The 115,343-nt window shown below is 60.2% G+C and carries 102 protein-coding genes, 3 tRNA genes and 3 pseudogenes (1 of these 108 running past the window's edge); 53 read left to right on the top strand and 55 right to left on the bottom strand.

The annotated features are described in order from the left end of the window. Positions 1-190 precede the first annotated feature (190 nt). The 5 genes from UIA24_RS11575 to UIA24_RS11595 are packed head-to-tail and all read left to right on the top strand — an operon-like array spanning position 191 to position 3,468. On the top strand, positions 191-964 hold the full coding sequence (locus tag UIA24_RS11575) for a DNA-methyltransferase (RefSeq protein WP_330522883.1): 774 nt from the start codon (positions 191-193) through the stop codon (positions 962-964). Between the two features lie 57 nt (positions 965-1,021). Further along, positions 1,022-1,345 (top strand): hypothetical protein, encoded by a 324-nt coding sequence (locus UIA24_RS11580; protein WP_330522884.1) that lies wholly within the window; start codon positions 1,022-1,024, stop codon positions 1,343-1,345. 37 nt (positions 1,346-1,382) lie between these two features. Beyond that, positions 1,383-2,117, top strand: coding sequence for a metallophosphoesterase (locus tag UIA24_RS11585; RefSeq protein ID WP_330522885.1), 735 nt, complete (start codon positions 1,383-1,385; stop codon positions 2,115-2,117). A gap of 35 nt (positions 2,118-2,152) precedes the next feature. Next, complete coding sequence (locus UIA24_RS11590; RefSeq protein WP_330522886.1) at positions 2,153-2,473, top strand: helix-turn-helix domain-containing protein; 321 nt, start codon at positions 2,153-2,155, stop codon at positions 2,471-2,473. A gap of 44 nt (positions 2,474-2,517) precedes the next feature. After that, positions 2,518-3,468, top strand: coding sequence for a tyrosine-type recombinase/integrase (locus UIA24_RS11595; RefSeq protein WP_330522887.1), 951 nt, complete (start codon positions 2,518-2,520; stop codon positions 3,466-3,468). A gap of 9 nt (positions 3,469-3,477) precedes the next feature. On the opposite strand, the gene UIA24_RS11600 is transcribed toward UIA24_RS11595, so the two are convergent. The 3 genes from UIA24_RS11600 to UIA24_RS11610 form a co-directional block, all read right to left on the bottom strand. Beyond that, a tRNA-Leu gene (locus UIA24_RS11600) sits at positions 3,478-3,562 on the bottom strand. Positions 3,563-3,616: 54 nt separating this feature from the next. Further along, positions 3,617-3,692, bottom strand: a tRNA-His gene (locus UIA24_RS11605). A gap of 41 nt (positions 3,693-3,733) precedes the next feature. Beyond that, a tRNA-Arg gene (locus UIA24_RS11610) sits at positions 3,734-3,810 on the bottom strand. Between the two features lie 285 nt (positions 3,811-4,095). Between UIA24_RS11610 and folD the strand changes: the two genes are divergently transcribed. The 8 genes from folD to UIA24_RS11650 all read left to right on the top strand — a co-directional run bounded on the left by folD (position 4,096) and on the right by UIA24_RS11650 (position 11,069). After that, entirely contained in the window at positions 4,096-4,950 is an 855-nt protein-coding gene (gene folD / locus UIA24_RS11615) for a bifunctional methylenetetrahydrofolate dehydrogenase/methenyltetrahydrofolate cyclohydrolase FolD (protein WP_065761832.1), read from the top strand. A 225-nt stretch (positions 4,951-5,175) separates the two neighbouring features. After that, complete coding sequence (gene ctlX / locus UIA24_RS11620; protein WP_330522888.1) at positions 5,176-6,093, top strand: citrulline utilization hydrolase CtlX; 918 nt, start codon at positions 5,176-5,178, stop codon at positions 6,091-6,093. Between the two features lie 24 nt (positions 6,094-6,117). After that, a complete protein-coding gene (locus tag UIA24_RS11625; protein WP_330522889.1) occupies positions 6,118-7,164 on the top strand; it encodes an ornithine cyclodeaminase in 1,047 nt (348 codons plus the stop codon). Positions 7,165-7,421: 257 nt separating this feature from the next. Continuing rightward, positions 7,422-8,201 carry an ABC transporter substrate-binding protein gene (locus UIA24_RS11630; RefSeq protein WP_065761829.1) on the top strand — a complete coding sequence of 260 codons (780 nt, stop codon included), beginning with the start codon at positions 7,422-7,424 and terminating at the stop codon, positions 8,199-8,201. A gap of 68 nt (positions 8,202-8,269) precedes the next feature. Next, positions 8,270-8,995, top strand: a complete 726-nt coding sequence (locus UIA24_RS11635) for an ABC transporter permease (RefSeq protein WP_065760107.1) — start codon at positions 8,270-8,272, stop codon at positions 8,993-8,995. Next, the gene (locus UIA24_RS11640) at positions 8,992-9,705 is read left to right on the top strand and encodes an ABC transporter permease (RefSeq protein ID WP_330522890.1); all 714 of its coding nucleotides are present in this window, start codon (positions 8,992-8,994) and stop codon (positions 9,703-9,705) included. The genes UIA24_RS11635 and UIA24_RS11640 overlap by 4 nt, the downstream gene beginning before the upstream one ends. 3 nt (positions 9,706-9,708) lie before the next feature. Then, a complete protein-coding gene (locus UIA24_RS11645) occupies positions 9,709-10,563 on the top strand; it encodes an ABC transporter ATP-binding protein (RefSeq protein WP_330522891.1) in 855 nt (284 codons plus the stop codon). Between the two features lie 11 nt (positions 10,564-10,574). Next, complete coding sequence (locus UIA24_RS11650; RefSeq protein WP_065760110.1) at positions 10,575-11,069, top strand: Lrp/AsnC family transcriptional regulator; 495 nt, start codon at positions 10,575-10,577, stop codon at positions 11,067-11,069. A gap of 55 nt (positions 11,070-11,124) precedes the next feature. On the opposite strand, the gene UIA24_RS11655 is transcribed toward UIA24_RS11650, so the two are convergent. From UIA24_RS11655 to UIA24_RS23310, 3 genes and pseudogenes are all read right to left on the bottom strand, one after another. Beyond that, positions 11,125-12,828, bottom strand: coding sequence for a putative bifunctional diguanylate cyclase/phosphodiesterase (locus UIA24_RS11655; RefSeq protein WP_099775365.1), 1,704 nt, complete (start codon positions 12,826-12,828; stop codon positions 11,125-11,127). Positions 12,829-12,850: 22 nt separating this feature from the next. Further along, positions 12,851-13,348: pseudogene (locus tag UIA24_RS23305) on the bottom strand (methyl-accepting chemotaxis protein); the annotation flags it as partial. Between the two features lie 786 nt (positions 13,349-14,134). Beyond that, positions 14,135-14,299: pseudogene (locus UIA24_RS23310) on the bottom strand (PAS domain-containing protein); the annotation flags it as partial. A gap of 304 nt (positions 14,300-14,603) precedes the next feature. Between UIA24_RS23310 and UIA24_RS11665 the strand changes: the two are divergent. Next, positions 14,604-14,918: a helix-turn-helix domain-containing protein gene (locus UIA24_RS11665; protein WP_099775367.1), complete on the top strand. Its 315-nt coding sequence runs from the start codon at positions 14,604-14,606 to the stop codon at positions 14,916-14,918. A gap of 119 nt (positions 14,919-15,037) precedes the next feature. Here UIA24_RS11665 and UIA24_RS11670 read toward each other — a convergent pair whose 3' ends face one another. Beyond that, positions 15,038-16,492 carry a TrkH family potassium uptake protein gene (locus UIA24_RS11670; RefSeq protein WP_330522893.1) on the bottom strand — a complete coding sequence of 485 codons (1,455 nt, stop codon included), beginning with the start codon at positions 16,490-16,492 and terminating at the stop codon, positions 15,038-15,040. Positions 16,493-16,794: 302 nt separating this feature from the next. Here UIA24_RS11670 and msuE (UIA24_RS11675) point away from each other — a divergent pair, with 302 nt between their 5' ends. From msuE (UIA24_RS11675) to UIA24_RS11685, 3 genes are read left to right on the top strand one after another with little or no spacing between them, the layout of a single operon-like run. Next, positions 16,795-17,358, top strand: coding sequence for an FMN reductase (gene msuE / locus UIA24_RS11675; RefSeq protein WP_065760116.1), 564 nt, complete (start codon positions 16,795-16,797; stop codon positions 17,356-17,358). Between the two features lie 9 nt (positions 17,359-17,367). Further along, the gene (gene ssuD / locus UIA24_RS11680; RefSeq protein ID WP_330522894.1) at positions 17,368-18,522 is read left to right on the top strand and encodes an FMNH2-dependent alkanesulfonate monooxygenase; all 1,155 of its coding nucleotides are present in this window, start codon (positions 17,368-17,370) and stop codon (positions 18,520-18,522) included. 44 nt (positions 18,523-18,566) lie between these two features. After that, positions 18,567-19,754 (top strand): acyl-CoA dehydrogenase family protein, encoded by a 1,188-nt coding sequence (locus UIA24_RS11685; protein ID WP_330522895.1) that lies wholly within the window; start codon positions 18,567-18,569, stop codon positions 19,752-19,754. 122 nt (positions 19,755-19,876) lie between these two features. Here the strand turns inward: UIA24_RS11685 and UIA24_RS11690 are convergent, their stop codons facing one another. From UIA24_RS11690 to msuE (UIA24_RS11720), 7 genes are all read right to left on the bottom strand, one after another. After that, the gene (locus UIA24_RS11690) at positions 19,877-21,202 is read right to left on the bottom strand and encodes an ABC transporter substrate-binding protein (RefSeq protein WP_330522896.1); all 1,326 of its coding nucleotides are present in this window, start codon (positions 21,200-21,202) and stop codon (positions 19,877-19,879) included. A gap of 84 nt (positions 21,203-21,286) precedes the next feature. After that, positions 21,287-22,354, bottom strand: a complete 1,068-nt coding sequence (locus tag UIA24_RS11695; RefSeq protein WP_065760120.1) for a branched-chain amino acid ABC transporter permease — start codon at positions 22,352-22,354, stop codon at positions 21,287-21,289. A gap of 11 nt (positions 22,355-22,365) precedes the next feature. After that, positions 22,366-23,247 carry a branched-chain amino acid ABC transporter permease gene (locus UIA24_RS11700; RefSeq protein ID WP_065760121.1) on the bottom strand — a complete coding sequence of 294 codons (882 nt, stop codon included), beginning with the start codon at positions 23,245-23,247 and terminating at the stop codon, positions 22,366-22,368. A gap of 70 nt (positions 23,248-23,317) precedes the next feature. Continuing rightward, positions 23,318-24,109 (bottom strand): ABC transporter ATP-binding protein, encoded by a 792-nt coding sequence (locus tag UIA24_RS11705; protein WP_065760122.1) that lies wholly within the window; start codon positions 24,107-24,109, stop codon positions 23,318-23,320. 15 nt (positions 24,110-24,124) lie between these two features. After that, positions 24,125-25,285 carry an AMP-binding protein gene (locus tag UIA24_RS11710; RefSeq protein WP_330522897.1) on the bottom strand — a complete coding sequence of 387 codons (1,161 nt, stop codon included), beginning with the start codon at positions 25,283-25,285 and terminating at the stop codon, positions 24,125-24,127. A 13-nt stretch (positions 25,286-25,298) separates the two neighbouring features. Further along, a complete protein-coding gene (sfnG, locus tag UIA24_RS11715) occupies positions 25,299-26,390 on the bottom strand; it encodes a dimethylsulfone monooxygenase SfnG (RefSeq protein WP_330522898.1) in 1,092 nt (363 codons plus the stop codon). Between the two features lie 32 nt (positions 26,391-26,422). Continuing rightward, the gene (msuE, locus tag UIA24_RS11720) at positions 26,423-26,986 is read right to left on the bottom strand and encodes an FMN reductase (protein ID WP_099775377.1); all 564 of its coding nucleotides are present in this window, start codon (positions 26,984-26,986) and stop codon (positions 26,423-26,425) included. Between the two features lie 402 nt (positions 26,987-27,388). Between msuE (UIA24_RS11720) and UIA24_RS11725 the strand changes: the two genes are divergently transcribed. After that, positions 27,389-28,633 (top strand): acyl-CoA dehydrogenase family protein, encoded by a 1,245-nt coding sequence (locus UIA24_RS11725; protein ID WP_065760126.1) that lies wholly within the window; start codon positions 27,389-27,391, stop codon positions 28,631-28,633. Between the two features lie 68 nt (positions 28,634-28,701). Here the strand turns inward: UIA24_RS11725 and UIA24_RS11730 are convergent, their stop codons facing one another. Next, positions 28,702-30,108 (bottom strand): LLM class flavin-dependent oxidoreductase, encoded by a 1,407-nt coding sequence (locus UIA24_RS11730; RefSeq protein WP_330522899.1) that lies wholly within the window; start codon positions 30,106-30,108, stop codon positions 28,702-28,704. 684 nt (positions 30,109-30,792) lie between these two features. Between UIA24_RS11730 and UIA24_RS11735 the strand changes: the two genes are divergently transcribed. From UIA24_RS11735 to UIA24_RS11750, 4 genes are all read left to right on the top strand, one after another. Further along, the gene (locus UIA24_RS11735) at positions 30,793-31,119 is read left to right on the top strand and encodes a DUF485 domain-containing protein (protein WP_065760128.1); all 327 of its coding nucleotides are present in this window, start codon (positions 30,793-30,795) and stop codon (positions 31,117-31,119) included. Continuing rightward, on the top strand, positions 31,116-32,783 hold the full coding sequence (locus tag UIA24_RS11740; RefSeq protein WP_065760129.1) for a cation acetate symporter: 1,668 nt from the start codon (positions 31,116-31,118) through the stop codon (positions 32,781-32,783). Before UIA24_RS11735 ends, UIA24_RS11740 begins: the two co-directional genes overlap by 4 nt. 108 nt (positions 32,784-32,891) lie before the next feature. Beyond that, on the top strand, positions 32,892-34,157 hold the full coding sequence (locus tag UIA24_RS11745) for an OprD family porin (RefSeq protein WP_330522900.1): 1,266 nt from the start codon (positions 32,892-32,894) through the stop codon (positions 34,155-34,157). 160 nt (positions 34,158-34,317) lie between these two features. After that, positions 34,318-35,103, top strand: coding sequence for a sulfite exporter TauE/SafE family protein (locus tag UIA24_RS11750; RefSeq protein ID WP_330522901.1), 786 nt, complete (start codon positions 34,318-34,320; stop codon positions 35,101-35,103). A gap of 954 nt (positions 35,104-36,057) precedes the next feature. On the opposite strand, the gene UIA24_RS11755 is transcribed toward UIA24_RS11750, so the two are convergent. Genes UIA24_RS11755 through UIA24_RS11765 form a run of 3 tightly spaced genes read right to left on the bottom strand, consistent with a single transcriptional unit; the run spans position 36,058 to position 38,936 of the window. Beyond that, positions 36,058-37,380 (bottom strand): TRAP transporter large permease, encoded by a 1,323-nt coding sequence (locus tag UIA24_RS11755; protein ID WP_330522902.1) that lies wholly within the window; start codon positions 37,378-37,380, stop codon positions 36,058-36,060. Beyond that, positions 37,377-37,910 carry a TRAP transporter small permease gene (locus tag UIA24_RS11760; protein ID WP_065761740.1) on the bottom strand — a complete coding sequence of 178 codons (534 nt, stop codon included), beginning with the start codon at positions 37,908-37,910 and terminating at the stop codon, positions 37,377-37,379. Before UIA24_RS11760 ends, UIA24_RS11755 begins: the two co-directional genes overlap by 4 nt. A 6-nt stretch (positions 37,911-37,916) precedes the next feature. Beyond that, positions 37,917-38,936, bottom strand: coding sequence for a TRAP transporter substrate-binding protein (locus UIA24_RS11765; RefSeq protein WP_330522903.1), 1,020 nt, complete (start codon positions 38,934-38,936; stop codon positions 37,917-37,919). Between the two features lie 332 nt (positions 38,937-39,268). Between UIA24_RS11765 and UIA24_RS11770 the strand changes: the two genes are divergently transcribed. Next, positions 39,269-40,528, top strand: a complete 1,260-nt coding sequence (locus tag UIA24_RS11770; protein WP_330522904.1) for an OprD family porin — start codon at positions 39,269-39,271, stop codon at positions 40,526-40,528. 43 nt (positions 40,529-40,571) lie between these two features. On the opposite strand, the gene hpaR is transcribed toward UIA24_RS11770, so the two are convergent. From hpaR to UIA24_RS11785, 3 genes are all read right to left on the bottom strand, one after another. Continuing rightward, entirely contained in the window at positions 40,572-40,994 is a 423-nt protein-coding gene (gene hpaR / locus UIA24_RS11775) for a homoprotocatechuate degradation operon regulator HpaR (RefSeq protein WP_102051772.1), read from the bottom strand. A 98-nt stretch (positions 40,995-41,092) separates the two neighbouring features. Then, positions 41,093-42,358, bottom strand: coding sequence for a serine hydrolase domain-containing protein (locus UIA24_RS11780; protein WP_330522952.1), 1,266 nt, complete (start codon positions 42,356-42,358; stop codon positions 41,093-41,095). A gap of 463 nt (positions 42,359-42,821) precedes the next feature. Next, complete coding sequence (locus tag UIA24_RS11785; RefSeq protein ID WP_330522905.1) at positions 42,822-43,118, bottom strand: DUF3077 domain-containing protein; 297 nt, start codon at positions 43,116-43,118, stop codon at positions 42,822-42,824. 695 nt (positions 43,119-43,813) lie between these two features. On the opposite strand from UIA24_RS11785, the gene UIA24_RS11790 reads away from it, so the two are divergent. From UIA24_RS11790 to UIA24_RS11815, 6 genes are all read left to right on the top strand, one after another. Next, positions 43,814-44,809: a tetratricopeptide repeat protein gene (locus UIA24_RS11790; RefSeq protein WP_330522906.1), complete on the top strand. Its 996-nt coding sequence runs from the start codon at positions 43,814-43,816 to the stop codon at positions 44,807-44,809. Between the two features lie 227 nt (positions 44,810-45,036). After that, complete coding sequence (locus UIA24_RS11795) at positions 45,037-46,167, top strand: colicin E3/pyocin S6 family cytotoxin (protein ID WP_330522907.1); 1,131 nt, start codon at positions 45,037-45,039, stop codon at positions 46,165-46,167. A gap of 8 nt (positions 46,168-46,175) precedes the next feature. Continuing rightward, positions 46,176-46,415, top strand: coding sequence for a pyocin S6 family toxin immunity protein (locus UIA24_RS11800; protein WP_065758488.1), 240 nt, complete (start codon positions 46,176-46,178; stop codon positions 46,413-46,415). A 148-nt stretch (positions 46,416-46,563) separates the two neighbouring features. Then, positions 46,564-47,565, top strand: a complete 1,002-nt coding sequence (gene dusA, locus UIA24_RS11805; RefSeq protein ID WP_099775384.1) for a tRNA dihydrouridine(20/20a) synthase DusA — start codon at positions 46,564-46,566, stop codon at positions 47,563-47,565. 124 nt (positions 47,566-47,689) lie between these two features. Beyond that, positions 47,690-48,616: a transaldolase gene (gene tal, locus UIA24_RS11810; protein WP_065758486.1), complete on the top strand. Its 927-nt coding sequence runs from the start codon at positions 47,690-47,692 to the stop codon at positions 48,614-48,616. Positions 48,617-48,701: 85 nt separating this feature from the next. Beyond that, positions 48,702-50,621: an alkaline phosphatase D family protein gene (locus UIA24_RS11815; protein WP_330522909.1), complete on the top strand. Its 1,920-nt coding sequence runs from the start codon at positions 48,702-48,704 to the stop codon at positions 50,619-50,621. 45 nt (positions 50,622-50,666) lie between these two features. Here the strand turns inward: UIA24_RS11815 and rssC are convergent, their stop codons facing one another. Beyond that, positions 50,667-51,149, bottom strand: coding sequence for an anti-sigma factor antagonist RssC (gene rssC, locus UIA24_RS11820; RefSeq protein ID WP_065758484.1), 483 nt, complete (start codon positions 51,147-51,149; stop codon positions 50,667-50,669). Further along, complete coding sequence (gene rssB, locus UIA24_RS11825; protein WP_330522910.1) at positions 51,146-52,330, bottom strand: two-component system response regulator RssB; 1,185 nt, start codon at positions 52,328-52,330, stop codon at positions 51,146-51,148. Before rssB ends, rssC begins: the two co-directional genes overlap by 4 nt. Before the next feature lie 270 nt (positions 52,331-52,600). Between rssB and UIA24_RS11830 the strand changes: the two genes are divergently transcribed. Next, positions 52,601-52,900: a PilZ domain-containing protein gene (locus UIA24_RS11830; protein ID WP_099775387.1), complete on the top strand. Its 300-nt coding sequence runs from the start codon at positions 52,601-52,603 to the stop codon at positions 52,898-52,900. A gap of 153 nt (positions 52,901-53,053) precedes the next feature. Here UIA24_RS11830 and UIA24_RS11835 read toward each other — a convergent pair whose 3' ends face one another. Next, a complete protein-coding gene (locus UIA24_RS11835) occupies positions 53,054-53,758 on the bottom strand; it encodes an MlaA family lipoprotein (protein ID WP_099775388.1) in 705 nt (234 codons plus the stop codon). A 198-nt stretch (positions 53,759-53,956) separates the two neighbouring features. On the opposite strand from UIA24_RS11835, the gene UIA24_RS11840 reads away from it, so the two are divergent. After that, entirely contained in the window at positions 53,957-54,541 is a 585-nt protein-coding gene (locus tag UIA24_RS11840; RefSeq protein ID WP_330522911.1) for a phosphonoacetaldehyde phosphonohydrolase-related protein, read from the top strand. 123 nt (positions 54,542-54,664) lie between these two features. After that, entirely contained in the window at positions 54,665-54,928 is a 264-nt protein-coding gene (locus tag UIA24_RS11845) for a DUF4404 family protein (protein ID WP_330522912.1), read from the top strand. Positions 54,929-54,969: 41 nt separating this feature from the next. Here UIA24_RS11845 and queF read toward each other — a convergent pair whose 3' ends face one another. Both queF and UIA24_RS11855 read right to left on the bottom strand, forming a co-directional pair. Further along, positions 54,970-55,800, bottom strand: coding sequence for an NADPH-dependent 7-cyano-7-deazaguanine reductase QueF (gene queF, locus UIA24_RS11850; RefSeq protein WP_065758478.1), 831 nt, complete (start codon positions 55,798-55,800; stop codon positions 54,970-54,972). Positions 55,801-55,868: 68 nt separating this feature from the next. Beyond that, positions 55,869-56,393, bottom strand: coding sequence for a cupredoxin domain-containing protein (locus tag UIA24_RS11855; protein ID WP_330522913.1), 525 nt, complete (start codon positions 56,391-56,393; stop codon positions 55,869-55,871). 154 nt (positions 56,394-56,547) lie between these two features. Between UIA24_RS11855 and UIA24_RS11860 the strand changes: the two genes are divergently transcribed. After that, positions 56,548-57,228: a heavy metal response regulator transcription factor gene (locus tag UIA24_RS11860; protein WP_065758476.1), complete on the top strand. Its 681-nt coding sequence runs from the start codon at positions 56,548-56,550 to the stop codon at positions 57,226-57,228. Next, positions 57,225-58,577 (top strand): heavy metal sensor histidine kinase, encoded by a 1,353-nt coding sequence (locus tag UIA24_RS11865; RefSeq protein ID WP_330522953.1) that lies wholly within the window; start codon positions 57,225-57,227, stop codon positions 58,575-58,577. The genes UIA24_RS11860 and UIA24_RS11865 overlap by 4 nt, the downstream gene beginning before the upstream one ends. A 663-nt stretch (positions 58,578-59,240) precedes the next feature. On the opposite strand, the gene UIA24_RS11870 is transcribed toward UIA24_RS11865, so the two are convergent. The 3 genes from UIA24_RS11870 to UIA24_RS11880 form a co-directional block, all read right to left on the bottom strand. Then, complete coding sequence (locus UIA24_RS11870) at positions 59,241-60,485, bottom strand: lipoprotein-releasing ABC transporter permease subunit (RefSeq protein ID WP_330522914.1); 1,245 nt, start codon at positions 60,483-60,485, stop codon at positions 59,241-59,243. A gap of 72 nt (positions 60,486-60,557) precedes the next feature. Further along, the gene (gene lolD / locus UIA24_RS11875) at positions 60,558-61,241 is read right to left on the bottom strand and encodes a lipoprotein-releasing ABC transporter ATP-binding protein LolD (RefSeq protein WP_176717400.1); all 684 of its coding nucleotides are present in this window, start codon (positions 61,239-61,241) and stop codon (positions 60,558-60,560) included. A 7-nt stretch (positions 61,242-61,248) separates the two neighbouring features. Beyond that, positions 61,249-62,499 (bottom strand): lipoprotein-releasing ABC transporter permease subunit, encoded by a 1,251-nt coding sequence (locus UIA24_RS11880; RefSeq protein ID WP_330522915.1) that lies wholly within the window; start codon positions 62,497-62,499, stop codon positions 61,249-61,251. Between the two features lie 94 nt (positions 62,500-62,593). Here UIA24_RS11880 and UIA24_RS11885 point away from each other — a divergent pair, with 94 nt between their 5' ends. Then, entirely contained in the window at positions 62,594-63,181 is a 588-nt protein-coding gene (locus UIA24_RS11885; RefSeq protein WP_330522916.1) for a PilZ domain-containing protein, read from the top strand. 29 nt (positions 63,182-63,210) lie between these two features. Then, positions 63,211-63,933, top strand: a complete 723-nt coding sequence (locus UIA24_RS11890) for a glycerophosphodiester phosphodiesterase (protein WP_330522917.1) — start codon at positions 63,211-63,213, stop codon at positions 63,931-63,933. Positions 63,934-63,975: 42 nt separating this feature from the next. Here UIA24_RS11890 and sthA read toward each other — a convergent pair whose 3' ends face one another. From sthA to UIA24_RS11905, 3 genes are all read right to left on the bottom strand, one after another. After that, positions 63,976-65,370: a Si-specific NAD(P)(+) transhydrogenase gene (sthA, locus tag UIA24_RS11895; RefSeq protein WP_065758470.1), complete on the bottom strand. Its 1,395-nt coding sequence runs from the start codon at positions 65,368-65,370 to the stop codon at positions 63,976-63,978. A 180-nt stretch (positions 65,371-65,550) separates the two neighbouring features. After that, on the bottom strand, positions 65,551-66,561 hold the full coding sequence (locus tag UIA24_RS11900) for an FAD:protein FMN transferase (RefSeq protein WP_330522918.1): 1,011 nt from the start codon (positions 66,559-66,561) through the stop codon (positions 65,551-65,553). Positions 66,562-66,632: 71 nt separating this feature from the next. Beyond that, positions 66,633-68,096 carry a glyceraldehyde-3-phosphate dehydrogenase gene (locus tag UIA24_RS11905; RefSeq protein WP_065758468.1) on the bottom strand — a complete coding sequence of 488 codons (1,464 nt, stop codon included), beginning with the start codon at positions 68,094-68,096 and terminating at the stop codon, positions 66,633-66,635. Positions 68,097-68,276: 180 nt separating this feature from the next. Between UIA24_RS11905 and mfd the strand changes: the two genes are divergently transcribed. The 3 genes from mfd to UIA24_RS11920 are packed head-to-tail and all read left to right on the top strand — an operon-like array spanning position 68,277 to position 74,571. Beyond that, positions 68,277-71,726 carry a transcription-repair coupling factor gene (gene mfd, locus UIA24_RS11910; protein ID WP_065758467.1) on the top strand — a complete coding sequence of 1,150 codons (3,450 nt, stop codon included), beginning with the start codon at positions 68,277-68,279 and terminating at the stop codon, positions 71,724-71,726. A 9-nt stretch (positions 71,727-71,735) separates the two neighbouring features. Next, positions 71,736-72,263 carry a CsiV family protein gene (locus tag UIA24_RS11915; RefSeq protein WP_330522919.1) on the top strand — a complete coding sequence of 176 codons (528 nt, stop codon included), beginning with the start codon at positions 71,736-71,738 and terminating at the stop codon, positions 72,261-72,263. Between the two features lies 1 nt (position 72,264). Beyond that, entirely contained in the window at positions 72,265-74,571 is a 2,307-nt protein-coding gene (locus tag UIA24_RS11920) for a DEAD/DEAH box helicase (RefSeq protein WP_330522920.1), read from the top strand. Positions 74,572-74,640: 69 nt separating this feature from the next. Here the strand turns inward: UIA24_RS11920 and UIA24_RS11925 are convergent, their stop codons facing one another. The 4 genes from UIA24_RS11925 to UIA24_RS11940 are packed head-to-tail and all read right to left on the bottom strand — an operon-like array spanning position 74,641 to position 77,683. Further along, positions 74,641-75,378: an S-methyl-5'-thioinosine phosphorylase gene (locus UIA24_RS11925; protein ID WP_065758464.1), complete on the bottom strand. Its 738-nt coding sequence runs from the start codon at positions 75,376-75,378 to the stop codon at positions 74,641-74,643. A gap of 9 nt (positions 75,379-75,387) precedes the next feature. After that, positions 75,388-76,386, bottom strand: coding sequence for a beta-N-acetylhexosaminidase (gene nagZ, locus UIA24_RS11930; protein ID WP_189395348.1), 999 nt, complete (start codon positions 76,384-76,386; stop codon positions 75,388-75,390). A 22-nt stretch (positions 76,387-76,408) separates the two neighbouring features. After that, positions 76,409-76,933, bottom strand: a complete 525-nt coding sequence (locus UIA24_RS11935) for a L,D-transpeptidase (RefSeq protein WP_330522921.1) — start codon at positions 76,931-76,933, stop codon at positions 76,409-76,411. 36 nt (positions 76,934-76,969) lie between these two features. Next, positions 76,970-77,683: a TetR/AcrR family transcriptional regulator gene (locus tag UIA24_RS11940; RefSeq protein ID WP_099775395.1), complete on the bottom strand. Its 714-nt coding sequence runs from the start codon at positions 77,681-77,683 to the stop codon at positions 76,970-76,972. Between the two features lie 253 nt (positions 77,684-77,936). Here UIA24_RS11940 and lexA point away from each other — a divergent pair, with 253 nt between their 5' ends. Both lexA and sulA read left to right on the top strand, forming a co-directional pair. Next, entirely contained in the window at positions 77,937-78,545 is a 609-nt protein-coding gene (gene lexA / locus UIA24_RS11945) for a transcriptional repressor LexA (RefSeq protein WP_065758460.1), read from the top strand. Positions 78,546-78,557: 12 nt separating this feature from the next. Beyond that, the gene (gene sulA, locus UIA24_RS11950; protein ID WP_330522922.1) at positions 78,558-79,031 is read left to right on the top strand and encodes an SOS-induced cell division inhibitor SulA; all 474 of its coding nucleotides are present in this window, start codon (positions 78,558-78,560) and stop codon (positions 79,029-79,031) included. Positions 79,032-79,095: 64 nt separating this feature from the next. On the opposite strand, the gene UIA24_RS11955 is transcribed toward sulA, so the two are convergent. The 7 genes from UIA24_RS11955 to UIA24_RS11985 form a co-directional block, all read right to left on the bottom strand. Next, positions 79,096-79,329, bottom strand: coding sequence for a hypothetical protein (locus UIA24_RS11955; protein ID WP_065758458.1), 234 nt, complete (start codon positions 79,327-79,329; stop codon positions 79,096-79,098). Positions 79,330-79,379: 50 nt separating this feature from the next. Continuing rightward, positions 79,380-79,901, bottom strand: a complete 522-nt coding sequence (locus UIA24_RS11960; RefSeq protein WP_065758457.1) for a DUF6586 family protein — start codon at positions 79,899-79,901, stop codon at positions 79,380-79,382. Positions 79,902-80,042: 141 nt separating this feature from the next. Beyond that, a complete protein-coding gene (gene topA / locus UIA24_RS11965; RefSeq protein WP_065758456.1) occupies positions 80,043-82,655 on the bottom strand; it encodes a type I DNA topoisomerase in 2,613 nt (870 codons plus the stop codon). A gap of 100 nt (positions 82,656-82,755) precedes the next feature. Beyond that, positions 82,756-83,007 (bottom strand): DUF1653 domain-containing protein, encoded by a 252-nt coding sequence (locus tag UIA24_RS11970; protein ID WP_065758455.1) that lies wholly within the window; start codon positions 83,005-83,007, stop codon positions 82,756-82,758. A 79-nt stretch (positions 83,008-83,086) separates the two neighbouring features. Continuing rightward, complete coding sequence (fadA, locus tag UIA24_RS11975) at positions 83,087-84,262, bottom strand: acetyl-CoA C-acyltransferase FadA (protein ID WP_330522923.1); 1,176 nt, start codon at positions 84,260-84,262, stop codon at positions 83,087-83,089. 31 nt (positions 84,263-84,293) lie between these two features. Further along, the gene (fadB, locus tag UIA24_RS11980) at positions 84,294-86,441 is read right to left on the bottom strand and encodes a fatty acid oxidation complex subunit alpha FadB (protein ID WP_102051795.1); all 2,148 of its coding nucleotides are present in this window, start codon (positions 86,439-86,441) and stop codon (positions 84,294-84,296) included. A gap of 500 nt (positions 86,442-86,941) precedes the next feature. Beyond that, complete coding sequence (locus UIA24_RS11985; RefSeq protein ID WP_065758452.1) at positions 86,942-87,379, bottom strand: hypothetical protein; 438 nt, start codon at positions 87,377-87,379, stop codon at positions 86,942-86,944. Between the two features lie 110 nt (positions 87,380-87,489). On the opposite strand from UIA24_RS11985, the gene UIA24_RS11990 reads away from it, so the two are divergent. Further along, a complete protein-coding gene (locus tag UIA24_RS11990) occupies positions 87,490-87,933 on the top strand; it encodes a universal stress protein (RefSeq protein ID WP_065758451.1) in 444 nt (147 codons plus the stop codon). A 42-nt stretch (positions 87,934-87,975) separates the two neighbouring features. Here the strand turns inward: UIA24_RS11990 and UIA24_RS11995 are convergent, their stop codons facing one another. Beyond that, a complete protein-coding gene (locus UIA24_RS11995) occupies positions 87,976-89,895 on the bottom strand; it encodes an ATP-binding cassette domain-containing protein (RefSeq protein ID WP_330522925.1) in 1,920 nt (639 codons plus the stop codon). A 210-nt stretch (positions 89,896-90,105) separates the two neighbouring features. On the opposite strand from UIA24_RS11995, the gene UIA24_RS12000 reads away from it, so the two are divergent. Further along, complete coding sequence (locus tag UIA24_RS12000) at positions 90,106-92,034, top strand: transglycosylase SLT domain-containing protein (protein ID WP_065758449.1); 1,929 nt, start codon at positions 90,106-90,108, stop codon at positions 92,032-92,034. A 74-nt stretch (positions 92,035-92,108) separates the two neighbouring features. Here the strand turns inward: UIA24_RS12000 and UIA24_RS12005 are convergent, their stop codons facing one another. Both UIA24_RS12005 and UIA24_RS12010 read right to left on the bottom strand, forming a co-directional pair. Then, positions 92,109-92,912, bottom strand: a complete 804-nt coding sequence (locus UIA24_RS12005; RefSeq protein ID WP_330522926.1) for an MOSC domain-containing protein — start codon at positions 92,910-92,912, stop codon at positions 92,109-92,111. Positions 92,913-92,988: 76 nt separating this feature from the next. After that, on the bottom strand, positions 92,989-93,924 hold the full coding sequence (locus UIA24_RS12010; RefSeq protein WP_065758447.1) for a chemotaxis protein CheV: 936 nt from the start codon (positions 93,922-93,924) through the stop codon (positions 92,989-92,991). A 379-nt stretch (positions 93,925-94,303) separates the two neighbouring features. Here UIA24_RS12010 and UIA24_RS12015 point away from each other — a divergent pair, with 379 nt between their 5' ends. The 5 genes from UIA24_RS12015 to UIA24_RS12035 all read left to right on the top strand — a co-directional run bounded on the left by UIA24_RS12015 (position 94,304) and on the right by UIA24_RS12035 (position 99,971). After that, entirely contained in the window at positions 94,304-94,726 is a 423-nt protein-coding gene (locus tag UIA24_RS12015) for a hypothetical protein (RefSeq protein WP_065758446.1), read from the top strand. Positions 94,727-95,228: 502 nt separating this feature from the next. After that, complete coding sequence (locus UIA24_RS12020) at positions 95,229-96,119, top strand: sensor histidine kinase (protein WP_065758445.1); 891 nt, start codon at positions 95,229-95,231, stop codon at positions 96,117-96,119. Further along, on the top strand, positions 96,116-96,775 hold the full coding sequence (locus UIA24_RS12025) for a response regulator (RefSeq protein WP_099775399.1): 660 nt from the start codon (positions 96,116-96,118) through the stop codon (positions 96,773-96,775). Before UIA24_RS12020 ends, UIA24_RS12025 begins: the two co-directional genes overlap by 4 nt. Positions 96,776-97,205: 430 nt before the next feature. Continuing rightward, positions 97,206-98,660, top strand: a complete 1,455-nt coding sequence (locus UIA24_RS12030; RefSeq protein WP_330522927.1) for a mannose-1-phosphate guanylyltransferase/mannose-6-phosphate isomerase — start codon at positions 97,206-97,208, stop codon at positions 98,658-98,660. Between the two features lie 63 nt (positions 98,661-98,723). After that, complete coding sequence (locus UIA24_RS12035; protein ID WP_330522928.1) at positions 98,724-99,971, top strand: glycosyltransferase family 4 protein; 1,248 nt, start codon at positions 98,724-98,726, stop codon at positions 99,969-99,971. Here UIA24_RS12035 and UIA24_RS12040 read toward each other — a convergent pair. After that, complete coding sequence (locus tag UIA24_RS12040) at positions 99,960-101,147, bottom strand: molybdopterin molybdotransferase MoeA (protein ID WP_330522929.1); 1,188 nt, start codon at positions 101,145-101,147, stop codon at positions 99,960-99,962. The genes UIA24_RS12035 and UIA24_RS12040 overlap by 12 nt on opposite strands. A 22-nt stretch (positions 101,148-101,169) precedes the next feature. Continuing rightward, positions 101,170-101,709, bottom strand: coding sequence for a molybdenum cofactor biosynthesis protein B (gene moaB / locus UIA24_RS12045; protein ID WP_099775403.1), 540 nt, complete (start codon positions 101,707-101,709; stop codon positions 101,170-101,172). 186 nt (positions 101,710-101,895) lie between these two features. Here moaB and UIA24_RS12050 point away from each other — a divergent pair, with 186 nt between their 5' ends. Both UIA24_RS12050 and UIA24_RS12055 read left to right on the top strand, forming a co-directional pair. Next, positions 101,896-102,117: a YgdI/YgdR family lipoprotein gene (locus UIA24_RS12050; RefSeq protein WP_330522930.1), complete on the top strand. Its 222-nt coding sequence runs from the start codon at positions 101,896-101,898 to the stop codon at positions 102,115-102,117. A 103-nt stretch (positions 102,118-102,220) separates the two neighbouring features. Beyond that, a complete protein-coding gene (locus UIA24_RS12055; RefSeq protein ID WP_065758439.1) occupies positions 102,221-102,595 on the top strand; it encodes a bacteriocin in 375 nt (124 codons plus the stop codon). Between the two features lie 121 nt (positions 102,596-102,716). Here the strand turns inward: UIA24_RS12055 and mqo are convergent, their stop codons facing one another. The 4 genes and pseudogenes from mqo to UIA24_RS12070 form a co-directional block, all read right to left on the bottom strand. Further along, positions 102,717-104,306, bottom strand: coding sequence for a malate dehydrogenase (quinone) (gene mqo, locus UIA24_RS12060; protein ID WP_330522931.1), 1,590 nt, complete (start codon positions 104,304-104,306; stop codon positions 102,717-102,719). Positions 104,307-104,703: 397 nt separating this feature from the next. Continuing rightward, positions 104,704-105,471 carry a methyl-accepting chemotaxis protein gene (locus UIA24_RS23315; RefSeq protein WP_371917179.1) on the bottom strand — a complete coding sequence of 256 codons (768 nt, stop codon included), beginning with the start codon at positions 105,469-105,471 and terminating at the stop codon, positions 104,704-104,706. Between the two features lie 117 nt (positions 105,472-105,588). Beyond that, positions 105,589-106,329: pseudogene (locus UIA24_RS23320) on the bottom strand (HAMP domain-containing protein); the annotation flags it as partial. 225 nt (positions 106,330-106,554) lie between these two features. Continuing rightward, positions 106,555-108,348, bottom strand: a complete 1,794-nt coding sequence (locus UIA24_RS12070) for an ABC transporter transmembrane domain-containing protein (RefSeq protein WP_330522933.1) — start codon at positions 108,346-108,348, stop codon at positions 106,555-106,557. Between the two features lie 234 nt (positions 108,349-108,582). On the opposite strand from UIA24_RS12070, the gene UIA24_RS12075 reads away from it, so the two are divergent. Beyond that, positions 108,583-108,753, top strand: coding sequence for a PA1571 family protein (locus UIA24_RS12075; RefSeq protein ID WP_176717399.1), 171 nt, complete (start codon positions 108,583-108,585; stop codon positions 108,751-108,753). A 54-nt stretch (positions 108,754-108,807) separates the two neighbouring features. On the opposite strand, the gene pdxB is transcribed toward UIA24_RS12075, so the two are convergent. Beyond that, a complete protein-coding gene (gene pdxB / locus UIA24_RS12080) occupies positions 108,808-109,950 on the bottom strand; it encodes a 4-phosphoerythronate dehydrogenase PdxB (RefSeq protein ID WP_330522934.1) in 1,143 nt (380 codons plus the stop codon). A 141-nt stretch (positions 109,951-110,091) separates the two neighbouring features. Here pdxB and UIA24_RS12085 point away from each other — a divergent pair, with 141 nt between their 5' ends. Next, complete coding sequence (locus UIA24_RS12085; RefSeq protein ID WP_330522935.1) at positions 110,092-111,480, top strand: MATE family efflux transporter; 1,389 nt, start codon at positions 110,092-110,094, stop codon at positions 111,478-111,480. Here UIA24_RS12085 and tusA read toward each other — a convergent pair. Beyond that, positions 111,477-111,731: a sulfurtransferase TusA gene (gene tusA, locus UIA24_RS12090; protein WP_065758433.1), complete on the bottom strand. Its 255-nt coding sequence runs from the start codon at positions 111,729-111,731 to the stop codon at positions 111,477-111,479. The two genes, UIA24_RS12085 and tusA, sit on opposite strands and share 4 nt — an antisense overlap. A gap of 70 nt (positions 111,732-111,801) precedes the next feature. Next, complete coding sequence (gene rlmM / locus UIA24_RS12095; protein ID WP_065758432.1) at positions 111,802-112,866, bottom strand: 23S rRNA (cytidine(2498)-2'-O)-methyltransferase RlmM; 1,065 nt, start codon at positions 112,864-112,866, stop codon at positions 111,802-111,804. A 255-nt stretch (positions 112,867-113,121) separates the two neighbouring features. Here rlmM and acnA point away from each other — a divergent pair, with 255 nt between their 5' ends. Continuing rightward, on the top strand, positions 113,122-115,343 hold the 5' portion of the coding sequence (gene acnA, locus UIA24_RS12100) for an aconitate hydratase AcnA (RefSeq protein ID WP_330522936.1). The gene runs 463 nt beyond the window's last position; only the first 2,222 of its 2,685 coding nucleotides appear in the window; the start codon lies at positions 113,122-113,124; its stop codon lies off the right edge, out of view.

A 115,343-nucleotide genomic window follows, 5' to 3' on the forward strand; every position in this document is an offset into this window, starting at 1 on the left:
CTGACCGATAGCGTCGATACCAGCGAGTCGCCTTGGTACATGGGCGAGAAGGGTTTCGTCCTGTGCGATCCAAGGCCCTGGGCATTCACTCCACTCAAGGGGCGTCTTGGGTTCTTTGATGTGCCTGCAGGAGTGTTGCCATGATCGCCCTCGCCTATATGGCCTACCTGATTTGGAAGGGGCCGAGGCCATGACAGAAATCAGCCTTCACCATGGCGACTGCCTGGAGGTAATGAAGTCGATACCCAGTGCCAGCGTTGACCTGGTGCTGGCCGACCTGCCCTACGGCACGACGCAGTGCGCCTGGGATGTGATCATTCCTTTCGCGCCGCTGTGGGAGCAGTACTTGAGGATCGCAAAGCCGGAAGCGGCCATTGTGCTTTGCGCTGCTCAGCCGTTCGCATCGATGGTCGTTGCCAGCAACCCGGCCGACTACCGCTATGAATGGATCTGGGAGAAAGGGAACGCCACCGGCTTCCTAAACGCCAAGAAGCAGCCGCTGCGAGCCCACGAAAGCGCCCAGGTCTTCTACCGACGACAACCGACATACAACCCGCAGATGACCAGCGGACACGAACGCAGGACGGCGAAGCGCAAGACGGTCAACTCGGAGTGCTACGGCAAGGCCCTGTCGCTCACAGAGTACGATTCAACCGACCGGTACCCACGATCAGTGCAGTTCTTCTCAAGCGATAAGCAGTCCGGCAGCTTTCACCCAACCCAAAAGCCCGTCGGGTGGATGCGCTTTCTGATCTCCACCTACACCAACCCGGGCCAGGTGGTTCTCGACAACACCATGGGCAGCGGCACAACTGGCGTTGCCTGCGTCCAGCTCGGTCGTCGCTTTATCGGGATCGAGCAGGACGATGCGCACTTCGGTACCGCGAAACAGCGGATAGCCGAAGCTATCTCCATTCGCGACACCCCCGCACCGCAGATCGACCTGTTCGAAGCCCGCGCCTAACCCCTCCCCCTACAACAACTCAAGCCTGCCGGTAGGCGGGCATGGAGAGCTATTGCCATGACGAAAGAAGAACTGGCCAGTTTGCCGGAGAAGGTGCGGATCGCTGCTGAGGCCGGAAAGGCGGCTGCGACCGCCTGCGAAAACGATGGCGGGAGCGCCAACTGTGACCGCGTTGTGATCCCAGTTCCAGGGCTGCGCGCCAGCCAACTGCCAAGCCTGCCTGGCTACGTGCAGAAGAAGAGTCGCTACCACCAGCAGGGAATACATCTTGATACCCCGTGGCCTGGGATCGGCAACCGGCACAGCGCCGGCGTGCGGGCAATGCACGAGTCGCTAAAGAGCCAGGGCGTCAACTGCTACATCTACTACCAGGTCGACTGACCACTAACCTGCCGCCACCGGCGGCGTGGAGACACCGATGCTCGAAAACATCGAGGTGGTGCGCATCAAGCGCTTCGCCAGGAACACGGCTGGCCGCGATTTCGCGGTCGGCGACATTCACGGGCACTTCACCCGCCTGCAGACCGCCTTGGACGCAGCCGGCTTCGATCCGGCGGTTGACCGGCTGTTCAGCGTGGGCGACCTGGTAGACCGTGGGCCCGAGTGCCGCGACGTGCTCGACTGGCTGGCCAAGCCATGGTTCCACCCGGTGCGCGGCAACCACGACGACTATGTCTGCCGGTTCGACACCTGCGACACAGAGAACTGGGTCTACAACGGCGGCAGCTGGTTCGCTGGCCTGGCTTGGGATGAGCAGCGCGAGTTCGCCGTACAGTTTCGCGAGCTGCCAATTGCCATCGAGGTCGAGACAACCGAAGGCCTGATTGGCATCGTTCATGCCGACTGTCCATTTGAATCATGGGATGAGCTTCGCCGGGAACTGGAGGCGCCGGAAAGCTCCAAGCGGCTGAAGCTGGTGCAGAACAGCTGCATGTGGTCACGGACGCGAATTCAGGATGGCGCAACGAATGGAGTCAATGGGCTGCGCGCCCTTGTGGTCGGGCACACACCGCTGAGGCAGCCAGTAGCGCTTGGGAACGTGTACCACATCGACACGGCGGGCTGGATGGACGGCCACTTCACCCTGCTCGAGCTCGCAACGCTGCAGTGCACCCCACCAATCAATCCAAAGCTCAGTCACGACTGGGAATAACCACCTCTGCCGCCATGTGCGGCGTGGAGACATTCATGTCCCTGATTTCCGTCGAACAGGCGGCCGACATGCTCGGCGTCAGCCGTGCCACGGCCTACCGGATGGCAAATGAAAGACGCATCCCCACCGTCCGCTGGATGAAGCGCGGAGTCAGGGTGCATGCCGAAAAACTGCAACAGATGATCGACGAAGCCGCCACTGCTAGTATTTGCGCCGCGGGCGGCATCTCGGAGGAAACCGAATGCCCTACAAAAGAGACGATTCGCCCTATTGGTGGATCTTTGTCACCCAATCAGATGGAAAAAGAGTTAGACGCTCTTCTGGCACTGCCGATTTCGCGGCGGCAAAAGCACTAGAGCAGCAGGCCCGGGCGGATGCCTGGAAGGAAAAAGAATGGGGCGTGAACCCGCCCCGCTCTTTCAATGAGGTGATGCTTCCGTATCTGCGTAACGCCAGCCAGCACCAGCGCAGCTACGAAACCACAACCAACAGGGTAAAAGCATTGCGCCCCCATTTTACAGGGGTTGTGATGAATGACCTAGCCGGAAAGGATATCCGGGCGTACATGGACAAACGCAGTGCTGAAGGGGTATCGGCGGCGACAATCAACCGGGAGTTGGCCGCGCTGTCGGCGGCGATCAACTGGTGTAACGTCGAGTATGAGTGGGGCCTGCCGAACCCGGTCAAAGGCCGCAAGATGAAGGAGCCAGAGGGCCGGGTGCGCTGGCTGACAAGGGCCGAGGTCGAAAGCCTTTGCCGAGCCGCCAGGTCACAGAAGTTCGGCGTGATCCTTGAGAGCTTCGTGCGACTGGCCGTGAACACCGGTTGTCGGAAAGAGGAAATGCTTGGGCTTGAGTGGCGGCGCGTGGACTTCGCCAACGGCCTGATCTACCTGGAAGGTGTTCACACCAAGGCAGGCAAGCGGCGCAGCATCCCGCTGAATGAAGGGGCACTCGACGCGCTGAAGCAGATGATGGCGTATCGAGCGCAGCATTGCCCTGCTACACCATGGGTATTTGCTAGGGGTAATGGTGAGCGGGTTGTGTGCTTAAGGAAGGGATTCAACGAGGCATGCAAGAAAGCTGGGATTGATGACTTCACGATTCACGATCTGCGCCACACGTGTGCAGCTCATTTGATCAGTGCCGGCGTTGCGCTGGCGGAAGTCAGGGATCTATTGGGCCACTCGACCGTCATGATGACGGAGCGATATGCGCACTTGGCGCCGGCCAGGGTAATGGATGCGGTCCGCGTTTTGGACCAGGGCCGTGAACCGTCGAGTTCACGTTTAGTTCACGCTGATAATCCAGCGGCTCAAGGGGGAGCACTGCTTAAGCTCGTAACCCCTTGATTTTAAAGATGGTGCGGACGAAGAGACTCGAACTCTTACAGCTTGCGCCGCTGGAACCTAAATCCAGTGTGTCTACCAATTTCACCACGTCCGCGTAAAGCGTTTAAAGCAAAGGCGCCGGACTATTCATCGGGCGCCTTTTAGAATATGGGGTGGACGATGGGGATCGAACCCACGACAACAGGAGTCACAATCCTGTGCTCTACCAACTGAGCTACGCCCACCATATTACGTTACTGCTTCACTTGTGCCAAAGCTGCCTTAATGGCGCACCCGGCAGGACTCGAACCTGCGACCATCCGCTTAGAAGGCGGATGCTCTATCCAGCTGAGCTACGGGCGCATATTTAATCTGCTTTCGTTTAAGATTACAAACTAACTTTTCAGTCCCGCCAAACGAGCTTAAAATCTGCTCATTCTGCCTGACCTTGCTAACCAGTGCTAGGCTCTGCCCGACAAGTGCGACGAATGTTATAGACGAGTGGCAGGGTCGTCAACTCTTTTTTGAAAAAAATTCATTTTATTTAAGGGCTTAGAGCATTTGCCAGACCAAGCGCCTTTGCCCTAGGGCTGTGTCATGCGAGAATGCGCGCTCATTTTATTCCCTCTCGATGGTTAATCACGCGTCATGACTGCACAACTTATCGACGGCAAGGCGATCGCCGCCAACCTGCGCCAGCAGATCGCCCAACGTGTCGCGGAGCGCCGCCAGCAAGGCCTGCGCACTCCTGGCCTGGCAGTGATCCTGGTCGGCAACGACCCCGCCTCTCAAGTCTATGTTTCGCACAAGCGCAAGGATTGCGAAGAGGTCGGCTTTATCTCCCAGGCCTTTGACCTGCCCAGCGATACCACGCAGCAAGCCCTGACCGATCTGATCGATCGCCTTAATAACGACGCGAACATCGATGGCATCCTGTTGCAGTTGCCGCTTCCGGCACACCTGGATGCATCGCTGCTGCTTGAGCGCATCCGCCCGGACAAAGACGTCGATGGTTTCCATCCTTATAACGTCGGTCGCCTGGCTCAGCGCATTCCTCTGCTGCGCCCTTGCACGCCGAAAGGCATCATGACCCTGCTGCAGAGCACCGGTCAGGACCTGTACGGCATGAATGCCGTGGTGGTGGGGGCTTCGAACATCGTTGGCCGCCCAATGGCCATGGAGTTGCTGCTGGCAGGCTGCACCGTGACCGTCACCCACCGCTTCACCAAGGACCTGGCAGGCCACGTCGGCCGTGCCGACCTGGTAGTGGTTGCCGCCGGCAAGCCAGGCCTGGTCAAGGGTGAGTGGATCAAGGAAGGCGCGATCGTCATCGACGTCGGCATCAACCGCCAGGAAGATGGCAAGCTGGTCGGCGATGTGGTTTATGAAACCGCCCTGCCACGCGCAGGCTGGATCACGCCGGTTCCAGGCGGTGTAGGCCCGATGACCCGTGCCTGCCTGCTGGAGAACACCTTGTATGCGGCAGAAACGCTGCACAAATAAGGCATCAGGCAACTGAAAGAACGGCACCTGCGAAGGTGCCGTTTTTGTTGGCGCCCGAAAAACCTGATCGCCCTTCCAACCCGCTCGCCACCACCATCACAGCCGATTCCGCTGCATCACGACCGCATTCAGCTTTCCCGGCTGAGCGCCACACCGGCTTCAGCCGGGATTTACACGGCATCCCACGGACAATAGGCACATAGCCAACCCTGGATGCGTGCCTCGATGCAAACCACCAATACCGTCTTGATGATCCGCCCGGCGCGGTTCGCCTTCAACCCGGACACGGCCTTCAACAACCGCTTTCAGCAACCCTTTCTCGCCCCCGAACAGGCACAGCAGAAAGCGCTGGAAGAGTTCGATGGCTACGTCGACACCCTGCGCCAGCACGGCGTAGACGTACTGGTCGTGCAGGACACCCCTGCCCCTCACACCCCGGACTCGATCTTCCCCAACAACTGGTGGAGCAGCCACGCGGACGGCAGCCTGGTGCTGTATCCGATGGAAGGCCAGAACCGCCGCCTGGAGCGCAACAAAGGTGTACTGCGCGTTCTGGAAGAGCGCTTTGCGATTAACACCACCATCGACCTGAGCCCGCTGGAGCAGCACAGCATGTTCCTCGAAGGCACCGGCAGCATGGTGCTGGACCGCGAGCACCGGATCAGCTACGCCTGCCACTCCGGGCGCACCCACAGCGAAGCGCTGCGCCAGTTCGCCGAGCAACTTGATTACCGCCTCTGCGTGTTCCATGCCGTCGACCGGCACCACGCGCCGATCTACCACAGCAACGTGATGATGAGCGTTGGCACTGAGCTCTCGGTGGTGTGCCTGCAAGCCCTGCCCGATGCAAGCGAACGGCAGGCACTGGAGCGCTCCCTGCGCGACACCGGCAAAGACATCCTGGCACTGGACTTCGACCAGCTTGAAGGCTTCGCCGGCAACATGCTCGAAGTCCACGACAAGCAGGGCCAGCCGCTGCTGGTGATGTCGCGTAGCGCCTGGGCTTCGCTGAAGCCCGACCAACGCGAACAGGTCGAACAGCACAGCCGCCCGGTGGTGGTGAACATCGACAACATCGAACGCATTGGCGGTGGCAGCGCCCGCTGCATGCTCGCCGAAGTCCACCTGCCCGTGCGCAACTAAACTGATTATAAGAAGGAGAACAGCATGACCCGTTATCTGGATGTCACCGACCTGAGCCACCTGGTCACTCGTAAAGGTTTGAGCACCTGCCTGCGCGAGATGGCCGAGTACATCCGCCAGGACTACCTGCGCTGGCACGACTTTGAAAAGTGCGCGCGCCTGGCCAACCATTCGCCCGATGGTGTCATCGAATTGATGCCGGTATCCGATGCGAACCTGTATGCCTTCAAGTACGTCAATGGCCACCCCAAGAACACCCAGCGCGGCATGCTCACCGTCATGGCGTTTGGCGCGCTTGGCGATGTCGATACGGGCGCCCCGGTACTGCTGAGCGAGATGACCCTGACGACCGCCCTGCGAACCGCCGCAACCTCGGCCCTGGCCGCACGCTACCTGGCGCGCCCGGGCAGCCGCAGCATGGCGCTGATCGGCAACGGCTCGCAGAGTGAATTTCAAGCCTTGGCATTCCATGCCCTGCTGGGCATCGAAGAGATCCGTCTGTACGACCTCGATCCGCAGGCGACCGCCAAGCTGATCGCCAACCTCAGCACCTTCCCGGCACTGAAACTGATTCAGGCCAGCTCTGTGGCCGACGCCGTTCGCGGCGCCGATATCATCACCACAGTCACCGCCGACAAGGCCTACGCCACCATCCTCACCCCGGAGATGATCGAGCCAGGCATGCACCTCAACGCTGTCGGTGGCGACTGCCCAGGCAAGACTGAGCTGCACCGCAACATCGTCGAAAACGCCCGAGTGATTGTTGAGTACGAGCCACAAAGCCGTATCGAAGGCGAGATCCAGCAGATGCCGGCCGACTCACCGACCACCGAGTTCTGGCAAGTCGTGAACGGCCAGGCAGCAGGCCGCGAAAATGACACCCAGGTGACCCTGTTCGACTCCGTCGGATTTGCCCTAGAGGACTATTCGGCCCTGCGCTATGTACTGGACGAGGCCACGGCACTCGGGATAGGCCGCCAGATCGAGCTGGTGCCCGAACTCAGCAACCCGAAAGACCTCTTCGCCCTGCTGCGCAACCCTGCCGAAACCCTGGCAAAAAAACGCGCCTGAATCCGCCAAACCTGCTGCGCCCAGGCGCGGCAGGTCGGAAACGGCTGTGCAAAAGCCAAAACAGGCAACACCACAGCCGAATCGGCTGCACGGCAACCGTTAACAGCAAATTACGGTCGCCACGGCCGGCTGAAACGACACAAAAAAAAACCGCTCATCGCGCATTCTGAGGCCAGACCGAAGAGTCACTTCAAGACCAAGACAGCCTCACGATTTTTTACTGCCCTAAATCAATTACAAAACCAAGGGATACCCTCATGACTTCGTTTAGAAAGCCCCTTAGCGTGTTGCTCCTTGCGCTGTGCGCAAGCGCGGTTCAGGCTCAAGAATGGAAAGAAATCCGTTTTGGTGTCTACCCTGAGTACCCGCCATTTGAATCGGTAGCGGCCGACGGCAGCCTGCAAGGCTTCGACATTGAGCTGGGCAATGCCATTTGCGCCAAACTGCAGGTCAAGTGCACCTGGGTCAACAATGAGTTCGATGGCATGATTCCAGCACTGCGTGCACGCAAGTTCGACGCGATCATGTCCTCCATGGCCGTGACCCCGGCACGGCAGAAGCAGATCGACTTCACTGACCGCCTGTTCCTCAGCCCGACATCCGTGATCACCCGCAAAGGTGCTGATTTCGGCGACACACCGGAATCGCTCAAGGGCAAGCAGGTCGGCGTGCTGCAAGGCTCTCTGCAAGAGGCCTACGCCCGCGCCAAGCTGGCGCCGCTGGGCGCACAGGTCAAGGCCTACCAGGCCCAGGACCAGAACTATGCCGACCTGATGAACGGCCGACTCGACGCCACCCTGACCGACAAGCTGGAAGCCCAACTGAACTTCCTGGCCAAACCCGAAGGTGCCGACTTCAAGACCGGCCCAGCCATCAAGGACCCCACCTTGCCGCTGGACATCGCCATGGGCTTGCGCAAGAACGATAGCGAACTGAAGGCCTTGCTGAACAAAGGCATCGCTGAGGTCCTTGCCGATGGGACCTTCGCCGAAATCCAGAAAAAGTACGTCGGCGACCTGGATATCTACAACGAGTAAATCTGTCTGCGGCCAGCCATCCTGCTGGCCGCAGCGGTCTCCACTCCAGCTTCTGACGAGACTCTCCCGTGAATGACCTCCTCCACTCAATCGGCCTGCAGGCCCTGAGCCTGCAGGGCTTTGGCCCGCTGTTGGCGCAAGGGACCTGGATGACCCTGAAACTGGCGTTGCTGTCGCTGGCATTAAGCCTGAGCCTGGGCCTGATCGGCGCCTGCGCCAAGTGCTCACCGCTACGCCTGCTGCGCGCTCCGGCCACGCTTTACACCACGCTGATACGCAGCGTGCCGGACCTGGTACTGATCCTGCTGATCTTCTACACCCTGCAATTGTGGCTCAACGATTTCACCGAAATGCTGGGCTGGAACTACGTCGAGATCGACCCGTTCATGGCCGGGGTGATCACCCTGGGTTTCATCTACGGTGCCTACTTCACCGAGAACTTTCGCGGTGCCATTCTCAGCGTACCGGCAGGCCAGCTCGAGGCTGCTACCGCCTACGGCCTGAGCCGCGCCCAGCGTTTTCGCCTGGTGCTGTTCCCACAGCTGATGCGCTTCGCCCTGCCAGGGCTGGGCAACAACTGGCTGGTACTGCTCAAGTCCACGGCGCTGGTCTCGATCATCGGCCTGGCCGACCTGGTCAAAGCCGCACAGAACGCCGGCAAGACCACCAATAACACCCTGTACTTCCTGATCCTCGCCGCACTGGTCTACCTGGTGATCACAACCCTTTCAAACCGGCTATTTAAACGCCTGGAACGGCGCTACAACACGGGCATCAAGGGGCTGGCATCATGATCGAACTGCTTGAGCAATATGGCCTGGCCTACCTCTACAGTGATGGCGCCGGTTTTTCCGGGCTGGCGGTGACCCTGTGGTTGTTTATCGTGACGACCGTCCTGGGTTTCCTGCTGTCGCTGCCCTTGGCCCTGGCCAGGGTTTCACGCCAGCGCTGGCTGCGCTGGCCAGTGGAGTTCTACACCTACGTCTTTCGCGGCACACCACTCTACATACAACTGCTGATCTGCTACACCGGCCTGTACGGGCTGGAGGTCGTTCGCGACAACGCCTTGCTCGACGCGTTCTTCCGCAACGCGCTGAACTGCACCCTGCTGGCCTTCGTCCTCAATACCTGCGCCTACACCGTGGAGATCTTCGCCGGGGCGATTCGCAATATCCCCCACGGCGAAATTGAAGCGGCCCAGGCCTATGGCCTGTATGGCTGGCGCCTGAACCTGTTCGTGATTCTGCCAGCCGCCCTGCGCCGTGCGCTGCCGGCCTACAGCAACGAACTGATCCTGATGCTGCACGCCACCTCCCTGGCCTTCACCGCAACCATCGCCGACATCCTCAAGGTCGCGCGTGACGCCAATGCCGCGACCTTCCTGACCTTCCAGGCCTTTGGTGTCGCGGCCCTGCTGTACATGCTGCTGTCCTTCGCGCTGGTCGGGCTGTTCCGCCTGGCCGAACGCCGCTGGATGCGTTTTCTTGTTCCTGTCCGAGGCTAAACCATGACCCTTTCTGCACACGCCTTGTCTTCCCATCGCGAGCCACTGCTTGAGCCACTTACGACAGCACGTCAGGCCAACGTCGCCCAGACAGCGGCGGTCAAACTGACCGTCGAAGACCTGCACAAACACTACGGCGATCATCAGGTACTCAAAGGCGTCTCGCTGCAAGCGCGCAAAGGCGATGTCATCAGCCTGATTGGTGCCAGCGGCTCGGGCAAAAGTACAATGCTGCGCTGCATCAACTTCCTTGAACAACCCGACGCGGGCGCGATTACCCTCGATGGCCAAACCATCGAGATGCGCCAGGGTCGCGCGGGCGTGCGCGCACCGCACCCTGCCCAATTGCAGAACCTGCGTACGCGTCTGGCCATGGTGTTCCAGCACTTCAACCTGTGGAGCCACATGACTGTGCTGGAGAACATTTGCCTGGCCCCTCGCCGTGTGCTTGGTGTCAGCGCACAGGACGCCGAAGCCCGCGCTCGCGCCTACCTGGACAAGGTCGGGCTGCCATCGCGCGCAGCCGATCAGTACCCGGCGTTCCTCTCCGGCGGGCAACAACAGCGGGTTGCCATCGCCCGCGCACTGGCCATGGAGCCGGAAATCATCCTCTTCGATGAACCCACCTCGGCGCTCGACCCAGAGCTGGTGGGCGAGGTACTCAAAGTCATACAGACGCTGGCCGAGGAAGGTCGTACCATGCTCATGGTCACCCACGAAATGGGCTTTGCCCGGAAGGTGTCCAGCCAGGTGTTGTTCCTGCATCAGGGCCGGGTCGAGGAACAAGGCAGCGCCGCGATACTCGACCACCCGCAGAGCGAGCGCCTGCAGCAATTTCTATCCAACCGTTTGAAGTGAAGCAGACCCGCATGGAAAACAAGGCCAACAGCCCCCACTGCGCGCCCCCTCTGGACCGGATCGATGAAGCCATCATTGATGTACTGCGCCATAACGGGCGGATCACCTATGAGAAGCTTTCATCACTGGTGCATCTGACGCCCCGCCCGTGCCTTGAGCGGGTGCGCAAGCTGGAAAGGCGCGGCGTGATTCGAGGCTACGGCGCGATCATCGACGTGCAGATGGTTTCGCCGGGGCTGTCGCTGCTGGTGCTGGTTGCCCTCTCCAACCAGAGCGGGCGCGCAGCGCAACGCGCGTTTGAGGCCTGCGTTCGGGCTTGCCCACAGGTTTTTGAATGCCAGCTGATCAGCGGCCACTTCGATTACAGCCTGCGCATGCGCTGCCGGGACATGGAGCACTACCGGGTGCTGACCGAGACCTGGATGAACAACGACGAACTGCACATCGACAAATTGGTCGCGCACCCAGAGCTGGCCGTGGTGAAAAACACCGCAACCCAACTCTAGGCACCTGCGATGCAGGCGATGCCATCGGCGCCTGCATCGTCAACACCGCTGACGCCTATACCGTCAGCGGTGCCAATGCAGCCCACTCCGCGGGCTGCACATAACCCTCGACCCACAGCGTCACATCGGCGGCGGGCATTGGCCGGGCAATGCAGTAGCCTTGCGCCATGTCGCAGCCCAAGTCCATCAGCAACTGGCCATGTTCAACCGTTTCCAGGCCTTCGGCGATCACCTGACGGCCGAACGCCCGCGCCAGGCTAATCACCGCGCGGGTCAAGGCCAGGTCATCCTGGTCGTGGAGGATGTCACGAACAAACGACTTATCGATCTTGATCGTCTGGGTTGGCAGCCGCTTGAGGTAACTCAGCGATGAGTAACCTGTGCCGAAATCATCCAGGGAGAACTGCACACCCAGCTCCTGACAGGCATCCAGGCATTGGCTGACCCGCTGAATGTTCTCGATGGCCACCGATTCGACGATTTCCAGATCCAACATGCTTGGCGCCACCGCTGCGTGGCGGGCCAGCAGTCGTTTCAACCGCTCGACAAAGTCCGAACGCTGGAAATGCCGGGCCGCAATGTTCACGCTCACCGACCAGCAGAAACCCTGCAGTTGCCATTGGTGCATTTGCGCCATGGCCTGATCGATCACCCATTCACCGATATCGACGATCAGGTCAGTCTGCTCTACCAACGGTAAAAACTCCGCCGGCGGCACCAGCCCCTTGACCGGATGCTGCCAGCGCAACAACGCCTCAAAGCCAATCACCGCACCGGTGCGCATATTGACCTTGGGCTGGTAGTACAAGCACAACTCACCCTTGGCCAACGCCTGGCGCAAGCGCTCAACGGTCTGGTGGGTGGCCTTGACCTCCTTGTCCAGCGAGACGTCAAACACATGGTAGCGGTTACGCCCACTTTGTTTGGCCACATACATGGCCTGGTCGGCATGGCGCAGCAAGGTGTCGGCATCGTCATTGTCGAGCGGAAACAGCGTCACCCCGATGCTCGCGCTGACTCTCAAGTCCTGACCGTTGATGGCGTAAGGCGATGCGACGGCGGCGAGTACACGCTGCAGGGCAATGTGCAGACGATAGTGGTCGTGAACGTCACGCAGAATCAGCACGAACTCATCACCTGACAACCGCGCCACGGCGTCACCGCCGCGCAGGATGCCCTTGAGACGGGCGGCCACCTCGACCAGCAACAAATCGCCACTGGCATGACCATAGCCATCGTTGACTGCCTTGAAGCCATCCAGATCAAGCATGCACACTGCCAGCTGCGTGCCCTCTTGCCGGGAAAAATCCAGTGCCTGGGTCAACAGGTCAGACAGGTAGGCTCGGTTGGGCAAACCGGTGAGCACATCGTGGCTGACCCGCCATTGCAGGGTGCGCAGCAACTGGCGCTTCTCGCTGACATCGAAACGAATCGAGACATACTTGCGTACCTTCCCGCTCAACGGGTCCATCAATGGCACCATGGTACTGTCGACCCAGTACAACGAGCCATCCTTGGCGCGGTTGCAGATCTCGCCTTTCCAGACCTTGCCCATCACCAGGGACCGCCACATCTCCTGGAAAAACTCCGGATCATGCAGGCCCGAATTGAGGATGCGGTGATTGGCCCCAAGCAGCTCTTCGCGGCTGTAACCGGAAATGCTGCAAAACTGTTGGTTTACGTAGGTAATCCGACCCGTCAAATCGGTTTCGGAAAAAATCGCGGCCGCATCGACGGCCGCGCGGTAGTTATCGTCCATGACGTCCTCTGCACTCTGCCGGCTATCGATTGAATCGCTCGACCAGAGCGCGCAGGCTCGAAGAAATGCGCTCCAATTCACCGCCCCGTGTCGCCGCAGCATTGGCATTCTGCGCGGTTTTCTGCACCGTGCTGGCCACCGTATTGATCTGCCGCGAGACATCTTCGGCGACATTTGACTGTTCCTGAGAAGCAGCAGCCATCTGATGGCTCATGTCACTGATACGCTCTACGGCTTCGCGGATACCTTGCAAGGCACGCTGTGCTTCCAGCACCTGCGCAACCCCCTGCTCTGCTTCCTGAATACCCAGGTTGGCGATGCTCACGGCCTCCTCCGCACCCGTACGAAGGCTTTCAATGACGCCCTGAATTTGCAGGGTCGACTGACGGGTCTTGCCGGCCAATGCCCGCACTTCGTCAGCCACCACCGCAAAACCGCGCCCTTGCTCGCCGGCCCGAGCGGCCTCAATGGCAGCGTTGAGCGCCAACAGGTTGGTCTGTTCGGCAATCGAGCGGATCACGCTCGCAGCCATCATGATGTCCTGGGTCTGCCCGGCCAGGTTTCCGACTGCCTGGTTGATCTGGGTGACCGTACTGGCCAGCAACTGGATCGCTTCGCGGGTAGTACCGGCCACCTGACTGCCCTGATCGGCCAGGAGGTTGGCGGTTTGCGCTTCGCCTGCCGTTTGCTGCACATGCTGGGCGACCTCAGCGATGGACGCGGCCATCTCAGTCATCGCCGCTGCCGTCATGTCGGTTTCGGCACGCTGTTCGAGCAACGCCGACTCCGTGCTGCTGGACAACCGACTGGAATCGGTCGCTGCCTCAGCCATCTGCCTGGCCAGATCGCTCAAGCGTGTGAGGGCTGTTTTCAACCGCGCCTCTTCACTGATCAGGATCATCTGCAGTTGAGCACTCGGCCCCACGGCATCGGTGTAGGTCATTGCAACGATCGGGTCAGCAAAGGTATTGGGCGTAGACTGCACGATCTGTTTAAGCTCGCGCCCAAGGCGGCTGTGGCCATAGAGACCAACCAGCCCGAAAAGCCCAAGCGTGGCGCCCTGGCCAAGCAGACCGGGAGCGGCCTGGTTTAGCACAATGGAAACCCCGGCAGCCAGCACCGGCAACGCCAGTACCTTGCCGATCACCGCAGCGCGGCGCAGCACTGGCACGGCGGGCTTGCCTTCACGCAAACGCGCATACAGCGTCTCGGCACGCTGCACCTGCTCGCGGGTTGGCTTGACCCGCACAGACTCATACCCCACCAGGCGCCCGTCCTCGAGCACCGGCGTGACGTAGGCACTGACCCAGTAGAAGTTGCCGTTCTTGCAGCGGTTCTTGACGATCCCCATCCAGCTCTGGCCGGCCTTGAGGTACTGCCACATCTGCTGGAACACCTCTGGCGGCATGTCCGGGTGACGTACAAGGTTGTGGGTACTACCGATAAGTTCTGCCTGACTGAAGCCGCTCATGGCGGCGAATTCGGCATTGCAGTAAGTGATCTTACTGGTGGTATCGGTTGCGGAAACAAGGCGTTGATGTTCCGGAAACGTCTGTTCGACAGAGGTTACCGGCAAATTGAGACGCACGTTAGAACTCCGTTAGTGGCGGTCGTAATCCTGGATCCAGTCCATGTTGAACCAGGCATTCAGACTCTTGTCTGACAATCCAATTCTACGAATTACATCACGTTTATGACAGTAATGTTACAGAATCTGGCGTTGCCTAGCTCGACCAAATACCGTTAAGTTCTTGATTCTAAATGGGAATTAAGCGATGACAATTTCAGGTTTGGGTTCAGCCATAAAGCGCTACCGCAAGGTGGCAGGGCTTACTCAGGCTGAATTCGGCGAGAAAACCGGTTTTGATCCCAAAACCATCAGCCGCTTTGAAACCGGCTCCTACACCCCAAGCGTTGAAGCACTGTTCAAATTTGCCGAAGTGCTGGGTATAAAGCTGAAAGCTTTTTTCTCGGAGTTGGGCGATGAAGACGAGCAAAGAGCCTATCTGTTCAACGTCGTACACAAAGCCCCCCCAAAAGACCTGGGAAAGCTGATCGCGGCGGTCGATATGGCCCTGTCCAGGCGTTAACGCCAGCAACAGCAAGCAGACAGGCTTATCGCTAAACAGCGCTGCCCCATTTTAGGGGCGCGGAGTATATCTGATTCAGCCCCCAGATGGGGGCTGAGGCTTGGCAGCGCCCCGCGTTTCTAGAAGCGCCAGAACGACGGTGTGAACAGCACCAGAACGGTGAGGATTTCCAGACGCCCCAGCAGCATGCCGACGGTCAGCAGCCACTTCGCAGCATCGGGCAGTGAGGAGAAGTTACCGACCGGCCCGATCACCGGCCCCAACCCCGGCCCCACATTGCAGACGGCCGTCGCCGCACCGGTCAGTGCAATGGTCCAGTCCAGGCCGATCAGGGCCAGCCCCAGCGCAATGGCGGCGATGGTGGTGGTAAAGAAAAAGCAGAAGGTCAGCAGCGAACGCACAATGTCTTCATCCAGCGGATGGCCGTTGTACTTGCTGCGAATCGTTGCGCGCGGGTGAATCAGTTGCGACAGGCTGCCATGCAGTAACTGGCCGGCGACCTGAAAACGAAAGATCTTCAAACCACCGGCGGTTGACCCCGAACAACCACCGACGAACGTCAGGTAGAAGAAAAACAACACCGAAAATGTGCCCCACAGGGTGTAGTCACCCAGCGCAACGCCCGTTGTAGTGACCACTGATGTGACGTTGACCGCCACCAGGCGCACCGCCTCCCACCACCCGTATGGCCCGTTGAAATGCAGCCAGGTGCCGACCAGCAGCCAGGTCAACACCAGAAAGCCAATGAAGCCACGCACCTGATGATCCTTGAACAAGGCGCCTCTATTGCCCCGTAGCACCGCCACATACAACGTAAAGGGCAAGCTGCCGAGGATCATCACCCCTACCGCGACCCAGTGAATGGCCGGCTGCGACCAGTGCGCCAACGAACTGTCCGAGGTCGAGAAGCCACCGGTGGATATCAGCGACATTGAGTGGTTGATCGCCTCGAACGGCGTCATCCCCGCCCACCAGAACGCCAGGTAGCCAATCCCGGTCAACACGACATAGACCAGCAGAATGTATTTCGCCATGACATGGGAGCGTGGCAGCACTTTGTCCGACCAGTCCGACGACTCGGTCTGGAACAAGCGCATCCCCCCGACGCGCAGCAACGGCAGAATCGCTACCGCCATACCGATAAAACCGATGCCGCCCAACCAATGCAACATCGAGCGCCAGATCAGCAAGCCCGGGGACGCGGTGTCCAGCCCGGTCAGCACGGTCGAGCCGGTGGTGGTGATACCCGACATCGTTTCAAAAAACGCATCCGTGTAGCTGATATCCCGTATGAACACCATCGGCAGCGCCGCAAAGGTACAGACCACGACCCAACTGGCCGTCGTCAGCAAATACATGTCTCGCGGGCGTAAATGAGCGTCCTCGGGACGCCCTTGTGCGACCAGCGCAATACCGGTGAGAAAGGTGATGACACCTGAACGGACAAATGCAGAAAGCCCGTCCTGCTGCTCATAAAGCATCAAGGTGAACAGAGGGATCGTCATGCTCACCGCAAGGGTGATGAGGAAGACACCGAGGATGAAACCAATCAAGCGGATTCTGGCAAGTGACATGTACGGGCTCTGACTGAATGGCGCGCGCAAGTATCGTTATAGCGCAGCACACAGACGCGTAAAGAATCCGTAAAAATTCAGTGGCTTCACACCTCATACTGCAGCCGCCCGCGCAGCCACTGTTGCGCCAACAACAGCAGCGAAACTGTTGCCCCAGCAACAGCCATTCAACAGGGCGCACTTCAAGCAACACTTGAGTACCCCGCAAAAAGCTCATAACAATCTGATAAATAAAGACTTTTCACACATGGAACAACTCTTGCTCCTGCCCCTGTACCTTCAACAGCAACGGGCCTGTAGCCATGAGCACTCCAATCAAAGTCGTCGCCGTTTCCGGTGGCACGTTCCGCCCTTCGCGCACACTGGTTCTGACCCAGGCCATCCTGGCTGAACTGGCGCAACAACTGCCCATCGAGAGCAAGGTCATTGAACTGGGGGATATCGTCCGCCCACTGGGTGGCGCGCTCTCGCGTAAAGAGCTGCCGGAAACCGTAGAGCATGAGCTGCGCGCAATCGAGTCCGCCGACCTGCTGATCGTCGCGGCCCCCGTCTACCGTGGCACCTACCCCGGCCAGTTCAAGCACCTGTTCGATCTGATTGGCCAGGATGCCTTGATTGATACGCCAGTACTGCTCGCCGCAACCGGTGGCAGCGAACGCCATGCGCTGGTCATCGACCACCAACTTCGCCCCCTGTTCAGCTTCTTCCAGTCGGTCACCCTGCCGATCGGGGTCTACGCCGCCGAAGCCGATTTCAGCAACTACCAGATCACCAGCACGGCCCTGCAGGCTCGTATCCGCCTGGCCGGGGAAAAAGCCGCCGAGCAGCTCAACGGCCACCGCGCTGTTCTACGTAAAATTGCCTGAGGCGCCGACATGAATGTTTTCTGGTTTCTGCCCACCCACGGCGACGGTCATTTGCTGGGTACCAGTCAGGGCGCCCGCCCCGTCACCCTGCCCTACCTCAAACAGGTGGCCCAGGCCGCCGACAGCCTCGGTTACTACGGTGTACTGATACCCACCGGACGCTCTTGCGAGGACTCCTGGGTGGTGGCCTCTGCCCTGGTACCGCTGACCGAACGCCTGCGTTACCTGGTAGCGATCCGCCCCGGGATCATTTCGCCGACGGTCTCTGCACGCATGGCCGCGACCCTTGATCGCTTGTCCGCAGGCCGCCTGTTGATCAACGTGGTAACCGGCGGTGACCCGGACGAAAACCGTGGAGACGGCCTGCATCTCAGCCACAGTGAACGCTATGAGGCCAGTGGCGAGTTCCTGCATATCTGGCGGCGCGTGCTGCAGGGCGAAGCCGTGGACTATGACGGCAAGCACCTGCAAGTACAAAACGCCAAGGCGCTCTACCCTCCCGTGCAAAAACCCTATCCACCGCTGTATTTCGGCGGTTCTTCCGATGCAGCCCACGAGCTGGCCGCCGAGCAGGTGGATGTCTACCTGACCTGGGGCGAACCACCGGCGGCTGTCGCCGAAAAGATCGCCGATGTCCGTGCCCGCGCAGCCAAACACGGGCGCACCGTGAAGTTCGGCATTCGCTTGCATGTGATTGTCCGCGAGACTGCCGAACAAGCCTGGCAAGCCGCTGACAAGCTGATCGCCAACATCAGCGACGAAACCATTGCCGCCGCGCAGCAGTCCTTCTCGCGTTTCGATTCCGAGGGGCAACGGCGCATGGCCGCGCTGCATGGTGGTCGGCGTGACCAACTGGAGATCTACCCGAACCTCTGGGCGGGCGTCGGCCTGGTGCGTGGTGGTGCAGGCACGGCCCTGGTCGGTGACCCGCAACAAGTGGCCGGGCTGATCAAGGAATATGCCGACCTCGGCATCGAGAGCTTCATCTTCTCCGGCTACCCACACCTGGAAGAGGCCTATCGCTTTGCCGAACTGGTCTTTCCGCTGCTGCCGGAACCCTATGCGAGCCTGGCAGGCCGCGGTGTCACCAACCTCTCAGGCCCCTTTGGCGAAATGATCGCCAACGACGTGCTGCCCACCCAGGCAACAGCGCAACCAGCCTGATGGACGCGCCTCAAGCCCCCCTACCCCCCCGATGAGGACAGCCTGTGACTGCTATTCATCAATCCGCACGCCTGACGCCACTGCAGATTGCCCAAGCGCTGGCCAGCACCTTCGCCGAAAGCGCCGCGGAACGTGACCGCCTCGGCGGCACACCGAAAGCCGAGCGCGATGCGCTGCGCCAAAGCGGCTTGCTGGGCTTGATCATTCCGACGCAATACGGCGGCCTGGGCGCCAACTGGACAGAGACGCTGAACATCGTTCGCGAATTTGCCAAGGTCGACAGCTCGATCGCTCACGTCTTTGGCTTCCAGCACCTGATGCTGGCTACTGTGCGCTTGTTCTCCCGGCCAGACCAATGGCAACCGTGGTTCGAGCTGACAGCACGCAACAACTGGTTCTGGGGCAACGCCCTCAACCCGCTGGATACCCGTACCGTCTCGAAAAAACTCGCCGGTTGGCGTGAGTTCTCGGGGCGTAAAAGCTTTTGCTCGGGCTCGGCCGACTCGGAAATGCTGATTGCCTCGGCGCTGGATGAGTCCACCCAGGGCAAACTGCTGATTGCCGCCATCCCAAGCGGGCGCACCGGCATCACCCTGCACGGAGACTGGGACAACATTGGTCAACGGCAAACCGACAGTGGCAGTGCGACCTTTGAACGGGTACGGGTCGAGGAAAACGAGTTGCTGCTCGAACCCGGCCCCTTGAGTACGCCCTTCGCCTGCCTGCGCCCGCTGATCGCGCAGCTCACCTTCGTCAACATGTTCCTTGGCATTGCCGAAGGCGCCTTCGCCGAAGCCCGCAACTACACCCTCAAGGAAACCCGCCCGTGGTTCAAGGCCAAGGTTGAACACGCCAACGAAGACCCTTACATCCTCGGCCACTATGGCGAGTTCTGGGTCGGCCTGGAAAGCGTGCGATTGCTCACCGAACGGGCGAACGCGCTGCTCGATCAGGCCTGGCACAAGGAGCATCAACTGCATAGCGAAGAACGCGGTGAACTGGCCGTCGCCATCGCAACCGCCAAAGTGGCAGCAACACGCATCGGCCTGGACCTGACCAGCCGCTTGTTTGAAGTGACCGGTGCTCGTTCCACCCACGCGGCCCTGCGCCTCGACCGCTACTGGCGCAACCTGCGCACACAGTCTCTGCATGATCCTGTGGACTACAAACTGCAAGAGCTGGGTGACTGGGCGCTGAATGCTCAACTGCCAACCCCGACGTTCTACTCCTAGGGTGGTGGCCTCGCGTCCTTGCAGCGGTTCATCAACGGCTACCCGGTCGTTGCCCCAGACAACACCGGGACAACGCTATCGGAACAACACCGGGGCCCATGTGCCCCGGTGTCGAGGCAGCATCAGGAGTCTTTGCTGCAGTCGCGCGGGGTGATGCCTTTCTCCTTCGCGTACTTTTGTGCAGAAGCTTCGATGATTGGCCGCAGCAGTGCGCGGTCGGCCTGCACCCAATCGCTGATCAGGTTCCACTTCTCCCCATCCCACTGCTGGAAGCGCACGGCACCGCCGCCCTCATGGTCGGAGCAGGACAGTTGCAGGGGTTGCACCAGGCCTAGCGCGCCGAGTTCCTTGAGCCGCGCCTCATCCAGCTTCAGGTGCTCAAAGCCCCAGCGCACCTGCTCGCCGCTCAACGGCTTGTGGCCGTACTTTTCCTGCGCCAGGCGTACCGCCTCGACGTTGAGAATGCCGTTCACCACACCCAGGTTGTAGTAGACGGTACCGAAGCGTTTTGGATCGGCAAGGTCGCCATGACCGGCATCGATAACGTCCTTCTTGATCCCTTGCGTCACCGGGAACGTGGTCCCGGACGGGTGCGTGGTAATCGAGATAAAGCCCTTGGCTGCAGCCCCTGCCGGTGCGGCGTCTTCCTCGGAGTTACTCCAGATGTTGCCGATGATTCGGTCTGCCGGGAAGCCGACCTTCTGCGCGCTCTTCAAGGCAACCGGGTTCATGACACCCCAGCCTCGCAGAATGACCCAGTCCGGCTTGGCGCGACGGATGTTCAGCCACTGCGATTGCTGTTCGTTGCCAGGGTGCGGCACCTCCAGCAAGGTCAGGGTAAAGCCATACTTGTCGGCCAACGCCTGCAGCACCTCATTGGTTTCCTTGCCATAGGGAGAACCATGGTAGAGCGTGACGATCTTCTTGCCACTCAACTTGTCCAGGCCACCCGACTGCTGGCCGATGTAGTTGATGATCGCCGACACTTCGGAATACGGGTTCAGTTGCAACGGGAAGGCATAGGGGAACACGCTGCCATCGGTAGAGTCCGTGCGCCCGTGGTTAATGGTGATCAAGGGCAATTTGTCTGCCGTCGAGCGGTCCAGGGTGGCGTAGGCAATACCTACCGAGAGCGGGTTGGTCGCAGCGGCCGGCGCCCCGTTCAAACCGTTCTTCAGGCGTTCGTAGCACTCAACGCCCTTCTCCACCACGTACTCGGTTTCGCACTCGCTCCAGGTCAACTTGACGCCATTGACCCCACCATTGGCGTTGACGTACTTGAGGTAATCGATAAACCCGCCAAAGAACCCGGTACCGCCTGCCGCGTAAGGGCCAACACGGTAGCTTTGCAGCGGGAAGTACTGCTCGCCATCGGCCTTGGCGATGAAGGCAGTGGCACTCAAGCTCACGGCCAGCGCGAGGCTGCTGAGCAAAGATCGTTTGAACATCGCGTGTTTCCTTGTCGAATCGTTGAGCTATGGCTTGCGCCTGAAGGGTGAACTGCGGAGCACGCTCCGCCTGCTGGGATTCGCTCAGTAGCGCAGCGGCCATCGCCGTGCGCGCTCGCGAAAGCGTTGCCAGAGGCGCGCCAGCCCCTCTGGTTCCTTGATCAGGAAAAGGATGATCAGTGCGCCGAACACCATCTTTTGCAGGTTCTCGACCTGCCCGGCATCGATCAGGCCCGCAGGCAACAGCCCGGCCAGGTTCGAGAGCAGGATCGGGAACAGCACGATGAACGCTGCACCGAGGAAGTTGCCGAGCAAGCTGCCCAGGCCACCGATAATGATGATGAACAGCACCTGGAATGAGCGGTTCAGGTCGAAGCCATGCGGCTCTACCGTACCCAGGTAGGTGAAGGCCCACAGTGCGCCGGCAATGCCGAGGAAAAAGCCGCTGATGGCAAAGGCCAGCAGCTTGGTCTTGAGCAACGGAATACCGATGACTGCAGCGGCAGTGTCCATGTCGCGCACCGCCATCCAGTTACGCCCCAACTCACTGCGCACCAGGTTTTTGCCCAGCCAGAACAGCACCACGACCACCCCAAGCGTGAACAGGTAACGGCCCGCTGGCGAACTGAAATCGACCCCCATGAGGTGCAGCGGCGGCGCACTGATCACCCCTGAGGCGCTGTCATTGGAAAACCAGCTGAACTTGGTCAACGCCCATTGCACGAAGAACTGCGCAGCCAGGGTAGACACCAGCAAGTAGAAGCCCTTGATGCGAAGGCTGGGCAAACCGAACAGCAACGCCGTCAGGGCCGCACAAACGCCGCCCAGCACAAGGCTCAGCAGTAGCGGCAAACCCGGTACTCGCAGTTCGATGTTGTAGGTAGCAAAGGCCCCTACCGCCATGAAGGCCGCCGAACCGAGGGAGAGTTGCCCGGCATAGCCCGTCAGCAAATTCAGCCCAAGCCCGGCCAGCGACAACACCAGAAAAGGAATCAGGATGGCACTGAACCAGTAGTCATTGCCCAGGTAAGGCACCGCCACAAAGGCAAACAGCAGCAGCGCCAGCAATGCGTGGCGATCCTGACGCAAGCGGAACACTCGACGATCCTGGGCGTAACGGGTACTGAACTGACCGGCTTCGTTGTACAACATGGCACTCTCCCTCAAACCCGCTCAATGGCACGTTCGCCAAACAATCCGGCTGGACGCACCAGCAAAAACAGCAACGCCAGGACATAGGGGAACCAGTTTTCGATCCCCCCGCCCACGAACGGCCCGAGGTAGACCTCGGCAAGTTTCTCGCTGGCGCCGATGATCAAGCCGCCGACAATCGCCCCACTGATCGAGGTGAACCCGCCAATGATCAACACCGGCAAGGCCTTGAGCACGATGAGCGAAAGGGAGAACTGCACGCCCAGGCGAGCGCCCCAGAGCAGCCCGGCGACCAGGCCGACAAACCCTGCCACGGCCCACACCACGGCCCAGATGTGCTGCAAGCGAATGCCCACGGCCAAGGCTGCGACGGGATCGTCGGCCACGGCCCGCAACGACAGGCCAATACGGGTCTTGCTGAACAGCAATGACAGCACCAGTACCAGCAGCGCTGCCGTGGCTGCCGCAAACAGGTCGAACGAAGACAGCAACATGCCGCCCAACGCCAACGGCTCATCACTGATACCCAGGTCAAGGCCGTGCACCTGCGCGCCCCACAGCGCCTGGGCAAAACCTTCGATCATGTACGACAGGCCAAGCGTGGCCATGAACAAGGTGATCGGTGAGCGGTTGACCAACGGCCGCAGCACCACCCGCTCAACAGCCAGGGCCAACAGCACCATCGCCGCCAGGGTCACCACAAACGCCAACCAGAACGGCAACCCGCGCTCCAGCAAACTGACAAAGGTCAGCGCGGAGAACAGCACCATCGCGCCCTGAGCGAAATTGAACACGCCGGAGGCCTTGTAGATCAGTACAAACCCGATGGCCACCAGGGCATACATCACTCCGGCCAGCAAACCGCCGATCAGTACTTCAAAGAAAAAATCCATGTCGTTTCCTGCTTTTCGGGCAATACGAAGCCAACCGCCCAACGCAGGACGGCAAACACGTGAACGCGCGTTAGTGTCGGGTACCGAGGTAAGCAGCAATGACCTCAGGGTCTTGCCGGACCTGATCCGGCGGGCCATCGCCAATCTTGCGGCCGTAGTCCAGCACCACTACATGGTGCGAAATGCCCATGACCACGCCGATGTCATGTTCGATCAAGACCACGGTGGTACCGAATTCGCGGTTGATATCGACGATGAAACGGCTCATCTGCGCCTTCTCTTCGGCATTCATTCCGGCCATTGGCTCATCCAGCAACAGCAAGGTAGGTTCTGCGGCCAAGGCACGGGCCAACTCAACCCGCTTTTGCAAGCCGTAGGGCAAGGTGCCGACAATCGCATCACGCCACGGCTGGATCTGCAGAAACGCAATGACCCGTTCTGCCGCAGCGCGCTGAAGGTCATCTTCAGCCGCGACTCGCCCCACCCGCAGCACTTGCTCCAACCAAGTGCTACGCCGTTTCAGGTTGCGCCCGGTCAGGACGTTGTCGAGTACCGTCATGCCCTTGAACAGCGCGATGTTCTGAAAGGTCCGGGCGATACCGCGTTGCGCCGCGTCGTGAGGACGCATGCGGCGCCGCACCTGGCCGGCAAAATGAATGTGGCCTTCCTGTGCCTGGTACACACCGTTGATCACATTCAACAACGAACTCTTGCCGGCACCGTTAGGCCCGATCAAGGCGCAGATCTCACCGGGCGCGACCGAAAAGCTGATGCCGGTAACCGCCTTGACGCCCTTGAAGGACAGGGAAATATTGTCCAGCGCCAGTAGCGGCGCCGGAACAGCAGAGTGGCTTGTGGACATCGTTCGCTCTCCTCATCAAGCCAATTGTGGATGGTCGTCAATCCAACCACTGATACGGCTGGCAGGCTCACTCGGCGCCACCTGCCAACGTGCGGGGTCTGGCCAGGTCCGCACACGAATGTCCAGCGCGGCAAAAAAGGCCTGCGCCGGTTCTGCCAACGGCTCCCCGACCAACAACGGTGCCTGTATGCGGCTGAAGCCAAGGATGTCGCGCAGCGCACGCCTCACCAGCCAGTAACCGAGCACACGCCTGAGTACGCCCGGCTGCGCCGCCAGCGCCCAATCCACCAGCCGCCGCTGCCAGGTGCCCTCATCCGGCAGGCGTGCCAGCACCTCCTGGTACAAGCGGCCATAGGTCTCCCGGGTCCCGGCCACCAAGGTTGGCCCCAGCTCACGGCGATCGCGGTCACGGGTGTGCAGGCTCTCGGGGAAGTTCAGGCGAAACCCGGCAATCAGCCACGGCGCCAGCAAGTAGCGCGCCTGACCACTGGCGGCAAAGGCCCGGGCAGCCAGTGCTTCCTCGCCCGGCCCAAGGTGTTCAAGCTGTACCAGACGCGCCCCTTCGCGCACCAGCTCTGCATGGCTGATGCGCTGCAATTCGATGTGCTGGCCCTCATGCAAACGGTAGAAAATGAAAGCGCTGCGCTCCGTGCGCGCCTTCAGCTTGAGCGCCGGGTCGGCCGCCCGTGCCACAAGCACGGCATAATCGAGCGCTGTTTCTGCATACTCGGCGGCCAAGCCTCGACCATCGGCATAAAACAGCAGAGCAGCATTCAGATTCGCCGCACCGACCTGCGCCAGTTCCTCAGCGCCTTCAGCAAAGAAGTAACCCGGGTTCAGCTCACGCAACAACTCAACCTGAGCAGCACCGCCCTGCAACGGATCGAACAACACCGCAACACCGCCCAACCATTGCGCAGCGAGTGCCGCGATCAGGGCTTCCGGGCGTGGACGGCTCAACACCACAAGGGTGTTCGCCTCGGTAAAACCACGCAGTTGAAGCGCCGAGGCCAAGCGACGGACTTCATCCGCCAACTGCTGCCAGGTACGCACCTGCCAGACACCCAGATGCTTGTGTCGCAGGGCCAGACGTGTACCGTGGTCAGCTGCCTGTCGCTGCAACCATTCAGGCAAGGTGCCAGGGGCATCAGGGCTGTGTTGCGCAAACTGAACCATAACGACTCCCGCCTCAGGCTACGGCCTTGTCGACCAAACGCCGGGCTTCCAGTTCACGGACCAATGGCAGTACCTTGCGCCCGAAGTACTCGACTTCCTCCTGGAAGTGCAGGAAACCACCCAACACCAGATCCACCCCCACGGCTTTCAGGGCGACGATGCGTTCGGCGATCTGTTGCGGCGTACCAATCAGGTTGGTCTTGAAGCCATCGTTGTACTGCACCAGGTCCTCGAAACTGGACTTGGCCCAGTTGCCTTCGCCTTCCGGGCTGGCCTTGCCGGCTTGCCGCGCCGCATCGCCAAAGGCGTTGACCGCTTCCGGATCGGCCTTGTCGATGATCTCGGCGAGTACCGCGCGGGCCTCTTCCTCGGTGTCGCGGGCGATGATGAATGCGTTCACACCGACCTTGACCGTATGGTTGTTCGCCGCAGCCTTGGCCTTGATGTCATCCACCTGAGCCTTGATGCCTTCGACGGTATTGCCGTTGGTGAAGTACCAGTCAGACACCCGTGCCGCCATATCGCGAGCGGCCCGCGAGCTGCCACCCTGGAAGATCTCTGGATGCTGCTGCAGTGGCTTGGGCCGCAAGGTGTAGTTATGGAAGCGATAGAAGTCACCGCGCTGGGTGAAGTTGTCGGTGGTCCAGATACCTTTCAGTGCAGTGATGAACTCTTCCGAACGACGGTAGCGTTCATCGTGTTCCAGCCACGGTTCGCCGATCGCGGTGAACTCACCCTTGAACCAGCCCGACACCACGTTGATGGCCACCCGCCCACCCGTCAGGTGGTCGATGGTCGCAATCTGCTTGGCCAACAACGCCGGAGTCCAAGGCCCTGGCAATACCGCAGCAATCACCTTCAGGCGCGTGGTGGCGGCGAGCAGTGCATGGCTGAAGGTGACCGATTCATGCTGGTACTCCGCGCCATAACCGGCGGTGAAGCGGATTTGCGACAGCGCATATTCGAAGCCGGCGTTCTCGGCGATTTGCGCGAGCTTGCGGTTGTAGTCGATGTCCCAGCTGGTGCGCTGTTCGATCTTGCTGACCACCAGACCACCGCTGACGTTAGGCACCCAATAGGCAAACTTGATCTGTTCTTGGCTCATTGCAGGTACTCCATTGAGTTGAAAGGGCTGAATCAGGCTGCGCTGGCGTTGCGCTGAAAACGTGGGCCGAGGCTTGCGACCGCAGCCTCGACCGCCCGCTCGATACGCTCGCGCAGCTGCGTGTTACTGATGTGGTAGTTATCGAAATCGGCTTCTGCGGCGTACACGCCAACTGGCAGGCTGAGCGCCTGGAAAAAGCCGAACAACGGTCGTAGCTGATGGTCGATGATCAGGGCATGGCGCTCCGAACCACCGGTGGCGGCCAACAGCACGGGGACCTGCTTCAAGGCCTCGTGATGAACAAAGTCGAACAGGTGCTTGAAAAGGCCGGTATAGGACGCGCGGTACACCGGGGTTGCCGCAATCAGCAAATCGGCGCTTTCGATGGCCTGCAGGTCTGCCTGTACCGCGGCGGGCAAATCTTCACGGCGCAACACACCGGCGAATTGCGGGCCGACCTTGGCCAGCTCAATCAGTTGCAGCTCAATGGGCACCTGTTGCGCCAGCTCTGCCACCAGCGCGTTAAGCAGCACCAAGGTGCGTGAGGGCTGTTGCACGCTCCCCGAGACTGCGACGACTTTCAGTATTCTGCTCATTGATCGACCCCTGCCTGGACATGCCACCGCGGCATCCACACAAGGGCTATAGCAGCAACTGTGCCACTGCATTAATTACTTATATTTCAATGACTTAATTGAAAACGGCCAACATCGCTCGATGTACCGCAGCAGGCAAGCTGCTGATCATCTGTTGCCGGGCAAACACTTGCGCGCAGCAGGCCATTGCCGACATGCCTGCACAGCCTCCTGACGCAGCTGTTGCCTGGGCAGCAGCAGTTCCACAACGTGCCCGCCAGCCGACATCAGAAAGCAGCCAGAACGTGCCAGACACCACGGATTACGGGCCCTTCCATGCTGGGCATGGCCTGTGCATTACACCGTAGGACAGCGACCAGACCGGTTCGCGGCTTTGTTTAATGCCCTCACAGGAGCGACAGCATGACTGCCCAGCAACAGCACATTCCGCACCCCCTCTCCACCGGAACCGACTATGAACAACTGGCCGCGCGATTCCGGCCGATTTTCACCCGCATCGCCGCCGGCGCCCTCGAACGCGAGCGCACCCGCAGCCTGCCCTATGAGCCGGTGAAATGGCTCAAGGAAGCCGGCTTTGGCGCCGTGCGCGTACCGGTGCAATACGGCGGCGCCGGCGCCTCATTGCCACAATTGTTCCAACTGCTGATCGAACTGGCCGAAGCCGACTCCAACCTGCCGCAAGCCCTGCGCGGCCACTTCGCCTTTGTCGAAGATCGCCTCAACGCTCACGCCAACACGCCACAGGACGTCTGGTTCAAACGTTTTCTGGACGGTGACCTGGTGGGTAATGCCTGGACCGAAGTAGGTGCCGTAAAACTGGGACAGGTGATTACCCGTGTCTCGCGCCAAGGCGATCAGTGGCGGGTCAATGGCACCAAGTACTACAGCACCGGCAGTATCTTTGCCGACTGGATCGACCTCTATGCCCAACGTGACGACACTGGCGGCGATGTAATCGCTGCGGTTCGTGTCCAGCAACCCGGCATTACCCTCAGCGACGACTGGGACGGTTTTGGCCAGCGCACCACTGGCAGCGGCACCTCGGTGTTCGATAACGTTGTGGTCGAAGACGAAAACCTGTTCGACTTCGCCACCCGCTTCAAGTACCAGACAGCGTTCTATCAGTTGGTACTGCTGGCGGTACTGGCGGGCTCCGGTCGCGCAGCCGTACGCGACATCGCCGAAGAAGTGCGCAAACGCACGCGCATTTTCAGCACGGGCAATGCTGCAGCGGCCAGTGACGATGCCCAGGTTCAGCAGGTGGTCGGCAAGGCTTCGGCCCAGGCCTATGCCGCCGAAGCCACGGCACTGCGTGCTGCCGCTGCCGCGCAGCGCGCCTACGAGAGCCACTTTGGCAATGATGCTGAAGCTGAGCGCGCAGCCAACATCGCCGCCGAGCTGGAGTCGGCTCAAGGCCAGGTCGTCATTGCCGAGCTGGTCCTGCGCGCCACCAGCGACCTGTTCAACGCCCTCAGCGCTTCAGCCACCAGCACCAGCAAACTGCTCGACCGTCATTGGCGCAACGCCCGCACCGCCGCCTCGCACAACCCGCTGATCTACAAGGAACGGATCATCGGTGACTGGGAGATCAACGGCACCGAACCACCGTATGTCTGGCAGATCGGTGGGGGTGCTAAACAGGGCTAATGCAAACGCCCCCTCGTCACATCGACGAGGGGGCGGCTCAATCATCGTGGCCTGTTATCCCGCCGGGATCAGGCCAGTACTGAAGCGTCTTCTTCACGTGCCGCCAGCGCGGCGAGATCGCGGTAATCGGCAGCAGGATGGTTCTGCGGCAAGCGCGGGCCTTCGCCGAAGAGTTTTTCGCGCAGGGTGCCAGGGGCGTACTCCGTCTTGTAGACACCGCGCTTCTGCAACTCGGGCACCAACAGTTCGACCACATCGGCGAAGGTTTCGTGAGCCAGGGCATAGGCCAGGTTGAAACCATCCACGTCGGTTTCCTCAACCCATGCCTGCAACTCATCCGCCACCGTTTGCGCACTGCCCACCAACAGCGGGCCAAAGCCGCCAATGCCCACCCAGTCGGCCAACTCTTTTACGGTCCATTGCTTGTTCGGGTCGGCCGTGGAGAACGTTTCGACCGCCGACTGAATAGCGTTGGTATGGATGTGCTTGAGGACCTGATCCGGTTGGTACTCGGAAAAGTCGATGCCGGTCCAGCCCGAAATCAGGGCCAAAGCGCCTTCATAACTGGTGTACGACTTGTAGTCCTGCCACTTGGCCTGGGCCTGGGCATCAGTTTCGCCGACGATCACCGTCAGCAGGTTGAAGACCAGCACCTTGCGCGGATCGCGACCGGCTTCGGCAGCACGCCGACGAATGTCCGCCACGGTCTTCTTCAGCAAGATTTTCGACGGAGATGCAACAAACACACATTCAGCATGCTCCGCCGCGAACTGCTTGCCACGGCTGGAGGCCCCCGCCTGATACAGCACCGGAGTGCGCTGTGGAGACGGCTCGCAGAGGTGAATGCCCGGAACCTGGAAATGCTTGCCGGCATGCTTGATGCCATGGATCTTGCTCGGGTCACTGAAAATACGCCGCTCACGATCACGCTGTATCGCACCCTCCTCCCAACTGCCCTCAAACAGCTTGTAGAGCACTTCAAGGTACTCGTCGGCATAGTCGTAACGGGCATCGTGATCGCTCAGGGCTTTCTGCCCGAGGTTACGCGCACCGCTGTCCAGGTACGAGGTGACAATGTTCCAGCCAATACGCCCCTTGGTCAGGTGGTCGAGGGTGGAAAGGCGGCGGGCAAACGGATAGGGGTGCTCGAAACTCAACGACGCGGTCAGACCGAAACCCAGATGCTCGGTCACCAGCGCCATCGGGGTGATCAGCGCCAGCGGATCGTTGACCGGTACCTGGGTCGACTGACGGATCGCCGCATCGCCATTGCCGTTGAACACATCGTAGATACCGATGACATCCGCGATGAAAATGCCGTCGAAACGGCCGCGCTCCAACAACTTGGCCAGGTCGGTCCAATACTCCAGGTCCTTGTACTGCCAGGAACGGTCCCGGGGATGCGCCCACAGGCCAGGAGATTGATGACCGACGCAGTTCATCTCAAAAGCATTCAAACGAATTTCACGGGGCATGGGGGTTCTCCAGTACGCAACAGGTTCTACGCCACATCAGGCGCTCTTGCCGAGTACGTCTCACAAACCATGCCAGCTACTTAGTTCTTTATTATCAATAACTTATACAAACAAAACGATCGAATGCCTGTGTAACCCGCGACACCTTGTTGATCCACTGTACGTGAGACAACAGCACGCCCATGTGTTTGCAGCAAGACAGCATGTGCCGGGCGGAAGCCGTAAACCCTGAATTTTCGAGGCAAAATATATAGTACTAATACTATACAACGCAGGTAGTACTTCCATAATTGACCGACATTGTTATATAAGGTGCGCGGAGCCATCTGCGCTGCTTCCCACCGACAAGGGTGCAGCAAACATCAAGAGCTAATAATCAGCCACCGGGTGCCAGTTATGTCGATCTTCACACAGGGACCAGTCCCTGCACGCGCGCGTCTTATTACCTTCAATACGCTCTACCCGAGCGAACCTGGCGCCGGCTTTTCCCACATTCCCCCGTTTTGATCAGTCGATTCCGAGTGAGCTGAAACGCTGCGCGACATGATTCCGCCGGCGTAACACAGCACTCGACGCTTACCCGTTTTTCCTGGCGAAAGGCTGCTGCCCATCGCCACGACGCCGTGCACCCAAAAAACGGCTGCAGGGCACACCAGGCAATAAAAAAAACAAGGAGCCACACCGATGAAAAACGCTGAGCTGTCCCATGCGCAGAGTTGCGACCGCATCCGCGCCAACCCCAAATTCCAACGCCTGGTACGCAGCCGTTCGCGCCTGGCCTGGTCATTGAGTGCCGCCGTGCTGGGCGCCTACTACCTGTTCATGCTGGTGGTCGCGTTCTACCCGCACGTGCTGCATGCCCCTCTGGCCGAAGGCCGCCAACTGACGGTAGGGATCCCGGTCGCGGCGGCGATCATCGTGCTGTCCTGGCTGCTCACCGGCTGGTACGTGCGCAGCGCCAACACCCGCTTCGACGCACTGAGTGCCGACCTGCTGGAGGAGTTGAAATGAGCCGTCGCCTCGCCTCCCTTGGCCTTGCCAGCCTGCTGCTGGCACCGGCCGCTGCTTTCGCAGCACCCCTCGTCGTGGCGGAAAAACAGCCGATCAACCTCCACGCCATCGGTATGTTCTTCGTGTTCGTCCTTGGCACCTTGATGATCACCTGGTGGGCTGCACGGCAAACCAAGTCGACCTCGGACTTCTACACCGCTGGCGGCGGCATCAGCGGTTTCCAGAACGGCCTGGCGATTGCCGGTGACTACATGTCGGCGGCCACCCTGCTGGGCTTGTCCAGCCTGGTCTTCGCCAAAGGCTATGACGGTTTCATCTACACGGTGGCGTTCTTCGTCGGCTGGCCGATCATCACCTTTCTGATGGCCGAACGCCTGCGCAACCTGGGGCGCTACACCTTCGCCGACATCGTCTCGTACCGTCTGGACCAGACCAAAATCCGCACCTTCGCAGCCTTCGGCTCGCTCACCGTGGTGTGCTGCTACCTGGTCGTGCAGATGGTCGGCGCGGGTCAGTTGATCAAGCTGCTGTTCGGCCTGGACTACTCCACCGCCGTGATGGTGGTTGGCGTGCTGATGCTGGTCTATGTGATCTTCGGCGGCATGATCGCCACCACCTGGGTACAGATCATCAAGGCCGTACTGCTGCTGGCCGGCGGCACGACCCTGGCCCTGCTGGCCATGGCCGAGTTCGGCTTCAGCTTTGAAACCCTGGCAACCCGCGCGGTTGAAGCCCACGCTACGGGCTGGAACATCATGGGCCCCGGCTCGATGCTCGCCGACCCGATCAACGCGGCTTCGCTGTCGCTCGGCCTGGTGTTCGGTATTGCCGGCCTGCCGCATATCCTGATGCGTTTCTTCACCGTGCCGAACGCCAAGGAAGCCCGCAAGTCGGTGTTCTTTGCCACCGGCTTCATCGGTTTCTTCTTCCTCGTGGTCATGGTGCTGGGTTATGCCGCGATTGTGATCGTCGGCACTGACCCGCAGTTCTATGTCGGCGGCGACCTCAAAGGCGCCCTGATCGGCGGCGGCAACATGGTTGCCATGCACCTGGCCAAGGCCGTGGGTGGCAACCTGTTCCTCGGTTTCCTCTCGGCCGTGGCCTTCGCCACCATCCTGGCCGTCGTGTCGGGCCTGGCCCTGGCCGGTGCGTCGGCGATCTCCCACGACCTGTATGCCACCGTACTGAAGAAAGGTACCGCCAGCGAAAAAGACGAGATGCGCGTAACCCGTATCGCTACGGTCGGCTTGGGCATCATCGCCATCCTGCTGGGCATCCTGTTCGAGAAGCAGAACGTCGCCTTCCTGGTGGGCCTGACCTTCGGCATCGCCGCCTCCACCAACTTCCCGGTACTGATCATGGCCATGTACTGGAAAGACCTGACCACCAAGGGCGCCCTGGCCGGTGGTTTCGTCGGCCTGTTCACCGCCCTGACCCTGGTGATCCTGTCGCCTGCGGTCTGGGTGTCGGTGCTTGGCAATGCGCAGGCGATCTACCCGTATGACCACCCGGCCCTGTTCTCCATGCCACTGGCCTTCCTGGTGATCGTGCTGGTGTCCAAGCTCGACCGCAGTGCGCAAGCCGCCCGCGAACGTGCGGCGTTCGACGACCAGTTCGTACGTGCCCAGACCGGCCTGGGTGCCGCCACGGCAGTCGCCCATTGATCCGCGTAAACCGCTGACCGTATCACCTGCAACCACCTGCACCGATCGCAACCGCGACCGGTGCAGGCCATGCCGTCCCCCATTCAATAACAATAAAAGGGCTTTACCATGTACCGCACGCATCCCATCGCTACCCGCCTTTTGGTTTCGGCAACGCTGGCCGGCCTCTGCGCACCTGCCAACGCAGAGTTTCTCAAGGACAGCAAAGCCAACCTGGAGCTGCGTAACTTCTACTTCAACCGCGATTTCCGCCAGCACAACGCGCCCCAAAACAAGGCTGAGGAATGGGCCCAGGGCTTTCTGCTGCGCTATGAGTCCGGCTTCACCGAAGGCACGGTCGGCTTCGGCGTCGATGCCATCGGCCTGCTCGGGGTCAAACTCGATTCAAGCCCGGATCGCAGCGGCAGCGGCCTGCTGCAACGTGACCGCGAAGCACCACACCGCGCTCAGGACGAGTACGGCGAACTGGGCATGACCGCCAAAGTACGCGTCTCCAAGAGCGTACTGAAAGCCGGCACGCTGCTACCCAAGCTGCCAGTGCTGATGGCCAACGACTCTCGCCTGCTGCCGCAAACCTTCGAGGGCGGGCAACTGAACTCGCAGGAAATCGACAAGCTGAACGTCGACCTCGGTCAGGTGCGCCAGGTGAACCAGCGCGACTCCACCGACTATGAAGACATGGCCATCACCACCGGTGGGGCGAAGAACATCAAGGCCCGCAGCACTAACAGCGACCAGTTCAACTTCGCCAACCTCACCTACAAGTGGAGCGACAGCCTGAACACCACCTATGGCTACGGTGGGCTGGACAACTTCTACCGCCAGCATTTCCTTGGCCTGAACCACGTACTGGCACTGGGTGAAGGGCAATCGCTGAAAAGCGACCTGCGTTTCGCCCGCTCCCTTGATGAGGGTGGCAGCAACGTCGACAACAAGGCATTTGGCGCGATGTTCACCTACGGTATCCAGGGCCACGCATTTGGCCTGGGGTACCAGCGCATGAGCGGCGACACCGGTTTTGCCTACATCAACGGCGCCGACGCATACCTGGTGAACTTCGTGCAGATCGGTGACTTCGCCAACAAGGACGAACAGTCCTTGCAGGCACGCTACGACTTCAACTTCGCCAGCGTGGGCATTCCCGGCCTGACCTTCATGACCCGCTACCTGCAGGGCGACAACATCGACCTCGGCGCCGGCAAGCCTGAAGGCAAGGAATGGGAGCGCGATACCGATATCGGCTATGTGGTCCAGAGCGGTACGCTGAAAAACTTCGGCATCAAATGGCGCAACGCTACCGTGCGCACCAGCCACTTTGGCAACAAGCTGGACGAGAACCGCCTGATCCTGAGCTACAGCATCGCGCTGTGGTAACGGCCGCGGCCATCACCTGACGCAGCAACAGGGGCATTGACTCCAATGCCCCACTCAACATCTGGTTATAACCTAATAGCACATAATTATATTTGGCTATAAAAAAAGCCGTTATGCTTCTCGCGCCCCGCTCACAGCTCGTCTGGTGCTTAGATAGATTATGGATGCAGGTTACTTAGGTTTTTCCGTTGCAGGCTTGGTTGTCGGTTTCATCGTCGGCATGACCGGCGTTGGTGGCGGATCGCTGATGACTCCGATCCTGCTCTGGTTCGGCATCAACCCGGCTACGGCGGTAGGCACCGACCTGCTCTACGCTGCCATCACCAAGGGCAGTGGCGTCTGGGTTCATGGCAAGAACAAGAACATCGACTGGAAAATCACCGGCTGGCTCGCGCTCGGCAGTGTTCCAGCCGCAGCGCTGACACTCTGGTTCCTCACCACCCTGCACACTGACACCCAGGCCTTGAACGCGGTGATCAAGCAGGGTCTGGCCGTGGTACTGGTACTGACGGCACTGGCGATTCTGTTCAAAAGCCGCTTGCAGGCCTTCGCCAGCAAACACGCCAGCGACCACTACCACCTCAGCGACAAGACCCTGAACATCCTGACCGTGATCACCGGCATCGTGCTTGGCATCATGGTTTCCCTGACGTCCATCGGCGCTGGCGCCTTGGGCACCGTGGCACTGTTCCTGCTCTACCCGTACCTGGCTACCCGTCGCCTGGTCGGTACCGAAATCGCTCACGCCGTGCCCCTGACCCTGGTCGCCGGCCTAGGCCACGCCAGCATGGGCAACATGGACTGGACCCTGCTGGGCTACCTGCTGCTTGGCTCGCTGCCCGGGATCTACATCGGCAGCCACCTGACCGGCCGTATCTCCGACAACGTACTGCGCCCCTGCCTGGCCTGCATGCTGCTGCTGATTGGCTACAAACTGGCCTTCTGATCACGATACCGGCGACGCCATCGCAGGCAAGCCTACTCCAACAAAGCCCGCGCACGCAGTAGAAGCGGGTCTTGCCCGCGATGCAGCCACCGCGAACCCACTGACACCCCACCGACGCCATCGCAGGCAAGCCTGCTCCAACAAAGCCCGCACAAGCTGTAGGAGCCGGGCTTGCCCGCGATGCAGCCACCGCGAACTCACTGACACCCCACCGACGCCATCGCAGGCAAGCCAGCTCCAACAAAGACCGCGCAAAGCTGTAGGAGCGGGTCTTGCCCGCGATGCAGGCGCCGCGTACTCGCTGAGACCCCACCGACGCCATCGCAGGCAAGCCAGCTCCAACAGACCCCGCGCAAAGCTGTAGGAGCCGGGCTTGCCCGCGATGCAGACACCGCAAACCCACTGACACCCCGCCGAAGCCATCGCAGGCAAGCCAGCTCCAACAGAGCCCGCGCAAGCTGTAGGAACCGGGCTTGCCCGCGATGCAGCCACCGCGAACCCACTGACACCCCGCCGAAGCCATCGCAGGCAAGCCTGCCCCAACAAAGCCCGCGCAAGCTGTAGGAACTGGGCTTGCCCGCGATGCAGCCACCGCGAACGCACTGACACCCCACCGACGCCATCGCAGGCAAGCCTGCTCCAACAGAGCCCGCGCAAGCTGTAGGAACCGGGCTTGCCCGCGATGCAGGCGCCGCGAACTCACTGACACCCCGCCGAAGCCATCGCAGGCAAGCCTGCTCCAACAAAGACCGCGCAAGCTGTAGGAGCCGGGCTTGCCCGCGATACAGACGCCGCGAACTTGCGGACACACCGCCGACGCCATCGCAGGCAAGCCTGCTCCAACAGAGCCCGCGCAAAGCTGTAGGAGCGGGTCTTGCCCGCGATGCAAACACCGCGCACTCACTGACACCCCGCCGAAGCCATCGCAGGCAAGCCTGCGCCAACAGGTAGCCGTTAGAAACTCAACAACCACAAGCTGAGAGCGGGGAACGCGACCAGCAACACAATGCGCAGTAGGTCCGAACACAGGAACGGGACGATACCTATCGCGGTTTCACTGTAAGGCACGTCGCGCGCGGTGCGCTGGACGATGAACAGGTTCATGCCCAGCGGAGGGTGAATCAGCCCGATCTCCACCACCATCAAGGCCAGAATGCCAAACCAGATCGATTTTTCCGAGGCGTCCAGGCCATAAAAATCCAGGCCCATGATCATCGGATAGAAGATCGGGATGGTCAGCAGAATCATCGCCAACGAGTCCATCACACAGCCCAGCAGCAGGTACAGGCCAAGGATGACGGCCAGCACCAGCATCGGCGCAAGACCACTGTTGATCACCCACGCGGCCAACTCCGTAGGCATCTGGGTCAGGGCCAGGCCGGAGTTGAGCAGGTCCGCGCCCAGCAGCACGAGAAAAATCATCGCCGAGGTTTCTGCCGTACCCAACAGGCTCGCCCGAATACCGTCCCAGCGCATGCCGCCTTGCTGAACCGCAAGGATGCCGCAGGCCGCCGCACCGATCGAAGCCGCTTCGGTGGGGTTGGCCCAACCACCATAGATGCCGACGATCACCACCAGGAAAACGCCAATTACTGGCGACACCTGAACCAGTGCCTTGAGCCGCTCCACCCGCGTCGCCTTCGGCGACACCGTGGCCTGGCTTTCGTCACGGGAGACCATGATCCGCAACACGATCATGTAACCGATGATGGCAACAACCCCCGGCACGATCGCCGCCACAAACAGCTTGGCAATCGATTCCTGGGTCAGCACGGCATAGATGATCAACGGCACAGACGGCGGAATCAGAATACCCAGGGTGCCACCGGCAGCAACGGTAGCGGTCGCCAGACGACCGGAATAGTTGTGCCGGCGCAGCTCGGGCAATGCCACATGGCTCATGGTCGCTGCCGTGGCCAGGGACGACCCGCAAATCGCCCCGAAACCCGCGCAAGCACCAATCGCCGACATGCCCATGCCGCCCTTCCAGTGGCCGATGAACGCCGACGCACAGCGAAAGATCGAACGTGACAGGCCACCGTGGGTGGCGAACTGGCCCATCATCACAAACAGCGGGATGACTGCCAGGTCGTAGTTGGACAGGCGCGAATAGGCCAGATCATTGAGGGTGAACAACAGGCTCGACAGATCGCCGTTGTTCACCGCCCAGAAACAGGCCGCGCCACCGATCAGCATGGTGATGCCAATGTGCACCCGCAGCAACAACAGCACCATGGTAATGGACAGCGCAATCAGACCCAGGCTCAGACCGCTCATGCGCGACCTCCCATACGGTGGAAAATGTCGGCAATACGCGCCAGCGCGCAAACACCCAATAGCACCAGGCTAGGCACGATCAGCATTAACGGAATCCACAGCGGGAACGACAGCAATGTGGTGACATCGCCGTTCTCATGGTTGTCGAACATCTGCTGTGTGGTGCGCCAGGCCATAATCCACGCCACGGCGCAGCACAGCAGGTGTGCCAACACATCCAGCAGGTCACGCACCCGTGCTGGCAACCACTGGGTCAGCGCATCGACCTTGATGTGCTGACCGCGCAGCTCGCACAACGGCAGGAACGCAGCGATGGCAAAGGAGGCACCCACCTCCATCAACTCCATGTCCCCCCGGATCGGCGCCGAAAACAGCTTGCGCCCGACAATGGAAACCAGCGACATGCCGATCAATGCCATGAACGTCAGCCCGCCGGCCAGGGCAAAGCCCTGGGCCAGCTGCATCAAGGCCCTTCGGCCACTCCCCTGTGTTACGTCCGAGGCGACGTTGAAGTCCAAGGATTCGTTCATGGGCGGTTACTGCGCTGCGCGGGAGAGCTTACGCACGCCGTCCACCAGCGCCTGGCCGTCGAGCCCCTTGCCGGCCACTTCCTTGACCCATTGATCGACCGCCGGCGCAGCCGCCGCCTGCATGTCGGCGTAGGCCGCACCATTGATTTCGACCAGGCCTTCAGCCGGGGTAGCGTCGTGGGCGCGGTCCATGGCGTTGTCCCAGGAGTTGGCAAAGCGTTCGGACAACGCCTTGCCGCTGTTGCGCTCGATGATCGCCTGCAGGTCCTTAGGCAGGCTGTCGAACTTGCGCTGGCTCATCAGCATGGCCAGTACGGTGTAACCGAAGGCCGGCTGCCCGGCCGGCGTGGCGCTGTGGTACTGGGTCACTTCATTGAGCTTGGTCGCCGGCACCACTTCCCAGGACGCCAGAGCGCCATCCACCACACCTTTGGAAATGGCTTCAGTCATCTGCGCGGGCGGCATGCTCACCGGCGTAGCGCCCAGGCTTTCGATGGTCTTGGCGGCGGTACGGCTGGAAGCGCGCAGTTTCAGGCCTGTCAGATCCGCCAGGTTCTGCACTGCCTTGCCGCGCGTGTGCAGGCTCATGCCGCCGTCACCGTGGATCACCAGCACCTTGTAGTCCTTGAAGTCGTCCTTGGCGTACTGCTCGTAGTAATCCCAGATGATCTGGTTACCAACCTTGCCGCCATAAGGCAGCACGAACGGCAGTTCCAGCGCCTCGACCCGCGGGAACTTGCCGGCGGAGTACGACGGGCCGGTCCAGACGATATCGGCGACCCCGTTACGGGCCATATCCGCGAGCTTGGCCGGCGTGCCGCCCAACTGCATCGACGGATAGAGCTGGCATTGCAGGCGGTCCTGGGATTCCTGGCGCAGCTGATAGCACCACGGCTGAATGATGTTGACCTGAGCGTTGGAGGTGGACGGCAGGAAATGCGCGACCTTGAGGGTGTAGGTCTCGGCATGAGCCGACAGGGCACCTGTCATCGCCATGCACAGGGCGGCAGCTTTGATTTTCTTCATTGTGGTAGCTCCGTTTTGTTTTTGTAGTCGTGTGCGCAGCCGTGGTTCGCGCCGGCATGGGAGGCATTGATACGTTAACAGGTTAATTTTATCAACCAGCTCGTCACGTCTGAAAATGAGCTGAAGCTACCAAAAATCCCGACAAAAAATTTAATAACTCTTAAAAATCAGTTAATTAGCCTGATTAATCTGTTTTTCAAAGGAAGCTCCTTCGGCTAAAAATCTAAAAAAATGTTGTTAACAGCTTAACAAGTAGCTAACTTTCAGCCGCAAGCCCCTACCGCGCAAAGGGGCCTTCATTCCAAAAACAAAAATGCCTAGAGATAACAATAATGATAAGGAAATTGGGCTCACTGCCCCTGCTCTCCTGTGCCATCGCCAGCAGTTTCAGCGGCGTCGCACTGGCCGATTTCATCGGTGACAGCACCGCACGCATCGAAGCGCGCAACATGTACATGAACCGCGACTTCCGTCAGGACAATGCCCCTCAGGCCAAAGCCGAAGAGTGGGCACAAGGCTTGACCGGCCGCTTCGAGTCAGGCTTCACCGAAGGCACGGTGGGTTTTGGGGTGGATGCACTCGCCCAGGTCGGGATCAAACTCGACTCCAGCCGTGACCGCCGTAATACCGGCCTGCTGCCCTATGGCCGGCAAAGCCTGGAGCCGGAAGACAACTACAGCGAACTGGGCATGACCGCAAAACTGCGGGTATCGAAAAGCGTGCTCAAGGTGGGGACGTTGCAGCCCCTTCTGCCCGTAGTCTCGTATAACGACACGCGCCTGCTCTCCTCCACCTACTCCGGCGGCCTGCTGACCTCGCAGGAAATCGACGGCCTGACCCTCAACGCCGGGCGCCTGGACAAGATCAACCTGCGCGACTCATCGAGCAACGATGAGATGAACTACGGCGGCGTGGAAAGCGACCACCTCGACCTGGCCGGCGGTAGCTACAACCTCACCCCGAACCTGACGGCGAGCTACTACTTCGCCAAGATGGAAGACATCTACCAGCAGCACTTCGCCGGCCTGGTACACACCTGGAAACTGGGCGAAGGCGTCAGCCTGAAAACCGACCTGCGCTACTTCAGCACCGGCGAAGACGGCGAGAAACGCTTTCGCGGTGCGGCACGGGTCAATGGCGGGCACATCGACAACCGCTTCTTCAACGGCATGACTACCCTGGCGGTGGGTGCGCATAAATTCGGTTTGGGCTACCAGAACCTGTCGGGAGATGGCGACTTCGCGTTCCCGGGCGTAGACCCGTACTCGGTCAACCTGGTGACCTACAACGCCTTCACCAAAGCCGAGACCGACGCCTGGCAAGCCCGTTACGACTATGACTTCGCGGGCCTGGGCATTCCCGGGCTGGCTTTCATGACCCGCTACGTCAACGCCAAGAACGTCGAGACTGCCGCCGTGCAGGGCGGCACAGAGTGGGAACGCGATACCGACCTGGTCTACACCTTCCAGGACGGCTCACTGAAAGGCCTGAACATACGCCTGCGTAACGCGACCTTCCGTTCCGGTGACGGCCTGAAAACCGCAATCGACGAAAACCGCATCATCCTCGGCTACACGCTGGCACTGTTCTAACTTGACGCGCACCTGCCCGCAACCCTGGGCAGGTGCGACACACTCAGGGCTTGATCTGCTTGAGCTCTTCCAGCAAGCCAAGCAGTTGCTGCAGCTTCTCCTCGCCCATCTGCTGCTGAATGCGCCGATAGTTCGCCTCCACCTCGTCAATCATGGACACGAAGCACTGCTGCCCCTTTGCCGTCAGATTGATCATGACCCGCCGCTGATCATGGGCAAGCTTGCGCCGGCTGACGATACCGTCGCGCTCCAGACGCCCCAGCACCCCGGTCATGCTCGGCTTGAGAATGCAGGCCTGCTCCGCCAACTGATAATTTTCCATCTCGCCCTGCTGACGCAGAATGCGGATGACCCGCCATTGCTGCTCGGTGAAACCGTGCTGGTTGAGCAATGGCCGAAAGAACGCCATGGCTGCTTCGCGGGCCTGTAGCAGGGCGAGCGTGAGAGAGGGGCTGGTAACGGGCATGAGGGGTAATGGGCTCCGACGTGTTATGAGTTATTCAACGGCGCTGACACCAGACTGCCCAACAGAGGGTGCAGCGTCAATTGAATAGCGGCCTGACCCTACCGGCTCATCAGGTACTTGGCCACGGCATGGTAGGCCGGCAACGACGTCGCATCGTTGGCCGCGTTGGCGGCGACGGGATGGCTGGCGAACCGTGCGATCACCACCTCGGCCTTTGGATCAACATAGAGTGCCTGGCCATAGACACCTCGCGCCATGAATGCACCATGCTCGTTATGGGTGTTCCACCACATGTCGTGGTAGCTCCAGCCGGCCAATGTGGCGTAGCCGGCCTTGGCAAAGGCCTCCTTGCTGGCACCGCGGCGAATGTCATCGACGGCCGCTTTGGGTACGACCTGCTGCCCGTTGTACCGCCCTTCGTTGCGGATCATTTCACCGAACCGGGCCAAATCACGCAGCCCCGCATTGAAACCACCACCTGCAAACGGCGTACCCGTGGAGTCGACGGTCATGTAAGCGTCCTGCTCCGCCCCCAGCTTGCTCCAGATACGCTCGGAAAGCAGCTGCGCGACGTTTTTACCACTCACCCGCGCCAACACCCAGCCCAAGGCATCGGTATTGGCCGTGCGGTAATGGAACGCCTCACCGTGAACCCCTTCTGGCTGCACGGTTTGCAGGAACTCGTAGTACGAACGCGGGCCGGTGTAGTCTTTCGGCTTAGGCAGAGGGCTACCGGCGGCAGCATGCGCCCACACTTCAGCCTTGGGGTCGGCGTAGTTCTCGCTGAAGCGTATGCCCGCGGTCATGTCCATCAACTGGCGCACGGTCGCACTGCCAAACGCCGACTTGCCCAGCTCTGGCACGTACTCAACCACCTTGCGCTCAGGATCAAGCGTGCCCTCGGCCACCATCATCGCCGCCAGCGTGCCGATGAACGTCTTGGTCACTGACATCCCTGCATGCTGCCCTTCGGGCTTCAATACGCCGAAATAGCGCTCGTACACGACGCGCCCTTTGTGCAGCACGACGATGCCATCGGTGTAGTTCGCCAACAACGAATCGCGCCAGGTCATCGAGCGGTCGCTGCCCATCGGGACAAAACTCACCTCATCAATGCCCGCCTGCAGCTCACGCTCGAGCGTGTTGGGTGCACCAATGCCACGCGACACATTAATCGTCGGCATCAACTCCCTGAAGTGCGCGACACTCCAACGCCACTGCGGATACTGGAAGTAACTGCCATCTTCGAAGCGAATAATACGCTCGGGTGGGGGTGGCGACCCGACCATCCAGCCCATTTTGACTGGATCACTCTCCAGCGCATTGGGGGTGGGTGGGCTACTGAATGCAGCACTCGGCATCATCAATGCCAGCACTGCACACACGAAAGGAACACGAACAGCGCGTTGCATCCGACCAAGCTTCATAGCTCAACTCCCTTTTGGCTTATCGCCACCATACCGATAACCGCCTAAAGCCGCTCGCTTTAGCGTGCCATGATATGGCGCCGTACCGCGATCAAAACACGGCCGTTTGGATTAGGTATGCAGATGCTGCGATGGCGTCGGCGGGGTGCCTGTGAGTGCGCGGCGCCTGCATCGCGGGCAAGCCCGGCTCCTACAGAACTGGCGCGGCCCCTGTTGGAGCAGGCTTGCCTGCGATGGCGTCGGTGCGGTGTCCGTGAGTGCGCGGCGCCTGCATCGCGGGCAAGCCCGGCTCCTACAGCTGGCGCGGGCTCTGTTGGAGCTGGCTTGCCTGCGATGGCGTCGGTGGAGTATCAGTGCGTTCGCAGCGCCTGCATCGTTGGCAACATGCACTGTCTTTGGCTTAAAAAGCCTCGCCGCAACCCTCGATCAACGCATCCACAACCGCCTTGGCGCTGCTCAAGGTATGCCGAAGCAGCCAGGCAGCATTGCCCTGCAGCGGCACGTCGCCCATCGCCGCGTCATACAGCACGCCCTGCATCGTACCGAGCAATTCAGACACACTCTCCAGCGCATCAGGCATGGCGACACCGGGCACAACAGCGAACAACTTGCCCTGCTTTGCTGCGTCGCCAGTGCCATGAAACAACGCACCTCGGCCGGTACTAATAACGAACCTCTGCCGCTCTTCAGGCGTCATTGGGCACCGCCTTGCCTGGCTGGCGGGCAAGCGTTGGGCATGAGGGTGTGGGGATGGGAGAGGCTGAATATCTGCATGATGGGCTCCAAGTTTGCTCTGGAGCTGCCACGATCCTTCCTACGGGATTGGGTGGCAGCTGTGCATGGGGTAGGAATACCGGGAGACTTGGAACCCGGCCAGGCCGAAGCCTGCCCACACACAGCCGCCATAACGCGAACCACACGCTCAAAAAAGATGCGTGCAATCGCTATGGAGACGCGATGTGCGCCAAGTTATCCAACGGGTTCCTACGCCCGGCCACGGGATTGACCGTGACTTTCGCTGACGAGTCAGCGACGGGCGAACCATACCGAGCCTGACCGCAGGCTGCAACCCGGTTTACAGCACGGGTTCTGCACACCTCGCCATGACCGCACATGCTGCACAAGGGATGGTGCAGCGTGACAAAGAGCATCCAGGTCGCTACAGAAAAATACTACAAAGCATTAAGCAATAAACCTACAGCAGACTGTGAAATTCCTGACGCGAAGTGCGGAAACTGACGAATGCCGAGGTGAGTACACTGTGTAAAAATCGGAAACTTTCATACAAGTCAGCCCCCAGCACTTGCTAGTAGTACCTCCAGACAACTCAATCACTCAACGACACACTAAAAACCAACCAACAATAAGACCAACACCGACCTGGGATACCACTTGAAAAACCACAACCTCCTATTGCTAATCACAGCAACGCTGCTCACAGGCTGCTCAACAACACCAGATGAGCCCGACCTGAACAGCACACTCCCCACTCTATCGCTACAAACATTACTCCCTACCGCAGCACCTAACGATTACTGCAACAGCACGATGGATAGCGACATCCTCTATGGAACCGGCCAATTCTTATACGACGCCAAAATATATGCACTAGCCGAAAGCTGCCTTATTATGGCCGCACCCAAACACAAAAGAGCACTTTGCTATTTATCTAGCATGGCCGAGCAAGACCAATCAAAACCCGAAAGCGAAAGAAACACTAAAGCATTCAACTACATGGCTTACTCCGCATCAAAAAATGATTCATGCGCAGCGTACGGCATGTACCAGACCTATCTATACGGCCAACGCGGCCAAGAGCGTGATGAAACACTAGCACTGCGATGGCTAGAACGTTCGGCCAAGCTTGGAGACCCCGAGGCACAAAGAACACTAGCCTTTCGTTACGAAGAAAAAGGTGATTTGGCCGCGAGTTACGCCTGGACAAAAATATTCAACAACAATGCAGACACTACAGACTTTCTAAAAAGCCTTATGACCCCCAAACAAATTTCAGCGGGCGAAAAACTATACAGCACACTCGAAAAAACGGTCACCAGCAAAAAATCTGTACTTGAACAAGGCCTGAAAAACGAAGCAATGATATTTTCGGCAGATATTTACAGAGCAGCTCCAAGCACATTCAATGGCGTGAACACTGAAGAACGCCAGAACTTTGTAAAAACAACAATCGCCACCGCGCGCGAACATGCAAAATTAAAATCACGGGGCAGCGTCGTCAACTACATTATCGTCGCCTGGCACGCCAAGCAAAAACTTCCAGCCACGAAAATTCTGGACAACGAAGAGGTAGTTAAAAAACTAAACAACATCGATCAAGGCATCGACGACACAGTATCTCAAGTACTGGATATTTTAGAAAAAGCCTAGCCACATGCTTACACACTGTGTGCTTTGTTATAAATGCAAGGCACACAGCCTAACGCGCCAACAACCGCCTTGGCGCTGCTCAAGGCATGCCATAGCCTGCCGAGCCGCATGACCTAAATACCCTGTTGCAATCCACCCACAAAAATACACGGTTAAGAGGTCAAATTGACCAGGCCTCAGACTCAGCTGCAACCTTTATGCTTCAAATTAACTGACAGGCACTTCCCATGAAGAAGGACGGTAAAGACGACCCTTTTTTCGAGCCATCCTGGAAACCGAAACGCCCAAACGGTGGTGCCTCATGGGCTGCATGGCAAAAACCGGCTGCGCCAGAGCCGGTGTACATGCCAAAAGATGAGTGGCCACCTCCCAAGCAACGTACTGACTTGGTCTTCGCCAAATCCTGCGTTGCTGAAAACTGGTGCAACACAGATGCGGGGACGGCCACCGAGCCAGCCTCCAACTTCGGCAACGTCATGGTGGTCGCTTCCATGCTTTTGCCTTCCGCGTCAGATGCCATTGCAATGGCCATCGGGGCTGATGCCGGACTCGCCCGTGTTGCGGGTGGCGGTATTATGCAAAAACGTATGACCTGGGCAATACGGGGCACGGGAGGACCGGTTAGCGTTTTTATCTTGGGCATGCTCCCCACGAAAATGGGGGACGGCACACTCCATACTGACGAGCAACTGCGGAGCATGAGTAAGGCCACAACACGGGTGCGCTTTCAGTTCCGACGTGATGCCGAAGGCGTACTACAGATTTACGGCATTCACACCGGCGCGTCAGGTGATGACTCAGTACGCATCGTGCAGGTGAAGTGGAACGCAACCAAGACTGCGTTGGAGGCCGAACTAAATGGGATCACCATCCTCTGGACGCCACCACACAGCTCGTCAAGAATGCCTCCACTGACTTACCCTGACGAAAGCGGCAAGCAACTGGACACCATCCTCGTACACCCGATCCCGGAGAACACGGACAGTCAGCTTGAAGGTCTTCCCGGCGATGACATTACAACCGACGAATGTATTCTGGTCTTTCCTGCTGATACTGGCCTGAAGTCGCTGTATGTGGTGTACGCAAAACCGCTTGGTGGTGACCATAGCTATCATCCACCACCTAAAGGGCTGACGGCGTTCCCTGATGCTGTAAAAGCAGATGCTAAAACCAGAGTGCATGGCGGGGGAGCAATTCGTAGGCGTTGGAAGGACCGTAAGGGTCGTATTTATGAATGGGACAGTCAGCATGGAGCCGTTGAAATTTACGATAAGCAAGGCAAGCATTTAGGTGAGTTTGACCCTGAAACTGGCGAGCAAACAAAACCTGCAAAACCGGGCCGAAAAGTAGAAAAATAGGAGTGTGTATGTACCTGTGTATCAGTGGTTTTTTACCTAACGATCCAGAGGATGACTTGATTAAGTTTGAGCTTGATGTAGATCATTCTTTTAACGATCAAATCGTTCAAGCTCTCGGTCATAAAAGCATTAACGCAATGGCAGAAGGCGAATGGCTGTTAACTAGTGAGCAGGTAGCACGGATTTCAGAAATTTTAGGTCAGAAACTCCCAACCGACTTGAAGTTATTCGTTGGCGTTGAGGTATAGGGATGGTCTGAATGTAGTCGCGTGTTTCTGGTCGAGTTCATCGCACGCCGATTATTAAAACAGCCCTTGCGCAGCCGAAATCACCCTTTTCCTGATAAACTCCACGACAGCCGCAACCGCCCCAATCGTACCTCTACAGACACTCCCAATGCCCTCGAACACCGCCAAAACCATTACACCAGAGCCTTCTCGGCGCTTTTCTGTTGCGCCGATGATGGACTGGACAGATCGCCACTGCCGTTTCTTCCTGCGGCTGCTGTCGCAAAACGCCCTGCTCTACACCGAGATGGTCACCACCGGTGCGTTGCTGCACGGTGATGCGGAGCGTTTTCTGCGTCATGACGAGGCTGAGTACCCGTTGGCGTTGCAGTTGGGCGGCAGTGTTCCGGCGGACCTGGCGGCCTGTGCGCGCCTGGCGCAGGGCGCGGGCTATAACGAGGTGAACCTGAACGTCGGCTGCCCGAGCGACCGGGTGCAGAACAACATGATCGGCGCCTGCCTGATGGGGCATCCGGCACTGGTTGCCGATTGCGTGAAGGCGATGATCGATGCCGTGGATATTCCGGTGACGGTCAAGCACCGTATCGGGATCAATGGCCGCGACAGTTATGCCGAGCTGTGCGATTTCGTCGGCCAGGTGCGTGAGGCCGGCTGCCGCAGTTTCACGGTGCATGCCCGTATCGCGATTCTCGAAGGCCTGTCGCCGAAGGAGAACCGCGAGATCCCGCCACTGCGCTATGACGTGGCGGCGCAGTTGAAGCAGGACTTCCCCGACCTGGAGCTGATCCTCAACGGCGGGATCAAGACGCTTGATGAGTGCAAGGTGCACCTGCAGACGTTCGACGGGGTGATGCTGGGCCGCGAGGCATATCACAACCCTTACCTGTTGGCCGAAGTCGATCAACAGTTGTTCGGCAGCACGGCTGCGGTGATTTCGCGCAGTGACGCGCTGGCCAAGCTGCGTCCGTACATCGCGGCGCACCTGGCGGCAGGTGGTGCGATGCACCATATCACCCGGCATGTTCTCGGCCTCGGCCAAGGTTTCCCGGGGGCGCGCAAGTTCCGCCAGTTGCTGTCGGTGGACATCCACAAGACCCAGGATCCTCTAGGCCTGCTCGATCAGGCCAGCCAGCTTTTGCAAGGGCGCTAAGCCGGGAACCTGTAAACGTTTTACGACTCGAAGGGTTATCGACCTCCTGCCTGCCAGCACGGCCCTTGAGCGGCTGGCAGGGCTCGGGTAATGTCGTAGGAATCGCACAGGACAGAGCACGCTCATGACTTCCAAGCTGGACCAACTCAAGCAGTTCACTACCGTGGTTGCCGATACCGGCGATATTGATGCAATCAGCCGCCTCAAGCCCGTCGATGCCACCACCAACCCGTCGCTGCTGCTCAAGGCTGCGGCGATGCCCGGTTACGCCGAGCTGCTCGACCAGGCCGTGCGTAACAGCAAAGGCGACCTGGGGCTGGCCTGCGATGCCTTCGCGGTGGCCGTCGGCAGCGGTATCCTGAAAGTCATTCCAGGGCGTATTTCCACCGAAGTGGATGCACGCCTGTCGTTCGATGAGCCGGCCCTGCTGAGCAAGGCGCGCCAACTGATCGAGCTGTACGACAAGGCCGGCGTTGGCCGTGACCGCGTACTGATCAAGCTGGCTTCGACCTGGGAAGGTATTCGCGCTGCCGAAAAGCTCGAACGCGAAGGTATCCAGACCAACCTGACCCTGCTGTTCTCTTTCGCACAGGCTGTGGCCTGCGCCGATGCCGGTGTGTTCCTGATCTCGCCATTCGTAGGCCGGATCTATGACTGGTACAAGAAGTCCACCGGCAAGGAGTATGTCGGTGCCGAAGACCCGGGCGTGCAGTCGGTCACGCGCATTTACAACTACTACAAGGCCAATGGCTACGACACCGTGGTCATGGGCGCCAGTTTCCGCAATATCGGCCAGATCGAACAGTTGGCCGGCTGCGACCGCCTGACCATCAGCCCGGAGCTACTGCAGCAACTGACCGACGACCAAGGCGAACTGGTGCGTAAACTCAGCCCGGGCCATGCTGGCGAGCCGCGCCAGCACCTGAGCGAGAGCCAGTACCGCTGGGCCATGAACGAAGACGCGATGGGCACCGAAAAACTGGCCGAAGGCATTCGCCAGTTCGCCCGCGACCAGGAAAAGCTTGAAGCCTTGCTGGCCGCAAAAGCCTGAGGCAATGTGCTGTCGAAGCGGGTTCGCCTGCTTCGACGCCCTCCCCGCGCATGCCCCTCCCCGCCTGAGTTGACCTGAGTTGCCGATGCCCGAAAACCCTACCTTGCCGCTGGTGCTGGCTGGCCCGTTGTTACGCCGCCTGGAACCTTCGCGGTTGGTGATGTGGCTGGTCGCTTCACAGCCGCTACAGCCTGATCTGTTGTTGTACTGCACGGGCACAGCCCCTGTTGAACTGCCCCTGGAAGGCGAGCGTTGCCGCATTGTGCCGATTGGCCGCCATGCCTTTGTGCACTTGATCGACGTGAAGCTGGACACCCCCTTGCCCGTCGATGAAGCGATCGGCTATGACCTGATCATTCACGGCGCCAGCAAGCCGCAGCGTATCGCTGACTGGGCACCGCACCTGCTGTATGACGGCAAGCAACGCCCTGACTTCGTCTTGCGTGCACAACTGGACAACGTGCTGCATGGCTCTTGCCGCAAACCCCACTTCGACGCGGCAGACGGCCTGCTCTGCGCCGACCGGCTGCTGGCGACCGAACACACTGCACGGGCACGCCCGGCACTGCTGATGATGAGCGGCGACCAGATCTACGCCGACGATGTCGCTGGGCCCATGCTGCGTGCTATCCATGCCTTGATTGCTCGCCTGGCGCTGTTCGAGGAGCGTTTGGAGGGCGCGGTGGTCGAGGACAGCACCGCGCTGTACGAACACCCCGCCAGTTACTACCACCGCGCTGACCTGCTGCCGGAAATCAAGAGCAACGAAACCCTGCGCGAGCGGTTTTTCGGCGGTGCCAGCAAACCTATTTTCACCAGCAGCAATGCCGACAATCACTTGGTCACCTTCGCCGAAGTCATGGCCATGTACCTGCTGGTGTGGTCGCCCGTCTGCTGGACGCTGATCGATCCGCAACCGCCAGCACTGACGCCTGAGCGCCAGCAACGTTACGACGATGAGCAAGCCGTGATTCGCAGGTTCGTCGCAGGCCTTGGCCAGGTTGCCCGCGTGCTGGCGCACCTGCCGAGCCTGATGATCTTTGACGACCACGACATTACCGACGATTGGAACCTGTCGGCGCAGTGGGAGGAAAGTGCCTATGGCCACCCCTTCTCGCGACGCATCATCGGCAATGCACTGATCGGTTACCTGCTTTGCCAGGGCTGGGGCAACAATCCGGACGCATTCACGCGGTTACTGGCAAGCTGGCAGGGCCTGGCCGACGGCGCCATGAACGACCGCTACCTGAACAGGCCGCAACAGGATGCGCTGATCGGTGAGTTGCTGCGTTTCCAGAACTGGCACTATGCGCTGCCCAGCACCCCAGCGCTGCTGGTACTCGACACCCGCACCCGCCGCTGGCGCAGCGAGAGCAACCTCAAGCGCCCTTCAGGCTTGCTTGACTGGGAAGCCCTCAGCGAACTGCAACAGGCCCTGCTTGACCACCCTTCAGCGATTATCGTCTCGCCGGCGCCGATCTTCGGCGTCAAGCTGATTGAAACCGTACAACGGGTATTCAGTTGGCTAGGCTATCCGCTGCTGGTGGATGCCGAGAACTGGATGGCTCATCGGGGCGCGGCGCAGGTGATCCTGAATATTTTCCGCCACTCACGCACACCCGGGCATTACGTGATCCTCTCGGGTGATGTGCATTACTCGTTTGTCTACGAAGTGCTGATTCGTCACCGCCAACGCAGCCCACACCTCTGGCAGATCACCAGCAGCGGTATCAAGAACCAGTTTCCACGGCGCCTGCTGGAGACCTTCGACCGCCTCAACCGCTGGCTGTATTCACCGCGTTCGCCACTGAACTGGCTGACCAAGCGTCGGCGTATGGAAGTCATTCCGCGCACCCCGACACACAGCAAGGCTGGCGAGCGACTGTGGAACAGCGCAGGCCTGGGTCAGGTGTTTTTCAACGCGCAGGGGCAGCCGGAGCGAGTTTTCCAGCTCAACGCAGACGGCTCGCCGCCCACAGAGTTTCCTCGCGGGCAACGCCAGTAGTCAGGGAAGTTACCAGGGAGCGCAGAAACGCGCCCCTGGGCACGATCAGGTTCGCTCGAGGGCGTTGACCAGGTCGTGGAAGGCTTCGCGATTGGAATCGTTCAGGCCCATGAGGATCTTGTGCGCCTCAAGTACCTTGGCCCGTACCACGTCCTCACTCTGGTCCTGAGACGGCAGGTCGGTGAGGCATTCCGGGCACGGGATCGGCCGGTCGACGATGTTGAATACCTGATCGAAACCCATCGACTGCAACAGCCGGGTGATGTCGGCGTGGGTGGTGACCACGGTCGGCAGCAGCCCAACCTTCTGCCGCGAGAGAATCGACAGCTTGGCCAGCAGGCCCAGGGTGGTGCTGTCGATACTTTGGGTTTCGGTCAAATCAATCACGATCGCCGAAAAATTCAGCGCGGTGAAGATTTTTTCAATAGTCGCATCCAACGCCGAACACAGGGTAAGGCGTACTTCACCGACGAACTTCAGAACGAAGGTGCCATTCTGCTCGGCGAACTGGATTCTACCAGTACTCATTGAAGGTTCCTGCTCAACACCAATAGGGCGATATCATCCGGCATCTCCCCAAGCGTAGCCAATCCGAATCGTTGCCGCAGCCCATCCAGGCTGCCGCCCGCTGCCTTGACGATTTCCGGCAAGGCGGCTTCTTTATCTTTGAGTGTGCTGCCAGGCAAAAGGTCCAGAATGCCATCAGATAGCAGCGTAAGGCTGAATGCTGGTGGCAACTCCATGACCAGGTCCTGGTAGGTGGCTTCCTCGAACAACCCCACCGGCAGCCCACGACCGTCGAGGTAGCGGCTCTGGCCTGGGGTATACAACACCGGCAACGGCAAGTGCCCGCCAATACTGTAGGTCAGAAGACCGGTGTCTTCATCGATCACGCCACCTACCATAGTGACATGTTTGCCCAGCTTGCAGTTGATCAACCCTCGGTTGATGTGCCCGAGCACTTCCGAGGGTTTGAAATCACGCAGGGTGCCACTGCGCTTGAACTCGAACAACAGGCGCGTGGTCATGAACTTGAGCAGCACCGTGACGAAGGCGGACGACGCCCCATGGCCGGAAACATCCGCCAGGTAAAAGGCAATACGACGCTCGTCGACACGGAAGTAATCGGCAAAATCGCCCGAGAGGTAGAGCGACGGAATGATCTGGTGCTCGAATGAAAAGTCACCAGCCACCCAAGGGCTTTCCGGCAACATGTTCATCTGCACCTGACGACCCGCTGTCTGGTCCTCCTGCAACAGGTGCAGGCTGGCTTCCAGTTCGCGGTTGGCCGCTTCAAGTTTCTCCCGGTAGCGCTGGTTTTCCAGTACCAGTTGCGCACGGTCCAGTGCTCGACGCACCGAGTGCTCAAGTACTGCAAGGTCTTCCAGAGGCTTGATCAGGTAATCGGCAGCACCCAGCCGCAGCGCTTCGACGGCGTCATTCATGACCCCGGCGCCAGACACCACAATGACCGGCAGATCAGGCGTGCGCTCAGTCACCTGGCGAATCAGCTCCAGGCCACCCATCTGCGGCATGCGCAGGTCGCAAATCACGAGATCGGGCTGGTTCTGCTCGAAGACTTGAAGACCCTGCTGGCCATTACTCGCTTGCAGGACATTGAAACCGCTGTCTTCGAGGTAGGCGGCGAGACTGGCACGTACTACGTCGTCATCGTCGATTATCAGCAGCGTTGCACTGGTTTTCTGCATGTGGGCAAACGGCGCCAGAAATAGGTTGGGGTAGGCGGCTCGGTCGGGCCGGAGCGCACTTACTGGATTCACTTCTAGCCTCTCTTCTATGAGTTGTAGGACAAGATGACCTGCCCAGCAAATATCAGAGGTGCCCTGTAAGGCGCAGACGGTACTCCCATCTGCCGGGTGTTTCAAGCTCACGCCGATGGTCGCTGACGCTCTTTACAGCGCAAAGAGCCGGGAGTTATAAAAACGGCTTTGACCGCAACCCAATGGAAGGATGCAGGTATGAGTCGAATCCACGCAGACTACAGCGAAAAGCGCGATTTCATTCGAATGAAAGTGGACAAGGATGTCAGCCTGATCCACGCCGACCAGGTCATCGCCGCTGTATGTCTGGATCTTTCAAGCAGCGGCCTGCAGGTTCAGGCCCCCCGCTCGTTCAAGGTCGGTGACGCGCTTGAGGTGCGTATCGAGTCTGATCACCCCGCCCTCAAAGGGCTGGAGGCCAGTACCCGGGTCGTGTGGATCGCCGATCAGGCCGAAGGCCAGCAGAAACTGGGCCTGCGCATCATCGAAATGCACTGAGCCACGCCCAGGAAAGAGGTGCACGCTTGCTAAGCAGCAGCGATACCATCGCAGGCAAGCGTGCTCCCACGGTGCAGGGGCGGGTCTTGCCAGCGATGCACGCGCTGCGTATCGGCCGACGGCGGCCGGGACGCCTTTTAGCGCTTCTGCGGATCAGAAGTCGTCTTCGACCTGCCCATCCTTGACCTTGAACTCACGGTTTTGCAGGTAGGCGTTGCGGATGAAGGTGTACTTGTCGCCACGAATCATCTTCTCGGCTGACAACAGGCTGGCACGGGTATCCACTACATCAACGCCAATACTGGTGTTACGGGTCGGGATATGGCCCATGTAACGGAAGGGTTCGGTGTAAGTGTCCGGGTACTTGGAAATGGCATCACGGACGTTGCTTGGGCCCAGGAATGGCAATACGACGTATGGGCCGCTGCTTACGCCCCAGTAACCCAGCGTTTGGCCGAAGTCTTCATCGTTGCGCTCCAGCCCCATCTTGGTGCCCACATCGAAGAAACCGACAAGGCCAAAGGTGGTGTTGAAGATCAGCCGTGCGGTATCGACCCCGGCAGCACGAGGCTTGAGCTGCAGGACATCGTTGGCCAGGTTGCCAACATCACCGATGTTGCGAAACATGTTGTGGATACCGTCTTCCAGAAACTGTGGCGTGACGGCCTGGTAACCCTGCGCCAAAGGCTTGAGCGCATAGGTGTCGATCGTATCGTTGAAGCGGAAGATGGGCCGGTTGATGCTCTCCCATGGGTCTTCCTCGGTTGCCGCCTGGGCCGCCAGGGGCCCCAGCAGCAGCCCGGCACAGACGCAGACACGGGTCATCCGATCAATCAAGCCTGTACCAATCCTGCGCATACACTCACTCCTCGACAATCACAAGGCGCTATCAGCGCCCCAAACTCAAAAATGAAATCAGTATAAAGGGTATGTCTCAGATTAGTCAGCGCGACATGGCCGGGATCAGCAAAATGTAAACAATTGCCACATTGTTTGATCGTCATCTGGCTGTCATCCTCTGTGCGTAGCCTGCAAGGTTATTTCAGGGACGATGCCATGCCCCAATCACCTGCTTTAACCGCACTGCTATTCGGACTACGCGGCTGCCTGGTTGACTTTGGCGCACGTAGCGATAGTTTCGAGCATTCGCCACAGGCGACTCCCGGCGCACTGCCGGCATTGGCACGCCTGCGCAGGCAAGCCGTGCCCTGCGGCTGGATCGATGAAATCCCGCTCGCTGTGGCCGAACACTTGAGCCGCCCCTTGCCCGATTGGCTCAAGCCGCACAGCAGTATGCACGACACGCCCTGGCCGGCACCGGACGCGTGCTGGCATGCATTGATGGCGCTGAAAGTAAACCAACTGGATGGCTGCGTGCTGGTCAGCGGCGAACCCAGGTTGCTGCAATCCGGGCTCAACGCGGGTCTCTGGACCATAGGCCTGGCGGCATGCGGCTCATTATGTGGTTTGAGCAGCAGCCAGTGGCAGGCCTTGAGCCCGCAAGAGCAGGCACACAAACGCGGCAAGGCGACACTGCAGCTCTATGCCTTGGGCGTGCATTCAGTCATCGACCATCTGGAAGCGCTCGACGATTGCCTCGCCGATATTGGCCAGCGTCGACTCAAAGGCGAGAAGCCCTGACACACCACCGTTGATCCGGGTCATGCAAAGCAACGCCGAGTGGATTACCCTGTCAGACATGGCATGGACCTTTCGCCAGTGGCGGTGGTCCATGGCTGTGCCTATTCATAGAGGGAGATCACCATGCCTGCCCGCGAACTGCAACAGCAAATCGAGGCCCTGCGCGAGCAACTGGAGCAAAATCCACCGCTCTCACTGGAAGAGCGTGAAAACCTGCAACAGCTGATGCAACAGATCGAAACCGAGCTCAAACTGGAGCGATTCTCCACAGAGAACAACCTGGTAGACGGGGTGAACCTGGCGGTCGAACGCTTCGAAGTCGACCACCCTGGCCTGACAGCCACCTTGCGCAATATCGTTCAGAGCCTGCAAAGCATGGGTATCTGAGAGTACCAGAGCCAGCACCTGCAGCCCTGCAGGCGCTGGTGCTACTGGCGTACCAACCGCGAATTGCCCAGGCTGATCGTATCGGTACTGCGGTAGGGGTTGATGTCCAGCCCGCCACGGCGCACATAACGCGCATACACCGTCAGCGTCTCAGGCTTGAGCAGACGCTTGAGGTCGAGGTAGATCCGCTCCACGCACTGTTCATGGAAGTCCGCATGCTGGCGGAAGCTGATCAGGTAGGCCAACAGGCTGGCAGGGTCGAGTGCCGGGCCACGGTAATGCACGGTCACGCTCCCCCAGTCCGGCTGGCCGGTGACCGGGCAGTTGGATTTGAGCAAATGGCTGTGCAGGGTTTCTTCGACCACCCGCCCAGTATCGCAGCGCAGCAACTCCGGCTGAGGATGCTCGTACTGGCTGATGCTGACATCCAGGTCATCAATACAGACACCCGGCAACGCCGCTACGCCCTCCCCTTCGACCTCAGACAAGGTACGCACGCGCACACCGACCGGCTTGCCAGCGGCCGCCGAAAGGTCTTTTTCCAGGCAGGCCTGCAGCGCTTGCACCGAGGCGAATACAGTCTGGTTCAGCGAATTGAGGTAGAGCTTGAACGACTTCGACTCAATGATGTTCGGCGAATCGGCCGGGATCGCAAACTCACCGATGGCCACCACCGGCTTGCCGGACGGCAGCAGCCAGGACAGCTCAAAGCAGTTCCAGTAGTCGACACCCTGCCACGGCAAGGTGTCGGCGCTGACACCCAGTTCAGCCCACTTCGCCGCACGCGGGATCGGGAACAACAGGGACGGGGTGTAAGTGGCGATGTATTCGCTGGACTTGCCCAGCGGGGAATGTTCGGCGGCGGGGTGCATGGCTCAAACCTGAAGGACGAAATACGCCTAGTTTATCGGGTTTGTGCCATGCGTTGGGCAATCACCTGTCACTGAGCGATGGTCAGCTTGCCCACCATGCCGGCCTGATAGTGGCCCGGAACGTTGCAGGCGAACTCGATCGGGGTCGACTGGGTGAACGTCCAGGTCAGTTCTGCGGTCTTGCCGGGAGCGACCATTACCACATTGGCATCGTCATGGGACATCCCGCCCCCGTGCATCATCCCGCCATGATTCATCGTCATGTGGCTCATGTTTCCATGTTCCATTTTTGCGTGATCCATCCCACCCGGCATGGCGAGCATTTCCCGCTGATGCCGAGCATGCATGGCCGCATCACCGAGGTTGAACTCGTGTGGCAACTGGCCCTTGTTGGTCAGCACGAAACGTACGGTCTCACCCGCCTTGACCTGCAGCGCACGCGGGGCAAAGTACATGTCGCCAAGTTCCACCTCGACAGTACGGGTTGCCTGGTCCGCGGTAGCGGGATGACCGAAGGCAAAGGGTTGCGCCGGCGCAGCAAACAGCGGCAGGCTGAACAGCGCCAAGGCGCCGGCAAGGATAAAACGTGACATGGTCGGTTTACTCCGGGGTTGTCTCGACATGACAGCCACTCTAGCGAGGTGCCACTGGCAACCAGCTGACGAAAAGATTACAACTTTGTCAGCTTTGCCTTTTGCCATTCACACCACGGTATAACGCCCTGCCCACCCTTACCATGAGCGCCCCATGAAACTGCTGATCGTCGAAGACCAGGCCAAGACCGGCCAGTACCTGTGCCAGGGCTTGAGTGAAGCCGGGTTCAGCGCAGAGCTGGCCACCGATGGCAATACGGGCCAGCACCTGGCACTCAGCGGCGATTACGCGCTGTTGATTCTCGATGTCATGCTGCCGGGCCGTGATGGCTGGCAGATCCTGCAGGCGGTGCGCGCTGCCGGGCTGGATACCCCGGTACTGTTCCTGACGGCGCGCGATGCCGTGGAAGACCGCGTGCACGGCCTGGAGCTGGGTGCCGACGATTACCTGGTCAAGCCGTTCGCCTTTTCCGAATTGCTGGCGCGGGTACGCACCCTGCTGCGTCGCGGCAGCAGCCCGACACAAGAAACCCTGCTGGGTGTGGCAGACCTGAGCCTTGACCTGATCCGCCGCCGGGTGGAACGCGCCGGGCAACGCATCGACCTGACCGCCAAGGAGTTTTCCCTGCTTGAACTGCTGCTGCGCCGCCAAGGCGAAGTACTGCCAAAATCGCTGATTGCCTCGCAGGTGTGGGACATGAACTTTGAAAGCGACACCAACGTGATCGAGGTCGCTATCCGCCGCCTGCGCCTCAAAATCGACGACGCACACGACAACAAGCTCATCCATACCGTGCGCGGCATGGGCTACGTCCTCGAAGAGCGGACGGCCTGATGCGCCGTCTTTCACTCGGCAACCGCCTGGCGCTGCTGTTTGCGGCCTGCACGGCGGTGGTCTCGCTGTTTGCTGGCGTACTGTTCAGTCGCGCCAGCGAAACTCATTTCATCGAGTTGGACCAGCAATTGCTCAGCGGCCGCCTGTCGTTGATGCGTCAGCTACTTGAGGGCGTGCATGACCCTGCAAGCCTGAACACGCGGCTGCCTGCGCTGCAGACGGAGCTAAGCCATCAGGCCGATCTGGCCGTGCGCATCCGCGGCAATGACGGACGCCTGTGGTTCGATAGCCAGCCCGGCCTGCCGGACTCGCCAATGTCGCCCGGCCTGAACACCCTGACGAGCGACGGCGCCGATTATCGCAGCCTCAGCGAACCCCTCGACGGCGACGGCACACCGAACCTGACACTGTTCCTCGACATCACCCATCACCAGCACTTCCTGCAGCGCATGCAACGGCTGATCTGGCTGACCGTGGGTCTCTCGGCACTGGCCACCGCCCTGCTCGGTGCCTGGGCCGTACGCAGTGGCCTGCGCCCCTTACGGCAGATGGGTGAAGTGGCGGCCGGGGTTTCGGCCCGATCGCTGACCACTCGCCTGCCGGTAGCCCAGATGCCGATTGAGCTCGCGGACCTGGCGAACACCGTCAACGCCATGCTTGAGCGACTGGACGATGCCTTCCAGCGCCTTTCGGCATTCTCTTCCGACATCGCCCATGAGTTGCGTACGCCGCTGTCCAATCTGCTGACCCACACCCAGGTCACCCTGACCCGTCCGCGCAGCCTGGAAGAGTACCGCGAGGCCCTGCACGGCAACCTTGAAGAGCTGCAGTGGATGGCTCAGCTGGTCAACGACATGCTCTACCTGGCCAAGGCCGATAACGGCCTGCTAATGCCCAGCCGCCAGCCGCTGGCATTGGAAGATGAGGTTGGCGCACTGCTGGAGTACTACGCACCATTGGCCGAGGACGCTCAGGTACGCTTGAGCCATATCGGCCAGGCGCGACTGGAAGGCGACCGCCACATGTTGCGCCGGGCACTGTCCAATCTGCTGGACAATGCCTTGCGGTTTACCCCGGCTGGCGGCGAGATCCGCCTGAAGATTGAGCAGCAGGATGCGGGTGTGAGGCTGGAAGTGGCCAACAGCGGCGAGCCGATTGACCCAGCGCTGATACCGCGGCTGTTCGACCGATTCTACCGCGTCGACCCGGCGCGCCATGAGGGCAACAGTGAGCACGCAGGTTTGGGCCTGGCGATCACCCAATCGATCATCAAGGCGCATGGCGGAAGCATTCATGGCGAATCAGCGCAGGGCTGGACGCGCTTCGTGATTGAGTTGCCGACAGCGTAGGGGGCTGCAGCCCATCCTGTAGGAGCCGGGCTTGCCCGCGATGGCATCAGCGTGGTGCCAGCAGGTTCGCGGTGCTTGCATCGCAGGCAAGCCTGCTCCAACGCATCTTGCAGGAGCCGGGCTTGCCCGCGATAGCATCAGCGTGGTGTCAGCAGGTTCGCGGTGCTTGCATCGCAGGCAAGCCTGCTCCAACACATCCTGCAGGAGCCGGGCTTGCCCGCGATGGCATCGGCGCGGTGTCAGCAGGTTCGCAGTGCTTGCATCGCAGGCAAGCCTGCTCCAACACATCCTGTAGGAGCCGGGCTTGCCCGCGATAGCATCAGCGTAGTGTCAGCAGGTTCGCGGTGCTTGCATCGCAGGCAAGCCTGCTCCAACACACCCTGTAGGAGCCGGGCTTGCCCGCGATGGCATCGGCGCGGTGTCAGCAGGTTCGCGGTGCTTGCATCGCGGGCAAGCCTGCTCCAACGCATCCTGCAGGAGCCAGGCTTGCCCGCGATAGCATCAGCGTAGTGTCAGCAGGTTCGCGGTGCTTGCATCGCAGGCAAGCCTGCTCCAACGCATCCTGTAGGAGCCGGGCTTGCCCGCGATAGCATCAGCGCGGTGCCAGCAAGGTCGCGGTGCTTGCATCGCAGGCAAGCCTGCTCCAACAGGGCTGCAATGGGCTTACTCATAACGCAGGGCGTACGCTGGCTCTACCTGCGAGGCACGCCACGCTGGATACAGCGTCGCCAGGAAGCTCATCACCAGCCCTGCACTGCAGATCAACGCCACATCGCCCCATTGCAGTTCCGACGGCAAGGTACTGACGAAGTACACGTCGGAGGTGAAGATATGCTGCCCGCTCACACGCTCGAGCCAACCGACCAGTTGGCTGACATTGATCGCGGCGATCACCCCGAGTACGCCCCCGATCAGCGTGCCGACGATACCGATCAATGTCCCCTGCACCATGAACGTGCCCATGATCTGCGCGGGCGTGGCGCCGATGGTGCGCAGGATCGCGATATCCGCGCCCTTGTCATTCACGACCATGATCAGGGTGGCAATGATGTTGAACGCCGCCACCGCGATGATCATCATCAACAGCAGGCCAATCATGGTCTTTTCCATTTTCATGGCACTGAACAGGCTACCCTGGGTGTGGGTCCAGTCATCGGCGCGGAACTGGTCACCCAACTGACCGACAATCGCTGTCGACACCTGAGGTGCGCTGTACAGGTCCTGCACCTTGATGCGTACACCCTGCACCTGGTTCGGCGCCCAATGTTGCATCTGCGCCGCATCGGCCATGTGGATCAGGCCCATGGAGCCATCAAGCTCGGCACCAACCTTGAACACGCCCACCACGTTCAGGCGCTGCATGCGCGGGGTAATACCGCCTGGCGCGGTGCTGACTTCCGGCACGATCAAGGTGAGCTTGTCACCGACATTCAAATGGAAACGCCGCGCTGTAATCTCACCGATCACCACGCCGAACTCATCCGGTTTCAGGTCATCCAGGCGCCCCTGAACGATGTGACTGGCAACGATCGACACCTTGGCTTCCTGAGCCGGGTCGATACCGCTGATCTGGATCGGCTGCATCATGCCCTTGTAGGACAGCATGCCTTCAAGCTCTGTCAGTGGTGCTGCGGCAATCACCTGCGGGTTCTTCAGCGCAGTAGCGGCCACGGCTTGCCAGTCATCCACCGGCTTGACGCCCAGCAGGGCAGCATGGGGCACCATGCCGAGAATCCGTGCGCTCATTTCACGCTGAAAACCGTTCATGACCGACAGCACCACGATCATCGCCAGCACGCCCAGGGCCAGGCCGATCATCGAGGTCATGGAGATGAACGAGATAAAGTGGTTACGGCGCTTGGCGCGGGTGTAGCGTGCGCCAATGAAAATAGACAAGGGTCTGAACATGAACTGAAGCACCCGGAAAAAGAGAAAGAACACGGTGCCGGCCATTCACGACCGACACCCTGTACGGCCAGATCAGATCGGCACCAGACGCCCTTCTTCCAGGCGCAGTACGCGGTCCATCTGCCGGGCCAGGCTGAGGTCGTGGGTTACCACCAGAAAGGCGGTCTGCGACGAACTGCTCAGCTCCTTCATCAGCTCCTGGATACCTTGGGCGGTATGCTGGTCGAGGTTGCCGGTCGGCTCATCAAGCATGACCAGGCCAGGGCGATTGACCAGCGCTCGCGCAATGGCCACGCGCTGACGTTCGCCACCAGACAGTTCAGACGGTTTGTGGCTCAGACGATGCCCCAGCCCTACCCGCTTGAGCAGCGCTTCAGCGCGCTCGCGCGCCTCAGGAATGGCGGTACGACCAATCAGCAGCGGCATGCAGACGTTCTCCAGCGCGGTGAACTCTGGCAACAGGTGGTGGAACTGGTAGACAAACCCCAGCGCACGGTTGCGCAACAGGCCTCGGGCCCGCTCACCCAGCGCCGAAAGCTCTTCACCAGCCAGCCAGACACTGCCCTCGGTGGGCGTATCCAGGCCACCCAGCAGGTTGAGCAAGGTACTCTTGCCCGAGCCGGAACTGCCGACGATGGCTATACGCTCACCCGGGTGCAGTTCCAACTGCAGGCCCGAGAGCACCCGAACCGACTCCGGGCCCTCTTCATAGGACTTGCCCAGGTTGCGGCAACTCAGCACAGCTTTATTACTCATGCCCAACTCACTCATAACGTAGCGCCTCCGCTGGCTGGGTGCGTGCCGCACGCCAGGCCGGATACAGGGTGGCGAGGAAACTCAGGACCAGTGCCGCGCCACAGACCATCCAGACATCCTCGGCCATCACCTGGGACGGCAGGTAGTCGATGAAATAGACGTCGGCATTGAGGAATTTGTGGCCGATCAACGACTCAAGGCCGGCGATCGCAGCACTGACGTTCAGGGCAGCGGCAATGCCGACCACCGCACCGATAAGCGTACCGACCACGCCAATGACCGTACCCTGGACCATGAAGATTGCCATGATCTGCCCCGGGGTTGCCCCCAGGGTGCGCAGAATGGCGATATCGCCCTTCTTGTCGTTCACCACCATCACCAGCGTGGAGATGATGTTGAACGCAGCGACGGCGACAATCAGCAGCAACAACAGGCCGATCATGGCTTTTTCCATGCGGATGGCCTGGTACAGGTTGCCGTGGCTGCGGGTCCAGTCGCGGGCGTAGAACTCCTGGTCACCCAGTTTCTGGGCGATGCTCCAGGCCGTGCGCGGCGCCTGGAACAGGTCATCGAACTTCAGTCGCAGGCCTTGCACCTGGTCGGCTTTCCAACGGTGCAAGCGCGACAGGTCGGAGAGGTTGGTCAACCCGAGGTAGCCGTCGATCTCGCCAGCGCCAACATGGAAGATGCCGACCACGGTGAACCGCTTCATGCGCGGGAACATACCAGCAGGCGTCACGGTCACTTCAGGTGCAACGAAGGTCAGCTTGTCGCCAATGCCGACGCCCAACTTGGTCGCCGCCTTGTCGCCGATCATGATGCCGAACTCACCGGGCACCAGGTCATCAAGCCGGCCCTGGCGGATAAAGTCATCGATGATCGAGACCTTGCGCTCCTGACCTGGGTCAATGCCATTGAGCAAGACTTTCTGCACCTTGCCATCGTGAGTCAGCAACCCTTGCATCTGGGTGAACGGTGCCACCGCCACCACCTGCGGGTTCTGCTTTACTGTATCGGCAAGTGCAGGCCAGTTATTGATGGGCTGGCCGGTTTCAAGCGTGGCATGGGGCACCATGCCCAGTACGCGGGTACGCATCTCATGATCGAAGCCATTCATGACCGAAAGCACCACGATCATCACCACCACGCCCAGGGCGAGGCCGATCATCGAGGTCAGGGAAATGAACGAGACGAAGTGGTTGCGGCGCTTGGCACGGGTATAACGCGTACCGATGAATACGAAGAGAGGTCTGAACATGTCGGGGCTTGTTCGGATGAAAGAGGAACGTCCTTGTGGCGGGGCTTGGACAGCAGCTTTACACTCAGACCACCGCCGCTACCATGGGTTCGCCATGTCGACATTAGATGAAGAAGATCGCCGCGAATACTACCGTATCGAGGATAGGATCGCACTGGAAATTCGCCCACTGAACGTTGCCGATGCGTCTGGCACAGAGTTGTTGCAAGATGCGTCACCGCTGTTCAACCTGCTCAGCGAACTGCACCTGAGCGAATTCGAGTCACAGCACCTGTTGCGCCAGGTCAGCGAAAAGGACCGCACCCTCGCAGCCTTTCTCAAAGCCCAGAACAAACGCATCGATTTGCTCAGTCAGGTAGTCGCCCAGAGCCTGCTCGGGCAGATCGGTGAACCGCACGCCGTAAAACTCTCCGAAGGCGGCATCGAGGCCCGCCAGCGCCAGGCGCTGGCTGTGGGCAGCCGCGTCGCGGTGAAAATGGTGTTGATGCCGCAAGCCCTGGGGTTGCTGCTACGCGCCAAGGTCACGCATTGCGACAGCAAGCCTGACGGGCTGTTCGATATTGGCGCCGAGTTCATCGACATCACCGACGCACAACGCCAGCTACTGGCGCGCTACATCCTGCAACGCCAGGCGCAACAACGGCGCCAGGCACTGGAGCAGAACAGCGCAACGCCCACCTGAGTTTCACTCTTTACCTTGAAGGAACAAACGTGACCCAGATCTACGGCCACCGTGGCGCCAAGGGCGAAGCGCCCGAGAATACCCTGACCAGCTTCCAGCAATGCCTGAGCCATGGCGTGCGGCGTTGCGAACTCGACCTGCACCTGTCTGCCGACAATGAACTGATGGTCATTCACGACCCGACACTCAAGCGCACTACCGGTCGACGCGGCAAGGTGGTTGAGCACAACGCCAGTGATCTGGTGACCTATGACGCACGCAAGGGTGGGCCGGGCTGGATACACCCCTGCCCCATCCCGCGCCTTGAGGAACTATTCGAGAAGTGCGATTTCAAGCACTGGCAACTTGAGGTCAAGAGCGCCTCACGCATGCGTGCCGCCACCACGGTATTGGCTATCCGCGAAATGGCGCTGCGCTTTGGCCTGCTCGACAAGATCACCATCACCTCCAGCTCACGGGAAGTGCTCGCTGCCGCCCTGGAATTGACCCCGGACATCTCGCGCGGCCTGGTAGCCGAATACGCCTGGCTCGACCCACTGAAGGTCGCCCAGAACTATGGCTGTGAGATGCTTGCGCTGAACTGGACACTGTGCAGCCCGGAACGCCTGGCAAAAGCTCAGCGCCAGGGCTTGCACGTGTCGGTGTGGACAGTCAACGAACCGGCGCTGATGCGCAGGCTCGCTGACTTCGGCGTAGACAGCCTGATTACAGACTTTCCCGGTTTGGCCACTGCCACCCTCGAGAATTGCTGAAATCGGTCTCCCCGGCCGGCTCAGGCCACCGGCCGGAGCCGCTCAAAAAAGCCGGTTGAGGCCGTCGTAGGCCGCTACCCGATAGGCTTCAGCCATGGTCGGGTAGTTGAAGGTGGTGTTGACGAAGTACTTCAGGGTATTGCACTCACCCGGCTGATCCATGATGGCCTGGCCAATGTGAACGATCTCCGACGCCTGATAACCGAAGCAATGTACGCCGAGGATTTCCAGGGTCTCGCGGTGGAACAGGATCTTCAGCATGCCCTGGGGCTCGCCGGCGATCTGCGCACGCGCCATGCTCTTGAAGAACGCCTTGCCGACTTCGTAAGGCACCTTGGCCTGGGTCAGCTCCTGCTCGTTCTTGCCGATCGAGCTGATCTCAGGAATGGTGTAGATACCGGTCGGCACGTCGTTGACGAAGCGCCAGCTGCCGTTATCAACGATGCTGCCCGCTGCCGAACGACCCTGGTCGTGAGCGGCACTGGCCAGACTCGGCCAGCCGATCACATCGCCCGCGCCGTAGATGTTCGGCACACAGGTGCGGTAGTTCTCGTCCACTTCGATCTGGCCACGGCTGTTGACCTTGATACCGATGTTTTCCAGGCCCAGCTTGTCGGTGTTGCCGGTACGGCCGTTGCACCAGAGCAAGGCGTCCGCCTTGATCTTCTTGCCCGACTTCAGGTGCAGGATCACGCCGTTATCCAGCCCTTCAACACGCTCGTAGTCTTCGTTGTGACGTACGGTGATGTTGTTGTTGCTGAAGTGGTAGCTCAACGCCTGGGAGATTTCCGAGTCGAGGAAGCTGAGCAACTGACCACGGTTGTCCACCAGCTCAACCAGTACACCCAGACCGCTGAAGATCGAGGCGTATTCGCAACCAATGACACCGGCACCGTAAACGATCAGCTTGCGCGGCGTATGGCCGAGGCTGAGGATGGTGTCGCTATCGTAGATACGCGGGTGATGGAAATCGATATCGGCCGGGCGATAAGGACGCGAGCCGGTAGCGATGATGATGTGCTTGGCTACCAGTTTCTCGACCACGCCGTTGGCGCAGACCACTTCGACGGTCTGTTCGTCAGCGAAGCTGCCGGTACCGAAGAACACGTCAACGCGGTTACGTGCGTAGTAGCCGGTGCGCGAAGCCACCTGCTTGGCGATTACCTTCTCGGCGCTCTTGAGCACGTCCGGGAACGAGAACCAGCGCGGCTCACCAATGGCCCGGAACATCGGGTTGGTGTTGAACTGCATGATCTGGCGCACCGAGTGACGCAGGGCCTTGGACGGGATGGTGCCCAGATGGGTGCAGTTGCCGCCGACCTGGCGACGGCTATCGACCATCGCCACCTTGCGCCCTGCTTTGGCGGCATTCATTGCCGCCCCTTCTCCTGCCGGGCCGGACCCCAGCACCACTACGTCGTAGTTGTAGACAGCCATGCGTACTCCTTCAGAACAGGCCCGCTCGCCACGCCGGCGATCGGGGCTAGATCATGCCGCCAAGAGCGTCATGAAAATATTCGGGTGCAGTCTAATCAAGCGTGAACGCCGCGCACATTAACCCTTGGTCGCGTCGTAGGCTATTTTTCTCTGCACTACATCTCACACTGCAACAGTCTGTTACTGCGCGTGCATCAGTCGCTCAAATGCAGGCGTCGCATGGGAGACGAAGCCTGTATCGGCACGGGTCACGAAAACTGCTGCTACATTGTATTTCAAGGCAAACGCCCAGCCCTGTTCAGGGCCAAGGATCAGCAACACCGTGGACATGCCATCGGCCATCAGCGTTGAGGGATCAAGCACCGTGACCGAAGCCAGACGATGGCTGACCGGTGCACCAAGCCGCGCATCAAAGACATGCGAAAAACGCTGGCCATTCTGCTCGAAAAAATTGCGATAGTCTCCTGATGTAGAAACACCGTAACCCTCAAGCGCCAGCACTTGCTGAGCGACCTGCTGATCGGTACGCGGCCATTCCAGCGCAATGCGCCACGGATTGCCATCCGGCTTGCGCCCCACCGCCTTGAGTTCACCTGTCACTTCAACCAGGTAGCTGCTCACACCCAGCGCACGCATTCGCTCGACCAGCAAATCGACGGCATGGCCGGCAGCGATGCTGTTGAAGTCCAGCTCCAGCGGGGCATCCTTGCACAACTGCAGCCCGTCGACCTGCAGGTGTTCGTGGCCAACACGCCCGCGGGCTGCAGCCAACGCCTGCGCACCGGGCACCTGTTCACCCCGGGACTGCGGGCCAAAGCCCCACACATCAAGCAATGGCTCAACGGTCAGGTCAAAGGCGCCCTGGCTTTGCCGCGACAACTGCTCACCCAACTGCACCAGTTGCAGCACGTCTGCCGGCATGACCTGACAACTGTTGGCCGGCAAACGGTTGAACTGCGCAATCAGTGAGTCGCTGCGGTAGGTAGAAAACGTATGGTCGATCTGCTGGAGAACCGCTTCCACCGCAAGCCGGACCTGTTCCGGCGCCGGGCCCTGAGCCGTACGCACATACTGCACCGTGTAGGTACTGCCCATGGTCGGGCCACTGATGCGCTCCAGCGAAGGCGTACGGTCGCAACCGCACAGCCAAAACGCCAGAATCACCAGCCCCCCACCTGCCCACCACGCCATTACGCCTCCTTGAGCCCAGACACAAAAAACGGGAACCCTGGGGTTCCCGTCTTGTGCAACCTGATGACCGCTTAGTGCGGGAATGCAGGCGGGTTGACCCCAGCCATGTCTTCCATCACACGCACGACCTGGCAGCTGTAACCGAATTCGTTGTCGTACCAAACGTACAGGACAACGCGGTTATCGTTGCAGATAGTCGCTTCGGCATCGACGACGCCTGCGTGGCGCGAACCAACGAAGTCGGTGGAAACCACTTCCTGGGAGCTCACGTAGTCGATCTGCTTGTGCAGGTCCGAGTGCATGGCCATCTGGCGCAGGTACTCGTTGATCTCTTCGCGAGAAGTCGCCTTCTCCAGGTTCAGGTTCAGGATAGCCATCGAGACGTTAGGCGTCGGAACGCGGATAGCGTTGCCGGTCAGCTTGCCCTTGAGCACTGGCAGTGCCTTGGCGGCAGCGGTGGCAGCACCGGTCTCGGTGATCACCATGTTCAACGGAGCGCTACGACCACGGCGGCTGCCTTTGTGGAAGTTGTCGATCAGGTTCTGGTCGTTGGTGTACGAGTGAACGGTTTCGACGTGGCCGTTGACGATGCCGAACTTGTCATTCACAGCCTTGAGCACCGGCACGATGGCGTTGGTGGTGCAGGAGGCCGCCGAGATGATCTTGTCTTCAGGGCTGATTTCGCCGTGGTTGATACCGTGAACGATGTTCTTCAGGGCACCTTTGCCAGGCGCGGTGAGGATCACACGGGAAGCACCCGGGCAGGCCAGGTGTTGACCCAGGCCCTCGGCATCACGCCATACACCGGTATTGTCGACGATCAGAGCGTCCTTGATGCCGTACTGAGTGTAGTCGACTTCACTTGGGCTCTTCGCGTAGATCACCTGGATCAGGTTACCGTTGGCGGTGATGGTGTTGTTTTCTTCATCGATGGTGATGGTGCCATCGAATGGACCATGTACCGAGTCACGGCGCAGCAGGCTGGCGCGCTTGACCAGGTCGTTGGTAGCACCTTTACGCACGACAATGGCGCGCAGGCGCAGGCCGTCGCCACCACCGGTCTTCTCGATCAGGATACGGGCCAGCAGGCGACCGATACGACCGAAGCCGTACAGGACCACATCAGTGCCCTTGCGTGCAGAAGCGTTCTGCTTGCCGACCACGTCGGCCATTTCTTCGCGCACGAACTGCTCGGCGGTACGGCCGTTGCCTTGTTCCTTGAACTTGACAGCCAGCTTGCCCAGGTCGACCGAGGCGGCGCCCAGCTTCAGCTCGCTCATGGCCTTGAGCAGCGGGAATGTCTCGTGGACAGACAGTTCGGATTCGTCGGACTGGCGATGACGCGCAAAGCGGTGGGCCTTGAGGATCGCAATCACTGAACGGTTGATCAGGCTACGGCCATAGATCGAGCTCACCACGTTGTTATTGCGGTAGAGCTGACCGATAAGCGGGATCATCGCTTCTGCAAGCGCTTCACGATCAATCCACTCACCAAGACACTGGTCGGGCTTCTGAGTCACGGGAACCTTCCACATGTAGGGACAGAAAAAAGGGGCTACATTATGACGCCCCGAGGTGTTTCGAGCAATGCGCGCCTGTCGCTCCTGTCATCGTGGCATGACATCCGTGGTTTTTTGCCCCCTTCGCGCCTGACAGGCCGCCCCCAGGCCCGGTACAATCGACCCTTTGTCGCAACGCTTGGAGCTCGACCGCCCGTGCCAGTTCTGCGTCTTCCGCACCTGCCGGCCACCGCCGGCAAACACACCTGGAGCAACCTGCCGGGCGCCGCCCTGAGCCTGGCTATTGCCGAAGCCGCCAGCGCCGCCAAGCGCTTTACCCTGCTGCTGACCGCCGACAGCCAGACGGCCGACCGCCTGGAGCAGGAACTGCGCTTCTTCGCACCGCAGTTGCCGGTACTGCCCTTTCCCGACTGGGAAACCCTGCCGTACGACCTGTTCTCGCCGCACCAGGACATCATCTCTCAACGCGTGGCCAGCCTGTACCGGCTGCCGGAGCTCGACCACGGCATTCTCGTGGTACCGATCACCACCGCCCTGCACCGCCTGGCGCCAACACGCTTCCTGCTGGGCAGCAGCCTGGTGCTGGATATCGGTCAGAAGCTCGACGTCGAGCAGATGCGCCTGCGCCTTGAAGCCAGTGGCTACCGCTGCGTCGACACCGTTTATGAACACGGCGAGTTTGCCGTGCGCGGAGCCCTGATCGACCTGTTCCCGATGGGCAGCAAGCTGCCTTACCGGATCGACCTGTTCGACGACGAAATCGAAACCCTGCGCACGTTCGACCCGGAGACCCAGCGCTCGATCGACAAGGTCGATTCGGTACGCCTGCTGCCCGCGCGCGAATTTCCGCTGCAAAAGGACGCCGTGACCCAGTTCAAGGCGCGCTTTCGTGAACGTTTCGACGTCGACTTCCGCCGCAGCCCGATCTTCCAGGACCTCACCAGCGGCATTATTCCCGCAGGCATCGAGTACTACCTGCCGCTGTTCTTCGAGGAAACCTCGACGCTGTTCGACTACCTGCCGCAGGACACCCAGGTGTTTTCCCTGCCGGGTATCGAGCAGGCCGCCGAACACTTCTGGAGCGACGTGCGCAACCGTTACGACGAGCGCCGCATCGACCCGAACCGGCCATTGCTGCCCCCCGTCGAACTGTTCATGCCGGTAGAAGACTGCTTTGCCCAACTCAAGCGCTGGCCGCGCATCGTGGTCAGCCAGGATGACAGCGAGGGCGGTGTTGGCCGCGAGCGCTTCGCCGCGCAGACGCTACCGAACCTGGCCATCGAAGCCAAGGCCAACCAGCCGCTGGCCGCACTGTCCAGTTTCCTTGAGCAGTTCCCGGGCCGCGTCTTGTTCACCGCCGAATCGGCGGGGCGCCGCGAAGTGCTGCTGGAGCTGCTCGAACGCCTGAAGCTGCGCCCACAGACCCTCGACAGCTGGGACGACTTCGTTCAAAGCAAAGAGCGCCTGGGGATCACCATCGCGCCACTGGACGACGGCCTGCTGCTGGAAAGCCCCGCCCTGGCACTGGTCGCCGAAAGCCCATTGTTCGGCCAGCGCGTCATGCAGCGTCGACGCCGCGAGAAGCGCAGCGACGGCACTAACGATGCGGTCATCAAGAACCTCACCGAACTGCGCGAAGGCGCGCCGGTGGTCCACATCGACCACGGTGTTGGCCGCTACCTGGGCCTGGCGACGCTGGAGATCGACAACCAGGCCGCCGAGTTCCTGACGCTTGCCTACGCCGAGGGCGCCAAGCTCTATGTACCGGTCGCCAACCTGCACCTGATCGCGCGCTACACCGGTAGCGACGACGCCCTGGCACCGCTGCATCGCCTGGGCTCGGAAGTCTGGCAAAAAGCAAAACGCAAAGCCGCCGAACAGGTCCGCGACGTAGCCGCCGAACTACTCGACATCTACGCCCGCCGCGCAGCGCGCAAGGGTTATGCCTTTGCCGACCCGGCAGCCGACTATGCCACCTTCAGCGCCGGCTTCCCGTTCGAGGAAACCCCGGACCAGCAAGCCGCCATCGAAGCGGTACGCGAGGACATGCTCGCCGCCAAGCCGATGGACCGCCTGGTCTGTGGCGACGTCGGCTTCGGCAAGACCGAAGTAGCCATGCGGGCCGCGTTTATCGCTGTGCATGGCGGACGCCAGGTGGCCATCCTGGTGCCCACCACCCTGCTCGCCCAACAGCACTACAACAGCTTCCGCGACCGCTTTGCCGACTGGCCGGTGACCGTGGAGGTGATGAGCCGCTTCAAGTCAGCCAAGGAAATCAACGCCGCCGTCCAGGACCTGGCCGACGGCAAGATCGACATCGTCATCGGCACGCACAAGCTGCTGCAGGACGACGTCAAGATGAAAGACCTTGGCCTGGTGATCATCGACGAAGAACACCGTTTCGGCGTGCGCCAGAAGGAACAGCTCAAAGCACTGCGCAGCGAAGTCGACATTCTTACCCTCACCGCCACGCCGATCCCGCGGACGCTGAACATGGCGGTGTCCGGCATGCGCGACCTGTCGATCATCGCAACCCCGCCAGCGCGACGCCTGTCGGTGCGCACCTTTGTCATGGAGCAGAACAAAAGCACCATCAAGGAAGCGCTGCTGCGTGAGCTGCTGCGCGGCGGCCAGGTCTACTACCTGCACAATGATGTGAAGACCATCGAAAAATGTGCTGCCGACCTCGCCGAACTGGTGCCGGAGGCGCGTATCGGCATTGGCCACGGGCAAATGCGCGAGCGTGAACTCGAACAGGTGATGAGCGACTTCTACCACAAGCGCTTCAACGTCCTGATTGCCTCGACCATCATCGAGACCGGTATCGACGTACCCAGCGCCAACACCATCATCATCGAACGCGCCGACAAATTCGGCCTGGCGCAGCTGCACCAGCTACGTGGACGCGTGGGGCGCAGCCACCACCAGGCGTATGCCTACCTGCTCACACCGCCACGCCAGCAGATCACCGCCGATGCGGAAAAGCGCCTGGAAGCCATCGCAAACACCCAGGACCTTGGGGCAGGTTTCGTCCTGGCGACCAACGACCTGGAAATCCGTGGAGCGGGCGAACTGCTCGGCGAAGGCCAAAGCGGCCAGATCCAGGCCGTCGGCTTCACCCTGTACATGGAAATGCTCGAACGTGCGGTCAAAGCCATTCGCAAGGGCACGCAACCCAACCTCGATCAACCGCTCGGCGGCGGCCCGGAAATCAACCTGCGCGTGCCAGCACTGATTCCCGAGGACTACCTGCCGGATGTCCATGCACGCCTGATTCTCTACAAACGCATTGCCTCGGCTACCGACGAAGACGGCCTCAAGGACCTGCAGGTGGAAATGATCGATCGCTTCGGCCTGCTGCCGGAGCCGACCAAGAACCTGGTGCGCCTGACCCTGCTCAAATTGCAGGCCGAGCAGCTCGGCATCAAGAAAGTCGATGCTGGCCCACAAGGCGGGAAGATCGAGTTCGCCGGGGAAACCCCTGTCGATCCACTGGTACTGATCAAACTGATCCAGAGCCAACCCAAACGCTACAAGTTCGAGGGCGCAACGCAGTTCAAGTTCATGGTTCCCATGGAGCGCGCAGAAGAACGCTTCAATACCCTCGAGGCGCTGTTCGAGCGCCTGACCCCGACATCCGCTTAAGGAAAACCGATGCGCCTGATTCGCTCCCTGGCCCTGCTGGCCGCGCTCTGCTCCACCAGCGCCTTCGCTGACGGCCTGTATCAGATCGAGATGATTCTGGTTCGGCAAAACAGCGTGCCGGCCATTACCAGCCAGTACGCCCCGGAAGACTGGGCCGCCGACGCCAAGACGTTAAGCAGCACCGACGAAAGCAAACCCGCGATGAACGACGAAGCGGCAAAGCTGCAGGCCGACAGCCAGTACACGATCCTGCTGCACAAAGCCTGGCAACAGAACCTGAGCGCCGAACCGGGCAAGGTCGCGATCAGTGACGGCAAGCGGCATTTCGGCCACTTCCCCGTGGAAGGCAACCTGAGCCTGAGCGACGGCCGCTTCATCAGCGCTGACGCCAATTTCTGGGTCAACCGTTTTGCGGCCGACGGCAGCATTACCCAGACCGAACAGTTCAAGCAGAGCAACAGCAACATGCGCCTTGGCGACCTGAACTACCTTGACGGCGGCCATCTGGCACTGCTGCTCAAGGTCACGAAGCTTTGAAATGCCCGACCGTGTGATAGCCCCGCCTCTACCCCAGCCACGCCTGTGGCTGGGCAGCATTGAGTTCAGCGCCTTCGAGCCTCGAAACGGGCGCATGCAGCGCTACACCCAACACCGTGCCGCACTCGCCTTCGGCTATGCCGGCGACTATGTCAGCGGCACCCTGCATGCGCGTCAGGCGCAACCCCTGCAGCGCCACCTGAGCGCCGAGCAAAGCCTGCGCGAAACACTCCTGAGCCTGGGCTTCAAGGTTGCCACCCGGCAGAGCAAAGCCTTGCCGGAAAGTGCCGGCGAGCCGTTCGAGCTCCCCAGCGAGGCAGCCTGGTTACGTTTTGTCCTCAACGACCTGCCACACTTGCGCGAGCAAGGCTGGCAAATCATATGCGCTGACGACTTCGCTTTTGACCTCACCCCGGTCGACGACTGGTACGCCCAGGTCGTCGAGACGCCCGAACGCGACTGGTTCGACCTCGAGCTGGGCATCGTGGTCAATGGCGAGCGCTTGAGCCTGTTGCCGATCCTGCTCAACCTGCTGCGTACCCACCCGGAATTGCTCAACAGCGCGCACCTGGCCAAACGCCGTGACGACGAGCAGATCCTGGTGCCCATTCCCCACCCTCATGCACCGCGCAAGACGCTTCAGATCGCCCTGCCGTACGGGCGGCTCAAACCGGTATTGGCCACCCTGGGGGATTTCTACCTGCGCGAGCCGGGCGAGACCACCGTACGCCTGGCCAGCCCTGACGCGGCGCGCCTGAACGCCCTGCTCGAGCTGCCACTGACCTGGGAAGGCGGTGACCGGGTTCGCGCTTTGGGCGAACGCCTGCGCGATATTCGTACCCAGGCCGTCACCACCCCTGAAGGCCTGAAAGCTACCCTGCGCCCCTATCAGCTTGAAGGCTTGAGCTGGATGCAGGCGCTGCGCGAACTGGACGTCGGCGGCATCCTGGCTGACGACATGGGCCTGGGCAAGACGCTGCAAACCCTGGCCCACCTGCTGACTGAAAAAAACGCAGGCCGTCTTGATCGACCGGCAATGGTGGTAATGCCCACCAGCCTGATCCCCAACTGGCAGGATGAAGCCGAGCGCTTTGCTCCGCAGTTACGGGTACTGGCATTGCAAGGCATTGGTCGCCGGCAGTACTTCGACAAGCTGGCGGACTACGACCTGCTCCTGACAACCTATGCGCTGCTGCCCAAGGATCTTGACCACCTCAAGCACCTGCCACTGCACGTACTGATCCTGGACGAAGCCCAGTACATCAAGAGCCCCACCAGCAAGGCCGCTCAGGCTGCGCGACAGCTGGAGGCGCGGCAACGCCTGTGCCTGAGTGGTACGCCACTGGAAAACCACCTGGGCGAACTCTGGTCACTGTTCCACTTCCTGCTGCCGGGATGGCTGGGCGACAACAAGGCGTTCAACCGCGATTACCGGGTGCCTATTGAGCGCCAGGGGGACGAAGAACGCTTGCAGCACCTGAATGCACGGATAAAGCCCTTCCTGCTGCGCCGAACCAAGGAGCAAGTGGCAACCGAACTGCCGGCCAAGACCGAAATGATCCACTGGGTCGACTTGACCGAAGCACAGCGCGACGTCTATGAAACCATGCGCCTGGCCATGGACAAGAAAGTACGCAACGAGATCAGCCGCAAGGGTGTTGCCCGCAGCCAGATCATCATTCTTGAGGCACTGCTGAAGCTGCGCCAGGTCTGCTGCGACCTGCGCCTGGTCAAATCCGAGGCAGCCGGCCCATCACGCAGCGCGAACTCGGGCAAACTCAACAGCCTGCTGGAGATGCTTGAAGAATTGCTCGCCGAAGGCCGTCGAGTGCTGCTGTTCTCGCAGTTCACCAGCATGCTTTCGCTGATTGGCGAGGAACTGCAACAGCGCGGTATCGACTATGCGTTGTTGACGGGTGACACCCGCGACCGACGCGCACCGGTTGCAGACTTCCAGAGCGGCCGGCTGCAGATCTTCCTGATCAGCCTCAAGGCCGGTGGCGTCGGACTCAACCTCACGGCAGCCGACACCGTGATTCACTACGACCCGTGGTGGAACCCGGCAGCCGAACAGCAAGCGACCGACCGTGCATACCGCATTGGCCAGGAAAAACCGGTGTTCGTCTACAAGCTGATTACCCGCGGCACCGTGGAAGAGAAGATCCAGCAGCTGCAGCAGGAGAAGTCTGCACTGGCAGCCGGTGTACTGGATGGGCGCCAGGCCGGAGACTGGAAACTGGCCGACGACGATATCGACGCACTACTGGCACCCTTGCCAGGCCGTCGTCACCCGCCTAAAAGCGGGTGAGCCCGGTATTAACGAGGGTGTCAACGAAGGTGTCAGCGGGGCGCCAGCGCGATCAAAGCAGCGGCACCATCAGCCCGCCAACACTCGCGCCAGAGTCGATTTCACCTTGCCCATGCCATCGTGCAGTGCCTGCTCGATTTCGGCCATGGTGATCACGGCGGTTGATTTACCCGCCGCCGGGTTCACCACCAATGCCAGGCAGGCATAGTCCAGCTCCAGCTCGCGTGCCAATGCGGCTTCCGGCATGCCGGTCATGCCGACGATGTCGCAGCCATCACGCTCAAGACGGGCGATCTCGGCAACGGTTTCCAGGCGTGGCCCTTGGGTGCAGGCATAAACACCATGGCTGCTGTAACCGACACCTTCGGCTGCCAGCGCGGCAATCAACCGGGCACGCAGCGGCTCGCTGTAGGGGTAGCTGAAGTCGATGTGCGTGACCTGCTCCAGGTCATCGGCAAAATACGTGTGCTCACGACCACTGGTGTAGTCGATCAGTTGATGCGGCACACAGAAATGCCCGGTCCCCATCGCCGCATGAATGCCACCCACGGCGTTCACCGCCAGGATTGCCTCAGCACCCGCCTGCTTCAATGCCCACAGGTTGGCACGGTAGTTGACCTTATGCGGTGGAAAGCGGTGCGGATGACCATGACGGGCCAGGAACAGCACTTCACGACCGGCATACTCACCCACCAATACGTCAGCCGACGGCCGGCCATAGGGCGTGTCCATCGGCAGCGCCTGACGAATGTTCAAGCCCTCAAGCTGGGTCAGGCCGGTACCGCCGATAATGGCGTAAACAGTCATTGTGTGTCCTTAATCGATCAACTGGGCTTCTTGCAAAGCCCCTAAAGCCGCTAGCCAGCGTGGCTGTTGGCGATACTCGGTAGTGGCAAAGCCTTGCCCGCGCATGCGCGCGATACGTGGCGAGGGCTTTACCTTCATGCGCTGGGCTGCCGACAACGCAAGCTCTGCCGCCGCCCGATCGTTGCACACCAGCCCCATGTCACAGCCTGCACTCAAGGCGGCCTCGATTCGACTGGCAGCGTCACCAACGACGTGCGCACCGGCCATCGACAGGTCATCACTGAAGATCACACCGTCAAAACCCAGCTCGCCACGCAGAATGTCCTGCAGCCAGCGCCGCGAGAAACCGGCAGGCTGATTATCGACCTGCGGATAGATCACGTGCGCCGGCATCACAGCAGCCAACTGCCCACTCAGGCGAGTGAACGGAACCAAGTCGGCGGCGCGGATCTGCGCGAGGCTGCGCTCATCGGTCGGGATCGCCACGTGCGAATCCGCCTCGGCCCAGCCATGGCCGGGGAAATGCTTGCCACAGGCCGCCATGCCGGCCGCGTTCATGCCACGGATGAAGGCACCGGCCAGCACGGTAGCGCGCTCGGGGTCACCTTCAAACGCACGGCTGCCGACCACCGCACTGCGCTGATGATCGAGATCCAGCACTGGCGCGAAGCTGAGGTCCAGGCCTACCGCCAGCACTTCGGTCGCCATCAGCCAGCCACATTGCTCTGCCAGGTACTCGGCATTGTCGTTGTCGGCAATGGCGCGCATGGCCGGCAAACGCACAAAGCCCTGACGCAGGCGCTGCACCCGGCCACCCTCCTGGTCGACCGCCAGGATCAGGTCGGGGCGAATGGCGCGAATGGAAGCGGTCAGCTCGCGCACCTGGCGCGGGCAGTCGATGTTGCGGGCAAAAATGATCAGGCCCGCCACTTCGGGCTGGCGCAGGAGTTGACGGTCTTCGGCGGTCAACCAGGTACCGGCGACGTCCACCATCAGGGAGCCTTGCAGGCTGGCACTCATAAATGATCCTTCAGTTGAGGGAGGTCGTGGCCCACTCGGGGCACGCGGCTTCTTCGATCTGCACAGGGCAATGCACCGGCACCTGCTCGAACAGGCTCACCAGGTCGGCATTGCGTAGGCGCACACAACCATGGGACAGCGGAACGCCCATGGGTTCCGTGTCCGGCGTGCCATGCAGGTAGATATAGCGGCGGAAGGTATCGACCGGCCCAAGGCGATTGCGCCCTGGCTCACAGCCACTGAGCCAGAGGATGCGCGACAGAATCCAGTCACGCCCGGGAAACTGCTCATGCAGTGCCGGCGTCCAGGTTTCACCCGTCCAGCGTCGCCCCCTCAGCACCGCGCCGCAGGGCAAGCCCGCGCCAATTTTTGCGCGAACCTGATGGCGACCGCGAGGGGTGCATCCGGAACCACTGGTTTCCCCCGCACCATTGAGCGCGGTAGACACTGGAAGACGCACGACCAGGCGCCCCTGGGCAAACCCATAGAGGCATTGATCGGCGATGGAAATATGCAGTAAATCGAGAGTAGGCATGGGGCGCTAGCTTAGCTGAAGCGCCCCGCCGTTGCATCAGGCCTTGGCAGGCATTGGCGCACTGCCCGACTTGCTCCGCGGACGCAATTGCGCAGCGGCCATGGCTTCGTCGGTCACACCGCTTTCGGCGCGCATGCCAGCCGCCAGGAACGGCACCATGAGGCGCATGACCTGCTCGATCGAGGTGTTGACCCCGAAATCGGTTTCGGCAATTGCGCGCAACGCCTTGATGCCGGACATGCTGAACGCGGCGGCACCGAGCATGAAATGCACGCGCCAGAACAGTTCGATTGGCGGAATACGCGGCGCCGCTTCGTTGACCAGCAACATGTAGCGACGGAACACCTTGCCGTACATGTCTTCCAGGTAACGCCGCAAGTGCCCTTGGCTCTGGCTGAACGCCAACCCCAGCAGGCGCATGAAAATGGACAGGTCGTTGCCACTACGCGGCTGCACCGCCAGCGCCTGCTCGACCAACATTTCCAGCAGCTCTTCGAGTGTCGGCTTTTGCTCCGGGCGCGCCTGACGACGCTCCAGCTCACGCTCCAGGCTGGCACAGAACGGGCCAAGGAAACGCGAGAAGACGGCCTGGATCAGCGCCTTCTTGGAACCGAAATGGTAGTTCACCGCCGCCAGGTTGACGCCGGCCTTGCTGGTAATCAGCCGCAATGAGGTTTCGGCAAAACCTTTTTCCGCGAACAACTGTTCTGCTGCATCGAGAATGCGTTCAACGGTTTCCGACTGGGCCATGACTACTCCGCCTGACAAACACTTGTTTGAAACATACGTTTCAAGCAAGGGTATTGTCAAGTCTGGGCGGCCGTTTTCTGGCTCACGGGTCACGTATTTAATCACAGCTTCAAGGCGCAGGCTTCAGGCAACAAGCCCACGCACGTCGACGTCGTTGCAACGCCAACAGCCCGTCAGGTGAAGCTTATGTATTGCCAACCCTCTTCCACTGTATATAATCCCAGTCACTGTATAAAAAGACAGAGCGATCGACATGCTAAAACTGACGCCACGCCAAGCTGAGATTCTGGCTTTTATCAAACGCTGCCTGGAAGACAACGGCTTCCCGCCAACACGTGCGGAAATCGCCCAGGAGCTGGGCTTCAAATCGCCCAACGCTGCCGAGGAACACCTCAAGGCACTGGCCCGCAAAGGCGCGATCGAAATGACCCCGGGCGCCTCTCGCGGCATCCGCATCCCAGGCTTCGAGGCCAAGAGCGACGACAGTGGCCTGCCAATCATTGGTCGAGTCGCTGCCGGTGCACCCATTCTCGCCCAGCAACACATTGAGCAATCCTGCAACATCAACCCAAGCTTCTTCCACCCCAAGGCCGACTACCTGTTGCGCGTTCACGGCATGAGCATGAAGGATGTCGGCATTCTGGACGGTGACCTGCTGGCCGTTCACACCTGCCGCGAAGCCCGTAACGGCCAGATCGTCGTTGCCCGTATCGGCGACGAAGTCACGGTCAAACGCTTCAAGCGCGAAGGCAACAAAGTCTGGCTGATAGCCGAAAACCCTGAGTTCGCGCCCATCGAAGTCGACCTCAAAGAGCAGGAACTGGTGATCGAAGGCTTGAGCGTCGGCGTCATTCGCCGCTAATTAGGAGGCGTTATGCAGTTCCCCCATGTACCTCAGCAAGCCCAACTGCCGTTGTTCGAGGCGTTCCTGGCCCAGCCGATCCTGCCCCGCCTGAAGCCGGCAGAACCTGTGCGACCGAACAACGATCCCGAGGTATTCAGTGAGCTTTCCTTCCGAGGTGCACTGGGGAACTGCCAAAGCCTGTTGGCCCCAATGCTTCGTGAACTGAGCGAAGAACAGGATGCCCGCTGGCTGACCCTGATCGCACCGCCTACCAGCCTGACTCAAGCCTGGCTACGCGATGCCGGCCTGAACCGCGAACGCATCCTTCTGCTACAACCACGCAACACCCAGAGCGCCCTGCAACTGGCCTGCGACGCCTTGCGCCTAGGCCGCAGCCACACCGTAGTGAGCTGGTTAAACCCGGTCAGCACGTCGGCCCGCCAACAACTGATCAATGCTGCACTTGCCGGGCACGCGCAAAGCCTGAACATCCGCCTCGGCTGACGTTCAGCAGGTCAATACATCTGCAGGCAAGGCTTCTCCAGAACGGAGAAGCCCTCAAGGGCGATTAATGCAGAACCCGTGGACCGTCTTCACGCTCGATCTCGCCTTCAACCAGCTTGCCAGCCATCTGCACGCCCACGCTGAGCATGGCCTTGGCCACTTCGACGTGCTGCCCTTGCAGAAAAGCCTTGGCGTCCTCAGAGAAATCCAGGGTAACCAACGACCCTTCGTCCTCGGCGCGGCGCAGTTCGATGCGGCCGTCAGGTAACTCGACAATTTCTAGAAAGGACGTTGGCATAAAAGGCTGTTCTCCACGAAAGGCTGGCATTGTACCAGCCACCGATGAACTCAGCACTCACTCAAGCCCTCACGGAAACGAACGGTCAGGCTTTTGAGATTCTGCCGCCAGAGCTCCAACGCCTCCCGCGATAGCGGCTCAACCTCAGGTTCATCAAGGCTGACCGCCTGAATCAATGGCTGAGTAACGTCGGTTTTCGGCTTTTTTGCCGCGACAGGCGGTCGGAACAAATTGGCATAAGCACTTATCAGTTGCGCCAGCCAGGTTTCCGGCTGACGCGCCAATTCGATCAGCTCGGCCATCTCGGGGATGGCCACTGCCTCAAGCACTTCAGGCGTCAGCAACAGCTCGACACGCGATGCGCCGGCTTGCGGCAAACGGTAGAAACCCGCAATTTCGTGGCACAAGCCCAGCAAGGCTCCATAGAGATGGAAGAGTGCCGACTCACGCTCGGCCTGAACCAGCGCCTGGGCATTCATCGCCCGACTCTCCTGCGCCTTGCCAAGCGCCTCAAGGGCCAGGCCAGCGAAATAGATCTTCTGATTGGTGCGGGTATAGAGTTCCTGGGCCATCTGGATGCCCTCCGAAAGGCTGCAAGGCGGGCCTGCCAGTTTCAGGGATGCCCTGCCCGACCGCAAGCAGTGTCTGGCCCTGAAATGAAAAAGGCCGCATCCGACACACGTCGGATACGGCCCTCGACTGCGCCAGAACGATCAGCGCTTGTCTTCGACCTTCCAGGCATTGCCATCGTAGAAGGCACGCCAGCCGGTAGGCTTGCCGTCCACCTCGGTCTGCACGTACTGCTCCTTGGTCTTGCGGCTGTAACGGATAACTGCAGGACGACCCTCAGGGTCTTTCTTGGGCGCTTCGCACAGGAAATGGTACTTCGGATCGATCTCATCCTTGTGCGGAACGATCTCGATCACCAGCGGCGCACGGGTCTCACGGTTTTTCGGGAACTGGCTGGCGGCCAGGAACAAGCCCGAGGCACCGTCGCGCAGCACGTAGGTGTCATCGACCTTCTCGCACTTGAGCTCCGGCATCTTCACCGCGTCCATCTTCGGCGGCGCCGCCTCACCGCTCTTGAGCAGCTTGCGGGTGTTCTTGCACTCGGTGTTGGTGCAACCGAAGAACTTGCCAAAACGGCCCGTCTTCAACTGCATCTCACTGCCGCACTTGTCGCACTCAAGGCTCGGGCCCTCATAGCCCTTGATGCGGTAGTTACCCTCTTCGATTTCGTAGCCGACGCAATCCGGGTTGTTACCACAGATATGCAGCTTGCGCTTCTCATCGAGCAGGTAGGCATCCATCGCCGTGGCACAGATCGGGCAACGGTGCTTGTTGCGCAGCACCCGCGACTCGGACTCACCCTCATCATCGGCAGCAATCTCGTCACCCGGCACCAGGTTGACCGTCGCCTTGCAGCGCTCTTTCGGCGGCAGGCTGTAACCGGAACAGCCAAGGAACACGCCGGTCGAGGCGGTACGAATCATCATCGGACGACCGCAATCACGGCACGGAATATCGGTCAGCGTCGGCTGGTTGGCACGCATGCCGTTTTCGCTCGACTCGGCCGCCTGCAGCTTGCTGCTGAAGTCGCCGTAGAATTCGTCGAGAACGCTCTTCCAGTCACGCTCACCCTGGGCGACGTCGTCGAGGTTTTCTTCCATCGCGGCGGTGAAGCCGTAGTCCATCAGGTTGGAGAAGCTCTCAGACAGGCGCTCGGTGACGATATCGCCCATCTTCTCGGAGTAGAAACGGCGGTTGTGCAACGTGACATAGCCGCGGTCCTGAATGGTGGAAATAATGGCGGCATAGGTCGACGGACGACCAATACCACGCTTTTCCATCTCCTTGACCAGGCTGGCTTCAGAGAAGCGTGCCGGCGGCTTGGTGAAATGCTGGCTAGGGTCGAGCTGGATCAGCTTCAGGCTTTCGCCCTGCTCCATTTCCGGCAGCACGTCATCGTCGCCCGGCTTGCTCTGTTGCGGCATGACCCGGGTGTAACCGTCGAACTTCAGGATACGGCCCTTGGCACGCAGTTCGAACTCACCGGCTTTCACACTGACAGTGGTCGACAGGTACTGTGCCGGCGGCATCTGGCAGGCCACGAACTGACGCCAGATCAGCTCATAGAGGCGCTCGGCGTCGCGCTCCATGCCACTGAGCTTGCTTGGATGTGTATTGACGTCAGACGGACGAATCGCTTCGTGAGCCTCCTGAGCGCCCTCCTTGCTGCCGTACACAATCGGCGCATCAGGCAGGTACTTCTTGCCGAACTCGCTTTCGATGTAGCTGCGCGCCATTTCCACGGCATCGACCGACAGGTTGGTCGAGTCGGTACGCATATAGGTGATGTAACCGGCTTCATACAGACGCTGGGCCATCATCATGGTTTTCTTCACGCCGAAGCCCAGGCGGTTGCTGGCAGCCTGCTGCAGGGTCGACGTGATGAACGGTGCCGACGGCTTGCTGCTGGTCGGGCGGTCTTCGCGCTTGACGATGCTGTAGCTGGACGCCTTGAGCTTTTCCAGCGCAGCCATCGCCTGGGCTTCGTTGAGCGGCTTGAACGCTTCACCGTTCTCACGTGCCACTTCAAAGCGCACTTTGGCGTTCTTGGCGGTGCCCAGGTCGGCGTGGATCTCCCAGTACTCTTCCGGGATGAATGCACGGATCTCGCGCTCGCGTTCGACCACCAGCTTTACCGCGACCGACTGCACACGACCGGCCGACAGGCCACGGGCAATTTTCTGCCACAGCAGCGGCGAGACCATGTAACCCACTACACGGTCAAGGAAGCGCCGCGCCTGCTGGGCATTGACCCGATCGATGTCCAGTTCGCCCGGCTGGGAGAACGCTTCCTGAATGGCCTTCTTGGTGATCTCGTTGAACACAACGCGCTTGTAACGATCGTCATCACCACCAATGGCTTCGCGCAGGTGCCAGGCAATGGCTTCCCCCTCGCGATCCAAGTCGGTTGCGAGGTAGATGGTGTCAGCATCCTTGGCCAGACGGCGCAGTTCCTCGATGACCTTTTCCTTGCCGGGAAGGATCTCGTACTTGGCTTTCCAGCCGTGGTCTGGATCGACACCCATGCGCGCGACCAATTGCTTGCGCGCCTTCTCCTTGGGCGTGAGTACCGGCCCCTCTGCCGCGGCAGCCTTGCCGCGCTTGGCAGCAGGCTCCTTGCTGGCGCTGGCCGAACCGCTGGTGGGCAGGTCTCGGATATGGCCGATACTCGACTTCACCACGTACTGGTTGCCCAGGTACTTGTTGATGGTCTTGGCCTTAGCCGGGGATTCCACAATGACCAGCGATTTGCCCATGGATCGGAAAATTCCTGAATACTGAAAATAAAAACACGGCAGGTACCTGACGTGGCACCGCTATATATAGTGGCAACAGAGTGAGGTCAAGCGCAGTGAACTAGCCTGCTTCGGCATCGCCACGGGTAAACAACGTCTCTTCGGCCTTGACCAAAGCAAAGCGCGGCACCTGCTCGCCGTCAACCTCGACCGACTCGAGGAACATCGAAAGAGGCCGCACCCACAGGCCGAACTCGCCATAGAGCGCTTGATAAAACACCACCCACTCCTCGGTTTCGGAGTGTTGGGCGACACTGAATACACGATACTCAGGCCCTTTGTAATGCCGGTATACGCCTGGTTGTATCTGCATGCTGCCTGCCCTCTTGAGAAAAATATCCTGCACAAACAAAAACCGGGGCACAAGGCCCCGGCTTCCTACCACCCAACGCTTAGACGCGTTCGAAAACAGTGGTAATGCCCTGGCCCAGGCCAACGCACATGGTCGAGACACCGAAGGTACCGCCATTCTGCTTCATGACATTGAGCAGCGTGCCGGAGATTCGAGCGCCGGAACAACCGAACGGGTGACCCAATGCGATCGCGCCGCCGTGCAGGTTAACCTTCTCATCCATCTTGTCGAGCACTTTCAGATCCTTCAGCACGGGCAGAGCCTGTGCCGCGAAGGCTTCGTTCAGCTCGAAGAAGTCGATATCGGTAATTTTCAGGCCGGCGCGCTTGAGCGCTTTCTGCGTAGCCGGCACCGGGCCGTAGCCCATGATCGCCGGGTCTACACCAGCCACCGCCATCGAACGAATCACCGCCAACGGCTGAATGCCCAGGTCCTTGGCACGCTGCGCCGACATCACGATCATGCACGAGGCACCGTCGGTGATCTGCGACGAGGTACCTGCCGTCACGGTGCCGCCCTTCGGATTGAACGCCGGCTTGAGTGCAGCCAGGCTTTCCAGGGTGGTGTCCGGACGAATGGTTTCATCGTAGTCGAAGACTTTCAGAAAACCATTCTCGTCATAGCCCTGCATCGGGATGATCTCATCCCTGAACTTGCCTTCGACCGTCGCCTTGTGGGCGAGCTGGTGCGAACGCAGACCAAAGGCATCCTGCTGCTCACGGGTGATGCCATGCATCTTGCCGAGCATTTCAGCCGTCAGGCCCATCATGCCCGAGGCCTTGGCCGCATACAGCGACATGTGCGGGTTCGGATCGACCCCGTGCATCATGCTCACGTGACCCATATGCTCGACGCCGCCGACGACGAAAACGTCACCATTGCCGGTCATGATTGCCTGGGCGGCGGTGTGCAGCGCGCTCATCGAGGAACCGCACAGACGGCTGACCGTCTGCCCGGCAGCGGTGTGCGGGATCTGGGTCATCAGCGAAGCCATGCGGGCGATGTTCCAGCCCTGCTCCAGGGTCTGGTTGACGCAGCCCCAGATGACGTCCTCGACTTCGCCCGGATCAACCTTGGCGTTACGCTCCAGCACTTTGCTGATCAGGTGCGCCGACATGTCTTCAGCGCGGGTATTGCGGTGCATGCCACCCTTGGAGCGGCCCATCGGGGTGCGACCGAAGTCGACAATCACCACGTCTCTTGGATTCAGGCTCATAAATTCATTCTCGCTCTATATCGTTGGGCGCTTAACCGAAGAAGCTCTGGCCGTTGCGGGCCATTTCACGCAGCTTCGCGGTGGGGTGATACAGCGGCCCCAGATCGGCGTACTTATCGGCCAGGGCAACGAACTCAGCCACCCCGATCGAGTCGATGTAGCGCAGCGCACCGCCACGGAAGGGAGGGAAACCAATGCCGTAGACCAGGCCCATATCCGCTTCGGCAGCGGTTTCGACAATGCCATCTTCCAGGCAGCGCACGGTTTCCAGGCACAGCGGGATCATCATCCAGTTGATGATGTCTTCGTCGCTCACGTCGCGCTGTTCATAGATGATCGGCTTGAGCACTTCCAGCACCGATGCATCGGCGACTTTCTTCGGCTTGCCGCGCTTGTCGGTCTCGTAGGCATAGAAGCCCTTGCCATTCTTCTGACCCAGGCGCTTGGCCTCATACAGCACATCGACGGCCGAACGACGGTCGTCCTTCATGCGATCAGGGAAGCCTTCGGCCATCACGTCACGACCGTGGTGGCCGGTGTCGATACCCACTACGTCCATGAGGTAGGCAGGGCCCATTGGCCAACCGAACTTCTCCATGATCTTGTCGATGCGAACGAAGTCGACACCGGCGCTGACCAACTTGGCGAAACCACCGAAGTAAGGGAACAGTACGCGGTTGACCAGGAAGCCCGGGCAGTCGTTGACCACGATCGGGTTCTTGCCCATCTTCTTGGCGTAGGCCACGGTGGTGGCAACGGCAACGTCACTGGACTTCTCGCCACGGATGACTTCGACCAACGGCATCATGTGCACCGGGTTGAAGAAGTGCATGCCGACGAAGTTTTCCGGACGCTTGAGCGCCTTGGCCAGCAGGTTGATGGAAATGGTCGACGTGTTGGAAGCCAGGATCGCATCCTCCTTCACCTGACCTTCCACTTCAGCCAGCACCGCTTGCTTGACCTTCGGGTTCTCGACCACGGCTTCGACGATGATGTCGACGTTGGCAAAGTCGCCGTAGGACAGGGTCGGGCGAATCGCGTTCAGCGCTTCAGCCATTTTCGCCGGGGTCAGACGGCCTTTTTCGACGCGATTGCCGAGCAGCTTGGAGGCTTCGTTCAAGCCCAGCTGAATGGCTTCTTCGCGAATGTCCTTCATCAGGATCGGCGTACCCTTGACCGCCGACTGGTAGGCGATACCGCCGCCCATGATACCGGCGCCAAGCACGGCAGCCTGCTTCACGTCGCGAGCGATTTCGTCATGGGCCTTGGCCTTGCGCTTGAGCTCCTGATCGTTCAGGAACAAGCCGATCAGGCTCTGGGCAACCGAGGTCTTGGCCAGCTTGACGAAGCCGGCAGCCTCAACTTCCAGGGCCTTGTCACGCCCGAAGTTGGCCGCTTTCTGAATGGTCTTGATCGCCTCGACCGGCGCCGGGTAGTTCGGGCCAGCCTGGCCCGCAACGAAGCCCTTGGCGGTCTCAAAGGACATCATCTGCTCAATCGCATTGAGCTTGAGCTTGTCCAGTTTTGGCTGACGCTTGGCCTTGTGATCGAACTCGCCACTGATGGCACGCTTGATCAGGTCCAGAGCCGCAGCCTGCAGCAGTTCAGGCGCAACGACAGCATCGACGGCCCCTACTTTCAGTGCATCTTCAGCCCGGTTTTCCTTGCCGGCGGCAATCCACTCGATAGCGTTGTCGGCACCGATCAGGCGCGGCAGACGGACCGTACCGCCAAAGCCCGGGTAGATCCCCAGCTTGACTTCAGGCAAGCCGATCTTGGCGCTGCTGGCCATGACGCGGTAGTCCGCGGCCAGGCACATTTCCAGGCCGCCACCCAAGGCGATGCCGTTGATAGCGGCCACAGTCGGCACCGGCAGATCTTCGAAATCGCTGAAAATACGGTTGGCTTCCAGGTTGCCGGCGACCAGTTCGGCCTCGGGCAGCTTGAAGTTATCGACAAACTCGGTGATATCCGCGCCGACGATGAACACGTCCTTGCCACTGCTGACAATTACGCCCTTGATCGATGCATCGGCCTTGATAGTGTCCACGGCCTGACGCAGTTCGTTCAGGGTAAGACGGTTGAACTTGTTGACGGACTCACCCTTGAGGTCGAACTTCAGTTCGACGATGCCGCTTTCAAGAGCCTTAACCGTGATGGCTTTACCTTCGTAAATCATCAACTGATCTCCACGATATGGAAGCTGAACAGTACACGCCGATCGCTGAAGAAAGGTTCGACAGGCCACAAGCCTGCGTTTATCGGACCCTTGCTCCAGGCACACCCGTCAGCGCGATAGTCGGGATTCTGTAAGCGCGTTCTTGTAATACAAACGCTCAATTCATACGCCCGTTTGATTGGGTGTGCACACATTCTCCGAAATCCTTTCGGTTGTCAAATGCACAAAAGTGTCGTGAAAACGCGACTTTCCGGTCATTTTTCCTGGGCGACAGGAAAACCACGGCCAGGTTGATCGACCATCATTCATATCAACGATAGTCGTCGCAGCCCTGCCGCAATCAGTGGACATTCAGCGTATGAGAGAAAAGAAAAATCAGAATGTGCATGCCTGAGACGACAGCACAGCTACACTCGAACCATTACGAACGATAGCCGGCCTGCCTGGCCTGTAGCCCGATCACGAATGGATCGGGCTTTTTTCTTGAAGGGCTTGAAGGCTCACGCCAGGGTGCGGAGCACTTCGGCAATATCTTGCAATACAGCCGACTCCCCCTTCTCGCCCCAGTACAGCGCGATCATCTGCGGCCCCGCCTCGACTTTGTAGACGCTATCGGGCAGCTTGGTGAACTGCTCCAGCAAGTGAGGATCGGTACAGGGTTCGCGCCACTGATTCTGCCACTGCCCGGCCTCGACCTGCCAATAGCACCAGCTGTCCACCCGCCCTTTGCGCCGGGCCCGATGGTACTGCGCACACGTGCTGGGAGGCTCCTGCGGCAGCCAGTGCGGCCAGGTTTGCGGCGACAATTGCATGGCCAGCCCCATACGCCGGGCCTCCATGCGCAAGGCCATGCGCCCACTCTGCCGATGGGACGGCAACAGCCACGCCATGGGGCTGAGAATCAGCGCAAGGATTGACACCACCAGCCAGACCGTCATATCTGTTGTTCCTAATTGAGCCTTAAAGACGAACTGATTGATCTCAGTCCAGAACAATCAGCCTGAAACCGACCATACTTTAACCATTGTGATTGCCAGGAGAGCCTCTCATGTCGTACGAACACATACTGGTCGCTGTAGACCTGACCGAAGAGTGCGATCCGGTCATAAAGCGTGCCCGCGAACTCGCCAGCACCGACGAAACCAAAATATCGCTGGTGCATGTCATTGAGCCCATGGCCATGGCCTTTGGCGGCGACGTGCCGATGGACCTGTCACAACTGCAGCAGCAACAAATCGATCAGGCCAGGGAGCGCATGCATCGCGTCATCAACAAATACCCTGAACTGAGCGAGAACAACGTCCACCTGCCCTATGGCCAACCGCGCCAGGAAATCCATACATTGGCCAAGGAACAGGGTTGTGACCTGATCGTGGTTGGCAGCCATGGCCGCCATGGCCTGGCCCTGCTACTGGGCTCGACCTCCAATGACGTCCTGCATGGCGCTCCCTGCGATGTGCTTGCCGTACGCCTGATGAAAAAAGCCGAGTAAAACACCAGGCCCGGCGCGCAATCGCATGCCGGGCCCGCCGCCTCAGCTGTCGAGCTCAGCCCAGCGCTCTACCAGCACATCCAGCTCACCCTGCAGGGACTCCAGCTGCGCCAGCACCTTCGAGGTCTCGTCGATCGGGCGCTGATAGAAACCAGCGTCGGCGATTTGAGCCTGAACAGCAGCCATCTTCTGCTCAAGTTCATCGATCTGCCCCGGCAAGGCATCCAGTTCACGCTGCAGTTTGTAGCTGAGCTTCTTCTTCGCCTCTACCGGTTGAGTAGCCGGCGCGGGCTCAGGCTCAGGTGCGCTGACCACCGCACTGTTGAGTTCAGGCTTGCCAGACTTGTTCTCGGTTACACCGAGCAGTTTCGGCGAACCACCTTGGCGGATCCAGTCCTGATAGCCACCGACATACTCACGCACACGGCCCTCACCCTCGAACACCAAGGTGCTGGTGACCACGTTGTCGAGGAACGCCCGGTCGTGGCTGACCATCAATACCGTACCCTTGAAGCCAGACAGCACCTCTTCGAGCAGTTCGAGGGTTTCCACGTCCAGGTCGTTGGTCGGTTCGTCGAGTACCAGCAGGTTGGCCGGCTTGCTGAACAGCTTGGCGAGCAACAGACGCGCACGCTCGCCACCCGACAGGGCCTTTACCGGGGTGCGGGCGCGTTGTGGGCTGAACAGGAAATCACCCAGGTAGCTGAGCACGTGACGGCTCTGACCATCGATATCGATGAAGTCGCGGCCTTCGGCCAGGTTGTCGATAACGGTTTTTTCCAGATCCAGTTGGTGGCGCAACTGGTCGAAATAAGCCACTTCCAGGCGGGTACCGGACGACACCGTACCGCTGATGGGCTGCAAGTCGCCCAGCATCAGCTTGAGCAGGGTGGTCTTGCCGGTACCGTTGGCGCCGAGCAGACCAATACGGTCCTCGCGCTGCAGCACCATTGAAAAGTCATTCACCAGCTTCGGGCCACCGGGGTGAGCAAAGCTGACATTTTCCAGCACCATCACCTGCTTGCCGGATTTCTCGGCGGTGTCGAGCTGGATGTTGGCCTTGCCCTGACGCTCGCGACGCTCACTGCGCTCGACGCGCAAGGCCTTCAGTGCACGCACACGGCCTTCGTTACGGGTACGCCGGGCCTTGATGCCCTGGCGAATCCAGACCTCTTCCTGGGCCAGGCGCTTGTCAAACAGCGCATTGGCGGTCTCCTCGGCGGCCAGCATGGCCTCCTTGTGCACCAGGAAGCTGGCGTAGTCGCCGTTCCAGTCGATCAGGCCGCCACGGTCCAGCTCAAGGATGCGGGTCGCCAGGTTCTGCAGGAAGGAACGGTCGTGGGTAATGAACAGGACTGCGCCGCCAAAACCGCTCAAGGCATCTTCAAGCCAGGCAATGGCGCCGATGTCCAGGTGGTTGGTGGGCTCGTCGAGCAGCAACAGGTCGGGTTCGGACACCAGCGCCTGCGCCAGGAGAACACGACGACGCCAGCCGCCGGAAAGCTCGGCGAGGGTCTTGTCGGCAGGCAACTGCAGGCGGCTCAGGGTGCTGTCGACCAACTGCTGCAGGCGCCAGCCATCACGTGCCTCAAGGTCATGCTGAACATGCATGAGCTTTTCCAGGTCGGCATCATTGGTGATGTTCTGGCTCAGGTGATGGTACTCGGCAAGCAGCGCACCGACACCGTCCAGGCCTTCGGCGACGACGTCGAACACGGTCCGTTGGTCGGCGACCGGAAGCTCTTGCGGCAGTTCGCCGATCTTCAACCCTGGCGAGCGCCAGATTTCACCTTCGTCGGGTTTCTGATCACCCTTGACCAGGCGCATCATGCTCGACTTGCCAGTACCGTTGCGGCCGATGATGCAGACCCGCTCGCCACGGGCGATTTGCCAGGACACTTTGTCCAGCAACGGCATCGCGCCGAAAGCCAGGGACACATCGCTGAATTTGAGCAGGGTCATGATCTTCTCCAAAAACCGGGCGCGCATTCTACCCGGTTTGCGACACACTCACATCAAGGAAGCACCTTCTATGCGCCAAGCCCTTCATTACAACTCGATACAAGCACAGTGCTTTGATCAGCCCCCGGCAACCGGCTAAGCTTAACCACGTAATACCCATCAGTGCTGGCGACGCCGACACTTGTTCTGGTCAAACTGTTCGGAAGTATCATGCGCCGTCGCCTGTACACCCTCGTTTCATGCATTGTTCTCTCTGCCTCTGCGGTCAGCGCCGCACAGGCGGCCGATATCACGCTGCAGCGCCAGTATTACGATGAAGCCAAGCGCGCCCTGGCCAAGGGCGACAGCGGCCCGTATCGGCGTTACGCCCAGGCGCTGAGCGATTATCCGCTGGAGCCCTACCTGGCGTATGACGAACTGACCGCTCGTCTGAAGACGGCAAGCAATGCCGAAATCGAGAAGTTCCTTGCTGAACACGGCGACCTGCCGCAAGCCAACTGGATGAAACTTCGCTGGCTGCGCTGGCTGGCCGATCGCGGCGAGTGGGACACCTTCGCCCGTTACTACGACCCCAAGCTCAACTTCACCGAGCTCGACTGCCTCAACGGCCAACACCTGCTGATTCAGGGCAAGCGCGCCGAAGGCTATGCCAGCGCCGAGAAACTCTGGCTGGTCGGCAAGTCACAGCCCACCGCCTGCGATGCCCTGTTCGACCGCTGGGCTGCCGAAGGCCAGTTGACCGAGGAAAAACGCTGGCAGCGCCTCAAGCTGGCCGCCCAGGCGCGCAATTACGCCCTGGCGAACAACCTGGTCAAGACCTTGAACAGCCTCGGCCCGCAAGGCCGGCTGCTGATCGACGTCGCGCAGAAGCCTGAACTGCTGAATCAGCCTGGCCGCTTTGCCCCAGCCAACGAGGCAATGGCCGACGTGGTCAGCCTCGGCTTGCGGCGCCTGGCTCGCCAGGACCCGGAGCGGGCCATGGCCCTGCTCGACGACTACGCCAACCGCATGCACTTCTCGCGCGACGAGAAGGTTGCGATTGCCAACGAAATCGGCCTGACCCTGGCGCGCCGCTATGACCCGCGCGCGCTCGAGCTGATGACCCGTTATGACCCGGAGTTGCGCGACAACACGGTCACCGAGTGGCGCCTTCGCCTGCTGCTGCGCCTGGGCCGCTGGGAGGATGCCCACGAGCTGACCAAACGCCTGCCACAAGACCTGGCCAGCAGCAGCCGCTGGCGCTACTGGCAGGTTCGCAGCCTGGAATTGGCGCAGCCGAAGAACCCACAAGTCCCGCTGCTGTACAAGAACGTCGCCCGTGAGCGCGATTACTACGGGTTCCTTGCTGCCGACCGCGCACAAACGCCTTATCAGCTCAACAACAAGCCGTTAATGCTGAGCCAACAGGTCATCAACAAGGTTCGCAATACCCCTGGCATACGCCGCGCACTGGAGTTCCATGCCCGCGGACAAATCGTTGACGGGCGCCGCGAGTGGTATCACGTCAGCCGCCACTTCAACCGCGACGAGATGGTTGCCCAAGCCAAACTGGCTTATGACATGCGCTGGTACTTCCCGGCCATTCGCACCATCAGCCAGGCGCAGTACTGGGATGACCTGGATATCCGCTTCCCCATGGCCCACCGCGATACCCTGGTACGTGAAGCGCAAGCCCGCGGACTGCATTCGAGCTGGGTATTTGCCATTACCCGCCAGGAAAGTGCCTTCATGGATGATGCGCGCTCCAGTGTTGGCGCCAGTGGCCTGATGCAACTGATGCCCGCCACCGCCAAAGAGACAGCGCGCAAGTTCAGCATTCCCCTGGCATCCCCAGCGCAGGTATTGAACCCGGAGAAAAATATCCAGCTGGGCGCCGCCTACCTGAGTCAGGTACACGGCCAGTTCAATGGCAACCGGGTACTCGCTTCGGCCGCCTACAACGCAGGCCCGGGCCGGGTCAGACAATGGCTGCGAGGCGCCAACCACCTGAGCTTCGACGTCTGGGTTGAATCGATCCCCTTCGACGAAACGCGCCAGTATGTGCAAAACGTGCTGTCCTACTCGGTGATCTACGGGCAAAAGCTCAACTCACCGCAGCCCATTGTGGACTGGCACGAACGCTATTTTGACGATCAGTAAGCCACACGCCTGCTGACATGGAGCCCTGATGGGTGCCATGTCAGCAGGCTACCCAGCCCGAGGGAACAGCAGGGTTACTCCAGCACCGTCACCGGCATCCCCACCTCGAGCACACCCTCGCCGTCGGCCACCAGGTTTTGCCCGAACATCACATCGCCATCCTTCTGCCGATACGTCTTCAACGTAGTCAACGGCTCACGGTCGGCGCTGCGCTCACCCGTCAGTGGATCAATCGTGGTCAGGATGCAGCGGGTGCACGGCTTGAGCACACGAAATGCCTGTGTGCCGATACGAATGCGCTTCCAGCCGTCCTCGGCAAACGGGGTGCTCCCCTCAATCACCAGATTGGGCCGAAAACGCTGCATTGCCAGCGGTCGGCCAACGCGCTGTACCAGGTCATCAAGCGAGGCCTGGCCAATCAACAGCAAGGGAAAGCCGTCAGCAAAGGCGACACGGTCGCTGTTCTCGCCATACCCGGCAGGCAGGTAGCGGGTTCGCTGTTCAGGCACATGAACCAAGCGTACAGCGGTACCCATGAATACGCTCAACCAGTCCGCCGCCGCATCACCGGCGTCCGGAACGCGCAAGGTATCGCGCCAGACCGTTACACCGCGCAAGGCGTCATCGGGACTCGGTACCGAAACGTGAAGTGCATCCTGGCCAGCCGCGCTCAACACCAAGCCCCCCTCGGCATCATAAAGGGCCGACAACTGACTCATCCGGGGATACGCACGCTGGGTCAGGAAGCGTCCGCTCTCACGCTCCACCAGCATCCAGCGCCGGTCTCCAGTCAGCCCCAACAGCCCACAAGACGACTGCTGCAACGATTCTCCCTGGGCCGACTTGAGTGGGTAACGGTATAACGCGCTCAACTGCATGTGGCCTGCTCCCTGAGATGTCAAAGGCAGCAAGCTTACACCGACAACCGGGCTGGCGCTGCCCGGCCTGCTCCCGTCAGGCGGTGGCCGTGTCCAACATCAGACGCTCGCGCACCACGTCGACCAGCTTGTCGGGCTGAAACTTGGAGAGGAAGTTGTCACAGCCGACCTTCTTCACCATCGATTCGTTGAAACTGCCGGACAACGAGGTATGCAAGACCACATACAAACCACGCAAACGCGGATCGTTGCGGATTTCCGTGGTCAATCGGTAACCGTCCATCTCTGGCATTTCAGCATCGGTGAACACCATCAACAGCTTCTCGCAGATGTCTTCACCGGCGTCGGCCCAGGCCTTGAGCATGCGCAGCGCCTTCAGCCCGTCACTGGCCACATGCATTTTCACGCCAAGTTGAGACAGGGTGTCGCGCAGCTGGGCGAGCGCCACCGTAGAGTCATCCACCAGCAACACCTCACGACCAAAAGCACGCGCCAGCAAGGGATCCTCGAGCTTGTCGCGGGATACCTTGGCACTGTACGGAACGATTTCCGCCAACACCTTCTCAACGTCGATGACTTCGACCAGTTGATCGTCAACCTTGCTGATGGCCGTCAAGTAATGCTGCCGGCCCGCACTGCTGGGCGGCGGCATGATAGCCTCCCAGTTCATGTTCACGATCCGGTCGACACCGCCGACCAGGAAGGCCTGTACGGAACGGTTGTACTCGGTGACGATAATGGTGCTGTTCGGCCCGGGCTGCAGCGGGCGCATGCCGATCGCCTGAGAAAGATCGATCACCGGCAGGGTCTGCCCACGCAAGTTGACGACACCACAGACAAACGGATGGCGCTGAGGCATCAGCGTCAACTTCGGCAGTTGAAGCACCTCTTGAACCTTGAACACGTTGATGGCGAACAACTGCCGACCTGCCAGACGGAACATGAGGATTTCCAGGCGGTTCTCGCCTACCAGCTGCGTCCGTTGGTCTACCGTGTCGAGAATGCCAGCCATTAGAAGAACCCCTGTTTCGCAAATTAAATGCATTAACCGTATATCGGCCGTTTTTCGCCCAGCTTGACCCCTGAAATAAAATGCTGGGCACCCCATTGATGTCACTTTAGCATCATGCTTTACTGCGCTCATCCTCTTCATGCCCTTCCACGGGCACCTCAGACAGCATCAGGGAAACCCCTAGCAGCAATCGGGTGAGACCTGATGTTCGCAATATCCATTAGCCATTAATGTGACGCCATTCTCATTGCATGAATGGAGTCAGGCTTTTGTTTGCTATCGCTCGGTTGTGGCCAGCTTCTGCTCCGGCACTGCAAAACGTCCGCTGCCAGGCAGATTATCGGCACTTCGCCAACCTGCGCCCTGCGGGAGCCGCATAATGCAAGACGACTCACCCAACACGAGCGCGCTACAAGACTTTCTGATTGATGCCGAGGTTCTGCTGACCAAGACCCAGGAATGCCTGACGCACCTGGAACTGATCGGCAACGATCCGGATGCCATCGACTGCATGGTCGACACACTGGGTTCCCTGGCTAATCGCGCACAGGCCCACGACCAATCCGAGATTGCCGAATTCTGCCTTCAACTACGACTTCTGCTTGAGCCAGAGCGATACCGCAATCGTTTGCACGGTGAGGCGCTAACCGTGCTTTCGGACTGCCTGACACTGCTTTCCTGGCAACTGGAGTTGATTGATCCGCAAACCGGCATTCTCAGCCTGGATAACCAGGAGCAACTCGAGCTGATCGGCAACCTGACCAACACCTTGGACCCGCAAGAGGCGAGCCGCGCAGAATGAGCCGAGTCGCCCCATGCCAGCCGCTGTTTTTCAAGGCCAACTAGCCTCAACTAAAGTCGAACTAAGCCCGCGATAGAGCCGTTACCTGAACGGTGCAGAAAACACACTAAGCCATAACTTTGAACGCGTTCGACTAGTTCCAGGTAAAGCGCTTAAATCCCACCCGACCTTGATGTAAGGGAAGGTATCTTTACTGCACCCGTGATAGCGAAGTGCTACAATCACTCAAAAGCGGAACGACCGTACCACCCAGTAAAATCTGACCATTCAGACACCTTCGGCACCCGCGACCAAATGTATATGAAGTGCTAATATGCGTCCCTGCGGTCGACACACAGCATCGCAGTGCTTAATTCATGGCATTGCCTGTTGGTTGAAAGCGTGGCCGCCATGCCAATGTAAAACCAACAATCAACAAGTTGTTTAAGGCAATACGACCAATACCTCTTGTTCGACCTTTGACAGGCTTTCAACAGCGATATATTCAGTGGCTTCATTCCCTATGCTCCTACGCCTCATGACGTTCAAGCGCTGGTCACCCGGAGCCGCCCTATTACGCTGGTTGACCGCAGGGCTTTGCCTGAGCTCGATTGCCGCAAACCTGTACCTGTACCTGCATTCGATGCCCATGCCGGGCAGTTTGCTGGCACTGCAGGCCTTGGCCATGCTGTGCATTGCATGGCAATTGCTGCGAAGCGCGCGCTCAATCGCCTTGCGCCCGCAGGAACTTGCCGAGCGCATGCTGAAAGTGCAGGAAAGTGAGCGCCAACACCTGAGCCGCGAGTTGCACGACGATATCGGCCAGTTGCTGACCGCCGCCAAACTTCAAGCCGACTGGCTCTATCGTCGCCTGCCGGCGGAGTTGCAGGAACACTGCACAACCCTGCGCAAGACACTGGACGATACATTGGCCAATGTCCGCGATGTCTCAGCGATCCTCAATCCTCGGCAACTGACCAGCCTTGGCCTGGAAGCAAGCCTGCGCGCGCACCTGCTGCGCACGCTGGAGAACACCGATGTGCTGTGGAGCCTCGATTGCAGACAACGCATGGACGGTATCCCGCAGGAAACCGCAATCGCCGCCTTTCGGATTACCCAAGAGGCCGTCACAAACATTTTGCGACACGCACGCGCCAGCAATCTGGTCGTCTGCATTCAACGCCTGCCTGAAGGCCTGTCACTCTCGATCACCGATGACGGCCAAGGTTTCCTGGCCACAGACAACCCTGCCGAGGGCGGCCAGCGCGGCTTGGCCGGCATGCTCGAACGCGTGAACCTGCTGGGCGGCAGCCTTTCGGTAGACAGCCAGCCCGGCCACGGCACAAAGATCCAGGCATTGTTCCCATGGGCACCACGAACCCTCGAACGCGCCAATGCAAGTAAGACCCCATGACCTGTAAATTACTGCTAGTAGATGACCATTCACTGATTAGAGCCGGCGTACGCGCACTGGTATCCGACATTCCGGGCTACACCGTGATAGGCGAAGCCAATGATGGCAACCAGTTGCCAGAACTGGTTCGACGACTTGACCCGGATATCGTCCTGCTGGATATCTCCATGCGCTCAACCAGCGGCCTTGACGCCCTGGCACAGCTGCGCGCAACCGATAGCCGCTGCAAAGTCTTGATTCTGTCGATGCACACTGACCCGGAGCTGATCATGCGCGCCCTGGAAACCGGCGCCCACGGCTACCTGCTCAAAGACACCACTGCCACCGAGCTTGAACAAGCTCTTGCCGCACTGCGTTGCGACGAACGCTACCTGAGTCCGGCCATTGCCCATACGGTCATCAATCAGGCATTGCTCAAAGCCAAGGCGAACAAGCCGGAAGCGGCCGATAATCACAACCTCACGGCACGCCAACTGGAAATTTTGCGGTTGATTGTGCGCGGAAAGTCCACCCGGGAGATTGCAAACGGCCTGGGCCTGAGTATTAAAACCGTAGAAACCCATCGCTCGCAGATCATGAAGCGCCTGCAGATTTACGACGTGGCCGGCCTGGTTCTGTTTGCCGTACGTGAGCAAATCATCAGCCTGGACGACTGAGCACTGAATACGCCTCGGGCAGACGCACTCGCAATACCCCTCAGCAACACCGTGAGCCGCAGGCTTGCCACCCAAAGCGCCCTGCCATCCTGATTGAACGCCCCCTGCGTACGCCTGACACAGCCAGGCGCTAACATGCCCCCTGTGCCAAGGTCTATCGACATTCCAGCTGCAACGTCACGCAGCACCGATATCGGCCTCGGCACAGCAAGAGCGGGGTACGATCAACGGTCGGAAAACACCCGCATTCATGGAAATGCCATTGAAAGCGTGCCGCCTAACGTGCATTATTCGACAAAATATTGGCAATCAAGGACGACGCCGGTGAAAAAAGTCGGTTTATTGACTCATTGTGCAAGCGCCTGCCAGGTACCTGTTCCTTCCTGTCGCGCTGCACGATCGCAGCGCCCTTGCTTCGAGGCTATGTGAGATGAGTGTACTGATTCCCTGCATCATCGCTGGCGGCGCTGGCACAAGGCTCTGGCCGGTTTCCCGCGAAGCCATGCCCAAGCCATTCATGCGCATGCCAGATGGTCAGAGCCTGCTACAGAAGACCTTCATCCGGGCCAGCAACCTGAAGGATGTCGAGCGGGTGTTGACCGTGACCAACCGCGATGTTTTCTTCCGCACCCTGGATGAGTACCGGGCACTGAACCAGGCCCGCGTCGCACTGGACTTCATTCTCGAGCCTTGTGGCCGCAACACCGCGCCCGCCATTGCCGCCGCTGCCCTGCATTGCGCACGCCACTACGGTGAGGACGCGCAACTGCTGGTACTGCCAGCCGACCATCTGATCAGTGATCTGCAGGCCTTCGAAACAGCCGTTGGACATGCCAGGGAACTGGCCGAACAGCGCTGGCTAACTACGTTCGGCCTGGTCCCCAGCCGCCCGGAAACCGGCTTTGGCTATATCGAGAAGGGCCAACCGCTGGGCGCTCACGGCCATCAGGTTGCGCGCTTCGTTGAAAAGCCTGACGCAGCCACCGCACAACGCTACCTGGAAGAAGGCCGGCACCTGTGGAACGCCGGCATGTTCTGCATGCGTGTGGATGCCATCCTGCACGAACTGGAGATGCATGCACCGCAGTTGCTCGCGGCCGTAAGCGCATGCCTGGAGCGCAGCCAGAGCAAAACCGGTCACGGTGAGTTGCAACTGGAACTGGATGCTGACAGTTTTGCGCAAGTCCCGGACATCTCCATCGACTACGCAGTGATGGAGCCCTCAAAACGGGTTGCGGTACTTCCCAGCGAACTGGGCTGGAGCGATATCGGATGCTGGCAAGCCGTACGCGAACTGAAGGAAAGCGATCACAACGGCAACCAATGCAACGGCGAGACCGTACTTCACGACGTGAGCAACTGCTACATCGATTCGCCTCGCCGCCTGGTAGGAGGCCTTGGCCTGGACAACCTGATCATCATTGATACGCCCGATGCGTTGCTGATCGCGGACGCGCAGCGCAGTCAGGAGGTCAAGTTGATCGCCCAGGAGCTCAAGCGCCAGGGCCATGACGCCTATCGCCTGCACCGCACCGTGACGCGTCCTTGGGGCACCTACACCGTGCTGGAGGAAGGCCCGCGCTTCAAGATCAAGCGCATCATGGTTCGCCCGGAAGCGTCGCTGTCGCTGCAGATGCACCATCACCGCAGTGAACACTGGATCGTGGTCAGCGGAATGGCGATGGTGACCAACGGCGAAGAAGAATTTTTGCTCGACACCAATGAGTCAACCTTCATCAAACCCGGCTGCACCCATCGCCTGCGCAATCCGGGGGTCATCGATCTGGTGATGATCGAAGTACAAAGTGGCGAATATTTGGGCGAGGACGACATCGTACGCTTTACTGATATTTACGGACGCGCCCCAGAGCCAATCATCGGCTGACTCAGGCAGGCGCGCCTTTCATATCGGCCAGCGTTACCCGCCCGGCGATAGAGGAAAGGCTTCATGCGCGTACTCTGGACACTGCCCAACCTGCCCTGGCCAACCACCAGCGGTGGCAAGACCCGGCAATACAACCTGCTACGCGGTCTGGCCCAACGGGGCCACCGCATCACCTTGTTGGTGCAATCGAAGGTTCCCCTCGGGGACGCGGCACGGCAAGCGCTCGAACCCTGGGTCGAGCGCTTGATCGTACTGCCCAGGCGCCCGCTGCGCAGCCCGCTCAACCTGCTCGCAGCGTTCTATGTCAGCTACCCGATGCGGGCCAGTATCAACGGCCTGGCGCCCCACCTGCGGCATTGCTTCGAGCACTTGCTGCAAGAACACTGGGACGTGATACAGATCGAGCACAGCTACAGTTTTCAACCCTTCGAAAAAGCCCTGCAATCGAGCGGACTGCCGTTCATTGTCAGTGAGCACACCGTTGAATCCATTGCCGGTGCCGCCCGCCAGGACCGACTGCCCTTGTGGCTGCGCCCTTTCAATACCTTCGACCGCTGGCGCTACCGGTACTGGGAAACACGGGTACTGCGCCAGGCCAGCGAAGTGGTTGCGGTCAGTGAAGACGACGCCGGCCTGATCAGTCGAATGACTGGCCGCCCCGCCCATGTGGTCATCAATGGCGTCGACTGCGAGTACTACCAGTCTGTGAGCCCGGCACTGCACAGCCAACGCCTGTTGTTTGTCGGCAATTTCGAGTACGGCGCCAACCTCAATGCCATTGAGTGGGCCCTCGACGACATCATGCCAAAAGTCTGGCTGAGCAACCCAGCGGTTCGCGTGGCAATCGCGGGCCATGCCCTGCCGGAACAGTTGAAATTGCACTGGAATGACCCGCGTATCGAGTGGGTCGGCTACCTGCCAGACCTGCGCGACATACAACGTCACTCGGCGATTTTCCTCGCCCCGCTGCGCCATAAAGGTGGCTGCAAGGTCAAGGTGCTGGAAGCCATGGCGGCCGGTCTGCCCGTGGTTACTACCCGCGATGGCGTCGCCGGCCTGACCGTAAACAATGGCGAACACTACCTGGGCTGCGACGACAGCGATGGCCTGGCCTTGATGATTACCCAACTGCTCAACCAACCCTGGCGCATGCGACAACTGTCGGACGCTGCTCGCCAGTTCGTCAGTACAACGCACGACTGGAGCGTTGCAGCGGCACAACTTGAGGCAGTACACGCGCGCCTCAGCGCGCTACCCAGGGCACACGGCCCCCACCTGGACAGCGCACTGCTAAGCCGCTCAGCCGAGTAATTCGCTCAACGGAATGAACTGCAGCATGTCGCCTGGCACGAGCGTCTGACCCTCACGAACCTCGACCAGTCCCTCTGCCCAGGCGGCACTGCGCAGCACGCCAGAACTCTGGTTTTTGTAGATCCGCGCCTGCCCGTGCTCCATTCGCCCACGCAGGTATTCCCGGCGACTGCCGGCCTTGGGCCATTCAAAGCCGGCTGGCACGGCAAACTGCAGAGGCGCGACGTCCTGAACACCCTGGCGGCGCAACAGGTAGGGACGGGTCAACAGGCCGAACGTCACCAGCGTCGACGCAGGGTTACCGGGCAGCCCGACTACCGGCACACCGCGGTAATGCCCGAAGGTCAGCGGCTTGCCTGGCTTGATTCCCAGCTTCCAGAGCCCCAACTCGCCTTCCTCACGCAAGGCGATACCCAGGTAGTCGGCTTCACCGACCGAAACACCGCCGGTAGAGAGGATCAGGTCGACGTCAGAGAGACGTCCCAGGCATTCGCGGGTCTTCTGCAGGTCATCCTCAAGAATGCCGACGTCGACCACTTCACAACCCAAACGCTGCAACCAGGCCGCCAGCAGCCGTCGATTGCTGTTGTAGATCTGCCCGGGGCCCAACGGCAAGCCAGGCTCAACCAACTCATCACCGGTGGACAGCAACGCTACCCGCACACGCCGAACCACCGTCAGCTCAGCGCAGCCCAATGAGGCTGCCAAGCCCAACTCGATAGGCCCCAGGCGTGTGCCGGCAGCCAGCACCTGCTCACCGGCGCGTGTTTCCTGGCCTTGAGGACGAATGTTCTGACCAACGCGCAACGGCTGGGTGAAGCGCACCCGCTGATCGGCCAGAACCTCGGTATTTTCCTGCATTTCCACACAATCGGCGCCCGCCGGCATTGGCGCACCGGTAAAGATACGCGCACAAGAGCCGGGCTCCAGTGGTGCAGGCGCATGACCGGCAAATATCCGTTGGCTCACCACCAGCGGCTCACCCTGCCAATCGGCCAGGCGCAAGGCATAACCGTCCATGGCGCTGTTCGGCCACGGCGGCAGGTCCAGGCTGGCAACCAGTTCACGGGCCAGTACGCGGCCTTCAGCCTCAGCCAGGCAGACCTGTTCATACTCACGAACAGGCGTGCTATCGGCCAACGCCAGCAGGCGCTCAAGGGCCTGCTCGACGGACATCAGCGGCTTCACCGCCGCGGCCTCAGCCACGGCTCTGGCAGGGTTCGGCCTGCTTGAGGTGGGTGACAAAATTGCACGGGCGATGACGGGCATCCAACTGCTCGGCCAGGATGCCGTCCCAGCCGGTACGGCATGCATTGGTCGAACCCGGCAGGCAACACACCAGCGTGCCATTGGCCAGGCCCGCAAGCGCGCGCGACTGGATGGTGGAGGTGCCGATATCGGCCAACGAAATGTGCCGGAACAGCTCACCAAAACCATCGACCTGCTTGTCCAGCAAGCACGTCACCGCTTCGGGCGTGCTGTCGCGACCGGTAAACCCTGTACCACCGGTAATCAGCACCACTTGAATCTGCTCATCGGCAATCCAGGTCGCGACCTGAGCCCTGATTTTGTAGAGATCGTCCTTGAGCAATACACGCGCCGCAAGGGCGTGCCCGGCCGTCGTCAGGCGTTCGACGAACACCTCACCCGAGGTATCGGTTTCAAGCGTACGGGTATCACTGACGGTCAACACCGCGATGTTAAGCGGCACAAAAGGTACATCAGCCTTGGCTTTCATGGGACCTTGAATCCATTGGTAGGAACACATGCCCGGTGTTATATCACAGGCCACATCAACTCGCGCCCAGCACTACCCTGACCACGATCAGCCCCTGACAGCTATGCTGCACTCAACAAGGAACTTGCTGTAATGGTATGCATCTCAAGAACCGTACAGCGTCCCATCCATGACTGGAGATACACGATGATCCAACGAACACTCCCTGCGTTCCTCCTCGCACTGGGCCTGGGCACCCTGGCAGGCTGCTCATCGCCGGCCGTGATCACCCTCAACGACGGACGCGAGATCCAGACCATCGACACGCCAACGTACGACGAAGACTCCGGCTTCTACGAATTCGAGCAACTGGACGGCAAGCGCAACCGCGTCAACAAAGACCAGGTCCGCACGGTCCAAGACCTCTGAAACGGGGCGGCTCGCGTGCTACGCCGATGGTCAGTGTCGATTGCCGGCATCGAAGAACACCCTCAGAATACGCGCCCTTTTCTCCTGTTTGAGGTTGTTTCACATGCGTAAGACTCTTGCCGCCATTACTCTGGGCCTGCTGTGCGCACAAGGCGCAGTGGCGGGCGATGGCACGACGGCAATCGGCGGCGGCCTGGGCGGCGTTCTGGGTAACGTTGTCGGGCAAAAACTGGGCGGCAGCACCGGTGCAGCTGTCGGTGCCGGCGTTGGCGGTGCAGCGGGCAGCGCAATGGCCGCGAAAAAGGGCAACAAAGCCGAGGCAGCGCTGGGTGGCGGCCTGGGGTCGGCAGGTGGCTCGCTGATTGGCGGCAAGCTCGGTGGTAGCACCGGCTCGGCCATCGGTGCAGGCCTGGGCGGTGCAGCCGGTGGTGCTCTGGGCAACAACCTGGCCGACGGCAACAAGAAGCGTCGCCACTGATTCAACGCCTGCGATGGCATCAGCAGGGTGCCCGCGGGTTCGCGGCACCTGTATCGCTGGCAAGCCCCGCGCCAACAACCTTGTGTGACCGTTGTTGAAGCGGGCTTGCCAATGATGTGCCTTACATCGCCGCCTGGGCAGGCGCTTCCTCAGGCAATACCGGTACGAAGTTCAGCTGCAAGCGCTCGCTGCTCCAGGCACGGGTCTTGTTGGTCAGCTCAAGGTTGTTGTTGAGCTTCTGGCCATAGGTTGGAATGATTTCCTTCAGCTTGGCCTGCCACTCAGGGGTCTTGATACGGTCCTTGAAGGTCTTCTCCAACACACTCAGCATGATCGGCGCAGCAGTCGAAGCACCAGGTGACGCACCCAGCAGTGCCGCGATGGTGCCGTCCTCGGACGCAACCACTTCGGTACCGAACTGCAGGATACCGCCGTGCACAGGGTCTTTCTTGATCACCTGAACCCGCTGACCGGCCTGAAGCAGTTTCCAGTCTTCGTTCCGGGCGTTCGGGAAATACTCACGCAGGGCTGCCATGCGGTCTTCGAAGCTCAGCATCAACTGGCCCATCAGGTAGGTGCTCAGGTCGATGTTGTCGATACCGGCGTGGGTCATTGGCATGATGTTGTGGCGGGTCAGCGCAGCGAACATGTCAAGCAACGAGCCATTCTTGAGGAACTTCGTCGAGAACGTGGCGAACGGACCGAACAGCAGCACTTCCTTGCCATCGATCACTCGGGTGTCCAGGTGCGGAACCGACATCGGTGGCGCACCGACCGAAGCCTTGCCGTACAACTTGGCCTCGTGGCGCGCAACGATGTCCTGGTTGTCCGTCATCAGGAATTGACCGCCGACCGGGAAGCCTGCATAGCCTTCGGCTTCAGGAATACCCGACTTCTGCAGCAACTTGAGCGCACCACCACCGGCACCAATGAAGACGAACCTGGCCTTGACGCTGCTTTCGACGCCTTTGTTGGCCAGGTCGGCAACGACCACGGTCCAGGTGTTGTCTGCATTGCGAACAATGTCGCGGACTTCATGCTGAACGTGCAGTTTGACGTTATCGTGTTGGGTCATCGACGCGAACAACTGGCGGGTAATCTCACCAAAGTTGACGTCGGTGCCGATCGGCATGCGTGTGGCTGCGATCTTCTGGTCGGCAGCACGGCCTTCCATGACCAGCGGCACCCACTGCTCGATCTGCTTGTGGTCTTCGGTGTATTCCATGCCGCGGAACAACGAGCTGTGTTGCAGGGCAGCATGACGCTTCTTCAGGAACTCGACGTTCTTGTCGCCCCAGACGAAGCTCATGTGCGGCACATTGTTGATGAACGACTTAGGATTGTTCAGCACATTGCGCTCGACCTGATAGGCCCAGAACTGCTTGGAGATCTCGAACTGCTCATTGACCCCGACAGCCTTGCTGATATCGATCGTTCCGTCGGCACCCTCGCTGGTGTAGTTCAGTTCGCAGAACGCCGAGTGACCGGTACCGGCGTTGTTCCAGGCATTGGAGCTTTCTTCGGCAACCTTGTCCATGCGCTCATAGATGTCGATGGACCATTCAGGTTCCAGCTCGTTGAGGTAGGTCCCAAGGCTTGCACTCATGATGCCGCCGCCGATCAGCAGCACGTCTACGGTTTTCTCGGGCTCATTGGGCTTGGAGCAACCGATGACGCTCAGGCACAAGAGCGTCAGCAGGATTTTTTTCATAGTTCAATCCAATTGAAGTGAAGTAATTGGCAATGACCGCTCGCCCCGTTGTGCACGCCCGATTTTTGTTTTTGCTCGCGCAGGCCAACGCAGAGGGCGACCCGGTACTCAGGCAGCAGGCCTGGACACCGGCGCGATGGCTGGCGGCTGGGGTTGTTCGATGGATCGGGGAACAGTCGTCACGCCGTGCGGTCATCTGAAGCGGCAACCGCCGGGTGCTTGCATGGCCTAAGCCAACGCCGCCTTAAAGCAGGAAGCGGGCCAACTGCACTTACACCAACGGCCAATGGCTAAAACGTGTCAGCCCGCGCATATTTAGCGGTTTTCATGGCGAAAAACCGCCACATTGCCACGCCTCAGCGGCTGGCAAGTGGCGGATTTCCCCCGCCTGTGGCGATCAGGCGCTGAGGCGAGCGGTAACGGCGCCCAGTTGCCCGGACAGCTCGTGCAGGCGACCACCGGCCTGCTCGGTATGTTCCACCGCTTCCTGGTTGGCGGTCGCAATCCGCGTGATTTCCACCAGGTTGCGCGAGATATCATCGGCCACGCTGGTCTGCTCCTCCGCAGCCGTGGCGATCTGCCGGTTCATGTCGCGGATCGCTTCCACCGCCAAGGTGATGCGCTGAAGCATTTGCCCCGCACGTTGAACTTGCGCGGCCCCCTCCTCACTGCGCACCTGACCGCTCTCAATGGCCTTGACCGCCTCCATGGCACCCGACTGTACAGCGCTGATGATCTGATTGATCTCGGCAATCGACGCGCCGGTGCGCTGAGCCAGGCTGCGCACTTCATCGGCAACGACCGCAAAACCACGGCCCGCTTCGCCGGCACGCGCTGCCTCAATGGCCGCGTTGAGTGCCAGCAGGTTAGTCTGCTCGGCGATACCGTGAATGACCTCCAGCACTTTGCCAATCCGCGCACTGTCGTGCTCCAGATTGCGAATAACGCCTGCGGTACCGACAATTTCCTGATTAACAGCGGCAATCGTATCGATCGTCGCCTGCATCACCTGCTCGCCTGCCTGGGCATTGTGATCTGCCTCGTCGGCGGCACGCGCCGCTTCAGCTGCATGGCGTGCGACCTCCTGCGCCGTAGCAGACATTTCATGCATGGCCGTCGCGACCTGATCGGTGCGCTGAAACTGGTCATCCGTGCCACGAGCCATGCCGCCGGCGATGGTCCGCAACTCGCCGCTGGCCGACTCAAGGTCTACCGCGTTGCTCTGCAGACGCCCAAAGGTATCGGCAAGGAAGTCACGCAAGGTATTGGCAGCTAACGCCAGGCGCCCAAGCTCATCCTGACGGTCACTGGCAACACGCGCATCGAAACGGCCATGACTGAGGTTCGCCACATACTCGATCAGCTTGCGGATTGGCTCGACAATGTTGCGGTTGACCAGCGACACGCTAAGCAGCCCCACGAGCACAGCCGAGCCGAACATGATCAACAACCCCAGCCAGACCGTGCGCTGCGCCGCTTCACTGATGTGTGTAGCGCGCGCCTTGGCATCAGCGCGCAACTGGCTGACCAACTCACTCATCTGCTCACTGGTTGCCCGGTCGACACCCTTTACCGCCTGATCGCCTGCAACAGGATCACCGCCTGCTGCCAAAAAGGCTTCGCGGCCTTTGGCGTAGGCCGCACCCAGTTGACGATGGCTGTCCTTGAGTTGCACGAGGCGCGCCTGGAGCTGAGATTCTTGTGCGTTGCTGTTGATCAATTGCGCAAGAATGCCCTGCACTTGCTGCTCGCGTGCCTGGAACTGCTGCCAGTACTTGTCCAGTTCCGCAGGTTGCTTGCCACGCAGCAGGACATTTTTCCACTCCTGAACCTGGACCTTGAATTGCAAGTTGGCCTCATCGATCAGCTGCGAGGCCTGCAGCGGCCCATCGACCAACTCACCATATCCACGCACGCTGGCAGAGAGAAACTGGAAGCAGACCAGAGCAATCAGCAGCATTGCCAACACGCTTCCGCCAAGCAGAGCGAGGATTTGCATCCGTAGAGATTTACGCAGGAACATCGGGCAGGGTCTCACAACAAGGTAGAGGTGTGTGTACCAATGCAAGACGCGGAGACATCCTTATCTCCCTTGGCAAGCAGCCAGCATCAGCAAAAAAAACGGTCATCCGTGACGGCCGGCAAGCATTCAAGTGCTACGCAACAACGGGTTACGATAGTCTCAGGGGATTACTACAGAAATGTGACAGGCGGTATTGAGGCTGTCATAAAAATGTAAAGACCGGACTTACACCTTGTTATCGGCTTCATGTGGCGTATCTGCAGCACTGAACTGCAACGCCGCCAGCCGGGCATACAGCGGGCTTTCGGCAATCAACTGCCGATGAGTGCCGACCGCCACCAGCCGGCCCTGATCAATGACAGCGATCCTGTCGGCATGCTGCACGGTTGCCAGGCGGTGAGCGATCACCAATGTGGTTCGTCCGGCCATCAACCCTGGCAAGGCTTGCTGGATCAAGTGCTCGCTCTGTGCGTCCAGCGCACTGGTCGCCTCGTCGAGCAAGAGGATCGGCGCATCCACCAAAAGCGCCCGGGCAATGGCCAAGCGCTGACGCTGACCACCGGAAAGCCCAAGCCCGGACTCGCCCAGGTGGGTTTGATAGCCTTGAGGCAACTGCAGGATGAACTCATGGGCGTAGGCACTGCGTGCAGCGGCCTCGACCTCGGCGCTGCTGGCATCGGCACGGCCGTAGCGGATATTGTCCTCGACCGTGCCGTAGAACAACGCCGGGTTTTGTGCGACCAGCGCGAAGTTTCGCCGCAAGTCCTGAGGGTCCAGTCGATCAACAGGCTGGCCGTCGAGCAGGATCTGACCGGCTTGCGGATCGTAAAAGCGCAGCAACAGATCAAACAGCGTTGATTTACCAGCACCCGACGGCCCGACCAACGCCAGGGTCTCGCCGGGCGCCACCACCAGGCTCAAATGATCAATAGCGGCCGGGTTCGGTCGCGACGGATAAGCAAAGCACACCTCACGCAGTTCCAACTGGCCGCTGACCCTTTCCGGCAAGTGCATCACGCCGTGCTCCGGCGAAACGATCTCACTGCGTGCGGCCAACAGCTCAGCAATCCGTTCCGCCGCGCCCGCAGCACGCTGAAGCTCACCGATCACCTCACTCAAGGTGCCAAACGCACTGCCGACGATCAGGCTGTAAAAAACGAACGCAGCCAGCTCACCGCCGGAAATACGCCCCGCGATCACGTCCATGCCGCCCACCCAAAGCATCACCCCCACTGCACCGAGCACCAGCACAATGACCAGGGTAATCAGCCAGGCGCGCTGCAGAATGCGTTTGCGCGCGGTGTCGAACGCCGCTTCGACCGTCACAGCAAAACGACGCTGGTCGCTGGCCTGATGGTTGTAGGCCTGCACGGTCTTGATTTGCCCCAGGGTTTCGGCCACATAACTGCCAACATCCGCTACCCGGTCCTGGCTCTGACGCGACAGGCTACGCACCCGCCGACCGAAAACCAGAATCGGCACCAGCACCAGGGGCAACGCCAACACCACAATGCTGGTCAGCTTCGGGTTGGTCACGAACAGCAGCACAACGCCACCCACCACCATCAAGGCATTGCGCAGAAACAACGAAAGCGAAGAGCCGATCACCGATTGCAGCAACGTTGTATCGGCGGTCAGCCGCGACTGAATTTCTGAACTGCGGTTGCTCTCGAAAAAACCGGGGTGCAGGTAAACCAGGTGATCAAACACCTGCTGACGGATATCAGCAACAACACGCTCACCGATCCACGACACCAGGTAGAAGCGCGTAAAGGTGCCAACCGCAAGGGCCAGCACCAGCAACAAGAACAACCCGATAGACTGATTCAGCAGTGTTGGCGACTGCGTCATGAAGCCCTGGTCAACCATCAAGCGAATCCCCTGCCCCATCGACAGGGTAATCGCCGCCGTCAGCACTAGCGCGACCAGCGCGGCGATTGCCTGTTTTCGATACGGGCGGATAAAACGCCATGCCAGTTGAATGGCCTGGCGTTGCCGGGAAGACACACGGAGGATCATGACAATGCCACTTTCAGTCGATTTGCAGCAGCCTACACCCGAGCAGCAGCATGAGCACAGCACTTAAGCCGCATCCCAGCAGTGCCTAGTAGATTTCGTTCTAAAGTGCTACTGGCAGTTTGTATGGCTTTCTGGTGGACTTGGCACATGCGCGGCGACTCGCGAAGGACCTTGTCACAAGGCGGTCATCGCGCCTATCTAGGCTGAGCTTGCAACCTGATGAGGAGACAGGATATGAGCTTGCAGAACAGCAGCACATCGCAACAAGCGTCGCCCCACGCCAACCCGGCCTGCGGCGCGATCATTGATGCTCAGGGTCGTGAAATCCCGATCACCGAACAGATGATCCAGAAGGCTTGCCAGGACCTGGAAAAGAGCCGGGAAAAAACCGCCAAAAAAGCCTGATCGGTACCGACTTCCTGAACCCGGCGCCAGCGCCGGGTTTTTATTGCCTGCCGTTCAGACCTGCACAGCCCCCAGTGCAGCGATCATCTGCCGCAAGGCTGGCGATTCGCCATTGACCTTTACGGCAAGGCCTTCGATTTCACGACGCGCCGGGTACTGCTTGCGCAAGAGGTCGAAGGCTGCTCGCTGCTTACCCGGGTCACGGCCAAGGCTACGGCGAAAATCTGCATCGTCACGGCGCGGGTCATACACGGCTCGGCACAGCGTGGCCAAGGCCCAGGCCGGATCGGTTTCGGCTTCAAGGCTAAGTTGCGCCAGCCATGGCCGTGGCAACAGATCGACCAGTTTCACCTGCTCGGGCTCGCCTCGCCAGGCGCAGAATGCCTGATAGATCTGCGCGGTACCGCGCTGCTTGCCATCCAGGCTGTAGCCCGCAATGTGCGGCGTGGCCAGTACACACAGGTCGGCAAGTGCCAGATCAACCTGTGGTTCGCCTTCCCAGACATCCAGCACGGCCTGGACATCGTCACGGGCGAGCAACAGCTCACGCAGGGCACTGTTATCCACCACGGGCCCTCGGCTGGCGTTGATCAGCCAGGCACCTGGCCGCAGGCGCGCCAGTCGCTCGCGATCGAGCAGATGCCAGGTTGCGTGCTCACCGCTACGGGTCAGCGGCGTGTGCAGGCTGATCACGTCGCACTCGGCGAGAATACGCTCCAGGCCGACATAATCCCCACCCTCGCGAGCCTGCCGTGGCGGATCACAGACCAGCACCGACCAACCCAGCCCGCGCAGCACCTCGACCAGCCGACGTCCGACTTCACCAGCCCCCACCACACCATAGGTACGCTTGGCCAGATCAACGCCATCCAGTTCGCCCAGCGTCAGCAGGCTTCCCAGTACATAGTCCACGACGCCGCGGGCATTGCAACCGGGTGCACTGGACCAGCGAATGCCTGCCTGCTCGAAATAGTCCAGGTCAAGGTGGTCCGTACCAATGGTGCAGGTACCGACAAAACGCACCGTGCTGCCTTCCAGCAAGGCCCGATCAACCTGAGTCACCGAACGCACCAGCAGGACGTCGGCGTCCCGCACACAGGCGCTGTCGATGGCTCGCCCCGGGTAACGGCGAATTTCACCGAAGCCGGCAAAAAAAGCATCGAGCAGCGGAATATTTTCGTCGGCAACAATAAGCATGGCGATCTCCTATCGGGGAGCGCAGTTTAGGCGCATCGGCCCCGGCCAATCCAGTCACAGGTTATTTCCTGACCGATCCGTCAACGGTTAGACTAAGCAATTTTCCACACCTTCAATGGGGACACCTGCCTTGTGACACTCATGACCACCGACACCACCCCGCTCTCCCGCCCCGCTCGTGTTCGCGCCGAATTGAGCACCCTGATGCGCCTGGCCACCCCCATCATCATCGCGCAACTGGCAACGACCGCCATGGGCTTCGTCGATGCGGTGATGGCCGGACGGGTCGGCCCGCGGGACCTTGCCGCCGTAGCGCTGGGGAACTCCATCTGGGTGCCGGTGTTTCTATTGATGACCGGCATTCTGCTGGCGACCACGCCCAAGGTTGCCCAGCGCTTCGGCGCCGGCCAGCCTGCCGAGATTGGTCCGTTGGTGCGCCAGGCACTGTGGCTGGCACTGGCGGTCGGAATTGCTGCCAGCCTGTTGCTGATCAGTGCCGAGCCAATCCTGCACGTGATGAAGGTCGACCCGGAGTTGATCGCGCCCTGCATGGGTTATCTGAAAGGCATCGCTTTCGGCCTGCCGGCCGTAGGCATCTACTTTGTGTTGCGCTGCAGCAGCGACGGCCAGGGGCTCACACGCCCGAGCATGGTACTGGGGCTTGCCGGGCTCATGCTGAATATCCCGTTGAACTACATCTTCATCTATGGCCACCTGGGCCTGCCGGCCATGGGCGGTGTCGGCTGTGGCTGGGCCAGCGGCATCGTCATGTGGTTCATGGCCCTGTGCATGGCGGTCTGGATCGCCCGGGCGCCGGTCTATCGCCCAAGTGAGGTGTTTGCCCGCTTCGACTGGCCGCAGTGGGCCCTGATCAAGCGCCTGCTCAGTATCGGCCTACCAATCGGCATCGCGGTATTTGCAGAGTCGAGCATCTTTGCCGTGATTGCCCTGCTGATCGGCAGCCTCGGCTCAACTGTGGTTGCCGGGCACCAGATTGCCCTCAACGTCAGCTCCCTGGTGTTCATGATTCCGTACTCGCTGGGCATGGCCGTCACCGTGCGGGTCGGCCAGGCCATCGGCGCCGGCGAGCCACGCCAGGCGCGTTTTGCTGCGGGCGTCGGCATGGCCACGGCGCTGGCCTACGCCTGCTTTTCAGCAAGCCTGATGCTGCTGATGCGCGAACCGATTGCCTCGATCTACACCGCCGACAGCGCAGTCATCCAGATTGCCTCGATGCTGATCGTCTACTCGGCGCTGTTCCAGTTCTCCGACGCGGTCCAGGTCACTGCCGCCGGTGCACTGCGTGGTTATCAGGACACGCGAGTCACCATGATCCTGACCCTGTTCGCGTACTGGGGCATTGGCCTGCCGGTGGGTTACCTGCTCGGCCTGACCGACTGGCTGGGCACGGCCAGCGGGCCAAGCGGCCTCTGGGAAGGCCTGATTGTCGGCTTGACCTGCGCCGCATTGATGCTCTCGGTGCGCCTGGTGCGCAGTGCACGCAAACGCATCCGGCAGGCAGCGGCTTAATCGAGCTTCTTGCGGATCCAGTACAGGTAAGTACCAGACAGCTCCTGCTGCTCGACCAGTTCATGGCCGAGGAATACGCAGAACTTGGGAATATCGCGACGAGTCGAAGGGTCTGTCGCGATGACCTTGAGCAGGCCACCCGCGCCAAGATCGCGCACGTACTGATGCAGCATCATCACAGGCTCAGGGCAGTTCAGACCACTGGCATCAAGGACCGCATCGGCGGTCAGGGTAGAATCGGTGTCAGTCATGCTTTTCTCCGAAGACTAGGTAACAGCTGTCTTGCACTGCCTGGCTGGGCCAGTGCGACGTGCAACAGCCTCAACGTGGTTTCATATCCAGTCGGCGCAGATGGCAGGTGACCTCTTCACGGTCGTGATACAGCTGCTTGCAGCCAATCGATACCTTGACCTTGCGCGCCTTGAAGCCTTCTTCGATGCGCTCCAGCAAACGCCGAACCTCGGCATAGCGCTGCTTCATCGGCAATTTCAGGTTGACCACCGCTTCGCGGCACAGGCCCTCGCCCAGCCAGGTTTCCAGCAGTGCTGCACTACGCGCCGGCTTCTCGACGATGTCACAGACCATCCAGTCTACGGTCTGCTTGGGCTTGTAGGTAAAACCATCGGCCATCAAGTGCTGGACCAGCCCGGTGTCCATCAAGCTTTCAGCCATTGGCCCATTGTCGATAGCCGTCACCAGCATACCGCGCTTGACCAGTTGATAGGTCCAACCACCCGGTGCGGCACCCAGGTCGACCCCGGTCATGTCTTCAGACAGGCGCTGCGGCCATTGATCGCGTGGAATAAAGTGGTGCCAGGCTTCTTCCAGCTTCAGGGTTGAGCGGCTTGGGGCTTCACGCGGGAATTTCAGTCGCGGGATCCCCATCGGCCACATGGCCGAATTGTCCGCCGCTGCCAACCCGACAAACACCCGCCGGCCACTGACAAAGGTCAGCAGCAAGCGCGGCTTGGCGGCGTCGTCCACCAGCCGGCCAGCGTTGAGCAACGCCTTGCGCAGCGGCCCCTCGAACTTGCGGCAGAACGTCGACAGTTCCTTGCCGTCGTTACTGTCCATGACCTCCAGCCAGAGGCTGCCGCACACCGGGTACTCGGCCAGGGTCTCCAGCAGCACGCTGATCCGGTCGGTTTCAGGCAGTTCGACAAAACTGCCACGGGCCCATTGCCGAGGGAAAATCAACTGCGAGAAGCGCAGTTCACGCATCAACCGCTCGGCACCTTCGGCGTCGTTGCAAATGAACTCGGCGCACGCGCTTTGCGGTTTGGCCTTGGCATAACCGGCCACATTCAGCCGTGCGGCATGCTCGGCGATTTCGGAACAGACTTCGCCTTCGAAACCGGGTCGGCAATGCATAAACAGGGTATTCATCAATCACTCCAGGACGGTCGGCAGCACACGCAGCAGACCCTGGCCGAGCGCACGGCGCAACGGCGGCAAATCGGCGAATGATAAAGGAGTTTAGGAACCAGTGACACGTCCCGCCGGTCCAGTATTTAGCCAGGCCCGGCAATCAGGTCTAACCTGACCCTTCAGCCAGGTCCGTGCGTTGCGGACCGACACCTTGACGGTGAATTCGGCGACCGCAGGGCGATTGCCGATCACCGGCCCAGAAGGAGTTGACCCATGCCCTCGCTCGACAGCCTGAATACCCTCAAGACCCTGACGGTAGGCGACCGCCTCTATCACTATTACAGCCTGCCTGAGGCCGCCCGCAGCCTGGGCGACCTCAGCGCACTGCCCCTGTCGCTCAAGGTGCTGCTGGAAAACCTGTTGCGCTGGGAGGATGGCAAGACGGTCACCGGCAGCGACCTGTATGCCCTGGCCAAATGGCTTGAAAATCGCAGGTCCGACCGCGAAATCCAGTACCGCCCGGCGCGGGTACTGATGCAGGATTTCACCGGGGTACCCGCGGTGGTCGACCTGGCGGCCATGCGCGCTGCCATGGCCAAGGCCGGGGGAGACCCTCAGCGCATCAACCCGCTGTCACCGGTGGACCTGGTGATCGACCACTCAGTGATGGTCGACCGCTACGCCAGCCAGCAGGCTTTCAGTGAAAACGTCGACATCGAAATGCAGCGCAATGGCGAACGCTATGCCTTTCTGCGCTGGGGGCAAAACGCGTTCGACAATTTCCGTGTGGTACCGCCAGGTACCGGCATTTGCCATCAGGTCAACCTCGAGTACCTGGGGCAGACCGTCTGGACCCGCGAGGAGGACGGCCGTACCTACGCCTTTCCCGACACACTGGTTGGCACTGACTCACACACCACCATGATCAACGGCCTGGGCGTACTGGGTTGGGGGGTGGGCGGCATCGAAGCAGAGGCAGCCATGCTCGGCCAGCCAGTTTCCATGCTGATCCCCGAAGTGATTGGTTTCCAATTGACCGGCAAACTGCGCGAGGGCATCACGGCCACCGACCTGGTGTTGACCGTCACCCAGATGCTGCGCAAGAAAGGCGTGGTCGGCAAATTCGTTGAGTTCTATGGCGACGGCCTGGCCGACCTGCCCTTGGCCGACCGCGCAACGATCGCCAACATGGCCCCGGAATACGGTGCCACCTGCGGCTTCTTCCCGGTCGACGACATCACCCTGGATTACCTGCGCCTGTCGGGTCGGCCCGAGGCAACCGTGAAACGGGTCGAGGCCTATTGCAAAGCGCAAGGCCTATGGCGCCTGCCCGGCCACGCGCCCGCCTTTACCGACACCCTGGCACTGGACCTGAACAGCGTCGAAGCCAGCCTTGCAGGCCCGAAACGCCCGCAGGACCGCGTGGCGCTTTCGCAGGTCCGCCAAGCCTTCGATGACTTCATGAGCCTGCAACCCAAGGCGAGCGCGCGCAATGGCGGGGTGACTACTGGCAGCGATTATCCGGCTCTGCAAGAGGGGGCGGTGGTCATCGCCGCCATAACCTCCTGTACCAACACCTCCAACCCCAGCGTAATGATGGCTGCCGGGCTGGTGGCCAAAAAAGCCGTGGAGAAAGGCTTGCAACGCAAACCCTGGGTGAAGAGCTCGCTGGCACCCGGCTCAAAAGTGGTGACTGACTATTACCAGGCAGCAGGCCTGACCCCTTACCTGAACGACCTTGGCTTCGACCTGGTGGGCTATGGCTGTACCACCTGCATCGGTAACTCCGGCCCTCTGGACGCGCCCGTCGAAAAGGCGATCACCGAGCATGACCTGACCGTAGCGTCGGTACTCTCCGGCAACCGCAACTTTGAAGGCCGTGTGCACCCTCTGGTGAAAACCAACTGGTTGGCTTCGCCGCCGCTGGTGGTGGCCTATGCCCTGGCCGGCAGCGTACGTATCGACCTGAGCAAAGAACCGCTGGGCACTGGCCGGGACGGCCAACCCGTCTACCTGCGCGACATCTGGCCCAGCCAAAAGGAAATTGCCATGGCCGTGGCCAGCGTCGATACGGCGATGTTCCATAAAGAGTATGCCGAAGTCTTTGCAGGAGACGCCCAATGGCAAGCCATCGAGGTACCGCAGGCTGCCACCTACGCCTGGCAGAACGACTCGACCTATATTCAACACCCACCGTTCTTCGATGACATCACTGGCCCGCTGCCACAGATTCAAGACATTCACGGCGCACGCATCCTGGCATTGCTGGGTGATTCGGTGACCACCGACCATATCTCGCCAGCCGGCAACATCAAGGCTGACAGCCCGGCCGGGCGCTACCTGCGCGACAAGGGCGTGGCCCCGCCTGATTTCAACTCCTACGGCTCACGTCGCGGCAACCATGAGGTGATGATGCGCGGCACCTTCGCCAATATCCGTATCCGCAACGAAATGCTCGGTGGCGAAGAAGGCGGTAACACCGTGCATATTCCCAG

The sequence above is a fragment of the Pseudomonas sp. AL 58 genome, assembly GCF_036348395.1.
GTDB classification, from domain to species: Bacteria; Pseudomonadota; Gammaproteobacteria; order Pseudomonadales; family Pseudomonadaceae; genus Aquipseudomonas; species Aquipseudomonas defluvii.

Bases quoted from the DNA above. Each gene is read 5' to 3' on its own strand.
- UIA24_RS11745 (WP_330522900.1), top strand. From the start codon at position 32,892: ATGTACCGCACGCATCCCATCGCTACCCGCCTTTTGGTTTCGGCAACG.
- msuE (WP_099775377.1), bottom strand. From the start codon at position 26,986: ATGAGCAGAATACTGAAAGTCGTCGCAGTCTCGGGGAGCGTGCAACAG.
- UIA24_RS11725 (WP_065760126.1), top strand. From the start codon at position 27,389: ATGACTGCCCAGCAACAGCACATTCCGCACCCCCTCTCCACCGGAACC.
- UIA24_RS12050 (WP_330522930.1), top strand. From the start codon at position 101,896: ATGATCCAACGAACACTCCCTGCGTTCCTCCTCGCACTGGGCCTGGGC.
- UIA24_RS11575 (WP_330522883.1), top strand. From the start codon at position 191: ATGACAGAAATCAGCCTTCACCATGGCGACTGCCTGGAGGTAATGAAG.
- UIA24_RS12075 (WP_176717399.1), top strand. From the start codon at position 108,583: ATGAGCTTGCAGAACAGCAGCACATCGCAACAAGCGTCGCCCCACGCC.
- rssC (WP_065758484.1), bottom strand. From the start codon at position 51,149: ATGAGTACTGGTAGAATCCAGTTCGCCGAGCAGAATGGCACCTTCGTT.
- UIA24_RS11785 (WP_330522905.1), bottom strand. From the start codon at position 43,118: ATGACGCCTGAAGAGCGGCAGAGGTTCGTTATTAGTACCGGCCGAGGT.
- UIA24_RS12025 (WP_099775399.1), top strand. From the start codon at position 96,116: ATGACCTGTAAATTACTGCTAGTAGATGACCATTCACTGATTAGAGCC.
- UIA24_RS11625 (WP_330522889.1), top strand. From the start codon at position 6,118: ATGACCCGTTATCTGGATGTCACCGACCTGAGCCACCTGGTCACTCGT.
- pdxB (WP_330522934.1), bottom strand. From the start codon at position 109,950: ATGCTTATTGTTGCCGACGAAAATATTCCGCTGCTCGATGCTTTTTTT.
- topA (WP_065758456.1), bottom strand. From the start codon at position 82,655: ATGGGCAAATCGCTGGTCATTGTGGAATCCCCGGCTAAGGCCAAGACC.
- fadB (WP_102051795.1), bottom strand. From the start codon at position 86,441: ATGATTTACGAAGGTAAAGCCATCACGGTTAAGGCTCTTGAAAGCGGC.
- moaB (WP_099775403.1), bottom strand. From the start codon at position 101,709: ATGAAAGCCAAGGCTGATGTACCTTTTGTGCCGCTTAACATCGCGGTG.
- UIA24_RS12085 (WP_330522935.1), top strand. From the start codon at position 110,092: ATGACCACCGACACCACCCCGCTCTCCCGCCCCGCTCGTGTTCGCGCC.
- msuE (WP_065760116.1), top strand. From the start codon at position 16,795: ATGAGCACTCCAATCAAAGTCGTCGCCGTTTCCGGTGGCACGTTCCGC.
- hpaR (WP_102051772.1), bottom strand. From the start codon at position 40,994: ATGCCCGTTACCAGCCCCTCTCTCACGCTCGCCCTGCTACAGGCCCGC.
- UIA24_RS11705 (WP_065760122.1), bottom strand. From the start codon at position 24,109: ATGTCCACAAGCCACTCTGCTGTTCCGGCGCCGCTACTGGCGCTGGAC.
- dusA (WP_099775384.1), top strand. From the start codon at position 46,564: ATGCCCTCGAACACCGCCAAAACCATTACACCAGAGCCTTCTCGGCGC.
- UIA24_RS11670 (WP_330522893.1), bottom strand. From the start codon at position 16,492: ATGTCACTTGCCAGAATCCGCTTGATTGGTTTCATCCTCGGTGTCTTC.
- UIA24_RS11665 (WP_099775367.1), top strand. From the start codon at position 14,604: ATGACAATTTCAGGTTTGGGTTCAGCCATAAAGCGCTACCGCAAGGTG.
- UIA24_RS11645 (WP_330522891.1), top strand. From the start codon at position 9,709: ATGACCCTTTCTGCACACGCCTTGTCTTCCCATCGCGAGCCACTGCTT.
- UIA24_RS11900 (WP_330522918.1), bottom strand. From the start codon at position 66,561: ATGGCGTGGTGGGCAGGTGGGGGGCTGGTGATTCTGGCGTTTTGGCTG.
- UIA24_RS11960 (WP_065758457.1), bottom strand. From the start codon at position 79,901: ATGGCCCAGGAACTCTATACCCGCACCAATCAGAAGATCTATTTCGCT.
- UIA24_RS11640 (WP_330522890.1), top strand. From the start codon at position 8,992: ATGATCGAACTGCTTGAGCAATATGGCCTGGCCTACCTCTACAGTGAT.
- UIA24_RS11860 (WP_065758476.1), top strand. From the start codon at position 56,548: ATGAAACTGCTGATCGTCGAAGACCAGGCCAAGACCGGCCAGTACCTG.
- UIA24_RS12035 (WP_330522928.1), top strand. From the start codon at position 98,724: ATGCGCGTACTCTGGACACTGCCCAACCTGCCCTGGCCAACCACCAGC.
- ssuD (WP_330522894.1), top strand. From the start codon at position 17,368: ATGAATGTTTTCTGGTTTCTGCCCACCCACGGCGACGGTCATTTGCTG.
- UIA24_RS11970 (WP_065758455.1), bottom strand. From the start codon at position 83,007: ATGCAGATACAACCAGGCGTATACCGGCATTACAAAGGGCCTGAGTAT.
- sulA (WP_330522922.1), top strand. From the start codon at position 78,558: ATGCAGTTCCCCCATGTACCTCAGCAAGCCCAACTGCCGTTGTTCGAG.
- UIA24_RS11985 (WP_065758452.1), bottom strand. From the start codon at position 87,379: ATGACGGTCTGGCTGGTGGTGTCAATCCTTGCGCTGATTCTCAGCCCC.
- UIA24_RS11905 (WP_065758468.1), bottom strand. From the start codon at position 68,096: ATGTGGAAGGTTCCCGTGACTCAGAAGCCCGACCAGTGTCTTGGTGAG.
- UIA24_RS12015 (WP_065758446.1), top strand. From the start codon at position 94,304: ATGCAAGACGACTCACCCAACACGAGCGCGCTACAAGACTTTCTGATT.
- tal (WP_065758486.1), top strand. From the start codon at position 47,690: ATGACTTCCAAGCTGGACCAACTCAAGCAGTTCACTACCGTGGTTGCC.
- UIA24_RS11690 (WP_330522896.1), bottom strand. From the start codon at position 21,202: ATGTTCAAACGATCTTTGCTCAGCAGCCTCGCGCTGGCCGTGAGCTTG.
- UIA24_RS11765 (WP_330522903.1), bottom strand. From the start codon at position 38,936: ATGAAGAAAATCAAAGCTGCCGCCCTGTGCATGGCGATGACAGGTGCC.
- UIA24_RS12030 (WP_330522927.1), top strand. From the start codon at position 97,206: ATGAGTGTACTGATTCCCTGCATCATCGCTGGCGGCGCTGGCACAAGG.
- UIA24_RS11920 (WP_330522920.1), top strand. From the start codon at position 72,265: ATGCCCGACCGTGTGATAGCCCCGCCTCTACCCCAGCCACGCCTGTGG.
- UIA24_RS11880 (WP_330522915.1), bottom strand. From the start codon at position 62,499: ATGTTCAGACCTCTCTTCGTATTCATCGGTACGCGTTATACCCGTGCC.
- UIA24_RS11855 (WP_330522913.1), bottom strand. From the start codon at position 56,393: ATGTCACGTTTTATCCTTGCCGGCGCCTTGGCGCTGTTCAGCCTGCCG.
- UIA24_RS11590 (WP_330522886.1), top strand. From the start codon at position 2,153: ATGTCCCTGATTTCCGTCGAACAGGCGGCCGACATGCTCGGCGTCAGC.
- UIA24_RS11585 (WP_330522885.1), top strand. From the start codon at position 1,383: ATGCTCGAAAACATCGAGGTGGTGCGCATCAAGCGCTTCGCCAGGAAC.
- lexA (WP_065758460.1), top strand. From the start codon at position 77,937: ATGCTAAAACTGACGCCACGCCAAGCTGAGATTCTGGCTTTTATCAAA.
- UIA24_RS11750 (WP_330522901.1), top strand. From the start codon at position 34,318: ATGGATGCAGGTTACTTAGGTTTTTCCGTTGCAGGCTTGGTTGTCGGT.
- UIA24_RS11650 (WP_065760110.1), top strand. From the start codon at position 10,575: ATGGAAAACAAGGCCAACAGCCCCCACTGCGCGCCCCCTCTGGACCGG.
- UIA24_RS11795 (WP_330522907.1), top strand. From the start codon at position 45,037: ATGAAGAAGGACGGTAAAGACGACCCTTTTTTCGAGCCATCCTGGAAA.
- mqo (WP_330522931.1), bottom strand. From the start codon at position 104,306: ATGAAAAAAATCCTGCTGACGCTCTTGTGCCTGAGCGTCATCGGTTGC.
- UIA24_RS11990 (WP_065758451.1), top strand. From the start codon at position 87,490: ATGTCGTACGAACACATACTGGTCGCTGTAGACCTGACCGAAGAGTGC.
- UIA24_RS11730 (WP_330522899.1), bottom strand. From the start codon at position 30,108: ATGCCCCGTGAAATTCGTTTGAATGCTTTTGAGATGAACTGCGTCGGT.
- UIA24_RS12010 (WP_065758447.1), bottom strand. From the start codon at position 93,924: ATGGCTGGCATTCTCGACACGGTAGACCAACGGACGCAGCTGGTAGGC.
- UIA24_RS11655 (WP_099775365.1), bottom strand. From the start codon at position 12,828: ATGGACGATAACTACCGCGCGGCCGTCGATGCGGCCGCGATTTTTTCC.
- UIA24_RS11800 (WP_065758488.1), top strand. From the start codon at position 46,176: ATGTACCTGTGTATCAGTGGTTTTTTACCTAACGATCCAGAGGATGAC.
- UIA24_RS11995 (WP_330522925.1), bottom strand. From the start codon at position 89,895: ATGACCCTGCTCAAATTCAGCGATGTGTCCCTGGCTTTCGGCGCGATG.
- UIA24_RS11940 (WP_099775395.1), bottom strand. From the start codon at position 77,683: ATGGCCCAGTCGGAAACCGTTGAACGCATTCTCGATGCAGCAGAACAG.
- UIA24_RS11755 (WP_330522902.1), bottom strand. From the start codon at position 37,380: ATGAGCGGTCTGAGCCTGGGTCTGATTGCGCTGTCCATTACCATGGTG.
- UIA24_RS11935 (WP_330522921.1), bottom strand. From the start codon at position 76,933: ATGCCTACTCTCGATTTACTGCATATTTCCATCGCCGATCAATGCCTC.
- tusA (WP_065758433.1), bottom strand. From the start codon at position 111,731: ATGACTGACACCGATTCTACCCTGACCGCCGATGCGGTCCTTGATGCC.
- UIA24_RS12000 (WP_065758449.1), top strand. From the start codon at position 90,106: ATGCGCCGTCGCCTGTACACCCTCGTTTCATGCATTGTTCTCTCTGCC.
- UIA24_RS23315 (WP_371917179.1), bottom strand. From the start codon at position 105,471: ATGGCTCGTGGCACGGATGACCAGTTTCAGCGCACCGATCAGGTCGCG.
- queF (WP_065758478.1), bottom strand. From the start codon at position 55,800: ATGCACCCCGCCGCCGAACATTCCCCGCTGGGCAAGTCCAGCGAATAC.
- UIA24_RS11955 (WP_065758458.1), bottom strand. From the start codon at position 79,329: ATGCCAACGTCCTTTCTAGAAATTGTCGAGTTACCTGACGGCCGCATC.
- sfnG (WP_330522898.1), bottom strand. From the start codon at position 26,390: ATGAGCCAAGAACAGATCAAGTTTGCCTATTGGGTGCCTAACGTCAGC.
- rlmM (WP_065758432.1), bottom strand. From the start codon at position 112,866: ATGAATACCCTGTTTATGCATTGCCGACCCGGTTTCGAAGGCGAAGTC.
- UIA24_RS11630 (WP_065761829.1), top strand. From the start codon at position 7,422: ATGACTTCGTTTAGAAAGCCCCTTAGCGTGTTGCTCCTTGCGCTGTGC.
- UIA24_RS11740 (WP_065760129.1), top strand. From the start codon at position 31,116: ATGAGCCGTCGCCTCGCCTCCCTTGGCCTTGCCAGCCTGCTGCTGGCA.
- UIA24_RS11845 (WP_330522912.1), top strand. From the start codon at position 54,665: ATGCCTGCCCGCGAACTGCAACAGCAAATCGAGGCCCTGCGCGAGCAA.
- UIA24_RS12055 (WP_065758439.1), top strand. From the start codon at position 102,221: ATGCGTAAGACTCTTGCCGCCATTACTCTGGGCCTGCTGTGCGCACAA.
- UIA24_RS11925 (WP_065758464.1), bottom strand. From the start codon at position 75,378: ATGACTGTTTACGCCATTATCGGCGGTACCGGCCTGACCCAGCTTGAG.
- UIA24_RS11710 (WP_330522897.1), bottom strand. From the start codon at position 25,285: ATGGTTCAGTTTGCGCAACACAGCCCTGATGCCCCTGGCACCTTGCCT.
- UIA24_RS11695 (WP_065760120.1), bottom strand. From the start codon at position 22,354: ATGTTGTACAACGAAGCCGGTCAGTTCAGTACCCGTTACGCCCAGGAT.
- UIA24_RS11885 (WP_330522916.1), top strand. From the start codon at position 62,594: ATGTCGACATTAGATGAAGAAGATCGCCGCGAATACTACCGTATCGAG.
- UIA24_RS11830 (WP_099775387.1), top strand. From the start codon at position 52,601: ATGAGTCGAATCCACGCAGACTACAGCGAAAAGCGCGATTTCATTCGA.
- UIA24_RS11580 (WP_330522884.1), top strand. From the start codon at position 1,022: ATGACGAAAGAAGAACTGGCCAGTTTGCCGGAGAAGGTGCGGATCGCT.
- UIA24_RS12070 (WP_330522933.1), bottom strand. From the start codon at position 108,348: ATGATCCTCCGTGTGTCTTCCCGGCAACGCCAGGCCATTCAACTGGCA.
- folD (WP_065761832.1), top strand. From the start codon at position 4,096: ATGACTGCACAACTTATCGACGGCAAGGCGATCGCCGCCAACCTGCGC.
- UIA24_RS11700 (WP_065760121.1), bottom strand. From the start codon at position 23,247: ATGGATTTTTTCTTTGAAGTACTGATCGGCGGTTTGCTGGCCGGAGTG.
- UIA24_RS12040 (WP_330522929.1), bottom strand. From the start codon at position 101,147: ATGTCCGTCGAGCAGGCCCTTGAGCGCCTGCTGGCGTTGGCCGATAGC.
- UIA24_RS12020 (WP_065758445.1), top strand. From the start codon at position 95,229: ATGCTCCTACGCCTCATGACGTTCAAGCGCTGGTCACCCGGAGCCGCC.
- UIA24_RS11770 (WP_330522904.1), top strand. From the start codon at position 39,269: ATGATAAGGAAATTGGGCTCACTGCCCCTGCTCTCCTGTGCCATCGCC.
- UIA24_RS11915 (WP_330522919.1), top strand. From the start codon at position 71,736: ATGCGCCTGATTCGCTCCCTGGCCCTGCTGGCCGCGCTCTGCTCCACC.
- UIA24_RS11735 (WP_065760128.1), top strand. From the start codon at position 30,793: ATGAAAAACGCTGAGCTGTCCCATGCGCAGAGTTGCGACCGCATCCGC.
- UIA24_RS11815 (WP_330522909.1), top strand. From the start codon at position 48,702: ATGCCCGAAAACCCTACCTTGCCGCTGGTGCTGGCTGGCCCGTTGTTA.
- UIA24_RS12005 (WP_330522926.1), bottom strand. From the start codon at position 92,912: ATGCAGTTGAGCGCGTTATACCGTTACCCACTCAAGTCGGCCCAGGGA.
- UIA24_RS11780 (WP_330522952.1), bottom strand. From the start codon at position 42,358: ATGATGCCGAGTGCTGCATTCAGTAGCCCACCCACCCCCAATGCGCTG.
- lolD (WP_176717400.1), bottom strand. From the start codon at position 61,241: ATGAGTAATAAAGCTGTGCTGAGTTGCCGCAACCTGGGCAAGTCCTAT.
- UIA24_RS11760 (WP_065761740.1), bottom strand. From the start codon at position 37,910: ATGAACGAATCCTTGGACTTCAACGTCGCCTCGGACGTAACACAGGGG.
- rssB (WP_330522910.1), bottom strand. From the start codon at position 52,330: ATGCAGAAAACCAGTGCAACGCTGCTGATAATCGACGATGACGACGTA.
- ctlX (WP_330522888.1), top strand. From the start codon at position 5,176: ATGCAAACCACCAATACCGTCTTGATGATCCGCCCGGCGCGGTTCGCC.
- UIA24_RS11870 (WP_330522914.1), bottom strand. From the start codon at position 60,485: ATGTTCAGACCCTTGTCTATTTTCATTGGCGCACGCTACACCCGCGCC.
- UIA24_RS11835 (WP_099775388.1), bottom strand. From the start codon at position 53,758: ATGCGCAGGATTGGTACAGGCTTGATTGATCGGATGACCCGTGTCTGC.
- sthA (WP_065758470.1), bottom strand. From the start codon at position 65,370: ATGGCTGTCTACAACTACGACGTAGTGGTGCTGGGGTCCGGCCCGGCA.
- UIA24_RS11840 (WP_330522911.1), top strand. From the start codon at position 53,957: ATGCCCCAATCACCTGCTTTAACCGCACTGCTATTCGGACTACGCGGC.
- fadA (WP_330522923.1), bottom strand. From the start codon at position 84,262: ATGAGCCTGAATCCAAGAGACGTGGTGATTGTCGACTTCGGTCGCACC.